This window comes from Bordetella genomosp. 10, from assembly GCF_002261225.1.
Classification (GTDB): Bacteria; Pseudomonadota; Gammaproteobacteria; order Burkholderiales; family Burkholderiaceae_B; genus Bordetella_C.
Genome location: NZ_NEVM01000005.1, coordinates 453,859 through 568,076 on the forward strand (window position 1 = coordinate 453,859; position 114,218 = coordinate 568,076).

At 64.9% G+C, this 114,218-nt stretch carries 101 protein-coding genes, 1 tRNA gene and 3 pseudogenes (2 of these 105 only partly in view); 37 read left to right on the forward strand and 68 right to left on the reverse strand.

Features of this window, described 5'->3' with window-relative positions:
- Positions 1 to 496, forward strand: the 3' portion of a protein-coding gene (locus CAL29_RS18335) for a LysR family transcriptional regulator (protein WP_094854498.1). Its footprint begins 389 nt before the window's first position; the window shows 496 of its 885 coding nt (coding positions 390-885); the start codon falls outside the window, past its left edge; its stop codon occupies positions 494 to 496.
- Between the two features lie 24 nt (positions 497 to 520).
- On the opposite strand, the gene CAL29_RS18340 is transcribed toward CAL29_RS18335, so the two are convergent.
- Together CAL29_RS18340 and CAL29_RS32060 are read right to left on the reverse strand one after the other, a co-directional pair.
- On the reverse strand, positions 521 to 1,165 hold the full coding sequence (locus CAL29_RS18340) for a hydrolase (RefSeq protein WP_094854499.1): 645 nt from the start codon (positions 1,163 to 1,165) through the stop codon (positions 521 to 523).
- Positions 1,166 to 1,217: 52 nt separating this feature from the next.
- Positions 1,218 to 1,304, reverse strand: a pseudogene (locus tag CAL29_RS32060) (alpha/beta fold hydrolase); the annotation flags it as partial.
- Positions 1,305 to 1,521: 217 nt separating this feature from the next.
- Here CAL29_RS32060 and CAL29_RS18350 point away from each other — a divergent pair.
- Positions 1,522 to 2,418: a LysR family transcriptional regulator gene (locus CAL29_RS18350; RefSeq protein ID WP_094854500.1), complete on the forward strand. Its 897-nt coding sequence runs from the start codon at positions 1,522 to 1,524 to the stop codon at positions 2,416 to 2,418.
- Positions 2,419 to 2,673: 255 nt separating this feature from the next.
- On the opposite strand, the gene CAL29_RS18355 is transcribed toward CAL29_RS18350, so the two are convergent.
- The 4 genes from CAL29_RS18355 to CAL29_RS18370 all read right to left on the reverse strand — a co-directional run bounded on the left by CAL29_RS18355 (position 2,674) and on the right by CAL29_RS18370 (position 6,222).
- Positions 2,674 to 2,997, reverse strand: a complete 324-nt coding sequence (locus CAL29_RS18355) for a DUF4148 domain-containing protein (protein WP_094854501.1) — start codon at positions 2,995 to 2,997, stop codon at positions 2,674 to 2,676.
- Positions 2,998 to 3,234: 237 nt separating this feature from the next.
- Positions 3,235 to 4,218 carry a Bug family tripartite tricarboxylate transporter substrate binding protein gene (locus CAL29_RS18360; RefSeq protein WP_094854502.1) on the reverse strand — a complete coding sequence of 328 codons (984 nt, stop codon included), beginning with the start codon at positions 4,216 to 4,218 and terminating at the stop codon, positions 3,235 to 3,237.
- A 20-nt stretch (positions 4,219 to 4,238) separates the two neighbouring features.
- Entirely contained in the window at positions 4,239 to 5,390 is a 1,152-nt protein-coding gene (locus CAL29_RS18365) for a CaiB/BaiF CoA transferase family protein (protein WP_094854503.1), read from the reverse strand.
- A 25-nt stretch (positions 5,391 to 5,415) separates the two neighbouring features.
- Positions 5,416 to 6,222, reverse strand: coding sequence for a citryl-CoA lyase (locus CAL29_RS18370; protein ID WP_094854504.1), 807 nt, complete (start codon positions 6,220 to 6,222; stop codon positions 5,416 to 5,418).
- A gap of 204 nt (positions 6,223 to 6,426) precedes the next feature.
- Between CAL29_RS18370 and CAL29_RS18375 the strand changes: the two genes are divergently transcribed.
- A complete protein-coding gene (locus CAL29_RS18375; protein ID WP_094854505.1) occupies positions 6,427 to 7,311 on the forward strand; it encodes a LysR substrate-binding domain-containing protein in 885 nt (294 codons plus the stop codon).
- A 16-nt stretch (positions 7,312 to 7,327) separates the two neighbouring features.
- Here CAL29_RS18375 and CAL29_RS18380 read toward each other — a convergent pair whose 3' ends face one another.
- Entirely contained in the window at positions 7,328 to 8,206 is an 879-nt protein-coding gene (locus tag CAL29_RS18380; protein ID WP_094854506.1) for a LysR family transcriptional regulator, read from the reverse strand.
- 325 nt (positions 8,207 to 8,531) lie between these two features.
- Between CAL29_RS18380 and CAL29_RS18385 the strand changes: the two genes are divergently transcribed.
- Positions 8,532 to 9,875 carry an MFS transporter gene (locus CAL29_RS18385; protein WP_094854507.1) on the forward strand — a complete coding sequence of 448 codons (1,344 nt, stop codon included), beginning with the start codon at positions 8,532 to 8,534 and terminating at the stop codon, positions 9,873 to 9,875.
- 15 nt (positions 9,876 to 9,890) lie between these two features.
- Here the strand turns inward: CAL29_RS18385 and CAL29_RS18390 are convergent, their stop codons facing one another.
- Positions 9,891 to 10,298, reverse strand: coding sequence for a GFA family protein (locus tag CAL29_RS18390; protein WP_094854508.1), 408 nt, complete (start codon positions 10,296 to 10,298; stop codon positions 9,891 to 9,893).
- Between the two features lie 201 nt (positions 10,299 to 10,499).
- Between CAL29_RS18390 and CAL29_RS18395 the strand changes: the two genes are divergently transcribed.
- The 6 genes from CAL29_RS18395 to CAL29_RS18420 are packed head-to-tail and all read left to right on the forward strand — an operon-like array spanning position 10,500 to position 16,572.
- Entirely contained in the window at positions 10,500 to 11,618 is a 1,119-nt protein-coding gene (locus tag CAL29_RS18395; RefSeq protein WP_094854509.1) for a hypothetical protein, read from the forward strand.
- 35 nt (positions 11,619 to 11,653) lie between these two features.
- Positions 11,654 to 12,247 carry a UGSC family (seleno)protein gene (locus tag CAL29_RS18400; protein WP_094856739.1) on the forward strand — a complete coding sequence of 198 codons (594 nt, stop codon included), beginning with the start codon at positions 11,654 to 11,656 and terminating at the stop codon, positions 12,245 to 12,247.
- A 42-nt stretch (positions 12,248 to 12,289) separates the two neighbouring features.
- The gene (locus CAL29_RS18405) at positions 12,290 to 13,519 is read left to right on the forward strand and encodes a CaiB/BaiF CoA transferase family protein (RefSeq protein ID WP_094854510.1); all 1,230 of its coding nucleotides are present in this window, start codon (positions 12,290 to 12,292) and stop codon (positions 13,517 to 13,519) included.
- A gap of 39 nt (positions 13,520 to 13,558) precedes the next feature.
- A complete protein-coding gene (locus CAL29_RS18410; protein WP_094854511.1) occupies positions 13,559 to 14,572 on the forward strand; it encodes a Bug family tripartite tricarboxylate transporter substrate binding protein in 1,014 nt (337 codons plus the stop codon).
- Between the two features lie 4 nt (positions 14,573 to 14,576).
- Complete coding sequence (gene trxB / locus CAL29_RS18415; protein ID WP_094854512.1) at positions 14,577 to 15,542, forward strand: thioredoxin-disulfide reductase; 966 nt, start codon at positions 14,577 to 14,579, stop codon at positions 15,540 to 15,542.
- Positions 15,543 to 15,600: 58 nt separating this feature from the next.
- Complete coding sequence (locus tag CAL29_RS18420) at positions 15,601 to 16,572, forward strand: LysR family transcriptional regulator (RefSeq protein WP_256977562.1); 972 nt, start codon at positions 15,601 to 15,603, stop codon at positions 16,570 to 16,572.
- A gap of 24 nt (positions 16,573 to 16,596) precedes the next feature.
- On the opposite strand, the gene proP is transcribed toward CAL29_RS18420, so the two are convergent.
- From proP to CAL29_RS18450, 6 genes are all read right to left on the reverse strand, one after another.
- Positions 16,597 to 18,126, reverse strand: coding sequence for a glycine betaine/L-proline transporter ProP (gene proP / locus CAL29_RS18425; protein WP_094854513.1), 1,530 nt, complete (start codon positions 18,124 to 18,126; stop codon positions 16,597 to 16,599).
- A gap of 195 nt (positions 18,127 to 18,321) precedes the next feature.
- Entirely contained in the window at positions 18,322 to 18,873 is a 552-nt protein-coding gene (locus CAL29_RS18430; RefSeq protein WP_094854514.1) for a helix-turn-helix domain-containing protein, read from the reverse strand.
- A 143-nt stretch (positions 18,874 to 19,016) separates the two neighbouring features.
- Entirely contained in the window at positions 19,017 to 19,700 is a 684-nt protein-coding gene (locus CAL29_RS18435) for a 3-oxoacid CoA-transferase subunit B (protein WP_094854515.1), read from the reverse strand.
- Positions 19,697 to 20,359, reverse strand: a complete 663-nt coding sequence (locus tag CAL29_RS18440; RefSeq protein WP_094854516.1) for a 3-oxoacid CoA-transferase subunit A — start codon at positions 20,357 to 20,359, stop codon at positions 19,697 to 19,699. The genes CAL29_RS18435 and CAL29_RS18440 overlap by 4 nt, the downstream gene beginning before the upstream one ends.
- A 1-nt stretch (position 20,360) precedes the next feature.
- Positions 20,361 to 21,593, reverse strand: coding sequence for an acyl-CoA dehydrogenase family protein (locus CAL29_RS18445; RefSeq protein ID WP_094854517.1), 1,233 nt, complete (start codon positions 21,591 to 21,593; stop codon positions 20,361 to 20,363).
- A gap of 50 nt (positions 21,594 to 21,643) precedes the next feature.
- Positions 21,644 to 22,624, reverse strand: coding sequence for a Bug family tripartite tricarboxylate transporter substrate binding protein (locus tag CAL29_RS18450; protein WP_094854518.1), 981 nt, complete (start codon positions 22,622 to 22,624; stop codon positions 21,644 to 21,646).
- Between the two features lie 257 nt (positions 22,625 to 22,881).
- Here CAL29_RS18450 and acuR point away from each other — a divergent pair, with 257 nt between their 5' ends.
- The 6 genes from acuR (at position 22,882) to aceE (ending at position 31,424) form a co-directional block, all read left to right on the forward strand.
- Positions 22,882 to 23,520 carry an acrylate utilization transcriptional regulator AcuR gene (gene acuR / locus CAL29_RS18455; RefSeq protein WP_094854519.1) on the forward strand — a complete coding sequence of 213 codons (639 nt, stop codon included), beginning with the start codon at positions 22,882 to 22,884 and terminating at the stop codon, positions 23,518 to 23,520.
- Between the two features lie 46 nt (positions 23,521 to 23,566).
- Positions 23,567 to 24,550, forward strand: a complete 984-nt coding sequence (gene acuI / locus CAL29_RS18460) for an acrylyl-CoA reductase (NADPH) (protein ID WP_094856741.1) — start codon at positions 23,567 to 23,569, stop codon at positions 24,548 to 24,550.
- A gap of 87 nt (positions 24,551 to 24,637) precedes the next feature.
- Entirely contained in the window at positions 24,638 to 26,272 is a 1,635-nt protein-coding gene (locus tag CAL29_RS18465; protein WP_094854520.1) for a thiamine pyrophosphate-dependent enzyme, read from the forward strand.
- Positions 26,273 to 26,465: 193 nt separating this feature from the next.
- Positions 26,466 to 27,482 (forward strand): amino acid ABC transporter substrate-binding protein, encoded by a 1,017-nt coding sequence (locus CAL29_RS18470; protein WP_256977851.1) that lies wholly within the window; start codon positions 26,466 to 26,468, stop codon positions 27,480 to 27,482.
- A 56-nt stretch (positions 27,483 to 27,538) separates the two neighbouring features.
- The gene (locus CAL29_RS18475) at positions 27,539 to 28,735 is read left to right on the forward strand and encodes a trans-sulfuration enzyme family protein (RefSeq protein WP_094854522.1); all 1,197 of its coding nucleotides are present in this window, start codon (positions 27,539 to 27,541) and stop codon (positions 28,733 to 28,735) included.
- A gap of 70 nt (positions 28,736 to 28,805) precedes the next feature.
- Positions 28,806 to 31,424 carry a pyruvate dehydrogenase (acetyl-transferring), homodimeric type gene (gene aceE, locus CAL29_RS18480; protein ID WP_094854523.1) on the forward strand — a complete coding sequence of 873 codons (2,619 nt, stop codon included), beginning with the start codon at positions 28,806 to 28,808 and terminating at the stop codon, positions 31,422 to 31,424.
- Positions 31,425 to 31,470: 46 nt separating this feature from the next.
- Here the strand turns inward: aceE and CAL29_RS18485 are convergent, their stop codons facing one another.
- From CAL29_RS18485 to dsbG, 6 genes are all read right to left on the reverse strand, one after another.
- Entirely contained in the window at positions 31,471 to 32,082 is a 612-nt protein-coding gene (locus CAL29_RS18485) for a 2-hydroxychromene-2-carboxylate isomerase (RefSeq protein ID WP_094854524.1), read from the reverse strand.
- A complete protein-coding gene (locus CAL29_RS18490; RefSeq protein WP_094854525.1) occupies positions 32,066 to 33,433 on the reverse strand; it encodes an MFS transporter in 1,368 nt (455 codons plus the stop codon). Before CAL29_RS18490 ends, CAL29_RS18485 begins: the two co-directional genes overlap by 17 nt.
- A 29-nt stretch (positions 33,434 to 33,462) precedes the next feature.
- The gene (locus CAL29_RS18495; protein WP_094854526.1) at positions 33,463 to 34,236 is read right to left on the reverse strand and encodes an aldolase; all 774 of its coding nucleotides are present in this window, start codon (positions 34,234 to 34,236) and stop codon (positions 33,463 to 33,465) included.
- A gap of 92 nt (positions 34,237 to 34,328) precedes the next feature.
- Positions 34,329 to 35,264 (reverse strand): LysR family transcriptional regulator, encoded by a 936-nt coding sequence (locus CAL29_RS18500; protein WP_256977567.1) that lies wholly within the window; start codon positions 35,262 to 35,264, stop codon positions 34,329 to 34,331.
- A gap of 95 nt (positions 35,265 to 35,359) precedes the next feature.
- Positions 35,360 to 36,280, reverse strand: a complete 921-nt coding sequence (locus tag CAL29_RS18505) for an MBL fold metallo-hydrolase (RefSeq protein ID WP_218831923.1) — start codon at positions 36,278 to 36,280, stop codon at positions 35,360 to 35,362.
- A 145-nt stretch (positions 36,281 to 36,425) separates the two neighbouring features.
- The gene (gene dsbG / locus CAL29_RS18510; RefSeq protein ID WP_094854528.1) at positions 36,426 to 37,289 is read right to left on the reverse strand and encodes a thiol:disulfide interchange protein DsbG; all 864 of its coding nucleotides are present in this window, start codon (positions 37,287 to 37,289) and stop codon (positions 36,426 to 36,428) included.
- Positions 37,290 to 37,381: 92 nt separating this feature from the next.
- Here dsbG and CAL29_RS18515 point away from each other — a divergent pair, with 92 nt between their 5' ends.
- From CAL29_RS18515 to CAL29_RS31865, 7 genes and pseudogenes are all read left to right on the forward strand, one after another.
- On the forward strand, positions 37,382 to 38,047 hold the full coding sequence (locus CAL29_RS18515) for a response regulator (protein ID WP_094854529.1): 666 nt from the start codon (positions 37,382 to 37,384) through the stop codon (positions 38,045 to 38,047).
- Entirely contained in the window at positions 38,044 to 39,402 is a 1,359-nt protein-coding gene (locus CAL29_RS18520) for an ATP-binding protein (RefSeq protein ID WP_094854530.1), read from the forward strand. Before CAL29_RS18515 ends, CAL29_RS18520 begins: the two co-directional genes overlap by 4 nt.
- Positions 39,403 to 39,618: 216 nt before the next feature.
- Positions 39,619 to 39,771, forward strand: coding sequence for a hypothetical protein (locus CAL29_RS31335; RefSeq protein ID WP_179284101.1), 153 nt, complete (start codon positions 39,619 to 39,621; stop codon positions 39,769 to 39,771).
- 4 nt (positions 39,772 to 39,775) lie between these two features.
- Entirely contained in the window at positions 39,776 to 40,687 is a 912-nt protein-coding gene (locus CAL29_RS18525; RefSeq protein WP_094854531.1) for a flavin monoamine oxidase family protein, read from the forward strand.
- Positions 40,688 to 40,722: 35 nt separating this feature from the next.
- On the forward strand, positions 40,723 to 41,745 hold the full coding sequence (locus tag CAL29_RS18530) for an alcohol dehydrogenase catalytic domain-containing protein (RefSeq protein ID WP_094854532.1): 1,023 nt from the start codon (positions 40,723 to 40,725) through the stop codon (positions 41,743 to 41,745).
- Between the two features lie 119 nt (positions 41,746 to 41,864).
- A pseudogene (locus CAL29_RS31860) lies at positions 41,865 to 42,590 on the forward strand (c-type cytochrome); the annotation flags it as partial.
- Entirely contained in the window at positions 42,576 to 43,565 is a 990-nt protein-coding gene (locus CAL29_RS31865) for a c-type cytochrome (protein ID WP_256977852.1), read from the forward strand. The pseudogene CAL29_RS31860 and the gene CAL29_RS31865, both read left to right, overlap by 15 nt.
- Before the next feature lie 848 nt (positions 43,566 to 44,413).
- On the opposite strand, the gene CAL29_RS18540 is transcribed toward CAL29_RS31865, so the two are convergent.
- The 9 genes from CAL29_RS18540 to aroC all read right to left on the reverse strand — a co-directional run bounded on the left by CAL29_RS18540 (position 44,414) and on the right by aroC (position 54,405).
- A tRNA-Val gene (locus CAL29_RS18540) sits at positions 44,414 to 44,490 on the reverse strand.
- Between the two features lie 83 nt (positions 44,491 to 44,573).
- Entirely contained in the window at positions 44,574 to 45,296 is a 723-nt protein-coding gene (locus CAL29_RS18545; protein WP_094854534.1) for a phosphoribosylanthranilate isomerase, read from the reverse strand.
- A gap of 116 nt (positions 45,297 to 45,412) precedes the next feature.
- Positions 45,413 to 46,207, reverse strand: coding sequence for a tRNA pseudouridine(38-40) synthase TruA (gene truA / locus CAL29_RS18550; RefSeq protein WP_094854535.1), 795 nt, complete (start codon positions 46,205 to 46,207; stop codon positions 45,413 to 45,415).
- Between the two features lie 3 nt (positions 46,208 to 46,210).
- Positions 46,211 to 48,265: a type IV pilus assembly protein FimV gene (locus CAL29_RS18555; RefSeq protein WP_179284102.1), complete on the reverse strand. Its 2,055-nt coding sequence runs from the start codon at positions 48,263 to 48,265 to the stop codon at positions 46,211 to 46,213.
- Between the two features lie 149 nt (positions 48,266 to 48,414).
- A complete protein-coding gene (gene asd / locus CAL29_RS18560) occupies positions 48,415 to 49,545 on the reverse strand; it encodes an aspartate-semialdehyde dehydrogenase (protein WP_094854537.1) in 1,131 nt (376 codons plus the stop codon).
- 321 nt (positions 49,546 to 49,866) lie between these two features.
- On the reverse strand, positions 49,867 to 50,946 hold the full coding sequence (leuB, locus tag CAL29_RS18565; RefSeq protein ID WP_094854538.1) for a 3-isopropylmalate dehydrogenase: 1,080 nt from the start codon (positions 50,944 to 50,946) through the stop codon (positions 49,867 to 49,869).
- A 79-nt stretch (positions 50,947 to 51,025) separates the two neighbouring features.
- Positions 51,026 to 51,679 carry a 3-isopropylmalate dehydratase small subunit gene (gene leuD, locus CAL29_RS18570; protein ID WP_094854539.1) on the reverse strand — a complete coding sequence of 218 codons (654 nt, stop codon included), beginning with the start codon at positions 51,677 to 51,679 and terminating at the stop codon, positions 51,026 to 51,028.
- An 11-nt stretch (positions 51,680 to 51,690) separates the two neighbouring features.
- Positions 51,691 to 53,094 carry a 3-isopropylmalate dehydratase large subunit gene (gene leuC, locus CAL29_RS18575; protein WP_094856743.1) on the reverse strand — a complete coding sequence of 468 codons (1,404 nt, stop codon included), beginning with the start codon at positions 53,092 to 53,094 and terminating at the stop codon, positions 51,691 to 51,693.
- A 252-nt stretch (positions 53,095 to 53,346) separates the two neighbouring features.
- On the reverse strand, positions 53,347 to 54,405 hold the full coding sequence (aroC, locus tag CAL29_RS18580; protein WP_094854540.1) for a chorismate synthase: 1,059 nt from the start codon (positions 54,403 to 54,405) through the stop codon (positions 53,347 to 53,349).
- A gap of 559 nt (positions 54,406 to 54,964) precedes the next feature.
- Between aroC and CAL29_RS18585 the strand changes: the two genes are divergently transcribed.
- From CAL29_RS18585 to CAL29_RS18595, 3 genes are all read left to right on the forward strand, one after another.
- Entirely contained in the window at positions 54,965 to 56,257 is a 1,293-nt protein-coding gene (locus CAL29_RS18585) for a GGDEF domain-containing protein (protein WP_094854541.1), read from the forward strand.
- A gap of 250 nt (positions 56,258 to 56,507) precedes the next feature.
- The gene (locus CAL29_RS18590) at positions 56,508 to 58,106 is read left to right on the forward strand and encodes an EAL domain-containing protein (RefSeq protein ID WP_094854542.1); all 1,599 of its coding nucleotides are present in this window, start codon (positions 56,508 to 56,510) and stop codon (positions 58,104 to 58,106) included.
- A 160-nt stretch (positions 58,107 to 58,266) separates the two neighbouring features.
- Positions 58,267 to 59,379, forward strand: a complete 1,113-nt coding sequence (locus CAL29_RS18595; RefSeq protein ID WP_179284103.1) for a sensor histidine kinase — start codon at positions 58,267 to 58,269, stop codon at positions 59,377 to 59,379.
- 156 nt (positions 59,380 to 59,535) lie between these two features.
- Here CAL29_RS18595 and CAL29_RS18600 read toward each other — a convergent pair whose 3' ends face one another.
- The 3 genes from CAL29_RS18600 to CAL29_RS18610 all read right to left on the reverse strand — a co-directional run bounded on the left by CAL29_RS18600 (position 59,536) and on the right by CAL29_RS18610 (position 62,490).
- A complete protein-coding gene (locus CAL29_RS18600; protein WP_094854544.1) occupies positions 59,536 to 60,261 on the reverse strand; it encodes a response regulator transcription factor in 726 nt (241 codons plus the stop codon).
- Between the two features lie 266 nt (positions 60,262 to 60,527).
- Positions 60,528 to 62,003, reverse strand: a complete 1,476-nt coding sequence (locus CAL29_RS18605; protein ID WP_094854545.1) for a protein adenylyltransferase SelO — start codon at positions 62,001 to 62,003, stop codon at positions 60,528 to 60,530.
- A gap of 103 nt (positions 62,004 to 62,106) precedes the next feature.
- The gene (locus tag CAL29_RS18610) at positions 62,107 to 62,490 is read right to left on the reverse strand and encodes a DUF2069 domain-containing protein (RefSeq protein WP_094854546.1); all 384 of its coding nucleotides are present in this window, start codon (positions 62,488 to 62,490) and stop codon (positions 62,107 to 62,109) included.
- Between the two features lie 17 nt (positions 62,491 to 62,507).
- On the opposite strand from CAL29_RS18610, the gene CAL29_RS18615 reads away from it, so the two are divergent.
- Both CAL29_RS18615 and CAL29_RS18620 read left to right on the forward strand, forming a co-directional pair.
- On the forward strand, positions 62,508 to 63,821 hold the full coding sequence (locus CAL29_RS18615; protein ID WP_094854547.1) for a YihY family inner membrane protein: 1,314 nt from the start codon (positions 62,508 to 62,510) through the stop codon (positions 63,819 to 63,821).
- 29 nt (positions 63,822 to 63,850) lie between these two features.
- Entirely contained in the window at positions 63,851 to 64,318 is a 468-nt protein-coding gene (locus CAL29_RS18620; protein WP_094854548.1) for a CBS domain-containing protein, read from the forward strand.
- 10 nt (positions 64,319 to 64,328) lie between these two features.
- Here the strand turns inward: CAL29_RS18620 and dusA are convergent, their stop codons facing one another.
- A complete protein-coding gene (gene dusA, locus CAL29_RS18625; protein WP_094854549.1) occupies positions 64,329 to 65,396 on the reverse strand; it encodes a tRNA dihydrouridine(20/20a) synthase DusA in 1,068 nt (355 codons plus the stop codon).
- Between the two features lie 125 nt (positions 65,397 to 65,521).
- On the opposite strand from dusA, the gene CAL29_RS18630 reads away from it, so the two are divergent.
- Complete coding sequence (locus CAL29_RS18630; RefSeq protein WP_094854550.1) at positions 65,522 to 66,511, forward strand: homoserine kinase; 990 nt, start codon at positions 65,522 to 65,524, stop codon at positions 66,509 to 66,511.
- A gap of 45 nt (positions 66,512 to 66,556) precedes the next feature.
- On the forward strand, positions 66,557 to 67,360 hold the full coding sequence (locus tag CAL29_RS32065; protein ID WP_256977570.1) for a BPSS1780 family membrane protein: 804 nt from the start codon (positions 66,557 to 66,559) through the stop codon (positions 67,358 to 67,360).
- A 9-nt stretch (positions 67,361 to 67,369) separates the two neighbouring features.
- Here CAL29_RS32065 and CAL29_RS32300 read toward each other — a convergent pair.
- The 9 genes and pseudogenes from CAL29_RS32300 to CAL29_RS18675 all read right to left on the reverse strand — a co-directional run.
- Positions 67,370 to 67,588 (reverse strand): annotated as a pseudogene (locus CAL29_RS32300) (hypothetical protein); the annotation flags it as partial.
- Positions 67,585 to 68,460, reverse strand: a complete 876-nt coding sequence (locus CAL29_RS18640) for a type II secretion system F family protein (RefSeq protein WP_094854551.1) — start codon at positions 68,458 to 68,460, stop codon at positions 67,585 to 67,587. The pseudogene CAL29_RS32300 and the gene CAL29_RS18640, both read right to left, overlap by 4 nt.
- A 55-nt stretch (positions 68,461 to 68,515) precedes the next feature.
- Entirely contained in the window at positions 68,516 to 69,361 is an 846-nt protein-coding gene (locus CAL29_RS18645) for a type II secretion system F family protein (RefSeq protein ID WP_094856745.1), read from the reverse strand.
- Positions 69,361 to 71,262, reverse strand: a complete 1,902-nt coding sequence (locus CAL29_RS18650; protein WP_179284104.1) for an ATPase, T2SS/T4P/T4SS family — start codon at positions 71,260 to 71,262, stop codon at positions 69,361 to 69,363. Before CAL29_RS18650 ends, CAL29_RS18645 begins: the two co-directional genes overlap by 1 nt.
- A 7-nt stretch (positions 71,263 to 71,269) precedes the next feature.
- Positions 71,270 to 72,754 (reverse strand): type II and III secretion system protein family protein, encoded by a 1,485-nt coding sequence (locus tag CAL29_RS18655; RefSeq protein WP_094854553.1) that lies wholly within the window; start codon positions 72,752 to 72,754, stop codon positions 71,270 to 71,272.
- A complete protein-coding gene (cpaB, locus tag CAL29_RS18660) occupies positions 72,751 to 73,680 on the reverse strand; it encodes a Flp pilus assembly protein CpaB (RefSeq protein WP_094854554.1) in 930 nt (309 codons plus the stop codon). The genes CAL29_RS18655 and cpaB overlap by 4 nt, the downstream gene beginning before the upstream one ends.
- Before the next feature lie 6 nt (positions 73,681 to 73,686).
- A complete protein-coding gene (locus tag CAL29_RS18665; RefSeq protein WP_094854555.1) occupies positions 73,687 to 74,427 on the reverse strand; it encodes a hypothetical protein in 741 nt (246 codons plus the stop codon).
- 19 nt (positions 74,428 to 74,446) lie between these two features.
- Positions 74,447 to 75,091 (reverse strand): hypothetical protein, encoded by a 645-nt coding sequence (locus CAL29_RS18670; RefSeq protein ID WP_094854556.1) that lies wholly within the window; start codon positions 75,089 to 75,091, stop codon positions 74,447 to 74,449.
- Positions 75,081 to 75,689 (reverse strand): hypothetical protein, encoded by a 609-nt coding sequence (locus CAL29_RS18675; RefSeq protein ID WP_094854557.1) that lies wholly within the window; start codon positions 75,687 to 75,689, stop codon positions 75,081 to 75,083. Before CAL29_RS18675 ends, CAL29_RS18670 begins: the two co-directional genes overlap by 11 nt.
- Before the next feature lie 198 nt (positions 75,690 to 75,887).
- Between CAL29_RS18675 and CAL29_RS18680 the strand changes: the two genes are divergently transcribed.
- Positions 75,888 to 77,330 carry a tyrosine-type recombinase/integrase gene (locus tag CAL29_RS18680; RefSeq protein ID WP_094854558.1) on the forward strand — a complete coding sequence of 481 codons (1,443 nt, stop codon included), beginning with the start codon at positions 75,888 to 75,890 and terminating at the stop codon, positions 77,328 to 77,330.
- A gap of 415 nt (positions 77,331 to 77,745) precedes the next feature.
- On the opposite strand, the gene CAL29_RS18685 is transcribed toward CAL29_RS18680, so the two are convergent.
- From CAL29_RS18685 to CAL29_RS18710, 6 genes are all read right to left on the reverse strand, one after another.
- Entirely contained in the window at positions 77,746 to 77,970 is a 225-nt protein-coding gene (locus tag CAL29_RS18685) for a hypothetical protein (protein ID WP_143277698.1), read from the reverse strand.
- A gap of 179 nt (positions 77,971 to 78,149) precedes the next feature.
- Positions 78,150 to 79,667, reverse strand: coding sequence for a hypothetical protein (locus CAL29_RS18690; RefSeq protein ID WP_094854560.1), 1,518 nt, complete (start codon positions 79,665 to 79,667; stop codon positions 78,150 to 78,152).
- A complete protein-coding gene (locus CAL29_RS31870) occupies positions 79,664 to 84,541 on the reverse strand; it encodes an AAA domain-containing protein (RefSeq protein ID WP_218831878.1) in 4,878 nt (1,625 codons plus the stop codon). Before CAL29_RS31870 ends, CAL29_RS18690 begins: the two co-directional genes overlap by 4 nt.
- 243 nt (positions 84,542 to 84,784) lie before the next feature.
- Positions 84,785 to 85,708: a hypothetical protein gene (locus CAL29_RS18705; RefSeq protein WP_094854562.1), complete on the reverse strand. Its 924-nt coding sequence runs from the start codon at positions 85,706 to 85,708 to the stop codon at positions 84,785 to 84,787.
- 81 nt (positions 85,709 to 85,789) lie between these two features.
- Positions 85,790 to 86,158, reverse strand: a complete 369-nt coding sequence (locus CAL29_RS31340) for a hypothetical protein (RefSeq protein WP_143277700.1) — start codon at positions 86,156 to 86,158, stop codon at positions 85,790 to 85,792.
- A complete protein-coding gene (locus CAL29_RS18710) occupies positions 86,151 to 86,591 on the reverse strand; it encodes a hypothetical protein (protein ID WP_143277701.1) in 441 nt (146 codons plus the stop codon). The genes CAL29_RS31340 and CAL29_RS18710 overlap by 8 nt, the downstream gene beginning before the upstream one ends.
- Positions 86,592 to 86,829: 238 nt before the next feature.
- Between CAL29_RS18710 and CAL29_RS18715 the strand changes: the two genes are divergently transcribed.
- On the forward strand, positions 86,830 to 88,257 hold the full coding sequence (locus CAL29_RS18715) for a tyrosine-type recombinase/integrase (protein ID WP_094854564.1): 1,428 nt from the start codon (positions 86,830 to 86,832) through the stop codon (positions 88,255 to 88,257).
- A gap of 442 nt (positions 88,258 to 88,699) precedes the next feature.
- Here the strand turns inward: CAL29_RS18715 and CAL29_RS18720 are convergent, their stop codons facing one another.
- The 3 genes from CAL29_RS18720 to CAL29_RS18730 all read right to left on the reverse strand — a co-directional run bounded on the left by CAL29_RS18720 (position 88,700) and on the right by CAL29_RS18730 (position 92,175).
- Positions 88,700 to 89,818: a hypothetical protein gene (locus tag CAL29_RS18720; RefSeq protein WP_094854565.1), complete on the reverse strand. Its 1,119-nt coding sequence runs from the start codon at positions 89,816 to 89,818 to the stop codon at positions 88,700 to 88,702.
- Between the two features lie 498 nt (positions 89,819 to 90,316).
- Positions 90,317 to 91,531 carry an XRE family transcriptional regulator gene (locus tag CAL29_RS18725; protein ID WP_094854566.1) on the reverse strand — a complete coding sequence of 405 codons (1,215 nt, stop codon included), beginning with the start codon at positions 91,529 to 91,531 and terminating at the stop codon, positions 90,317 to 90,319.
- Positions 91,528 to 92,175, reverse strand: a complete 648-nt coding sequence (locus CAL29_RS18730) for an alpha/beta hydrolase (protein WP_094854567.1) — start codon at positions 92,173 to 92,175, stop codon at positions 91,528 to 91,530. The genes CAL29_RS18725 and CAL29_RS18730 overlap by 4 nt, the downstream gene beginning before the upstream one ends.
- Before the next feature lie 278 nt (positions 92,176 to 92,453).
- Between CAL29_RS18730 and CAL29_RS18735 the strand changes: the two genes are divergently transcribed.
- The gene (locus CAL29_RS18735; RefSeq protein WP_256977572.1) at positions 92,454 to 92,762 is read left to right on the forward strand and encodes a helix-turn-helix domain-containing protein; all 309 of its coding nucleotides are present in this window, start codon (positions 92,454 to 92,456) and stop codon (positions 92,760 to 92,762) included.
- A gap of 225 nt (positions 92,763 to 92,987) precedes the next feature.
- Here CAL29_RS18735 and CAL29_RS18740 read toward each other — a convergent pair whose 3' ends face one another.
- From CAL29_RS18740 to CAL29_RS18750, 3 genes are all read right to left on the reverse strand, one after another.
- Positions 92,988 to 93,863 carry a pilus assembly protein TadG-related protein gene (locus tag CAL29_RS18740; protein WP_179284105.1) on the reverse strand — a complete coding sequence of 292 codons (876 nt, stop codon included), beginning with the start codon at positions 93,861 to 93,863 and terminating at the stop codon, positions 92,988 to 92,990.
- Between the two features lie 23 nt (positions 93,864 to 93,886).
- The gene (locus CAL29_RS18745) at positions 93,887 to 94,123 is read right to left on the reverse strand and encodes a hypothetical protein (protein ID WP_094854570.1); all 237 of its coding nucleotides are present in this window, start codon (positions 94,121 to 94,123) and stop codon (positions 93,887 to 93,889) included.
- 255 nt (positions 94,124 to 94,378) lie between these two features.
- Positions 94,379 to 96,700, reverse strand: coding sequence for an FdhF/YdeP family oxidoreductase (locus CAL29_RS18750; protein ID WP_094854571.1), 2,322 nt, complete (start codon positions 96,698 to 96,700; stop codon positions 94,379 to 94,381).
- 179 nt (positions 96,701 to 96,879) lie between these two features.
- Between CAL29_RS18750 and CAL29_RS18755 the strand changes: the two genes are divergently transcribed.
- The gene (locus tag CAL29_RS18755; protein ID WP_094854572.1) at positions 96,880 to 98,328 is read left to right on the forward strand and encodes an aminotransferase-like domain-containing protein; all 1,449 of its coding nucleotides are present in this window, start codon (positions 96,880 to 96,882) and stop codon (positions 98,326 to 98,328) included.
- Positions 98,328 to 98,597: a helix-turn-helix domain-containing protein gene (locus tag CAL29_RS18760; RefSeq protein ID WP_179284106.1), complete on the forward strand. Its 270-nt coding sequence runs from the start codon at positions 98,328 to 98,330 to the stop codon at positions 98,595 to 98,597. The genes CAL29_RS18755 and CAL29_RS18760 overlap by 1 nt, the downstream gene beginning before the upstream one ends.
- Positions 98,598 to 98,720: 123 nt before the next feature.
- Here the strand turns inward: CAL29_RS18760 and CAL29_RS18765 are convergent, their stop codons facing one another.
- The 12 genes from CAL29_RS18765 to metE form a co-directional block, all read right to left on the reverse strand.
- Complete coding sequence (locus tag CAL29_RS18765) at positions 98,721 to 98,852, reverse strand: entericidin A/B family lipoprotein (RefSeq protein WP_094854574.1); 132 nt, start codon at positions 98,850 to 98,852, stop codon at positions 98,721 to 98,723.
- A 171-nt stretch (positions 98,853 to 99,023) separates the two neighbouring features.
- Positions 99,024 to 99,560, reverse strand: coding sequence for an inorganic diphosphatase (gene ppa, locus CAL29_RS18770; RefSeq protein ID WP_094854575.1), 537 nt, complete (start codon positions 99,558 to 99,560; stop codon positions 99,024 to 99,026).
- A 114-nt stretch (positions 99,561 to 99,674) separates the two neighbouring features.
- Positions 99,675 to 101,303 (reverse strand): heme biosynthesis HemY N-terminal domain-containing protein, encoded by a 1,629-nt coding sequence (locus CAL29_RS18775; protein WP_094854576.1) that lies wholly within the window; start codon positions 101,301 to 101,303, stop codon positions 99,675 to 99,677.
- Between the two features lie 3 nt (positions 101,304 to 101,306).
- Complete coding sequence (locus CAL29_RS18780) at positions 101,307 to 102,506, reverse strand: uroporphyrinogen-III C-methyltransferase (protein ID WP_094854577.1); 1,200 nt, start codon at positions 102,504 to 102,506, stop codon at positions 101,307 to 101,309.
- Between the two features lie 48 nt (positions 102,507 to 102,554).
- Entirely contained in the window at positions 102,555 to 103,334 is a 780-nt protein-coding gene (locus CAL29_RS18785) for a uroporphyrinogen-III synthase (RefSeq protein WP_094854578.1), read from the reverse strand.
- A 105-nt stretch (positions 103,335 to 103,439) separates the two neighbouring features.
- Positions 103,440 to 103,562, reverse strand: a complete 123-nt coding sequence (locus CAL29_RS32070) for a hypothetical protein (RefSeq protein ID WP_256977573.1) — start codon at positions 103,560 to 103,562, stop codon at positions 103,440 to 103,442.
- Positions 103,559 to 104,269: a TerC family protein gene (locus CAL29_RS18790; protein WP_094854579.1), complete on the reverse strand. Its 711-nt coding sequence runs from the start codon at positions 104,267 to 104,269 to the stop codon at positions 103,559 to 103,561. Before CAL29_RS18790 ends, CAL29_RS32070 begins: the two co-directional genes overlap by 4 nt.
- A gap of 109 nt (positions 104,270 to 104,378) precedes the next feature.
- The gene (locus tag CAL29_RS18795; RefSeq protein WP_094854580.1) at positions 104,379 to 105,077 is read right to left on the reverse strand and encodes a TerC family protein; all 699 of its coding nucleotides are present in this window, start codon (positions 105,075 to 105,077) and stop codon (positions 104,379 to 104,381) included.
- Positions 105,078 to 105,599: 522 nt separating this feature from the next.
- Positions 105,600 to 106,481, reverse strand: a complete 882-nt coding sequence (gene sucD / locus CAL29_RS18800; protein ID WP_094854581.1) for a succinate--CoA ligase subunit alpha — start codon at positions 106,479 to 106,481, stop codon at positions 105,600 to 105,602.
- 24 nt (positions 106,482 to 106,505) lie between these two features.
- Positions 106,506 to 107,666, reverse strand: coding sequence for an ADP-forming succinate--CoA ligase subunit beta (gene sucC, locus CAL29_RS18805; protein ID WP_094854582.1), 1,161 nt, complete (start codon positions 107,664 to 107,666; stop codon positions 106,506 to 106,508).
- 10 nt (positions 107,667 to 107,676) lie between these two features.
- A complete protein-coding gene (locus CAL29_RS18810; protein ID WP_094854583.1) occupies positions 107,677 to 108,276 on the reverse strand; it encodes a DUF2889 domain-containing protein in 600 nt (199 codons plus the stop codon).
- A 155-nt stretch (positions 108,277 to 108,431) separates the two neighbouring features.
- Positions 108,432 to 110,729 (reverse strand): 5-methyltetrahydropteroyltriglutamate--homocysteine S-methyltransferase, encoded by a 2,298-nt coding sequence (gene metE, locus CAL29_RS18815; protein WP_094854584.1) that lies wholly within the window; start codon positions 110,727 to 110,729, stop codon positions 108,432 to 108,434.
- Between the two features lie 111 nt (positions 110,730 to 110,840).
- On the opposite strand from metE, the gene CAL29_RS18820 reads away from it, so the two are divergent.
- On the forward strand, positions 110,841 to 111,773 hold the full coding sequence (locus tag CAL29_RS18820; RefSeq protein WP_094854585.1) for a LysR family transcriptional regulator: 933 nt from the start codon (positions 110,841 to 110,843) through the stop codon (positions 111,771 to 111,773).
- Between the two features lie 27 nt (positions 111,774 to 111,800).
- Here CAL29_RS18820 and recX read toward each other — a convergent pair whose 3' ends face one another.
- Positions 111,801 to 112,325, reverse strand: a complete 525-nt coding sequence (recX, locus tag CAL29_RS18825) for a recombination regulator RecX (protein WP_373559826.1) — start codon at positions 112,323 to 112,325, stop codon at positions 111,801 to 111,803.
- A gap of 278 nt (positions 112,326 to 112,603) precedes the next feature.
- Positions 112,604 to 113,668: a recombinase RecA gene (gene recA, locus CAL29_RS18830; protein WP_094854587.1), complete on the reverse strand. Its 1,065-nt coding sequence runs from the start codon at positions 113,666 to 113,668 to the stop codon at positions 112,604 to 112,606.
- Positions 113,669 to 114,012: 344 nt separating this feature from the next.
- On the opposite strand from recA, the gene CAL29_RS18835 reads away from it, so the two are divergent.
- On the forward strand, positions 114,013 to 114,218 hold the 5' portion of the coding sequence (locus CAL29_RS18835) for a response regulator transcription factor (protein WP_094854588.1). Its footprint extends 484 nt past the window's final position; the window shows 206 of its 690 coding nt (coding positions 1-206); it begins with the start codon at positions 114,013 to 114,015; its stop codon lies beyond the right edge, outside the window.

Here is a 114,218-nt window from a genome sequence, read left to right on the forward strand (position 1 = left end):
GATGAACATCGTCGAGAACGGCTACGACCTGGCCATCCGCACGGGACCGCTGGCGGATTCCCGGCTGCATGCGCGGCTCATCCTGCACGCGGGCCGCTCGGTGTGCGCGTCGCCCGCCTACTGGGCGCGCCACGGGAAACCGGCGCGGCCGGAGGACCTGGCGCGGCATAACTGCCTGGTGCTGTCGCGCCAGGGCGATCCGCAGCGTATCTGGCGGTTCCGGGATGGCGCCGGGGAAATCGCCGTGCAGGTCTCGGGCAACCGCACCGCCAACGATGGGGGGCTGCTGCGGCAGTGGGCCATCGCGGGCGCGGGCGTGGTGCTGAAGTCGGACTACGACGTCGCCGGCGACCTCCAGGCCGGACGCCTGGAGGCGGCGCTGGAGGCATACCGGCAAACCGACGTGAACCTGTATGCCGTCCACGCGGCCGGACGCCAGCCGCCGCGCCGGGTGGCCGCCTTCGTCGACTACCTGGCGGCGATGTTGCCGGACTGACGGGCGGCTCGTCGTCCGCCCGGCTCAGCCCGCCACCGGCGTGTTGAGCAGTTGCTGCTCCCAAAGATACGCGATGCCGCTGCCGCTGAAGTGCTGGATGAGAATCTCGGTCAGCGCCTCGACATGCTCGGTGCGCGCCCAATCGCGTTGCCATTCGCCGGCGAGCGCCATCACGGTCATCACGTTCGCGCCGGCGGCGATCATTCGCTGGACGGCGACTTCGTGGGACTCCTTCGAAATCCCGCCCGAAGCGTCGGTGATCACGGTCACGTCCCAGCCTTCGCCGGCGGCCTGGATGACAGGCATGGCGACGCAGACCTCGGTCCACAGGCCGGCGATGATCAACTGCTTGCGGCCGGTCGCCTTGACGACGTTCACCACATTCTCGTCCTGCCAGGTGTTCACCCAGGTGCGATCGATGACTTCCTGGTCCGGAAATACGTCGGTGATCTGCCTGAAAAGCAGTCCGCCGCGCGCCGCGATCACGCTGGTGAGGATGGTCGGAACATCGAAGGCTTTTGCCAGCTTCGCCAGCGCGGTCGTGTTGTTGACCACGGCTTGCGGATCGTGGCTGTTCAAGTTCGCGAGCTGATAGGGCTGGTGATCGATCAGAACGAGCACCGAGTCTTCGGGGCGGAGAAGCGAATCGAGGCCATTTCGAAAAGTCATGCGCATTTCCTTTGTTGCCGGTTGGGAGAAGGATGGGTCTTCAGGTTTTCAGGATCAGTCCTTCGCTTGCCTCGGCGCCCTCCCGGTTGAATCCGCGGAAGAGGCCGGTCGGCACATCGAGGAAGAACTGCGCGCGATTGCGCAATCGAGTCGAGTCTTGGCAGCATTGTGCTGGCCTCATTTCCGGCACGGTAGTCGCACGCCGCGACGAGGTGTGTTGCGAGAAGTGGAACGCGCGATGCATATCGCGCCTGCGGGATAACGAGCGCAACGCCCTGGCGTATGGTCAATGTCCCTGCGTTCGATACCGCATTACCATTCCCTGACCACCCATGTTGCGGAGAAAGGAACCCGGAATGGACATCGAAGCGCTACGGACATTCGTGGAAGTCGCCGATGCGGGAGGCGTTTCGCCTGCCGCGCTTCGGCTAGGGCTGCCCAAGTCGATCGTCAGCCGCCGGCTCGCGCGGCTCGAAGCGGAAATCGGCATCCAGTTGCTTGCACGATCCACCCGCGGGGCTGCCTTGACGGAGGCCGGCGCCACGTTTCGCGACCATGCAGCCCGGGCATGCGTCGAGATCGACACCGCCAGGGAGACGCTCCTGCCCGCCGGCGACCTTTGCGGCCGCTTGCGCATTGCCGCGCCGATTTCTCTCGGCCCGACCCACTTCGCTCCGGTGCTCGCGGAGTTCGCGCGACGCCATCCGCAGCTCCATATCCATACTTCCTACAGCGATCGCTTCGTCGACCTCATCGCCGAGGGGTTCGATTGCGCAATCAGGGTAGGCACGCTCCAGGACTCGAACCTGATCGCAAGGCGTGTCGGACCGCTCTTCGGGAAGTTCGTCGCGAGCCCGGACTATGTAAGAACGCATGGATCCCCGGAAACGCCACAGGAACTGCTCACCCATCAGGCCCTCATGCAGGGCACGGAATCCTGGCAACTTTTGGATGGCAAGAAAGTCGTCACCATCCATCCACAGGGACGATTCAAGGCCGACAGCGGCTTGGCGCTCGCCGTCGCCGCGGTGGCCGGCCTGGGCGTCGCAGCGCTCCCCGATTACCTGATCGATGGGCACATAGCGTCGGGGGCGCTCGTTACCGTCATGAAACGCTATCCGCCTCCGCCGGCAGGCATCTATGTCATCCGCCCGCCAGGCCAGCATCCGGCGCGGAAAGTACGGGTGCTGACCGAACTGCTGGTTGAATGCCTGGAGCAGGATCCAAACCCTGCGAGCATTTCCCCTGCCTAGACGGTGGGTCGGCTTCCAGCAGGCCAGCGGCAAAAAAACGCGGCCCCGCGCGAGAAGACACGGGGCCGCGATACTGCATCGAGAGGACATCCAGAACTGCGTCCCCGCCTCTCGCCGGGGAAACCCGCCAGGCCAGCCTACCTGGCGAGCCGGACTTCTGTTCGGGCCGCGTGCGCTATCGCGGCGGATTCATATGGACGGCGCCTTCGCCATCCATCGGTCGCGGCTTGAACCAGCGGCCAGGCGCTTCGGCGATCAGCCCTGGAACGGGACGTTGTCCAGGTCGCTGATGGCGGTGCCGGATTGCGGCGCGGCTTGCGCGGCGACTTCAGCACGCGACACGCCGGAATCGGCTTGCGCGGTGAAGGGGGCGTTGTCGACGTCGCTGTTGGCGACCAGGCCTTCGTTGCGGGCCTTTTGCAGTTCGGCCTGCACCTGGGCGCGGCTGGTCGAGTTGTCGGCCTGGCCGTAGACGCCTTGGAAAGGCAGGGTGTCGATGCTGCTGCCGACGGGGCCCGCGGCTTGGGCGGCACCGATCAGGGCAAACGAAACAATCAGCGAGGTAGCGATGGTCTTCATGGCAGTTCTCCTAGTCCTTGTCAGTGGGAACGAACCTGGCCGGGCGATTCCGGGGGTCTGTTGCTGTTCCCGATGACTGAATTCTCCGCTTCCAAGGACTAGGGATAAACCCGATATCAACTAAATGACTTTTCCATTTAATGAAGTAATCGTATGTTTATATAAATAAATCTGTGCGATTACGGGATTACAGGCTAAGCCGCCGGCCGCTTCGCTACTCCCCTGCTCCGGCCCTCGTCAATCGATCCGCGCCCCCGCGTCCTTGACCACCTTCGACCATTTGGCGGTCTCCGCCCCCACGAAGCCGGCCAACTGGCCCGCCGCCAGGCTGCCCGCGCCTTCGAGCCCCAGCGCCGTCAACTGTTTGCGCACCTCCGCCTCCCGCAGGACGTCGGCGGCCGCGCCGATCAGCTTCTGCCTGACGTCGCCCTCCAGGCCCGCGGGACCCGCCAGCATGAACCAGGCGGTCAGGTCGAAACCGGGATACCCCGATTCGCCCATCGTCGGCACGTCGGGGGCGGCCCCGGAACGGCGGGCGCTGCTCGCGGCCAGGGCGCGCATCTTGCCGCTCCTGATGTACGGCAGCACGGCGGCGGGATGGTAGAACATGAAATCCACTTGCCCGCCGAGCACCGCGGCCAGCGCCTGCCCGCCCTCCTTGAACGGAATGTGGGTCATCTGGATCCCGGCCATGGACTTGAGCAGTTCGCCCGCCAGGTGCCCCGAGGTCCCGTTGCCCGCCGAGCCGAACGATAGCTTGTCCGGGTGCGTCTTCGCGTACGCGACCAATTCCGCCAGCGTCTTGTAGGGCGCGTCGGCGCGCACCACCAGCAGCGTCGGCGTATAGCCGGGCATGGACAGATAGGAGAAGTCCCGCTCCGGCGAATACGACAGCGCCGGATACAGGGCGGGATTGATCGACAGCGTGCCCACCGTTCCCAGGGTCAACGTATAGCCATCCTTCCTGGACTTGGCCACGTAGTCGGTGCCGATACTGCCGCCGGCGCCGGGCCGGTTCTCGACGATGAAAGGCTGGCCCAGCTTCCTGGACAGGGCCTCGCCCAGGACGCGGGCCACCAGGTCGGTGGACGTCCCGCCCGCGAAGGGCACGATCAGGCGCACCGGATGATCGGGATAACGCTCGGCGGCGCCGGCGGTGGCGCAGCCGAGCGCCGTCGCCAGCGTCACTAGCGCCATCAAGGCCTGGAATAGTTTTTTCATGATGTCTCCTCCTGGTTTTTTTAGTTGGTGGATAAGGCGCGCGCGGCCAGCTCCCGCCGTATGACGTCGTTGTGTTCGCCCAGCAAGGGCGGCGCGCTTACCGTTAGCGGGCGCTGCCCGTCGAAGGAGACGGGACTGCGCACGGTCGTGAATTCGCCGAGGACGGGGTGGCGCCCCTTCACCGCGATCTGCAGATGCCGGGCCTGCGGATCCTCCAACGCCTCGCTGGTGTCGTACATCGGGGCATGCGGAACGTCCTCGGCTTGCAGACGCCGGCACCACTCATCGCGCGCATGCGCCTTGAAGCGCTCGCCGAGCAAGGCCATGATGCTTTCCTGGTTCCGGATCCGCGCCTCTCGCGTGGCATAGCGTTCGTCCGCGAGCAGGCCGGGCATGCCGATGGCGTTGGCCAGGCCCTGCCAGAATTTCTCGGGCGACGACATGTGCAACGCCACCCACTTTCCGTCGCCGCACGCCACCACGTAGGACTGCGACACGCTGGGCCGGCTATAGGGCCCCATGACCTCGCCCTCCGCGAAATAATGCGTGAATGCGTCGAGATTGAAATGGCTCATGGCTTCGAGCATGGACACTTCGACCTTGCGGCCCACGCCGGTACGCTCGCGCTCGTATAGCGCGCCGAGGATGCCGTAGGCCGCGTAATAACCCGTCAGCGCATCGGCGATGGCCGGCCCGACCACGCGCGGATTGCCCGGGTTGATCAAGAGCCCGAGGAATCCGCTGGCCGCCTGCGCCACCGTATCGTAGGCCGGACGGCCGGCCGCCGGGCCGCTCGCCCCGAAACCGCTGATGGCGCAATAAATCAGGCGAGGATTGATCTCGCGCAGCCGCGCCTCGCCCGCGCCCAGCCGTTCGGCGGCGCCGGGCCGAAAGTTCTGGATATAGACGTCGGCGCCGCGGATGAGGTCATCGAACAGCGCCAGGTCGCCGGGCTGCTTGGGATTGAGCGTAATGCTGCGCTTGTTGCGGTTATAGGTCTGGAAATGCGGACTGTAGAGGCCCCCGCGGAACGCGCGGAAGGGATCGCCGGTCTCCGGCTGCTCCACCTTGACGACGTCCGCGCCGAGGTCCGCCAGCATCATGCCCGCCGCCGGCCCCGTGATGAACGTCCCCTGCTCGATGACGCGCACGCCCTTCAATACTTCGATCATGCCTCTCTCCCTGACTGGCCGCGCATCACTGCCCGGCCTTGAAACCCTCGGGCAACGCCCCGGTATAGACCAGTTCGCGCGTCGCCTGATAAGACAAGGCGAAACCGATGCCATGACTCAACTCCTCGCACAGATGCGCGATCAGCCCGCCGGTGCGCGCCAGGATGGGCACGCCCCGCAGCCCATCCAGCGGGAACCCCACGCCCAGCAGCACGGCGGGGATGGCGGCGGACACGTTGAGCTTGAGCTGCTTGCCGACGACCTCGGGAATCACCCGCTCGACGGCGTCGGCCAGTCGCGTATAGACCAGGTCCGCGCCCTCCCTGGCCGCCACGTCGAACAAGGCCTGCACGCGAGGATCGCGCGTCTTGTGCTGGGGATGGCCATATCCGGGAATGGCGCGGCCGGCCTGGCGATAGTCGCGAACCACCGTCGCCGCGGCGGCGTCGTCGGACTGCCCTTGCTCGACCAGCGCGCGGATCTCCGCCAGCATGCGGCCGGCATTCTCCGACGCGCCGAGGATGACCGACCCACATCCCAGGATGCCCGCCGCCACGGCGCCCTGCATCGCGTCGGGCGCGGCCGCCAGCGTCATGCGGCTGGCCTGCACGCTGGGCACCAGGCCATGGTCGGCGATCGCCACCAGCGTGGCGTCGACCACGGCGGTCTGCGCGGCGGTCGGGCGCCGTCCCGTCACCAGGAAATAGAAGTATTCGGTGAAGGACAGCTTGCCGATGAGTTCCTTGCTCAGGTCCTTGCCGCGGACCACGATCGTTTCCGAGTTGGACGTGCTGATGGCCGTGCGGGGAACGGTTTCCTTGCCGATGATCATGTCGATTCCGTGAAAGGGAAAAAGCGGGAGCGGGACGATGCCCGGCGCTTGCCGACGCCGGCATGGCATTGGATAGCCAAGCCCGCGGAGCACAGTCTAGAGATGCGCATAGCCGATAAACAGTGATAAATTTCTGTGGAAACAATCGATGGCATCGATTATTTTTCCCATAGACCATCGACATCGGGACTTGAAAACACGACCATGGAATTGCGCCACCTGCGGTATTTCGAAGCGTTGGCCAAGACGCTCAGCTTCACCAAGGCGGCCGACAGCGTGCACGTCACGCAGTCCACGTTGTCCCATCAAATCCGCCAGTTAGAAGAAGAATTGGGACAGCCGCTCTTCGACCGCATCGGCAAGCGGGTATCCATGACCGAAGCCGGTGAGACCCTGCTGCTGAAGATCAGCCCCGCGCTGCGCCAGGTCGACGCCGCGATCCACGCCATTCGCGATGCCGGCGCGTCCGTGTCGGGCGAGGTTCGGGTGGGCACCACGCAGAGCTTCAATATCCGCCTGGTGCCGAAGTGCGTGGCGGAATGCCTGACGCGCTATCCGTCGGTGCGCGTCGTCGTCGAGGAACTGCCGGCGCTGCAGATCATCGACCGGCTGCATGCCGGCAGCCTGGACCTCGGGATCTCCTATCGTCCGGACGTTGCGCACGACCTGTGGTTCGAACAGCTCTACACCGAGGAAATGCGGCTCGTGGTGGGCCTCGAACACCCCATGGCCCATCGGCGCCGGGTGCGGATGACCGAACTGCACGGCGTGCGCATTGCCCTGTTCTCGCGCCAGTTTTCCACCCGCCAGCTAATCGACGACTGTTTCCAGGCGGCGGGCGCCGAGCCGCTGGTCATAGCCGAATTCAATTCGATCGGCGCCATGCTGGAGGTGGCGCGCCATACCGACGTCGCGGCCATCGTCGGCGCCAGCGCCGACACCGGCGATCCCGGACTGCGCTTCCTGCCCCTGGAAGACCCGACGCCCCTGCGCACGCCGGGCCTGTTATGGCGGCGCGGCATTCCCAGGCCGGTCAGCGTGAAGTACTTTGCCAGCATGATCCGCCGCGGCGTCGGCAAGGGCCTCTAGTATCCCCGCCGGGACGCTAGCCATCCACCAGTTGCTCGACCAGCAATTTCGCCGCCGCCGGCAAGGCGCCGAAGTCCCGGGCGACGATCTCCAAGGGCCGGAACGCCCACGGCTCATCGAGCGGCACCTTGACCAGGTTGGCGTCCTTGCGCCCGATCGCGATCTCGGGAAGCAGCCCCACGCCCATTCCCGCGGCCACCATATTGCGCACGGCCTCGAAGCTGGTCACCTGGATGCGCAGCCGCAAACGCCTGCCGCTCGCCGCCGCGGCCCGTTGGCTGAGCGTGAATATCGACGCCCCGTCCTGCATTCCCACGAAGTTCTCGTCCAGGACATCCTCGAAGCGCAAACTCGTGCGCCTGGCGAAACGATGGCGCGCCGGCACGACGACGAACAGCCTGTCCACCCGATAGGGCCTGCAAGCCAGATGCGCCACCGGCTCGGTCAGCGCGCAAATGCCGAAGTCCACCGTTCCGTTCTCGACCATGCGAAGCACGAGGTCGCTGGTCTTCTCGATCAAGTCGATGCGGATCGCCGCATTGGCCGACAAGAAGCTTTGCAGCGCCCGCGGCAGGTAGTACGCCATCGCGGTGAGATTGACCGACATCCGGACATGGCCGCGCACGCCCATCGTGTACTCGTGCAACTCGCCTTCCGCCTGCGCTATCTGCTCGAAGATCCGCCGCGCGTGCCGATATAGCGTCTGTCCCGCCGGCGTGGGCCGCACGCCCCGGCTGTGGCGGGCAAACAGGGCCACGCCGGCGTCCTGCTCCAACTCCGAGACGCGGCGGCTGACGGCCGAAGCCACGATATGCGTCGCCTGCGCCGCCGCCGCGATACTGCCCTGCTCCACGACAGCGGCGAACACGCGTAGGGAATCGACATCGAAGCGCATGGTTTTCTTCCTCTTGCACAAGACACGGGATTGAACGCCGGCCGGCGCCGCCATCTCGTATCGAGATGCCTGGATTGCCAAAAAAGAAATGGCGCGCGGTCGGCGCGAACGTTAGCATTTTGCTCTCGAGACAGGCCCGAAAATCCCAAAAAAGCATAATTCCGCGGTTTCAGGGCAATGAAAACAAAGACCAAAGAAACGCCGGCCGAGCCCCATCCCCCCACCATCCAGCCTTGCCATTCCGAGATGCCTGGGGCTCTCCGGGAGAGAACGCGCGCGCCGCGCCTGTCAGAAAAACGAAGAAAACCCCGTGTAGGAGAACTGGATGCAATCCGCAAAATCCTTGAACGCCGCGCCGGCATCGTGGCGCGCGAACCTGACCCCCAAACATTGGCGTACGCTGAACGGCGCCTTCCTCGGATGGATCTTCGATGGCTACGAAGCGCTGGCGCTGATCGTCATCCTGCCCGCCCTCATGCAATCCGTGCTCACTCCCGAGCAAGCCGGCTCGCGCCCTGTCTTCGCCGGCCTGGTCATCGGCATCACGCTGCTGGGCTGGGGCGTCGGCGGCCTGATCGGTGGCACCATGGCCGACTACGTGGGCCGCAAGCGCATGATGATGTGGTCGGTCTTCCTGTATGCCGTCCTCACCGGCTTTACGGCTTTCGTACATGACGTCTGGCAGTTGAGCGCGCTGCGCTTCGTCACCGGCCTGGCCATGGGCAGCGAATGGAGCACCGGCATCGCGCTGGTCGCGGAGACCTGGCCCAAGGAAGCCCGTTCCAAAGGGGCGGGCTTCCTGCAGTCCGGATTCGGATGGGGGACGCTCTTCGCCGCGGTTATCTGGTATCTGTTGGGCGAGTTCAATCCACTGGGCGCCGACAACTGGCGCATCATGTTCCTGGTGGGCGCGCTGCCGGCCTTCTTCGTCCTGTACCTGCGCCGCGGCGTCGATGAGTCCGAGGCATGGATCGAAGCCGTCAAGAACAAGCAGTGGGGCGCGACGGCGGGCGCCACGGCGCATACGGCGTCCGGCAAACGTCCTTTCACCCTCAAGCAGATCTTCTCCGAACGCGAGGCCGCGAAGCGCATCGTCCTGGCCACCATCCTGTCCATCGTGACCATCGTCGGCTGGTGGGCCGTATCGAGCTGGCTACCCGTCTACACCGGCGCGCTGGCCGCCGCCGGCCACGTCGCCAATCCCGCGCACTGGATCTCCGCCATCAACATCACCTATACCGTCGGCGCGATCGTGGCCTATATGGCGTCGGGTTTCATCATCGACGCCATCGGCCGCCGCTGGTTCCTCTTCCTGACCTTCGCGGGTTCCCTGCTTACCACCGTGTTGGCATATGCATGGGTGGATACGGTGCAGGGCATGCAAGTGGTGGCGCCGATCAACGGTTTCTTCACCCTGGGCTGTGCGTTTGCCTGGCTGGCCATCTATCCGGCGGAACTCTTCACCGCGTCGGTCCGGTCGACGTCGGTAAGCTTCGTCTTCAACTCGGCGCGCCTGATCGCCTGGGTCTTTCCCATCCTGTCCGGCACGCTGATCAAATCCTTCGGCGGCGTCGCGCAGGCGGCCCTGATCTTCGGTTCCGTCTATATCCTGGGCATGATCGTGCCCTGGTTCATGCCGGAAACCAACGGCCAGGACCTGCCGGAGTGACATCGGTGACTGATGCTAAGGCTGCCCTTCGACCTCCTGGACGCCTTCGAGCGGAGGAATCCAGGGAAAACGGCGCTTGGTCCAGATCTGCCGCGCGGGCCGTCCCAGTTCGTAGCGCTGCTTCAGCGCACCAACGCGCAATGAATAGCTTTGCGGATGCTCGGCCGCACAGGAATAGACCGGTCCGCCGCAGTTCTCGCAAAAGGCGTGGATGCGCCTGGCGCCGCTGTCGGCGATCTTGAGATAGCGCTTGGGATTTCCCCGCAGAAGACGGAACTTATCCGCGGGCGCGGGGATATTCACGCGAAAGGCGGAACCCGTCTGCATCTGGCAGTCGGCGCAGTTGCAGATGGCGGCGGTGCCGGGCTCGACCTCCGCTTCATACGCGATGGCGCCGCAATGGCATTGACCTTGGACTTTCATGTCTCCTCCGGGCGAATAGCATGGGACATTGAACGGCCATTATTCACCTTCTCCCGGCGCCCCGCGGTGGCCCCTCCCCGCGTCATTTATGCATAAAACGCAACTGTTTATCGAAATAGATTGATCTTGTAATCAATCGCGCTGCCCTCCTATCCTTGACGCCTCATAGCGCAGGGACCGCAACAGAGCGAGGAGATAAACATGAGCGCAGTCTTGCAAGAACCGTCATCCGCCATGAGCCGGGTGCCCGCGGACGTGGACCTGGTGGAGTACTACTACGAACAGGGATTCAGCGATGGCCTGCCCGTCGTCCCGCCCACGCGGGAAAAGGTCGACGCCATCGTTGCCCGTCTCGGCGGCGATCCGGCCTTCGTCGAAGCGCGCATCGCGCCGCGCTGGGGCGAACTGACCCGGGAAGTGCTGGCCATCAACATGGTCATGGCGGGATGCAGGCCCGAGTATGCGCCCGTCGTGCTGGCCGCCGTCAAGGCGGTCACGCAGCAGGCGTTCAACCTGAACGGCGTGCAAGCCACCACGCATGTCGCCTCGCCCCTGATCGTGGTGAATGGCCCGCTGGCCCGCGAAATCGGCATGAATGGCGGTTGCAACGCCTTCGGCTCGGGCAACCGCGCCAACGCGACCATAGGGCGGGCGCTGCGCCTGGTCATGCTGAACGTCGGCGGAGGATGGCCCGGCGATCTCGACAAGAGCACCCTGGGCCATCCCGGAAAGTACACCTATTGCGTATGCGAGAACGAGGCGCAAAGCCCCCTCGCCCCCTATCACGTCGAGCACGGCTACAAGCCCGAGGATTCCACGGTGTTCGCCCTGGCGGCCGAAGCCCCGCACAGCGTCACGAACCACATTTCGAACGATCCCGAAGGCATATTGGACACGATGTGCTCGGCGATGAACACCATCGCTTCCAACAGCGCGGTGCTGGGCGGACATATCGCGGTGGTGCTGGGCCTGGAGCATGCCCAGACCATCGCCAAGCATGGCTGGTCCCGCGCCGACATCCGCAACTACCTGTTCACCAATCACGGCAACCGCTTTATCGAGCTCGCCTACGGACACCGGTACGGCAAGGTCTACAACCGGAACATCCCCAAATACTACAAGCGCGAAGACGAGACGCGGATTCCCATCGTCCACAGCCCCGACCACATCCACCTCTTCGTCATGGGCGGCGAAGCGGGACGGTTCTCCGTGTTGATACCCGGCTGGGGCCATATGAGCACGCCCGTGCTGCAACCCATCGAAGGCAGCGGGGCCGGCGGCAACGGCGCCGAATGCGTAGGCGGCGTCTGCGCGCTCTGAACATCCGGATCCATGGAAAGGAGATCGACATGTTGATGAACACCACTACGAACACCGATACGAACACGAACGAAGTCGCGGTTTTCGACCCGCGCGGAAACCTGCGCTTCGAAAACGTGCCTACCTCCGCCCGCAGGAAAGACCTGCGCAAGCTTCGCCTGGGCATCCTGGACAATTCCAAATGGAACGCCAACAAGCTGCTGCGCGGCGCGGCGGCGGCGTTGGGCGAGGACATAGAATTCGAGGCGGTGAACTACTACGTCAAGCACAGCTTCTCGAAAGACGCCGCGCCCGAATTGATCGAGAAGATCGCCGCCGAAAACGACGTGGTGCTCACGGCCATCGGCGACTGCGGCTCCTGCTGCTCGGCCTGCGTGCGAGACTCGATCGCCCTGGAAAAGCTGGGCATCCCGAGCGCGGTCATCATCACAACCGAATTCGTGCGGGAGACCGAGCTGACCCGCCAGGCGGTGGGCATGAAGTCGCTCGAACCCGTGGTCATCACTCACCCCGTCAGCTCCATCACCGCCGAGGAAGTCGCCCAGCGCGTCGCCCAGATAAAGGAACAGGCCCAGCAAGTCTGGCTGGGCACCAAGGCGCCGCTTGAAATCAAGGTCGACCTGCAATAAGCGGGCAGCCCTGAACGGCAAGCCGCACAAAGGATCAAGACCATGGGCGCACTCGATCACCTGAGGGTCCTCGACCTCTCGCGCGTGTTGGCGGGACCCTGGGCCAGCCAGACGCTGGCCGATCTCGGCGCCGACGTCATAAAGATAGAAAAGCCGGGTTCGGGCGACGATACCCGCGCCTGGGGCCCGCCGTGGGTGGAAGATGCCCAATGGGGCGAAGTCCCGCAATCGGCCTACTTCGTCAGCGCCAACCGCAACAAGCGCTCGGTCTCGGTCGACATCGGCCATGCGGAGGGACAGCGTATCGTCGCCGGGCTGGCCGCCCGATGCGACGTCGTCATCGAGAACTTCAAGGTGGGCGGCCTCAAGGCCTATGGCCTGGACTACGGGACATTGAGCCGGGACCATCCCGGACTCGTCTATTGCTCGATAACGGGCTTCGGGCAGACGGGCCCCTACGCCAATCGCCCCGGCTACGACTTCCTGATCCAGGGCATGGGCGGCCTGATGAGCATCACCGGAAGACGAGACGGCGAAGCCGGGGCGGGTCCGCTGAAGGTCGGCGTCGCGCTCACCGACATTCTCACGGGCCTCTATGCCACGGTCGGGATCCAGGCGGCGCTCGCCCATCGCGACCGCACGGGCAAGGGGCAGCACATCGACATTTCCCTCCTCGACGTGCAGGTCGCCTGCCTGGCCAACCAGGCCATGAACTTCCTGGCGAGCGGCAACCAGCCGCCGCGGCTGGGAAACGCCCACCCCAACATCGTCCCGTATCAGGACTTCCCCACTCGCGACGGGCACATCATCGTCACGGTGGGAAACGACGCCCAATTCCGCCGCTTCGCCGACGCGCTGGGCGCGCCGCAATGGGCGGACGATCCGCGTTTCTCCACGAACACCGCCCGGCTGTCGTCCAGGGATGCGCTGATTCCGCTGATCGATGCGCGGATGCGACTGAAGTCCACGGCGAACTGGCTGGAGATACTCGAGCAGGCGTCGGTCCCCTGCGGCCCGATCAACCAACTGGCGGACGTTTTCACGGACCCGCACGTCCTGCACCGGGGCATGAAGATCCCGCTCCCGAATGGCGGCGGGGGCAGCCTCGATATCGTCGGCAGCCCCCTGCATATGTCGGAAACCCCCGTCTCCTACCGATCGGCGCCGCCCATCCTGGGCGCGCATACGGAGACCGTGCTGGCGGAACTGCTCGGCTACGACAGGACCAGGATTCTGGCGCTGAAAAACGAGGGAGTGGTATCGACCATGTGAGCATCCATCCGTCCTGCCATAAGAACAAAGGAGACAACAATGACATTCACCAAGGAAATACCCGGCGCGGCCAGCGCCGGCCGCCGGCGCTTCATCGGATCGGCGGCATGCCTGGCGGCAACCGTTTTCGCATCGGGCGTCCGGGCCTCGGCAGGCTATCCCGCCCAAAAGCCCATCCGCCTCATCATCCCCTACCCGCCCGGCGGCCCCACGGATGTCGTGGGCCGGATCGTGGGGCAGGCGCTGGCCGAGCGCGTGGGCCAGTCGGTCATCGTCGACAACCGGCCCGGCGCCAGCGGAATGATAGGCGCCGACCTGGTGGCGAAGGCCGCGCCGGACGGCTATACCATCATGATCAACGTGTCCGGCCAGCTCGTTAACCCGGCGCTGTACGCCAACATGACGCACGATCCGCTCAAGGACTTCACGCCGATCACGGACGTCGCCAGCACGCCGATCCAATTGGTCGTCAGTGAAAAGCTGCAGGTCCGCTCGGTCGCCGACCTCGTCAAGCTGGTCCGCTCGGAACCCGGCCGCCATAGTTTCGCCAGCTCCAGCACGGGCACGCCCGGCCACCTGGCCGGCGAACTGTTCAAGTCGGCCGCCAAGCTGGATGTGCTGCACGTTCCCTACAAGGGATCGGCGCCCGCGCTTACCGATGTCATGAGCGGCCAGGTCACGTACATGCTCGACTCCATGCCCTCCTCCATCAATCTCGTGAAAGGCGGAAGGTTGCGGGCGCTCGCCGTCACCTCGGCGCAGCGGGTGGACGTCCTGCCCGACGTGCCGACCCTCACGGAACTGGGCTATCCCGCCGTCGACCTCACCAGTTGGTACGGGCTATGGGCGCCCGCGAAGCTGCCGCAGGACATCGTCGATCGCCTGTACGCGGCGGTCAGCAGCGTCTTGGCGCAAGACGACGTCAAGAAACGCTTCAGGGAAGTCATGGCGCAGGGCGTCGGCGACACGCCCAAGGACTTCAGCGCATTCTGCATCAGCGAATCGCGGCGGTATGCCGCCATCGTAAAGTCCGCCGGCATAAAACCCCAATAGATCCATGACCACGAAAAAGCACGCAAGCCTCGTCATCCTCGGCTCCGGGCCGGCCGGCTACACGGCGGCGGTCTACGCCGCCCGCGCCAATCTGAAACCGGTCCTCATCACCGGGCTGGCCCAGGGCGGCCAATTGATGACCACCACGGACGTCGACAACTGGCCCGCCGACGACGCCGGCGTACAAGGTCCGGACCTGATGCAGCGATTCCAGAAGCATGCGGAACGCTTCGACACGGAAATCCTTTTCGATCATATCGAAGGCGTCGATCTTTCCAGCCGCCCGTTCACCCTCAAGGGGGATTCCGGCTCGGCGTATAGCTGCGATGCGCTGATCATCGCCACGGGCGCCTCGGCGAAATACCTGGGACTTCCCTCGGAACAGGCCTTCATGGGGCGAGGCGTGTCCGGTTGCGCCACCTGCGACGGATTCTTCTATCGCGGACGGGACGTCGTCGTCGTGGGCGGCGGCAACACCGCGGTGGAGGAAGCGCTGTACCTGTCCAATATCTGCCGGACGGTGACGGTGGTGCATCGCCGCGACAGATTCCGCGCGGAACCGATACTGGTCGACAGGATGATGAGGAAGGTGGAAACCGGCGGCATGCGGCTCATGCTGTTCCGCGAATTGGACGAAGTGCTGGGCGACGACTCAGGGGTGACGGGCGTGCGCCTTTCCGGCACGCGAACCGGCCAAAGCGAGGAGATGGCGGTTGCAGGCGTCTTCATCGCCATCGGCCATCACCCGAATACGGCGATCTTCGAGGGGCAGCTCGACATGGAGAACGGCTACATCCGGACCCGCGGCGGCCTGGCGGGCGCCGCGACCATGACGTCCATACCCGGCGTCTTCGCCGCCGGCGACGTCCAGGACCACGTATACCGCCAGGCAATCACCAGCGCGGGCAGCGGATGCATGGCGGCGCTCGACGCCCAGCGTTTTCTCGAAACACGGAATGCCGGCGCCTGAAGGCCTGAAGCATAATCCGGAAGACCCGCGATTCGCGGGCAGCCGAAGGAGACACGCCGTGGGTATCGACCTTGTTCCCGATCTCGGTGCGCGGGAATTGCAGGCCATCTGCACCATCGCGGAGTGCGGCAGCTTCATGGCGGCCGCGTTGACGCTCGACATGTCGCAGCCCGCGCTGACACGAACCGTCCAGCGCGTGGAGAAGGCGGTGGGCCTGGAGCTCTTCCATCGATCCACCCGCCGCATCGAAGTCACGGCCGCCGGCCAGGAATTCATCGCCCTGGCCAACCGCATCCTGGGCGACCTCAGGATCTCGTTCGCCAACATGCGCGAGATATCGGACGAACAGCGGGGGCGGGTCGTGGTTTCCGCGGTCATGTCCGTGGCCTATACCCACCTTCCGACGATCATCGGCAGCTACCGCAAATCCCGGCCCAGGATAGAACTGCAGGTGCGCGAGGGCGTGCACGGCGTGGTCATGGAGGACGTCCGCAGCGGCGTCGCCGACCTGGGCCTGGGCTACATCGACGAAGTCGGGCCGGCATTTTCCGCGGCGCCGCTGAGCCTCGTCGCCTTGCACGTGGTCATGCCGCGGGGACATGTCCTGTCGACATGCCCGGAAATAACCATAGACCAACTGGAAGGCTATCCGCTGATCGTGTTGCCGCGCGAAGCGCACACGCGGCGCCTGCTCGACAGCCGCGCGGCGGTGTCCGGGCTGCTGCTGGAACAGGCGGTCACGGTCCATCACTTCGCGACCATGATGCAGTGCGTCTACGCCGGCGTCGGCCTGGCCATCGTTCCCGGCGGCGCGGTGCCGGCCGCGCTCCAGGCCGACCTCGTCTCCCGGCCGCTGCAACTGCCGGAACTGACGCGGACCATAGGCACCATCGCCATCAAGGAAAGAACGCTGACGCCCAGCGCCGCCGGGTTTCTCGCCCACCTGCGGCAGGCGTGGCCGGCGATAGAGGCGTCCTTGGCGACCGCGCCTGCGTCAAGGACGGCCAATATCAATACCAATACGGCCTAGCGGCCACCCTTCCCCTGCCTCCGCCTATTCCAGATGCGGATGACGATCCGCCAGGCGCTGGCGGCGCTCGCGCAGGGAGGCCAGCCTCTCCTCCAGTTCCGCGATCTCGGCGTCGACCTCCTGCACGGTTTCCTCGATGTGGTCGTAGGCCTGTTGCAGCAGGACCTTGGCCTCGCGCTTGTTGGCGGCGTTCGGCGTGTCGCCGCGCAGCGGGCGGTTGGCGGTTTCGGGCAGGAAGAACGAGGTCACCAGGCCGATGACGGCGGCCACGATCAGGTAGTAGGCCGGCATCATCACGTCGTTCGTGCCCTCCACCAGCCAAGCCGCGACGGTCGGCGTCAGGCCGGCGACGATGATGGCGACGTTGAACGCGCTGGCCAGCGCACTGTAGCGGATGCGGGTGGGAAACAAGGCCGGCAGGGTGGAGGCCATCACGCCGGTCATGCAGTTCAGCAGGACCGCGATGAGCAGCAGGCCCAGGAAGATGAGGCCGACATTGTCGCTGCCGATGAAATGGAAGGCGGGGATGGAAAGGATCAACAGGCCGACGCTGCCTATCAGCAGGAAAGGCTTGCGTCCCACCTTGTCGCTGAGAAAGCCGACGATGGGCTGCACGAACAGCATGCCTATCATCACCACCACGATGATCAGCACCCCATGCTCCTCGGAATACCCCAGGCTGCTCGACAGGTAGGTCGGCATGTAGGTCAGCAGCATGTAGTAGGTGATATTGGTCACCAGCACCACGCCGATGCAGATCGACAAGGCCTTGCGATATTTGAGGAAGATCTCCTTGAAGGACACGGTGGGCCGCTCCTTCAGCGCATCGCGGTCTTCCTTTTCGAGTTTTTCCAGTTGCTGGGTGAAGGCCGGGGTTTCCTCGGCGGCGTGCCGAAGATACAGGCCCAGCAACCCCAGCGGCCCGGCCACGAAGAATGGCAGGCGCCAGCCCCAATCGAGAAAGCGCTGCTCCGCCAGCGTCGTGTGCAACAGCACCACCAGCCCCGCCCCCAGCACGAAGCCGGCGATCGATCCGAAATCCAGCCAGCTACCCAGGAAGCCGCGCTGGCGGTCCGGGGCATATTCCGCGACGAAGATGGCAGCGCCGGTATATTCGCCGCCGACCGAGAAACCCTGGGCCAGCTTGCACAGCAACAGCAGCACGGGCGCCCACAAACCGATGGCTTCGTAGGACGGGATCAGCCCGATGCAGAAGGTGCTGATCGCCATGATGACGATGGTCAGCGACAGCACCTTCTGCCGCCCGAAGCGGTCCCCCATGACTCCGAAGAAAACGCCGCCGAGCGGGCGGACGAGAAAAGGCACGGAGAACGTGCCCAACGCGGCGATCGTCTGCACCGCCGGCGAGGCTTCCGGGAAGAACACCTTGCCCAGGGCCGTGGCGACGAAACCGTAGACGCCGAAGTCGAACCACTCCATGGCGTTGCCGAGCGCGGCGGCCGTGACGGCTTTCTTGAGTTTGGTGTTATCGATGACGGTGATGTCGTCGATCTGCAAGGGCTGGACCGGCGATGGACTGACGGACTGGCTCATGAGACGCTCCTTGTCGATATACCCAGATGCGCGGCGAAAAGCGGCAAGAATCTGCCGCCTGCGCTCCGTTCGACATGCCCGGCCATGGCGTGCGGCCCCGATCCCTTCCTTCGAGTATGCCCTCCTTTGGGCTTTCGGCGTTATGACACGCCTTCAGATACTGTTACTGGCGTATACAGGCGACGCCCGCGAAAATCAGAGGGCCAGGAGGTCGTGGCTCGATACGACAATGAGGGCGACGCCTTCGTCTTCGCCGACGGAGACGAGCTTGTGCGGCGACGAGGAATTGAACTGGACGCAATCCCCCACGTCGAGCAGCTCTTTTCTCGCGCCGATGGTCAGTTCCAGGCGTCCGCTCAGCACATACAGGATTTCCTCGCCGTCATGATGGCTGAGGATGCGCTTGCGGGCCCGCCCGCCGTTGAACTTGCCGGGGCGGATGACGAAGGCCCGCATCAGGCGGTCGCCATTGGCGCCGGCGACGAGCGTCAGGTATTCGTCGCGCTCGTCGGGCGCCGCGTCCCTGGCCCTTATCAGCGAAATTTCCTCCGCCTGCTCCGGCTTGCCGAACAAGCGATCGACGTTGACGCCCAATGCATGGGCCAGCTTGAACGCGGTTTCGATCGAGGGCGTCGAAATGCCCCGTTCCACCTTCGAGATATAGCTGCGGGTCAACCCGCAGGACTGGGCCAACTGCTCCAACGTCAACCCGGCCTGGACTCGTAGAAGTTTTAGTTTTAAAGCCACTCGTGGACCCTCGAGGACAAATTGCCGCGATGCGCAAACCTGCGTACGGGGAAAACCCGGGAATTGTACGCAGAATCCTCTCCAAGCCCATCTGCCGCCCTGGGCCTCCCGCGCGAGCGGGCGCCAGGCGCGGCATGCCACCGTTATTGCATCAAGCGCCCCTCGGCCGTGATCGCGGCCGGCCGTCCATCGATGAGCAAGGGCGCGCCCGTCATGGATCGCAGCGTATCCAGGTCCGTTCCCTCGACCGCCGCGTCTAGCCGAAAGCCCCGCGGCGTGACCGAGAGGATGCAATGGTTGGTGAAAACCCGCCGGACCACGCCCATGGCCGTCAAGGGCAAGCTGCACGCCTCGACCAGCCTGGCCGCGCCGGTCTTGGTGACGTGCTCCATCATCACCCATATCTGCTTCGCGCCGACGGCCAGGTCGATGGCGCCGCCGATCGCCGGCGGCGAACCGTCCGCGCGGCCGGTGCTCCAGTTCGCCAGATCGCCGCCGGAAGACACCTCGAAAGCGCCAAGCACGGCGACGTCGATGTGCCCGCCGCGCATCATCGCGAAGGCCAGGCTGGAGTCGAAATAGGCGCCGCCCTCGTTGATCGTGACCGGGCTCTTGCCGGCGTTGATCAAGTCGTAGTCCTCCAGGCCCGGCGCCGGCTTCGGACCGAGATGGAGTATGCCGTTTTCGCTATGGAGGATGACGTCGGAATCGTCCGGCAGATAATCGGCCACGGCGGTGGGCGCGCCTATCCCCAGATTGACGAATGCCCCCGCGGGCAGCGAGGCGGCCACCAGCCTTGCCAGGTTTTCGCGAGACAAGCCTTTCATACCGCCTCCTGCAGGAAAACGCGGTCGACGAAAATGCACGGCGTGACGATGGCCTCCGGGTCGAGCGCGCCCGGCGCCAGGATCTCGGCCACCTCCACGACGACGGTTTCGGCCGCGGTCGCCATCACCGCCTGATGATTCCTCGCCGTCTTGTTATAGACGACGTTGCCCAAGGTATCGGCCGCCCGCCCCCGCAACAATGCGAAGTCCGCCTTCAGCGGAACTTCCAGCAGATAAGGCTTGCCGCCGACTTCGATGATCTGCTTGCCTTCGGCGAACCGGGTGCCTACCCCCACCGGGCTGAGAAAGCCGCCCAGGCCGGCGCCGCCCGCGCGGATCCGCTCCACCAGGGTGCCTTGCGGCACGAGTTCCAGCTCCACGCTGCCGGCGCGATACTGCTCGGCGAAGGCTTCGGCGTTCCTGGGATAGGAACAGACGATCTTCCGGACGATGCGCGCCTCGAACCAGGCGGCCAGGTCCACGCCGCCGGCGCCCGCATTGTTGGATATCACGGTCAGGTCACGGACGCCGGCGTCGAGCACGGCCGTGATGAGACGACGCGGCAAGCCCGCGCCGCCAAAGCCGCCGACCATGACGACCGCCCCGTCCCGCATGCCCTCGATCGCGGCATCGGGCCCCGCTACAACCACGTTCCTCACGTCACTTCCCCTGTTCAGTACTGGGATAATCCTTCAGCAGCCCCTTGCCGATCCGGTCCAGCAGCAATTGCCCGGTGCCGTCCGTATAGGCGGAGAACCGCAGTTCGGCCTGGTGCATGGCCAGCCGCATCCCCGAGGTCGCGCCACGGGCGCCGACGCAGCGCACGCACTGGTCCAGTCCCCAGATCGCCGTGTCGACCGCGAACTTCTTGGCCTGCGCGGCCAGGGTGATGGCGGCATCGCCGCTTTCGATACGCTGCGCCGCCAGGACGGCCAGCGCGTTGGCCGCCTCCAGCCGCGTCGCGACCTCGGCCAGCTCCCAACGCAGGCCTTGATGGTCGAGCAAGGACTGCCCGAACGCCGTCCGCTGGCGGCAATAGGCAATGGCATCGCACAGCGCCGCGTGCAGCGTCGCCGTGCACATGGCGGCGACGTGGACCCGCGCCGCGGTGATGGAAGCGAGGGAAGCCTTGAACGCCTCCCCCGGCGCATTGAACATGGCCCAATCGGGAACGAAATGCCGGTCGAAGACGAGCTCCGCGCAACGGAACGAGTGGCCGCCGACAGACGGCATGGGCCGGCGCGCATAACTGCCGGACGGCGCCGACATATCGACCAGGAAGCTGGCGATCTGGCCGTCCTGCGTTCCGCTTCCCTTTACCTTCGCCAGGACGAGGGGACAATTCACCACGGCGCCGTTCGTTACCCAGGCCTTGGAGCCGGAGATCAGCCAGCCGCCGTCGACCCGCGCCGCCTCGGTGCGCAAGGCGCCGAGATCGCTGCCTGCCTCGGGCTCGGTGAGCGCCGGAGCGCCCAGCAATCGGCCGCGCATGAATCCCTCCAGCAACGCCGCGCGCTGGGTGTCCGAACCGCTTCGGGCCAGGCGCGTCACGGAGCCCTGCAGATTGTTCAGCGCGAAAGCCGTGGCGAAGCTATGCCGCGCGACTTCCTGGGCAATCCGGATCTTGCACGGATAGGAAGCGCCATGGCCGCCCTGCTCGCGCGGCACCTGCAAGGATAAGAAGCCCTCCCCCGCCCAGTCGTCGATCAGCGACGACGCATAGGGCCTGCCCTCGATAAAGGCGGCCAGCGGCTCATGCGCCAGGCGCTCGTCGCAGAATCGGCGCGCGCGCCGCACCAGTTCGAGCTCCCGCTCCGTGAGCAAGGCATCGAGCTGCGCGTAGAAGCCGGATGAAGAAGGGATGCGCTGTGTCGTTGGCAATGATGCGCTCATCGCTGGCCTCGGTGGATGGGACCCGGTTGATCGGACTCAGTTGATCGGATTCAGTTGATCGGAATATGGGCGTCGGCCACGAATTTCTTCCAATAGGCGATTTCGCGGACGACGTCGTCATGAAAAGACGTGGGCGTGGAACCCGGAATGGAGGCGGCGCCGATGGCGGCCAACTGCGCCTGGAAGGCCTGGTCGTGCGCGAGGACGTCGAGCGCCTTGCTCAGCCGCCCGACCACCGCGGCCGGCATCCCGGGCGGACCGGCGAGCCCGAACCACGGCGACAATTCCATGGGCCTGGCGCCCGCCTCCGCCAGGGTCGGCACGTCGGGAAAGGCCGGGGAACGTTCAGGCGCCGCCATGGCGAGGGGCTTGAGCATCCCGGCCTTGACCTGCGTCGCGATGGTGGCTTCGGTAAAGAACCCCACCTGCACGGTTCCGGCGATCAGGTCGGTGATGGGCTGCGCGCCGCCGGGGTAGCTGACGAAGGTCATTTTCACGCCATTGTCCAGATCGAACAGCTCGCCGCCGATATGGGAGGTGGCGCCGTAGGTGCCGCCGAAATTCAACTCGCCGGGGTGCGCCTTCGCGTAGGCGATAAGCGCCTTCACATTGGACACCGGCAACTTCGGATTCACGACGAGCAGATTGCGTTGCTTGGCTATCTTGCCGATGTAGGTGAAGTCCTTCTCGGCATCGTACGGCAGCGTCTTGTTGAGCGCGACGCCGCGCGTCTGCGACGATTCGACGCCCACCAGCAAGGTGTAGCCGTCGGGGCGCGAGGTCGCGACGATGCGGGCCGCGATGACGCCGCCCGCGCCGCCGCGGTTCTCCACGATCACCGACTGGCCGAGCTGCTCGGCCAGTCCCTTGCCGATGATGCGGGCGATGATGTCCGTCGGACCGCCCGGCGGAAACCCGACGAGCAGGCGTATGGGTTTGCCGGGATAGTCGTCCGCGGCCCTGGCGATGCCTATCGTCGCCGCCAGGGTGCAAACGCCCACGGCGAGTACACGTGACCATCCGAATCTCATGAACTTCCCCTTTTTGGTCCAGGCCGCGCTCCTGGGCGCGGTGAGGAGAAGTATGTTTGCTTAGAACACTTTGTGTCATTAGGGAAACTACCGACACTTTGCGTTCATGCGATATAAATGCCCTTATTCGATCGCCAGAAATCCTACTTTCTTATTTATTATCAATATATTAATTAATTTCTCATGAAAAAATAAGGGCTAAACGAACGTACCACTCACTGCTTGAAATAGAAGACGACCGGTCTATAATTCGCCGCATGGACACAAAATCACCCGCCACCCGCCGTGGCCGCCGCAGCCAGGCCGATGCCGCGCTCGCCGTCGTCGAAACGCGCGCCATCCTCGTTCGCATCGGCATGGAGATGCTGACCGAACAGGGGTTCAGCGCGACCGGACTCGACGCCATCCTGAAACGCGCGACGGTGCCCAAGGGGTCCTTCTATCACTACTTCAAGAACAAGGAAGACTTCGGGTTGCAGGTCATGCAGGCCTATGACGAATACTTTCGGAGAAAGCTCGATCGCTGGCTGCTCGACGACGGCGTCGATCCGTTGCGGCGGATTTTCAATTTCGTCGACGACGCCAAGCTGGGGATGGCCAGGCACGGCTTCTCGCGCGGTTGCCTCATCGGCAATTTCGGCCAGGAAGTGGGCACGCTTCCGCCCGCCTACCGTGGCTACATGAACGAAATCCTCCAGGCCTGGGAAGCGAAGGTGGCCGCCTGCTTCGCCCTGGCGCGCGACGCGGGCCAGATCAGGAAGGACGCCGACTGCGCGGCGCTGGCTCGCTTCTTCTGGATAGGCTGGGAAGGCGCGGTCTTGCGCGCCAGGATGATGCGGGAGCCCGGCCCGCTCGATATCTTCATCCAGGGCTTCGTCAATGGCGTCACGCCGTAGCGGACCGCCGAACCACAACGAATTCATCACCGATACGGAGCTGAAAGTGTTCAACGCAATCTTGATCGACAAGAATGACCAGGGCCAGCAGGCCACGCTGCAATCGATTTCGGAAGACCGCCTGCCGGAAGGCGATGTATTGGTCGAGGTGGAATACAGCACGCTCAACTTCAAGGACGGCCTGGCCATCACCGGCAAGGGCCCTATCGTGCGCAGCTTCCCCATGATTCCCGGCATCGACTTCGCCGGCGTGGTGCGGCAAAGCACGCACCCGGACTACGCGGCCGGCCAGCGCGTCATCCTCAACGGCTGGGGCGTCGGCGAACAGCATTGGGGCGGCCTGTCCCAGCTCGCCCGGGTCAAGGGAGACTGGCTGATCCATGCGCCCGAGGGCATCTCCACGCACCAGGCGATGGCGATCGGCACGGCCGGCTATACGGCCATGCTTTGCGTCATGGCGCTGGAGAAAGCCGGCGTCACGAAGGACGCCGGGGACGTCCTGGTCACCGGCGCGAACGGGGGCGTCGGTGGATTCTCCGTCGCCATCCTGAACAAGCTCGGCTATCGCGTCATCGCCGCCACGGGGCGCCCCCAGGAAGCGGACTATCTGCGCAAGCTGGGCGCGGCCGAGATCATCGACCGGGCCACCTTGTCCAACCCCGGCAAACCCCTGCAAAAGGAAAGATGGGCGGCCGCCATCGACTCGGTGGGCAGCCATACGCTTGCGAACGTGTGCGCCGCCACGAAGGCCGATGGCGCGGTGGCCGCCTGCGGGATGGCCCAGGGCCTGGACTTCCCGGGCTCCGTCGCGCCCTTCATCCTGCGCGGCGTGAAGCTGCTGGGCATCAACAGCGTCACGCGTCCGCGCGCCGAACGCGAAGCGGCCTGGGCAAGGCTGAGCCGCGACCTGCCGCCGGAGGCAACCGGCGATATCGGAAAAGACATTCCGTTGAGCGCCGCCATCCAGGCCGCGCACGATCTGGTCGCCGGGCATATCCGCGGACGCCTGGTCGTCGACGTGAACGAATAGGCTTGCTGCCATTCCCACGCCGCGCTCGTCCGCAAGGCCGGGCCACGAACCACGGGCCACGCCATTCCGTAGAGACGGAGATAGACAATGAGAATTGCCGAACTCATCACGGCCACCCTGGCCAATTTCGGCGTGGAGCGAATTTTCAGCGTCCCGGGGGAAAGCTTTCTCGGGCTGCTGGACGCCCTGCACGATGAGGCGCGAATCGATCTGGTCACCTGCCGCCACGAAGGGTCGGCGGGACTGGCCGCGGTAGCGGACGCCAAGCTGTCCGGTAAGACCGGCGTGGCCGCGGTCAGCCGCGGGCCCGGCCTGTTCAATGCGTCCATCGCCCTCCACGTAGCCGAGCAGGAAGCCATTCCGCTTATCCTTCTCGTCGGCCAGGTCGATCTTCCGAACCTGGACCGGGGCGCGGTGCAGGAAGTCGACACCCGGGTCTCGCTCAATTGGGTCATCAAGGGAAGCTACCGGATCGCGCATCCGGCCACCGCCGCCGAAGTGCTGCGCAAGGCGTTCGCGCTCGCAACCTCGGGGACGCCGGGCGCGGTCATAATCGAACTGCCCGAGGACGCGCTCGAATACGAGGCCGCCCAGGCGGCGCCCTTCCCCGCCGCCGTCGCCGCCGACACCCTCGCGGAACCGGCGATCGACACATTCGTCTCGCTGCTGGAAGGCTGCGAACGGCCCCTGCTGCTCGTCGGCGGACAGAACCGGTCGGACGACTTCCGGCATGCCCTGGCCCGATTCGCCGGCAAGTTCGGCCTGCCCGTGGTCGCGGCGAACAAGCAGCAGGACCAGTTCTCCAACCGCCATCCCAACTGGGCGGGACAACTGGGCTTTTTCCCTTCCCGCGAACATACCGCGCTGCTGGGCGAGGCGGACTTGATCGTCGCGCTGGGCACGCGGCTGGGGGACCTGTCCACGCTCGGTTTCAATTATCCGAGGCAGGCCCCTCCGCGCCAGAAACTCGTGCACGTTCATCCCGACGCAGCGGTCCTGGGCGCGCGATTCGAAACGGACCTGGCCGTGGCCGCCGATGCCGGCGCCTTCGTGCGCCGAATGCTGGACACCGCCTATACGCGGGCCCTGTCCTCCGGCTGGAGCAGCCAGATTTCGCACGCCCGCGAAACGCTGCATTATTGGCGAGGCGAATCCGCGCCCACGGCGGACGTGCTGGGGCACACGGTCCATGCGTGCTCCCGCTTTCTCTCTGACGATGGCATCGTCACCACGGATTCCGGCAATTTCGCGTCCTGGGTGCACCGGATCTACCGGCTGGAACCCACGAACCGCCTGCTGGGTTCGGCCTGCGGCGCGATGGGCTCCGGCGTGCCCGCCGCCCTGGCGGCGGCCTTGCGCTTTCCCGGCAGGCAAGTGACCGCCTTCTGTGGCGACGGCGGCTTTCTCATGAACGGGAACGAACTGGCCACCGCGGTCGAGCGCGATCTCGACATCAAGATCGTCGTCTCCAATAACCGGTCCTACGGCACGATACGAACCCACCAGCAACGCGCCTACCCGGGACGCGTCAGCGGCACCGACCTGCATAACCCGGACTTCCGCGCCCTGGCCAACGCATTCGGCGCCCAAGGCCTGCTCGTGGCCCATGCCCACGAGGCCGCCGCCATCGTGGAACAAGCCTACCGGCACCGGGGCCCGGTGCTGATCGAAGTGAAGTGCGACCCCGACTACACCGTCGCCCGGTCCATCGAAGCGGGATAGCGCCGGCGCAATGCCGTCCGCATGGACCACTTAACCGGAATTTTCATAGACCAAATCCAACCTCTCCCCTGACGCAGCCCTTGCGTCCATGTTTACCCTTATGGACCATTTGAGTCTTATTAGACACATTGTGTCCGTGGATGCCAATACCATCGAAGACAACGAACCGGCATCGATAACTCGGGAGACTCCATTGGGAATTTCGAACATAGTCATCGGTTTGGGAATAAGCCTGGCGTGCCTGCAATGCGCGCATGCGGGCGCCTCTTTCGATGCCATAAAGAAACGCGGCTATGTCCAGTGCGGCGTAACCACGGATCTGCCTGGTTTTGCGTACACCGACAGCAAGAGCAATTGGCAAGGCATAGACGTCGACACCTGCCGGTCCATTGCCGCGGCGGTCTTCGGCGACAAGAACAAGTCCAAGATCGTGCCGTTGACCACACAGGCTCGGTTCACGGCATTGCAGTCCGGCGAAGTCGATGTCCTGACGCGCAATACGACCCAGACCCTTACGCGCGACACTACGCTGGGACTGATCGGCGCGGGCGTGAACTACTACGATGCACAGGGGCTCATGGTCAAGAGCAGCCTGGGCGTAAAGAGCGCGAAAGAACTCAATGGCGCCACGATCTGCGTGTTGCCAGGGACCACGACAGAACTCAATCTGGCGGACTGGTTTCGCGGAAACGGCATCGACTTCAAACCGGTCGTACTGGATAAGTTCGACGAGGCGCTGCGTGCTTTCTCCGCCGGCCGATGCGATGCCGTCACCGCGGACAAGTCCATGCTGGCGGCCACGCGCACGGGCATGGGTGGGGAAACTGCGCTGACGATACTGCCGGAATCGCTCTCGAAAGAGCCTTTGGGACCCATGGTCCGGCAAGGCGATGAACAATGGTTCAACATCGTCCGATGGGTATTGAATGCGTTGCTCGAAACCGAGGAATACGGCATCACCCAGGCCAACGTCGACGAAATGACCAAGAGCGCCAATCCGAATGTGCAACGCATCCTGGGCGTGACGCCGGGAATGGGAAAAAACCTCGGTATCGATGACAAATGGGCATACAACATCGTCAAGCAGCTAGGCAACTATGGCGAAATATACGAGCGAACGCTCGGTGCCCGGAGCGCATTGAAACTGGACCGTGGGATAAACGCCCTATACACCCATGGTGGCGTCATGTACGGCTGGCCGGTGCGCTGATGCCGGCGCCAAGACGGTATTGAGGCGAGTCCGCCCGACTCCGAAAAAGGAACACCATGAAAGGCAAGCAGAATTCCGGCGTCCGCTTCGCGACGAAAGCCATCCATTACGGTTATGACCCGATAGCACACCAAGGCGCCGTGTCGCCTCCGATCTTCATGACTTCCACTTATGCCTTCGAATCCAGCGCCGAATTCCAGGCGGTGTTTTCCGGCGAAAGCGAGCGCTGTGTGTATGGCCGGCAGCAAAACCGGACCCAGCAGCTCCTGGAACGGCGCCTGGCCGCGCTCGAAGGCGGCGAAGACGCGATCGTGACGGCATCCGGCATGGGCGCCATTGCGTCCACCTTGCTGACGCTGTTGAAAGCCGGCGACGAGATCGTGGTCCACCACACGATCTACAACACCGCCGGCGCCCTGATGGACGAAGGCCTGCCGAAGTTCGGCATCAAGGTGGTTCGCGCCGACCTGAGCACCGAAGCCGGCACGCGCGCGGCGATCGGCCCGAATACCAGGATCGTCTACTTCGAAACGCCGATCAACCCGTCCTGCGAGGTGCTCGACATCGCCCGCCTGTCCTCGGCGGCGCGCCAGGTCGGCGCAAGGGTGATCGTCGACTCGACCTTCGCCTCGCCCGCGTTGCAGCGCCCGCTGGAACACGGCGCGGACCTGGTGGTCCATTCGCTGACCAAGTATCTCAACGGCCATGGGGACGTCCTGGGCGGCGCGATCATCGGCGACGCCGCCACCATGGATGCCATACGCGCTTCCGGGACCAAGTTCCTGACCGGCGCGACGCCGTCTCCCATGTCGTGTTTTCTCATACTGCGCGGCCTCAAGACCCTGGCGATAAGAATGGAGCGGCACAGCCGGAATGCGCTGGCCATCGCCGATTGGCTGCATTCGCACCCGGCCATCTCCAAGGTGACCTACCCCTGGCTTGCCTCGTTTGGCGGCCACGACATCGCGCGCCGGCAAATGTCGGCGGGCAGCGGGATGATTTCCTTCGAACTCAAGGCCGGTTTCGACGGTGTCGCGCCGATGATGGACAGACTGAAGGTGATCTCGCGCGGCATCAGCCTGGGCGACACCGACTCGTTGATCTACCACACCGCGGGAATGATACGGGCCAGGCAGGCAATCAACCCGGATCTGAAACTCAGCCCAGGAGTCACGCCGGAACTGGTGCGACTCTCCGTGGGCCTGGAAGACAGCGACGACCTGATCGAAGACCTGGGACAGGCATTGGCCTGACACGTCCCCGGCCATGTTATTTCTAGAGCCTGCCGGCCGCGTCGGCCGATGGCATCGGACGGAGACAGGAATGGACGCTTATATCGATCCGGATCCGCAGGAGACGGAAGAGTGGCAGGAGGCATTCGCCGCCATGGTCCGCACACATGGCGACGATCGCGGGGCGCGCATGCTGGCGCGCCTGCGCGCGCAGCTCGCGGACCCGGCGCGTGCCGGCGCGCGGGAAACGCCGCCCGCGCCCGGCCAGGGCGGCTATGTGAACTCCATCCCGCTTTCCCAGGAAGCGCCCTTCCCCGGCGACCTGGAGATCGAGGAAAGGCTGGCCTCCCTTATGCGCTGGAACGCGCTGGCCATGGTCGTGAAGGCCAACAAGGCCTACGGGGAATTGGGCGGCCACATCGCCAGCTATGCCAGCGCCGCCGATCTTTTCGAAGTGGGTTTCAACCACTTCTTCCACGCCCGGCGCGACATGGCGCCGCAAAACCGCGGCGACCTGGTTTTCTTCCAACCGCACAGCGCCCCCGGCATCTATGCGCGCGCCTATATGGAAAACCGGCTGACGGAACGCGACCTGACCTATTTCCGCAGGGAAATTGCCGCGCGGGAAGCCGGCGCGCAAGGGCTTTCCAGCTATCCGCATCCCTACCTGATGCCGGAATTCTGGCAGTTCCCCACCGGGTCCATGGGGATCGGTCCCATCAATTCCATCTACCAGGCCCGCTTCATGCACTACCTCACCGACCGCGGCATACTCGATTGCAGCGGCCGGCGCGTCTGGGGAGTGTTCGGCGACGGAGAGATGGACGAGCCCGAAAGCATGGCGGCGCTCACGCTCGCCGCCCGCGAGAACCTGGACAACCTCACCTGGGTGGTGAATTGCAACCTGCAACGCCTGGACGGGCCGGTGCGGGGAAATGGCAAGATCATCGACGAACTCGAGAGGCTGTTTTCCGGGGCGGGATGGAATGTGATCAAGCTGCTCTGGGGCAGCGACTGGGATCCGCTGTTCGAACGGGACGCCGACGGCAGCCTGAAGGCGGCGCTGGCGGCCACGGTCGACGGCCAGATGCAGACCTTCGCGGCAAAGGACGCCGCCTACAACCGCGAGAATTTCTTCGGCCAATCGCCGGAACTCTCCGCGCTCATCGCGTCCCTTTCCGACGAGCAGATCGATCTCCTGACACGCGGCGGCCACGACATCAGGAAAATCTACGCGGCATACCACGCCGCGGTTCGCAAGACGGGCGCGCCGACGGTGATCCTGGCGCACACCAAGAAGGGCTTCGGCATGGGCCCAGCCGTCCAGGGGAAAATGACCACCCACTCCAACAAGAAACTGGAGCCCGAGGACCTGCTCTCCTTCCGCGACCGCTTCAAGCTGCCGCTTTCGGACGACATGGTCAGGAACGCCGACTTCTACAAGCCCGGCGTCTCGTCGCCGGAGATGCAATATCTCCGCGACCGGCGCCAGGCCCTCGGCGGCTCCCTGCCCGCCCGGCACACGGCCTGCGCGCCCGTTCCGGCGCCGGATCGCGCTTCCTGGAGCGGTTTCGCGACGCACCCCGACGGCAAGGAAATGAGCACGACCATGGCCTTCGTCCGCATGCTCGGCAACCTGCTCAAGGACAAGTCGCTGGGCCCGCGCATCGTGCCCATCGTGGCCGACGAGGCCCGCACGTTCGGCATGGCGAATCTCTTCAAGCAGGTAGGCATTTATTCCAGCCGGGGCCAACGCTACGAGCCGGAGGACATCGGCTCCCTGCTGTCCTATCGCGAGGCCACCGACGGGCAGATCCTGGAGGAAGGCATCAGCGAGGCCGGCGCGATATCGAGCTGGACCGCCGCGGCCACCAGCTACAGCACGCACGGCGAGGCGATGCTGCCGTTCTATATCTATTATTCGATGTTCGGCTTCCAGCGCATCGGCGACCTCATCTGGGCGGCGGCCGACCAGCGGCCGCGCGGCTTCCTGATCGGCGCGACGTCGGGCCGCACCACCCTGGGCGGCGAAGGCCTGCAACATCAGGATGGAACCAGCCATCTCTGGGCCGCCACGATTCCCAATTGCCGCGCCTACGATCCCGCGCATGCCGGCGAGCTTGCCGTCATCATCGACGAGGGAATGCGGGAAATGATGGAAGTGCAGCGCGACGTTTTCTACTACGTCACCGTCATGAACGAAAACTATGCGCAGCCCAATCTGGACGACGGGAACAGCGCCGACATCGTGAAGGGAGGCTATCTCTACCGAACGCTGGAAGGAAGCGCCGGCAAACCCGCCGTCACCCTGCTGGGTTCGGGCGCGATCTTCCGTGAGGTGCAGCGCGCCGGCGAAGACCTCAACCGCGAGGGATACACCGTCCATCTCTACAGCATCACCAGTTGGAGCGAGCTGGACCGCGAAGCCAGGATGTGCGAGGCCGATGACGCGGGACACGCCGGCGCCGACGCGGCGGCGGTGCCTCACCTGCGCCGTATCCTGGCCATGAGCGGCGGGCCCATCGTCGCGGCGTCGGACTATGTCCGCCTGGTCCCGGAATCGATCCGCGCGCATATCCCGGCCGGACGGCCGTACCGGACGCTGGGCACCGACGGTTTCGGCCGCAGCGACACCCGCGGCGCGCTGCGCCGCTATTTCGGCGTGGATGCGGCCAGCATCGCGGAGACGGCGCGGCGCGCCTTGCGTTGACGGACAGGCCCCGCCGCGACGCCGCGCCGCGGCGGGACCGCCCGGATCACGCCGCCGGGGAAGCCAGGCGTATCGCCTTCTCCAGCAGGTCGAGGCGATCCTGCCCCCAGAAAACCTCGCCCTCGAACACATAACTGGGCGAGCCGAATACGCCCGCCGCGACCGCGGCATCCGTATTGCGCCGGTAAATGGCTTCGATGTCGGCCTGGGCGGCACGCTGGAACAGGGCCTCGGCATCGTAGCCGGCGCGGCGCAGGATATCCCGCAACACTTCCGGATCGGAGATATCCCTTTCCTCGCACCATTCCGCCTCCAGGATCCTGGTGTACAGCGGCGTGATCGGCGCGGGCTCCCGCAGCGCGGCAATGACCAGGCGCGAGGCCAGGTCGGCATCGGGGCACATGTACCGGGGCGCGGGATTCACGTGCATCCCCAATTCCCGGCACCACCGCTTCAATTCGGCGACGCGATAGGCCTGGCGCTCGGGCGATCGCTGGCCGAGCAGCACGCCGCCGGTCCGGCGATACACGTCGGGCAAGTCCACGGGAAGGTAGTTGACCTTGACGCCCAGCCGGTCGGCCAAGGCGTCCAGCCGATGCGCGCCCAGGTAGGCCCAATCCGAATTGAGCCAGAAATAGTAGTCAATGGATTTTTGCATGGCCCATTCCCCTGGTGTCGCTGGTGTCGTGTCCGGAACGTTCGGCGCCGAAGCGCTCCGGCCCGTGCATGAAGAAGGCGCTGACGACGGCGATGAAACCGAGGATGCCGAGATACCAGACGATGTAGTGCGTGTGGCCTTTACCATAGGCGAGCAGCGAGGTGGCGATCAAGGGCGCCAGGCCGCCGCCTATCGCGCCGGACACCTGGACGGCGAGCGATATGCCGCTATAGCGCACCGCCGAGGGAAACTGGGCCGAAAACAGGCTGCCCTCGGGGCCGTACAGGCAACCGTAGATAAGGCCGATGGCGATGATCATCGCCCAATTGACCGAGGCCGGGTCGCGCGTCTGCAGCAGGCCGAAAAACGGCGACGCGAACAATATGACGCCCAGCGCCCCGATAATGAAAACGACGCGGTAGCCTATCCTGTCGCCCAATATGCCGAACAAGGGCATGGTGAACAGCGCGACCGCGGCGCCCCATATGGTCGCGTCCAGCATCGTGCCGCGCGCCACGCCCAACGTGCCCGTGGCATACGCCAGCGCGAACGTGGCGACGGTATAGAACCAGGTGACCTCGGCCAGGCGCCCGCCCACCACGGCCAGCACCTCCCGGGGATACTTCCTGAGCACGACCTTGGCCGGCACGTCCACCTTCTCCCCCTGGCTTTCCATTTTCTCGAAATCGGGCGACTCGGCGACCCGGATGCGGATGAACCAGCCCACCAGCAGCAGCACCACGCTGGCCAGGAAAGGGATGCGCCAGCCCCACGCCAGCATCTCGCTCTCGGGGAGTTTCGCGACGGCGCCCATCGCCAACGACGACAGGATCAGCCCCGGCGCGACGCCGACCTGCGGTAGGCTGCCGAAAAAGCCCTTCTTGCCCTCGGGCGCGTGCTCCACCGCCATCAATACGGCGCCGCCCCATTCCCCGCCCACGGCGATGCCCTGGAGCAGCCGCATCAACACCAGCAGGACGGCGGCCCAATAACCGATGCTGTCGTATGAGGGAATCAGGCCGATGAGTATCGTGGGTATTCCCATCATGAACAGGGTGATCAGCAGCATGGACTTGCGCCCCACCCGGTCGCCGAAGTGCCCGAAGATGATGCCGCCCAACGGGCGCGCGAAGAAGCCCACCGAATACGTGGCGAACGACGCCAGCGTGCCCGTCACCGGGTCGAACGAAGGAAAGAATATCTTGTTGAAGATAAGGGCCGCCGCCGTGCCGTACAGGAAGTAGTCGTACCATTCGATGGTCGTGCCCATGAAGCTGGCGATGCCGGCGGTGATATGCTGGCGCGCAGGCTTGGGCCCACCCGGCGCCGCGTTGCTGTCCGTGTGTTTCATGATTTCCCCTTGGTCGTTTGGTTCAGTGGCTACTTGAGGCCGGGATAGCGCGTGGTCTGGCGCGCCCAGTAATCGAAGGTCGCATTGACGATGGAGCGCTTGAGCAGATAGTCGTGGGCCTCTCTCGCCAACTTTGCATCGACGGGCGTCAAGGGTCCGAAGGCCTGGGCGCGCACCTGCAATCGCGCGGCGCGCTCCAGGTAGACGGAAAGATAGGTGGCTTCCTGGACGGAATTTCCGGCGGTCAGATAGCCATGGTGCGCGAGGATGATGGCCTTCTTGTTCCCCAGCGCGCCGGAAATGATGACCCCTTCCTGGTCCGCGATGGGCACGCCGGGCCATTCGCCGAGAAACGCGCAATCGTCGTACAGGGGCGCCATGTCCATCTGGGCGACGACCAGGGGCTGCCGCGCGGTGGCGAGCGTCGTGGCCCAGGGCGAATGGGTGTGGATGATGGACTGGACGTCCGGCCTCGCCTGGTAGACCCAGAGGTGGAATCGCGTGGCGGGATTCGCCATTCCCTCGCCGGTGATCGTGTTCAGGTCCTGGTCGACTTCGACGAAATCGTCCGCGGTCGCCTCGTCGAACCCCAGGCCGAAACGCAAGGTCCAGTATGCGTTGGGCTTGTCGGACCGCGCCGTGATCTGGCCCGCGAGCCCCGCCTCCTGCCCCGTCATGGCCAGGATGCGACAGGCATACGCCAGGTTCTCGCTGACGGAGCGATTCGCCTCCTTGAGATGCCGGGACATCTCCTCGGAAGCGCGTTTATCGAAATACGCCTTGCTGCGAAGCTGCTCGCTCATCGTTCTCATCCTTCTTCGTCAGGCAGAATTGCCAACCCGGGAAGTATGAGAAACGAAGCGCGATGGAATCCATGCGTCTGGGGCTATAGCTGTTATTCAGGTGCGCGCCGCGACAATCGATGGGCGATGCCCAGGGCCAAGGCGGCGAGCGGCGAGAGGCGCCGGCCCTCCTTGTGTATCGCCACCACCTTTCTGGCCAGTTGCGGTCCGGCGATGGCGACCTTGCGCAGCTTGTAGTCCGCCAGCAGCCGGTCGGGAATCCGGCTGGGCAGCAGACAGGTGCCCATGCCGGCCGAGACCATCTCGAGCGCGGCGTCCACGGTATCCGTCTCGGCCGAGGCGACATAATCGAGCTTGGCGTGCTGCAACATCTTGCGCAGCGCGTAGTGAGCGGGAAACACCACCAGCCGCTGCCGCTCGTTCCATATATCGACCGTGTCCCGGGATTCGTGTTCCGCGCGCACGATCAGGCACATCTCGTCCTCGAAAAGATCGATCGAGGTCAGGCCGGAAACCGCGACGGCGGAATCGTAGACGAACCCCAGTTCGGCTTTCCCCGAGGCGACGAGGTCGACGACTTCAGGGGAACTGCGCCCCATCAACTGCAGATTCGCGCCATGCCCTTCATGGGCGACGACGGACACCAGATCGCCGAGCAGGTAATACGTCAGTGTATGGACCGCGGCGATCTTCAGGGAGCCGCGTATGACCGTGTTCATATCCCGGACCTTGGCCACGGCATCGTCGATAAGCTTGAAACCCGACGCGGTCGCCCAATAAAGCTCCTCGCCGACGCTCGTGAGAACCACGCCGCGCCCCGTGCGCTCGAAGACGGGCTGACCGAGATAGGTCTCCAGGACGGAAATCTGCCGGCTCAGGCTGGGCTGCGAAATACCCAGCTCATCAGCGGCTTTCGACATCGAACCGAGCGCGGCGATCGTCATGAAATACCGCAAGCGGCGGTCGGACTCGCCCGGCACATTGTCGCCGGGAAGCTCGTCGCGTTCATGGGCAATCACGTCCGGCATGCCTGGCACCTATCTTCCTTCGCTGGTGGCGGACTGGCAGCGCAGTCCGGGATAGATCGCCATTGTCGCTCAACCTGCCCCCCACCGGCGCGCCGTTACCGTTCTCGCGGCCTGGATACGCGGCGGCGAGGTCCGGACTTGTCCATTCGGATCGGCAACTTCAGATAACTCATGCCGTTGTCTTCCTTGGGAGGAAACCGGCCTGCCCGCATATTCACTTGAATGGCGGGCAACAGCAGCCTGGGCATGGACAAGGTTGCATCCCTTTCATTGCGCATGGACACGAAAGCCTCCTCGCCCACGCCATCCCGCACGTGCACGTTCGTCACGCGCTGCGCGGACACCGTCGTCTCCCAGGCATACTCCGCGCGCCCTTCCGCCTTGTAGTCGTGGCAGAGAAAGAGCCGCGTTTCGTGCGGCAGGCGCATCAGGCGCCGTATCGACCGGTACAGCGCGCGCGCATCGCCGCCGGGGAAATCGCAACGCGCGGTGCCGTAATCCGGCATGAACAGAGTGTCCCCCGGAAAGACCGCGTCGCCGATCACGTAGGCCATGCAGGCCGGCGTATGGCCCGGCACGTGCAGCGCCATCGCCGCCATGTCCCCTACTGCAAAGCGGTCGCCGTCCTGGAACAGCGCGTCGAACTGGCTGCCGTCGCGGGCGAAGGCCGAGCCTTCGTTGAATAGCCGGCCGAAGTGCGCCTGCACCGTGCGGATCTCCCGGCCCATGGCCAAGCGGCCGCCGGCGCGCTGCCGCAGATAAGGCGCCGCCGACAGATGATCGGCATGGACGTGCGTTTCCAACAGCCATTGCGGCTGCAAGCCTTCCGACTCGATAAATGCAAGAATCCTGTCCGCCGCAACCGTGGACGCCCGACCCGACGCAGGGTCGAAATCCATCACGCTGTCGATCACCGCGCAATGACGGGAGGCGGGATCGCGCACGACATAGCTTACGGTGCAGGTCGCCTCATCGAAAAAGGCGGTAACCACGGGACGGCGGGCAGCAACCTCCATCGCGCTCACGACGATGCCGCGCGCCGCCGCGATCGCCTCGTCCGGCTGCGCCTGGGTCAGGTCCAGTGTCATCGGTGCCATTTCCTCCCGACAAAACGGAGAATATTCAGGCGCGCGGGCACGCCGCCGGCCTGTCCTGCCCGAATCACGCCGGCCCGAATATCTCGGCGAGATCCTGCGGCACGCCCGGATGCACCCGCACATTTCCCTTTTCGTCGCGCCAGACGACGCCGGGCGTGCCGCGGATTCCCATATTCATCATGAGTTCCAGGTTTGCGTTCAGGCTCTGCTTGATGGCCGGCGGAATGTCCACCAGCGGCTTGACGCCGGACTCCAGCGGCTTCATCCCCGCCGGCCGCGCCGCCTTCCTGGCCTCGGTGTTGTCCTTCTCGTGCTGGAAAAGCGCCTGGGCGGGATCGGCGGAAGCAAGCAATGCGGCCGCCTTGGCCTGGCTGGTGGGCGTGATGATGCCCACCATGACGTGGCGCAACTGCACCTTGCCGCTATCGACCCAGGGCCGGGCGGCGTTCCAGAACAGATTGCAATAGGGACAGTTCGCGTCCGTGAAGACATAGACGACCCTGGGGGCCGTCGCCTTGCCGTCGGCGATCCAGCGGCTTTTCTCGAGCTGCCCCCAGATCCCGCGCGACATGGCGTCGCTCACCGCGGATTGCAGCGGGCCGCGCGTCATGTCCTCGCCCTTCGCATTGAATACCGTTCCCACGATGACCTGGCCGTCAGGCGCCACGTAGAAGGCCAGGGGTTGCGTGCCCTGGTAGCCCGCCCAGCCCGTCATGCCCTTCGGCGCGGGCAGCACGTTGCCGACGATGGTGATGCCCTCTTTCTCGATGGTCTTGAGGACGGCCGGCTTCTCGATTTCCGCCGAAGCGGCATGAATCGACACGCCGGCCAGCGTCAGGCTCAATACGGCCGCCACGGCCGTGGTCGCGCGCGCATACCGGTTGCGCACCGCGGAAGTCGTCGTGGAGGCATAATTTGTCGTTTCCATGCCGGCAATTCTATTGAGCCAACATTAAGCGGGAATTAACCCGGCACCCACGATCCGCATGCGGAACGCACGCGGGACCAGGAAAGATTTCCATGCGAGTCCTTGTCGTCGAAGATAATCAACTGGTCGCCAAAGGCCTGATGTCAGGCCTGCGCCTGCATGATTTCACGCCTCATCATGCCGGGTCCGCGGCCCAGGCCGAGTCCGCCGTCGCGCTTGCGCCGTTCGACATCTGCGTGCTCGATCTGGGCCTGCCCGACGGCGACGGCATAGACCTGCTGACGAAATGGCGGGCCCTGGGCGTCAGGCTGCCCACGCTGATACTCTCCGCGCGGGACGCGGTGGATCATCGCATTCGCGGACTGCGCGCGGGCGCGGACGATTATCTGGTCAAGCCGTTCGATCTCGACGAACTGGTGGCTCGCCTGCATGCCATCGCGCGGCGCGCCAACGGCCATGCCGACGATACGATCCGGCACGGGCGCCTGACCTGCAACGTCGCGGCGGGCAAGGTGTGGCTCGATGACGAAGAAGTCGAGCTGCCCCGGCGGGAACTGACGCTGCTGATGTCCTTCCTGAAGCATCCCGATCACATTCTCAGCACGGGCCAACTGCACGACAGCATCTACGGGATGGACGAAGCCGTCGCGAGCAATGCCTTGAACGTGCACATCCATCATCTGCGCCGCAAACTGGGGGCGGACATCATCCAGACCGTGCGGGGCCTGGGCTATCGGCTGGGCGAGGCCGGCGAATGAAGCGCGCCCTGAGCCTGCGGGCGCGCCTGATGCTCATGATCGGCCTTTCCCTGGTCGTCCTGTGGGCCGGATTTTCCGCCTGGATGCTGGCCAACTCGCGCAATGAACTGCGCGCGGCGCTGGACGACAGGCTCGCGGCGTCGGCAAAAATGGTCGCGGGGCTCATCACGCGGCTGCCGGACGGAACGATGGTGGACGGCCCTTCGGATTGGGTCAATCCGTTCTCAGGCAGCGGCATGGCGTGCTCCATCAGCCAGATCCGGGATGGCATTGCCGTGCGCGTGATTTCCCATTCGGCGAACAGCCCGGTGCTGGGGCGGTTGAAAGACGGTTTCGACATGGTGGACTATGGAGGGGAGCGTTGGCGCACCTACTCCATCGAACATAACGGCATGCGCGTGACGACGGCCGATCGCGTGGCCTTGCGCAAGTCCCTGGTCCACGAGATCGCCACCTCCATCGTCGTGCCCTTCTGCGTCGCGCTCGCGGGCGCCCTGCTCGCCTTGCGCATGGGAATCGCGTGGGGCCTGGCCCCGCTGGAACGTCTTCGACGCGTCCTCGAGGCGCGCACGCCCGGCAGCGACGCCGTCCTGCCCGCGCTCAGGATACCCGCCGAACTGGCGCCCTTCCAGGACACGCTGAACAACCTGCTGCGCCGCGTCCACGATGCGTTCAACCGGGAGCGTCAATTCACCGACGCCGCCGCGCATGAGCTGCGCACGCCCCTGGCGGCCATGAAGGTGCATATGCAGGTCGCGGATCTCGCGCTCGAAAAGAACCAGGATATCGCCGTCGTGCGAGAAGCGATTCACGAGGCGCGGACCGGCGCCGACCGGATGCAGGAGCTGCTCGACCAACTGCTCGAACTCGCCCGCATCGACTGCGGCGCCCGCGCCGGCGAAGCGACCGGCGTTGCCCAGGCGCTGCGCGCCGTCCTCAATGCCCTGCCGGCGGCCCAGCAACGCCGCCTGGACGTCGACATGCATTGCACGGACGCGCAAGCGGCGGACATGCCGGAACCGCTGCTGGTCTCCGCCTTGAGCAATATCGTGCAGAACGCCATGCGGCATACCCCGGCAACCGCCAGGGTCGAATTGCGGGTCAAGGAAATAGCGGGCGACATCGAATTCCAGGTGCTGGATGCCGGGCCCGGCATGTCGCGGGCGCAGTGCGCCGAGGCGGTGCGACGCTTCTGGCGCGGCAACACCGCGTCCGAGGGCAGCGGCCTGGGCCTGGCCATCGTCAAGGCCATCGCGGATTGCCACGGTGGCGAACTGAGCTTGACGCCACGCCCCGAGGGCGGCTTGTGCGTCCGCCTGACCATACGGGGGACGAACGCCGCCGCCCGCGGATAGATTTTCTTTGCGTCCGGCCCAGTTTTTATGCCTTGTCCCGGCCGGCCTCCACGGAAAACAATATCTCTCTCCGCCTTGGCGGGAGGGCACGCATCGCTCGGCGTCATCGCTTCCCCAACGGAGATCCTATCGTTTCAGGAACACTCCGATGCGCGTGAACGCGGATTTCAATCAACGGGCCATCGTCTACCCGGCTCACTGCGCCTGGACGGCGAGTTGTCGCTGGGCGCCCGGTCCTGTCAGCGGGGCGCCTGGATCCGCCTGCCGGCGGGCGACATCCCGCCGGATCTCGCGGCCGGCGCCGGCGGCGCCACCGTCTATCTGAAGCAAAGCGCCGCCGCCATGTTCGCCGGCCTGTCCCTGGATTGACGCCATGCCCGGCATCGCAATCGTCGGAGCGGGCCTGAGCGGCCTGTATGCCGCCTATCTCCTGCAAGAAAGCGGCCATACGGACTACGTCGTGCTCGAGGCCCGCCCCGTCCTGGGCGGCCGCATCGCCTCCCTGACGCTGGACGAGCCGGCGCCTCCGGCCGACCGCCTCGCACCCTCCCCCGCCGCGCGGCGCTTCGACCTGGGTCCGACCTGGTTCTGGCCGTCCTACCAGCCCGCGTTGTCGCATCTCATCGACGCCCTGCAACTCGGACGCCATGCGCAGTATGAGGCCGGCGAAACCGTCGTCGAACCCGCGCAAGGCGCGCCGCGACGCGTGCCGGGCATGGCCGGCTGGCCGACGTCCATGCGCCTGGCGGACGGCATGGGCAGCCTGATCGATGCGCTGTCCGGCAAGCTGGAAGCCGGAAAAATACACGCGGACCGCCGCGTCACGGCCGTTCGCCGCGACGGCGCGGCTGTCGATATCGAAGCGCGCGACGCGCAAGGCGCGCCGTCGCGCTATCGAGCGGACATCGTCCTGCTTGCCCTGCCGCCGCGCCTGGCCGCCGCCACCATCGCTTTCGAACCCGCGCTTCCCGCCGACCTCGAAGATACTTGGCGCGACACGCAGACCTGGATGGCGCCGCACGCCAAATACCTGGCCGTATACGACCGCCCGTTCTGGCGCGAACAAGGCCTGTCGGGGGCTGTCCGCAGCGCGCGCGGCCCCATGGCGGAGATCCACGATGCCGCCTCGCCCGGAGGCAAGGCGGCCTTGTTCGGCTTCGTCGGCGTCGGCAGCGAATGGTCCCCGAACTATCCGGGCTATCTCGCGGGCGCGGTCGAAGCCGTAACGCTGGGCCTGGACGCGCTCTTGCGCAAAGCCGGCGAAAGCGCCGCCTGCCCGCGCTGAGATCCTGTCCTGCATCATCCGTTAGGAGTCCTGTCATGAAACAAACTTATCGCGCGATGCAGGTCCGGTCCGCCGACGCCCTGGAGATGGTGGAGCGCGACATCCCGGCGCCCGGCTTCGGCGAGGTCGTCCTGGACGTCGAGGCCTGCGGCGTTTGCGGCGCGGACGCCGCGGATATCGCCAATGCCGACCCGTCGCTCCCTTTTCCCCGTGTGCCGGGCCATGAAGTGGTGGGACGGATCCGGGCCCTGGGCCAGGGGGTTCCGCCCCTCTGGAAACTGGGGCAACGCGTCGGCGTAGGCCGCCTGGGCGGCCCCTGCCACGCTTGCCCGGAATGCAGGAAAGGCCTGTTTCAGCTTTGCTTGAACCAGCCCGTGGTCGGATCCTCTTGCGACGGCGGCTATGCCGAAGCCATGGTGGCCCGCGCCAGCGGGCTGGTTTCCATCCCGGCGGAGTTGGACGCCGAGGAGGCCGCTCCCATACTCTGCGCCGGCATCGCCACCTTCAATGCCTTGAAAAAATGCGGCGCGCAGGCCGGAGACCTTGTCGCCATCTTCGGTATCGGCGGCCTGGGACACATGGCCGTTCAATACGCCCGCAAGATGGGTTTCAACGTGGCGGCCATCGGCCGCGGCGCCGACATTGCCGGAGATGCCGCGGCCTTGGGCGCGCACACCTACATCGACACGCACGTCGCCGACCCGGTGGATGCCCTGAAAGCCATGGGCGGCGCGCAAGCCATCGTCAGCACGGTCGCCGACAACGGGGCGACGGCCAGGCTGGTCGGCGCCCTGGCTCCCGGCGGACGGCTGACCATCCTGGCGCCCGGCAAGGACGCGGCCACGCTTCCGACCGGCCTGATGGTGCGCGGCGAGCGATCGGTCGCCGGATCGATCACCGGATCGCCCTACGAAAACGAGCGGGCGCTGCAATTCTCCGTCCTCGCGGGCATCCGGCCCAGCATAGAAATCGTGCCGCTGGCGCAGGCCAACGCGGCGTTGCAGCGCATGAAATCCGGCAAGGCGAAATTCCGCGTGGTCCTGACCATGGCGCGCTGATCTCGCCCGCGACAAGAAATTTGCGCCACGATGCAGCGCCATTCATTTATAATTTTTGGAAATTAAGTTATGTCTACAAATAATTAATCATAGGCATAGACCAGAAAACGGAGACGAGCATGCGAGGCGCGATTCAGGCCGCACCGGGATTCCCGACGAACGATTCCCCATCCTGTAGACCGGGTTGGCGGTGGCCGGCGATATGGGCCGCCGGGTTCTTCACCCTGTGCACGGCGCTGACCGCGCATGCCGCCGCCGACGCGGCGCTGGGCAAAACGCTGGCCACGCAAGGCATGGGATCGGTTCCCGCCTGTAGTTCCTGCCACGGCGCCCAGGGCGCCGGCACGCCGGCCGCGGGCTTTCCCCGCCTGGCCGGCCAAGGCGAGCAATACCTGGACGAACAACTCGAAGCCATGGCCAACGGGATGCGCGTCAGCCCTGTCATGGCTCCCATCGCCAAAAGCCTGAACGCCGACCAGCGCGCTTCGCTGGCGCGCTACTACGCGACCTTGCCGACGCCCCTGGACAACGCGGCACTAGCGGCCACCGCGCAGGAAGATGTGCGCCCGGAAGACCGCGGCGCCTGGCTGGCCAAGCGCGGCGAATGGGGCCGCAACCTGCCGGCCTGCAATCAATGCCATGGCCCGGGTGGAATCGGCGTCGGCAACCAGTTCCCCTCCCTGGCCGGGCAGTCCGCGGCTTATATCGCCGCGCAACTGCAAGCCTGGCAACAAGGCCATCGTCCGCCCGGCCCGCTGGCGCTGATGCCCGCTGTCGCAAGCCATATGGACGACAGCGATATAAAGGCCGTCGCGGCTTATTACGCGGAGCTGCCGAATGCCGCCAAGAAGCAAGCCGGGGCCGGTGCGGCATCCACGCCGGCCGTCGCTTCCGCGCAAGCGGCCGGCTCGGCCAACGGCAATGCGAACGCAACGCCGGGCGCCAGCTCGGCCGATGCCCCCGGCGTTCACGACGCCGGGCCCGGCAAACCACCGCGTTTCGTCCCGCCGCTGGCGTCCAGCATCCCCGACAACGAATTCGGCAAGGAAGTGCGCCTGGGCGAGCAGATCTTCCTGCATACGCCCGAGATGGCACCCAAGTTCGTCGGCAACAAGCTGAACTGCGCCAGTTGCCACCTGGACGCCGGCCGCCGGCCCGACTCGGCCCCGATGTGGGCGGCATACGTCATCTATCCCGCCTACCGCGCCAAGAACGGCCACGTGAACGCGATGGCCGAGCGCCTGCAGGGCTGCTTCCGTTTCAGCATGGACGGCAAGGCCCCCGCCGCGGACGACCCGATAATGACGGCCTTGCAAACGTATATGTTCTGGCTGGCCTCGAAGGCGCCCACCGGCGTGAAGCTCGCCGGCCAGGGCTATCCAAAGCTGCCGCCGCCCCCGCAGAAGGCCGACTACGTACGCGGCGAAGCGGTTTTCGGGCAGTTCTGCGCCACCTGCCATGGCGCGCAGGGCGAAGGGCAGAAGCAGGACGGCCATTGGGTATTCCCGGCCTTGTGGGGTCCGGACTCGTACAACTGGGGCGCGGGCATGCACCAACTGGGCAATGCGGCCGGCTTCATCCTGGCCAACATGCCGCTCTCGCAAGCGGGCCTGCTCACCGCGCAACAGGCCTGGGACGTCGCGTATTTCATGAACGCGCACGAGCGTCCCCAGGATCCCCGTTTCAAGGAATCGGTCGCGGCCACGCGCAAGCGTTATCACGACGGAGCCGACTCGCTCTACGGATTGGAAATCAACGGCCACGTCCTGGGCAGCGACTCGCCGCCTGCCGCCGCCCATTTGCAAAAGGAGGGGTCGTGATGCTGGGGCTAGGGCTGATGCTGATGCTGTTTCCGGTGCTGGTGCTGGGACTGACGTGACCCGCGACATCCCGCATGCGAATGTCGGTCGCGTATTTCATCGGCGTTGACGACGCTTGAATTGGCTGGCGGTACACCGCGGCTTTCGGCGCCCGCCATGCGGCGGCGCCGAGGCTGCTGGCGATACCCCAGCCTACCGTTCCGTCAATCGGTGAATTGAAAAACGGGCTTACGATATTCGTGCCCGATCGGCAAATACCGATCGAAAAATATATTGTCATCCAGATATTCTTTTACTTGCCAGCGGACCTTATCGACTCGCCTGTAATCGTTATGAACGTCGAACAGCGATTCGGTCAATTGCAGTATTCTCCGCGGAGAAAACGACCGAAAAATGCCTGATGGAAAAAACTTGTCCGTAGTGTCTGGTCCAGGCCTGAGCGGCTTCCGAGTCGGGATACTCTAAGAGCGCCCCCGATAGTGCATTTTCTGAGGTGAAATCCAGATCAAGCGTCCATGGACCAGGAAATGCCTGTTTGTAGTAAGAGCATGCGCCTCCGAAGGAAATATCTCGCTTCAGAAGATCCGGGCCATGGTCATACCATACCGAAATCACCAAACAATTGCCCTCGCCAGAGTGCAGACTCGCAGCGGATTCTCCGTGCCCAGGCAGCCAATCATAAAGATCAAAAACTTCAACGCCGCGTCCTTTTTTCATCATTATCGGAGGTTATGTTGGACTAAGCAGTCGCTGGTGAAACCGGACAGGCCAAACGCAAAAAAGCCCACCGGCTTAATAGGCTTAGTGGGCTTCTATCTTGGCAGTATCGGGACTGCCTGGGAATTCGGTGGTAGGCGGTATTGGAATCGAACCAACGACCTCTACGATGTCAACGTAGCGCTCTAACCATCTGAGCTAACCGCCTGCAAAGAAGAAGAATTATATGGGTGATTTTTTTGTCTGTCAAATCGCATCAGTTTTTTGATTCGTTCGACGCACCCTTTCTCTTCACGCTTCGTCGGCGCGGCGCACCGCATCGACGAAGGCGCGCATCTTATCATGGACTTTGATGCCCGGGGCGCTTTCCACGCCACTGCTGACGTCGACCGCATAGGGACGCACGGTGCGCACCGCGGCTTCGACGTTGCCGGGCGTCAAGCCGCCCGAGAGAATCAATGGCACGGACACGCGCGATGGGGCGCCGGTGGAGGCGGCGTCCGCGCCATCCACCGCTCCGATCGCGTTGCACGCAGCGGCCGCCGAGGCCTTCCGCACGTCGTCGAGCAGATGATGATCGAAGGCCAGGCCGCTGCCGCCGAAGCCCGGCGTATAGCTGTCGAACAGCCAGCCCGCGGCGTCGCCATACGTCGCGCAGGTGGCGGCGAGCGCGGCGGCGCTGTCCGCGCCCGGGCCGCCCACGCGCAGCGCGCGCAGGTAGCGATGGCCATACAGACGGCAGTCGGCCGGCGTCTCGTCGCCATGGAATTGCAGCAGGTCCGGACCCACTTCGCCGATGATGCGGCGAACGTCCTCCTCGGCAGCGTTGACCACCAAGGCCACCACGTCGACGAAAGCGGGCACCGCGCGGCGCAAGCGGGCTGCCTGCGCGACGTCGATGCAGCGCTTGCTCTTGGGATAGAAGATCATGCCGATGGCGTCAGCACCGGCCGCGACCGCGGCGGCGACGTCTTCGGAGCGGGTCATGCCGCAGAATTTGATGCGGGTGCGCATGAAGAGTGAATCAAAAAAGGGGGGAGAAGAATCGGTGAGATAGGCCCGGCGCAACGATACACCGGCCAAGGCAAACCGCTATTTTATCGGCTCCGGCGCATGGCCCCACCGCCCTTTCAGGACACCGACGGCAGGATCAGCCGAGTCCCGTCCAGTTCGCCCAGCGCGAAGCGTTCGGGATACTCGATGGCCGCCAGGTACAGGCCGTCGGGCATGAAGGTCGGCGCGCCCTGCGTGCGATCGCGCGCGGCCAGCAGTTCGGCCATCCACGCCGCCGGCTTGCGCCCCTGGCCGACTTGCAATAACGCGCCCATGAGGTTGCGAACCATATGGTGCAGAAAGGCGTTGGCGCGCAGCGTGACCACGATGAGGTCGCCCTGCGTGGCAATGTCCAGGCGATGCATGACACGCACCGGATGCCTGGCCTGGCACTGCGACGAGCGGAAGCTGCTGAAGTCGTGCTCGCCTATCAGGCAGGCGGCCGCCTGGCGCATCGCCTCGATGTCCAGCGGCTGGAAGCACCAGCCCGCGCGCCCGGCCCACAAGGGCGAACGCACGCGATCGTTGATCAGCAGATAGACATAGGTGCGACTGGCCGCCGAGAAACGCGCATGGAAATCGTCCTGCACCACGCGCGCCCAGCGCACCGCGATGCTGGGCGGCAGCAGCGCATTGACGCCCCGCACCCAGGACTCATCGCGCCGCTGCGCGTCCGTGTCCAGATGCACGACCTGCATGGCTGCGTGCACGCCCGTATCGGTGCGGCCCGCGCATATCGTGGCGACCGGACGGTCGGCGAATTGCGCGAGCGCCGCCTCCAGCGTGTCCTGCACGGTCCGCCCATGCGGCTGGGTCTGCCAGCCGTTCCAGGCGGACCCGTCGTACGCCACGCCTAATGCAATACGCGGCATGGATCAGAAACGGGACACGCCCGGCTCTCGACGCGTGTCGGCGGGCTTGGGATCCAGATCGAGATCGATGCCGTCCAGGCGCCGATCGATCGCCGCCGGGTCGATCTCGGTGGCGTAGAGGTCTTCGTCCATGTCGTCGTCGTCATCGTCGCGACGGGCCCCCGCGCGGCGCAGCAGCCACGCGATGACGAAGGCGATCAAGGTCAGGACCACCGTCATGAAGATGAGCAGATTGTCCGATAGCCAGCGCGGCAGCGCGGATGTCGGCTGCGCGGCCGTGCCGCCGGCGCTCAGGTTGTCGGCGCTATTCGCGCCCGGCGCGCGGTCGCTGCCCGGCGTGGCGGCTCCTGGCGTGGACGGCGAGATCGCGCTGGACGGCGAAGTAGCGCCCGCTGCCGGGGAACCCGCGTTGCCTGCGCCCGCGTTGGCCGGACCCGCGCCATTCGACGAGGCGGCGCCGGCGCCACTGCCAGCACCATTGGCCGAACCGGCTGCGTTGGGGCCCGTTGCACCATTGGGACCCGTTGCCCCATTAGGGCCTGCCGCAGCCCCAGTCGCGCCACCCGCGCCGTTGCCGGCTCCGGCCGCGCCTGGGTTAGCTCCCGCACCCGCACCGGCGCCGGAATTAGCGCCCGCGGAACCGCCCTGCGCACCGCTGCCCGACTGTCCCGAAGCGCCGGTTTCTCCAGTCGCCCCCGCTTGACCATTGCCCGCGACGCCAGGCTGCCCGCCCGCGGCGGGCAGGCCAGCCGCGCCAGCTTGTCCACCAGCACCGGCTTGACCATCCACGCCAGCACCATTCGCACCCGCCCCAGCCTGACCATTCGCGCCAGCTTGCCCGGCCCCACTTCCCGATCCGCCAGCGCCGGCCTGCCCATTCGAACCGCCTTGCGCCTGCGCCACCGACTGCCCACCCTGCCCCGCCGCGGCTTGCCCACCCTGCGCAGCCGCGCCAGGACCACCCGACAACCCCGGCGCAGGCACCGTCAAGCCAGGACCGGCGGCGCCCTGGCCACCCTGTCCCTGCTGCGCCAACGCCGCGTTCAAATCCTTGACGTTGCGCTCGAGTTCATCGACGCGCGACTTCGCATCCTGCGTCGCCTTGGCCGTCGAGGTTTCGGCATCGGCGCGCGACTGGGCCGCGTCCTCGCCGCTCTGCCCCGCCTGCCCGGGCACGCCGCTGGACAGCCTGAGACGATCCTGCGCGCCCGCTTCCGGCTGCGCGGCGGGCGCGCCCGAACCGACCTGACCCGATGCCGCCGGCGCCTGGGCCGCGGCCGCGCCACGACTGGCGGCGCCCGCCAACCCAGCGCGATAACGCGCATAGGCTTCGGCTTGCTCCAGGAAGATACGGCGCGCCTCGGCCGGATCGATGGCCCGCACCGTGGAGGCGTCCGGCACGATCAGCCGCGCGCCGGCCTTGACCCGGTTCATGTTGTTCTGGATGAACGCCTGCGGATTGGCCCGCCACAACGCCACCAGCATCTGATAGATGGTGGCGTCGGCCAGCGCGTGGCTCTGCGCGATGCCATAGAGCGTGTCGCCCTGGCGCACCGCCACGCTGCTGGCGGCGCGCGTCGACGGTCCGACCGTCGCCTGCGAATTCAGGCCGGGAAAGCCCCGCGCGGTCTGCATCACCGTCAGTTGCACCTGCCGCTGGCCCGCGCCGCTGCCGATATTCAGCAGCACGTCCACCGCCGGATCCGCCGCGACCTCGGGCGAGGCCAGCCGCACGATCTTTTGCGAAGGATCGGCCCCGGCTTCCACCTTGAGCGACATGCTGCCCAAGGACACCGGCGGCTTCAGGCCGGCGCGCTGCCAGGCATCGGCCGGGGCGACCGAGACCTGCAGGCTCGCCCGCTCGTCGGGCGTCAGGTCCGTCAGCGGAATCACCACCTGCAAGGGGGCATTCTGGGCCGACACGACGCGGCTATGCCCCAGGCGCGCCGCCCAGGCCGGCTGCGCGGCCACGGCCGAGGCCGTCAGCAACATCGCCATGGCGCAGCGGGTCGCGGTCAGGGATGAACGAGGGGACAGGCGCGGGTTGCGTGACGTCATAAGCCGATGGAATCCACGGTCGGAGGGCATGTAGCCGCGAAAGAAAAGTGTAACGCACCTGCCGTCATGCTGAAATGACAAGGGCACCCCGGGTGCCCTTGTTCCTGCCCGGCAGACGGCCTCTTACTAAGGCCGGTCGTGGCGCCGGATCAAGCCGCGGCCAGCGCGATGCGCAGCATGCGGCGCAGCGGTTCGGCGGCGCCCCACAGCAGTTGGTCGCCCACGGTGAAGGCGCCCAGATATTGCGAACCCATCGAGAGCTTGCGCAGGCGGCCCACGGGAATGTCCAGCGTGCCGGTCACCGCAACCGGGGTCAGGTCGCGAATGGTCGCTTCCTTGGTGTTAGGAACGACCTTGGCCCACTGCGTACCGCTGGCGATCATGTCCTGGATCTCGTCCAGGGGGACGTCGCGCTTGAGCTTGATGGTGAGCGCCTGGCTATGGCAGCGCATGGCGCCGATGCGCACGCACAGGCCGTCGATCGGCGTGGCCGGCGTGCCGAAGGCTTCGCCGCGGCCGAGGATCTTGTTGGTCTCGGCCTCGCCCTTCCATTCTTCCTTGGACATGCCGTTGCCCAGATCCTTGTCGATCCAGGGAATCAGGTTGCCGGCCAGCGGCACGAGGAAGTTGTCGGTGGGCAGGTTCTCGTCCTTCTGCTTGGACAGGACGCCGCGATCGATGTCCAGGATGGCCGAGGCGGGATCGTCCAGCAGCGGCTTGACGGCGTCGTTCAGCAGGCCGAATTGCGTCAGCAGCTCGCGCATGTGCTGCGCGCCGCCGCCGGAGGCCGCCTGGTAGGTCATGGAAGTCATCCATTCGACCAGGTCGTTGTTGAACAGGCCGGCCAGGCCCATCAGCATGCAGCTCACGGTGCAATTGCCGCCGATGAAGTTGCGCACGCCGCGCTTGAGCGCCGCGTCGATCACCGGGCGATTGACCGGGTCCAGCACGATGATGGCGTCGTCGGCCATGCGCAGCGTGCTGGCCGCGTCGATCCACAGGCCCTGCCAACCGGCGCTGCGCAGCTTGGGGTAGACCTCGGAGGTGTAGTCCCCGCCCTGGCAGGTCACGATAATCGGCAGTTTTTTAAGAGCGTCGATGTCATAGGCGTCTTTCAGCGCGCCGGCGCCGTCAGCCCAGGCGGGCGCAGCCGCGCCCGCGTTGCTAGTGGAGAAAAACACCGGTTCGATCAGCGCGAAATCCTTCTCGTCGCGCATGCGTTGCATCAAAACCGATCCGACCATGCCACGCCAGCCGACGAGGCCCACTGCATTGCTCATTTCTCTACGCTCTTAAAGATTCATGGTTGAGTTGAAAAAAACGGAAATCCGTCGGAATGGACGGGTTTTTTGCCGCGGCGCCGTCGTGCGGCGGCGCCATGCCCCCGAGGGAGAGGCGGCGTAACGGGGCCCCCGGCAAGGGGAATACCCAGCATCGTCCGGCCTTTTTGGACCGGATCACTCGACAATTTAGCAGAAAGTGTCGGGATTCCCCGAACCGCCGGCGAGGCACGCGGCCCCGCCGGAGGCATTTGACGGTTTTTTACGACGCAATCACGGCGTGAATGGCGACGTAAGCCGTCTGGCGTCAAGCGAGCCGGCTCAGACGGCCAGCGCCTTGATGACGGCGTCGCCCATCTGGGCGGTGCCCACCTTGGTGGTGCCCGGCTCGTAGATGTCGGCCGTGCGCAGGCCTTCGGCCAACACGCGGCGCACGGCCGCCTCGATGCGGTCGGCCTGGGCGGGCAGGTCCAGCGAATAGCGCAGCATCATCGCCGCCGACAGGATGGTGGCCAGCGGATTGGCCACGCCCTTGCCCGCGATGTCCGGCGCCGAGCCGTGGCTGGGTTCGTACAGGCCCTGGTTGGACGCGTTCAGCGAGGCCGAGGGCAGCATGCCGATCGAGCCTGTCAGCATGGCGGCTTCGTCCGAGAGGATGTCGCCGAACATGTTGCCGGTGACGACCACGTCGAACTCGCGCGGCGCGCGCACAAGTTGCATGGCGGCGTTGTCGACGTACATGTGCGACAGCGTCACGTCGGGGAATTCGCGGCTGACTTCGATCACGATATCGCGCCAGAACTGCGACGTTTCCAGCACGTTGGCCTTGTCCACGCTGCACAGGCGCTTGCTGCGCTTGCGCGCGGCCTCGAAGCCGACGCGCGCGATGCGGCGCACTTCCGGCTCGGTGTAGCGCATGGTGTCGTAGCCTTCGCGCTCGCCGGCGAATGCGCCGTCGGGCGCGCTGCGCTGGCCGCGCGGCTGGCCGAAATAGATGTCGCCGGTCAGTTCGCGGATGATCAGGATGTCCAGGCCCGACACCACTTCCGGCTTCAGCGACGAGGCATTGGCCAGTTCGGGATAGAGGATGGCCGGACGCAGGTTGGCGAACAGGCCGAGCGAACGGCGCAGGCCGAGAATGGCCTGTTCCGGACGGAATTCGCGCGGCAGGCTGTCGTACTTCCAGTCGCCGACGGCGCCGAACAGCGTCGCCTGCGATTCCTGCGCCAGCTTCAGCGTGGCGGGCGGCAGCGGGTGTTCGAACCTGTCGAAGGCGGCGCCGCCCACGGGTTCTTCCTTCAGGTCGAAGGACACGTCCAGCGTCTTGAGCACGCGCACGGCCTGCTCGACGATTTCGGGACCGATACCGTCGCCGGGGAGAACAGCAATCTTATGGGTCATTGCAAGATCCAGATCGGAGATAAAAACATTAAAACGGCGGGCGCCGGGGCAGGCGGCAACGCCCGCCCCCGCCCTCGCCTCAGGCCAGCGGGCGGCCGCTGTGCAGCCACGGATGGCGAGCCAGGCGCTCGGCTTCGAACGCGCGGATCTTGTCGGCCTGGCGCAGCGTCAGGCCGATGTCGTCGAAGCCGTTGACCAGGCAGTACTTGCGGAAGGGCTCGATGTCGAAGCCGATCTCGCGGCCGTCCGCGGCGACGACGACCTGGCGCTCCAGGTCGATGCGCAGCTTGTAGCCGGCGAACGCCCTGACTTCGTCGAACAGGCGCGCGACCTCGAATTCGGACAGGATCACCGGCAGCAGGCCGTTCTTGAAGCTGTTGTTGAAGAAGATGTCCGCATACGACGGCGCGATGATGGCGCGAAAACCGTATTGCGTCAGCGCCCACGGCGCGTGCTCGCGGCTGGAGCCGCAGCCGAAGTTCTTGCGGGCCAGCAGGATGCTGGCGCCCTGGTAGCGCGGCTGGTTCAGCACGAAGTCCGGGTTCAGCGGACGCTTGCTGTTGTCCATGCCGGGCTCGCCATGGTCCAGGTAGCGCAGTTCGTCGAACAGGTTGGGGCCGAAGCCGCTGCGCTTGATCGACTTGAGGAACTGCTTCGGAATGATCAGGTCGGTGTCAACGTTCTCGCGGTCGAGCGGGGCCACCAGGCCTTCATGAGTGGTGAATGCTTGCATGATCTGGCGCCTTAGCGGAGAGTGCGGACATCGACGAAGTGGCCGGCGACGGCGGCGGCCGCCGCCATGGCGGGGCTGACCAGGTGGGTGCGCCCGCCCTGGCCCTGCCGGCCTTCGAAGTTGCGGTTGGACGTGGACGCGCAACGCTCGCCCGGTTCCAGGCGGTCGGCGTTCATGGCCAGGCACATGGAACAACCCGGCTCGCGCCACTCGAAGCCGGCGGCGATGAAGATCTTGTCCAGGCCTTCACGTTCGGCCTGCTGCTTGACCAGGCCCGAACCCGGCACCACCATGGCCTGCCTCACGTTGGCCGCCACGCGGCGGCCGCGCGCCACGGCCGCGGCCGCCCGCAGGTCCTCGATGCGCGAGTTGGTGCAGGAGCCGATGAACACCCGGTCGACGCGGATGTCGGACATGGGCGTGTTGGGCTTCAGGCCCATGTATTCCAGCGCGCGCTCCATGCCGCTGCGACGCACGTCGTCCTTTTCGCGGTCGGGATCCGGCACGCGGTCCTCGATGGACAGCACCATTTCGGGCGAGGTGCCCCAGGTCACCTGCGGACGGATGTCCTTGGCGTTGATTTCGACCACGCGGTCGAACTTCGCGCCCTCGTCCGTGTGCAGCGTGCGCCAGTACTGGACGGCCTGGTCCCACAGCACGCCGGTGGGCGAGAAGGGACGGCCGCGGAAGTATTCGATGGTCTTGTCGTCGACCGCCACCATGCCCGAGCGGGCGCCGGCTTCGATGGCCATGTTGCACACCGTCATGCGGCCCTCGACCGACAGCGCGCGGATGGTGCTGCCGCCGAACTCGATGGCATGGCCGGTGCCGCCGGCGGTGCCGATGATGCCGATCACGTGCAGCACCAGGTCCTTGGCCGTACAGCCGAACGGCAGCTCGCCCTCGACCTTGATCAGCATGCTCTTGTTCTTCTTCATCAGCAGCGTCTGCGTGGCGAGCACGTGCTCCACCTCGGAGGTGCCGATGCCGAAGGCCAGCGCCCCGACCGCGCCGTGGGTGCTGGTGTGCGAGTCGCCGCACACCACCGTCATGCCCGGCAGGGTGGCGCCCTGCTCCGGTCCGATGACGTGCACGATGCCCTGGCGCAGGTCGTTCATCTTGAATTCGGTGATGCCGTACGTGTCGCAGTTCTTGTCCAGCGTGTCGACCTGCAGGCGCGACACGGGGTCGCTGATGCCTTGGGCGCGATGGAGGGTGGGCACGTTGTGGTCGGCGACCGCCAGGTTGGCGTCGATGCGCCACGGCTTGCGGCCGGCGTTTTCCAGACCTTCGAACGCCTGCGGGCTGGTCACTTCGTGGACCAGGTGGCGATCGATGTAGAGCAAACAGGTGCCATCGGACTCTTGGTTGACGACGTGCGCGTCCCAGAGTTTGTCGTAGAGGGTTTGGGCCATGAGCTTCACCGGAAATCGGGGGAAAAACCAATTAGGGAGACCGATTATGCCCGTGTGCCTAAGCTAGTACAACGGCAGCAGTCATACTAGTACAAGCAGTACCATGCTGGGTAAAAAGAGGAATGCGACGCATGCTCAACACACGCTCGTCGCGTCCCGCTGCGCCCCCCTTTGCAAGGCTGCAATGCCGCCCATGCCGACCCGCCGGCCGCGCAACGGCGGCCCCTCCGGCGGGACCGCCCTTTCCCGGCCTCAGCCGCGCTGTCCGCGCTGGCGCAAGGCGTGATCGATCAGCACCAGCGCCAGCAAGGCCTCCGCGATGGGCGTGGCGCGTATGCCGACGCAGGGATCGTGGCGGCCCAGGGTCTGGACGGACGTGGGATTGCCGGCCCGGTCGACCGACTGGCGCTCGACCCGGATGCTGGACGTCGGCTTGATCGCCAGCGAAACCGTCACCGGCTGGCCCGAGGAAATGCCGCCCAGCACGCCGCCGGCGTTATTGCCGAGGAAACCGTCGGGCGTGATCCCGTCGCCGTGCTGCGACCCGCGCTGGGTGATACTTTCGAAACCGGCCCCCATGGAGACGCCCTTGACGGCGTTCAAGCCCATCATGGCGTGGGCGATGTCGGCGTCCAGGCGGTCGTAGAGCGGCTCGCCCCAGCCCGCGGGCACGTTTTCGGCGACGATTTCGATGCGCGCGCCGATCGAGTCGCCATCGCGGCGCAACTCGTCCATGAAGGCCTCCAGCTCGGGCACGATGCCGGCGTTGGGCGCGTAGAAGGCGTTGCGCCCCACTTCGTCCCAGCTCTCGAAGGGAATCCTCACGGGCCCCAACTGGCTCATGTAGCCCCGGACACGCACGCCATGGTTGGCCGCCAACCATTTCTTGGCGATGGCGCCGGCCGCCACGGTGGGCGCCGTCAGGCGGGCTGAGGAACGGCCGCCGCCGCGCGGGTCGCGCACGCCGTACTTCTTGAAGTAGCTATAGTCGGCATGGCCGGGCCGGAAGGTGTCGACCAGGTTCGCGTAGTCCTTGCTGCGCGCGTCCGTATTGCGGATGAGCAGGCCGATGGGCGTGCCCGTGGTGACGCCCTCGAACACGCCCGACAGGATCTCGACCTGGTCCGCCTCCTGGCGCTGCGTCACGTGGCGCGACGTGCCGGGACGGCGGCGATCGAGTTCGGCCTGGATGTCGGCGGCCTCCAGGGGCAGCCCCGGCGGACAGCCGTCCACCACGCAGCCGATGGCCGGGCCGTGCGACTCGCCGAAGTTCGTGACGCAAAAAAGAGTGCCTAAAGTGTTGCCGGACATGGTCTGGAGTTGCAGAATGCCTACCCGCGCGATAGCGGGCTTGCGGGGTGGATGGGAATAAAATGGATTATGACACCCCAGGTGCCGAACCGGCGCCGCCCAGCCGGTTGCGGGAGGGTTGTGGGAACGTGGGCGCTATCGGAAAAATTGCGTCCTGCGAAAAGGATGGCAACAAATTCACATAATGTGGAGATGTGTGGATACTTTTCGTTGTTGATTGATAGGCGGGTCCCGCCCACAATGCTAACCCACTGAAAACACTGGATGCTTTCTGTAATCACGGTCGGGATAAGCCCTTCCGTGCCTTCGGGCAGTCTGGATTTTTCATTCGCGTAGCCTCGCGCCGGGATGTCTGACGACGCCTTGGCTGGTTTGTCGTTTGCGCTGCGTTCCCCATCCTTGTTTATAGGGACAGAGACTGCATGTACGATCGCTTTCCCCAGTTGTCCGGCCCGCGCCTGACGGCGAACGCTTTCGCGCTTCGGCCGCGCCGCTTCGTCGCGCCCCGTTGGCCCGCCCCCCTGGAGCGTTGAGCTCCCGACCGCGAGTCCCCGCCTCCATGACGCTCCCACCCTCGCCGCCGCCCGCGCAGCCTCCCGGCCTGTCGCAGGACGACGCCTGGCAAGCGCCCGCCGACGTGCCGCGGCAGCGCGGCCTGGCGATCGCCCTGGCCGCGCTGCTGGGCGCCATGGTGCTGCTGATCATCATGGCCGGCGCGACGCTCTACGAGCAGGCCCGCACGACTTCGCAGCCCAACGGCGACGATGCCGCTTTCTACAGCTACCGGCTGGTGTCCCAGGTCAACGGCCTGGCGACGGCCGCCAATCGCGCGGCGGGCGGCGCCGACGCGCGCGACTTCACGCAACGCCTGCAAGCCCTGTCAACCTTCATCAATCCCGGCACCGCCGAAAGCGCGGCCGGGCTGGCCCTGCTGCGCGCCATCCCCGCCGCCGACCATGACCTGATCGGCCTGGACGATCAATTGCGCACGTGGCGCGACACCGCCGAAATGCGGGACGAGATGCACGTGCGCCAGGTCGCCATGGAGGTTTCCGCGCGCGCCGAGGAATTGCGCGGCGTCGCCGACCGTATCGCCAACGCCGTGCAGCGCGAGCAAAGCGCCATCACGCACGGCAACCAGGCCCACCTGGCGCAGGGCTTCCGCCATCTCGAATGGATCCTGGCGGGCCTGATCGCCGGCACGGTCATCCTGGCGATCTGGCTGCTGGTGCTCAATCGCCATGCGCGCCATTTCAACCAGCGCATGGCGCAGGCCAATGCCCGGCTGGAGTCGGCCGTGGCGCACCGCACCCGCCAACTGGTGTGGCTGGCCAATACCGATCCCCTGACCGGCCTGAAGAACCGCCGCGCCTTCATGGAGACCGCGGAGGCGCAGATCCTGCAATGCCGCCGCTATCCGCACCCGCTGGCGGCCTTGCTGATCGACATCGACCACTTCAAGTCCATCAACGACCGCTACGGCCACCACGTGGGCGACCAGGCCATACGCCGCGTCACCGACACCATCACCAATACGCTGCGCGACAGCGACATCATCGGCCGCTTCGGCGGCGAGGAATTCGCCGCCTTGATGCCGCATACGGACCTGCCGGCGGCGCTGGTCGCCGCCGAGCGCCTGCGCCAGGCGGTGGCGGGCATGAAGATCGGCCTGCTCGAGGGCGGCCCCCTCAGCATGACCATTTCCATCGGCCTGGCCGTGCACGAGCCCGGGCTTTCCCTGGACACGCTGCTGATGCGCGCCGACATGGCGCTGTACCGCGCCAAGAGCGGCAGCCGCAACCGCGTCGAAGTCTACGGCAGCGAACGCGAGGAAATCGCGCAGCAGCAATAACGGCCGGCAGCGGCAATAGCGGCCCACAGCAATGGCGACCGCATTTATTCCCGCTTTCCTCGCCGCTTTCGCCCCTTAGGAACATTTAGCCCGTACACTACCTACCGGGCAGCGCTCGTCGCGCGGCATCCGCATCCGGCCTATGCCGGACCACGATAATCACAACGCCACGGCCGCCGCCATGCCTTCATGGCCCCACGTCCTCCATGCACGCATGGGAGAGGACCCCGAGTACCTGACACCCTGACCCATGTCCTTATTGCGCACCATCCTGCTTGGCATCACGGCTGTCACTGTCCTGCTGCTGATTGGTTCCCAGGCGCTCGGCATTCAGATGGGGGCCAGTGGTTCCGAGCGCCTGCTCCTGGCGCTGACGATCGCCGCCGCCGGCCTCTGTGCGGCCGCCGGCGCCATCGTCCTGCTGCGCTGGCTGGACCGGCGGATGCTGGCCGAGTTGAGCCGGGGGCTGCGCGCGCTGGACAGCGGAGACGGCGTGCAGGCCGCCCTGCCCGCCGTGCGCGAATTCGCCGAGGTGCAAGATGCGCTGGCGCAGGCGCGCGAACGGTTTCGCGCCACGGCCGAGGAAAACATCGCCCGCATCGAATCGATGCAATTGGAGCTCAACCTCGACGCCGTCACGCGCCTGCCCAACCGACGCTACTTCCACAACGAGCTGCGGCGCGCCCTGACCCAGGCGCGCAGCGTCGGCGCCGGCCACGTCCTGATGTTCCGCCAGCGCGACCTGATCGAGATCAATCGCCATATGCCGCGCGAATATGCGGACCAGTGGCTGCGCTCGCTGGCGCACCGGCTCGACCAGTTGCTGGGCCGGCGCCACGAGCCGCCCTATCTGCTGGCGCGCCTGAACGGCTCGGATTTCGCGCTGCTGCTGCCGGCGACGGCGCCGGCGCAAGCCAGCCAGGCCGGCGAGAAGCTGCGCCTGGAATTGCGCGCGTTGCGCCTGGCGCTGGGCGAGCAGCGCTGGTGCCGCTGGGCGTTGGCGCTCGCCCAGTATGGACCCGAGGACCAGGCCAGCGACCTGCTGGCGCGCCTGGATCACGCGCTGATGCGCGCGGAGAGCAGCGACGGCGACGCGATCGAACACGCGGACGACGAATATCGCGGCGACAGCGCCGGCGAGCACCAGTGGCGCGACACCCTGGTCGCCGGCCTCGACCAGCACCGCTTTTCCCTGGACGTGCAGGGCTTGCTCGGCCCGGGCGATGCCCTGCTGCGCAACGAGGCGACGCTGGTGCTGCACGACGCGGAAGCGCCCGCGCCGATTCCGGCATCGCGCTTCATGCCGCCGGCGGTGCGCCTGGGCCTGAGCGCGGAATGCGATATCCAGGCGGTCCGGCTGGGCCTGGACTGGCTGGTGTCGCACCAGGGTCAACTGGCCATCCGCCTGGCGCAGGCCTCGCTGGCGCAATCGAATTTCCTGCCGCGCCTGGGACAGTTGCTGCGCGACCGGCCCGCGCAGACGGCGCGGCAGATCCTGGAAATCGACGCCCATGGCCTGGCGGACAACTACGCCGCCGTGCGCACGCTGTGCGAAGTGGCCACCGACGCCGGCGCGCGGGTCGGCGTGCGCCGGCTCTCGCAGGACTTCAGCGCCCTGACGCGCCTGCATCAACTGCCGATCTCGTACGTCAAGGTGGGGGGAGACTTCGTCAGCGGATTGACGAACAGCCCGGGCGGCCGCCACCTCGCGGCGTCGGTCATCGACACGGCGCGCCAGTTGAAGATCGATGCCTACGCCGAGGATATCCCCGACCAGACCACCGAGGTCCTGCTGCGCGACCTGGGCATCATCCCCACCCGCAACGACGCGGTGGGCATGGAGGCCTGAACGGCGCGGCGCGGGGGATATACTTCCCGCCGCTCGTCCTGTTTCCGGCAGCGCGGCCTGCCTGGGTTGCGCCCGCCTCCGACGGGCGCGGTCCCGGCGGTCTCGCCGCCGTTTGCCCCGGCCTCCGGGGCCGTTCCACTCCTCAGGGCCCAGTCCGATCGTGCAGAATCTCCTGGATACGTTTTCCTTCGCCGCCACCGGCGTCTATTGCGCGCTCGGCGCCGCCGTCCTCATTTTGTTGACGAGCGGCGCCGCGTGGACGCGCCGGCTCTCGCCCGCCAGCGCCGCCAGCACCGTCGCGGCGGCGCTGGCGGTGGTCCTGCTGCTGAGCGGCGCCACCGTCGCGGCCTACGCGGGCGCGCTGCTGACGCTGGTGCTCGCCATCGCCTTCGTGCTGACGGCGTCGGGCCAGGACGCGGCCGGCCGCTCGCGGCAAGCCGCCACGTCCGCCACATCCGCCGCGCCGGCCGACGCGGCAGCCGCCGTCCAGACGCCGCTCGCATCGAACATGCAAGGGGCGGCGAAGGCCCAGGGCGGCACGGCGCCGGACGACGGCCATGCGCAAATCGAAAAACGCCTGCTGGCGTTGGCCGACGCGCTGGAACGCCAGCGCCAGATGCATTCCCTGATGTCGCACGAAATGCGCGCGCCGGTCTCCACGATCAGCATGGCTACCCAATCCCTGGAAATGGTCCTGGCCGGCAGCGGCGAGGAGGTCGACCGCCGCCTGGAGCGCATCAGCCGCGCCGTGGCCCGCATCGGCGAACTGATGGACCAGTTGCTGGGCCAGGCGACGGAGGAAGACGACGCCATGGCGCCGCAACGCAGCCAGGTCGAACTGGGCGCGCTGGCGCGGGAGATCGCCGCCAGCTTGCGCGGGGAAGCCGCGCATGCGCTGGAGGTGCGGGCGCCCTCCCCGGTCGAGGCATGGTGCGACGGCCCGCTGAGCGGCGTGGTGCTGCGCAACCTGATCCACAACGCCGTCAAATACTCGCCCGCCGACCAGCCGATCGAAATCGACGTGCGCGCCGACGGCGCCATGGCCACGATCACCGTGACCGACCACGGCCCGGGCATCGAGAAGGACGTGCAGGAGAAGATCTTCGATCCGCACTTCCGCCGCGCCGCGCACCGCGAAACCAAGGGCCTGGGCCTGGGCTTGCACCTGGTGCGCAAGATATGCGAGCGCCAGGGCGGCAGCCTGACGGTGGCAAGCGAACCTGGCCAGGGCGCCCGTTTCACGATGGCGCTGCCGATGCGGCGGGAGAACTGAGGGGGGAAGCGTGTCGCGCGGATCGCCCGCCCGGGGCAGATCATGCGAACACCATGACTGGAAGGACGCCGGCGCGGGAGATGGGGAAGGAAGCGCGCGGCTGACTGACTGGGTGGAACTGACTGGCTGGGTGGAAACTGGGTGGAAACGAAAAACTCAGGCCGCGAACACGTAACCCTGGCCCCGCACCGACAGGACCGGCAGCTTCATGCCGCTGGATTGCGCCTTGGCCCGCAGACGGCTGACCAGCACGTCGATGCGCCGCAATTCGAAATCGCTGGGATTGGACGGATTGAACAATTCCGACAAGGCCTGGCGGCTGACAACGTTGCCACTGGCGTCGATCAAAGCATTCAGGAACAAGCGTTCCTGCGCGCTCAGGTGCAGCGACACCCCTTCGGGGGACACCAGGATCCAGCCGCCGTCCTGCAACGCCCACGCCTGCGTGGCGCCGCGGTCGGCGCCCGGCGTCGGCGCGGGCCCGCGCGACAGGCGCATGCGGCGCGCCAGGCTGCGGATCACCGAGCTCAGCTCGAGCAGGTCGACCGGTTTGGTCATGTAGATATCGGCGCCGCCTTCCAGGCCGCGAACCCGGTCTTCCAGGGCGGCACGACCGGTGAGCATGACGATGCCGACCGGGTGCAGGGCGCGCAGGCGCGTGGCAACGGAAAAGCCGTCCTCGCCCCCCTGCACGTTCGCGTCGAGTATGACGACATCGCAAGGCTGGTTTTCCATCTGCCGATAGAAATCCGCGGAATTCCCACAAGCGAAAGAGACGCGAAACCCGTACCCACCGAGTCCCAGCACTAACTCTTCACGAAAATCCGCATCATCCTCTAACAGACCGATACACAGAACCCCGTCCGTGGCTTGCGTTTGCACGATACATATTCCTTCGGGAAATGCGCCAAGTCACGCCGGAACGTTTTTCTCCCGGAAAAAATGCGTGACCTCTCAAAGCCAGTGCCCGGCATCGAGCCTGGCAACAATGCGAAAAGCCGGTCAAAAGATCGAAAATATGAGTCTTTTTATCCCTTATTTACAAATCCTTCCCGCAGTTCGGAGGATGCACGAAAAGCGCACACAATGCAATAAAGGATGCGCCCACTCGGAATAGAAGCAAAATTCTTTCGAGAATTGCGTCTTTTTCACGACGAACAACTGACTTCGATATCGCTCGCCCAATCGGGGGGCAACCCGGCATAGGCCTCGGCGTCAAGGTGTGTCACGAAAGGATTTTTGAGTATCCGCAATAATTTGATAATAATAGACGCATCGCCTTGCTTGGCGGCGCGTATGGCGTCCTCGGCCAGATGATTGCGCAAGACATAGAGGGGATTGACGCGGTCCATGGCCTGCGCGGCCGCCTCCCGCTCGCCGCCCGCCTCGGCCTGGCGCGCCGACCATCGCTGCAGCCAGGCCGCGGCCGCCTCCCTGTCGATGTACAAATCCAGAAAAGGTTGCGGCTGGCCGCGCGCGGCATCGCTCAGGCGGCGGAAGGTCAGCGTGAAATCCGCGCGCTGGTCGTGCATGAGCTTGAGCAGGTCGTCGAGCAGCGCCTCGTCGTCCGGCCGCCACGGGCCGATGCCCAGCTTGGCGGCCATGCCGTCGTGAAACGCCGTGACGAATTGGGGTTCGAAGGCCGCCAGTTCCGCCTTCACCGTGTCCACGTCGCCGATCAGCACGTTCAGGGCGCCGCCCAGGCGGTACAGGTTCCACAAGGCCGCCGATGGCTGCCGGTTCCAGGCGTAGCGCCCTTCGCTGTCGGAGTGGTTGCAGATGTGGTCCAGGCGGAAGGCGTCCATGAAGCCATAGGGCCCGTAGTCCAGCGTCAGCCCCAGGATGGACATATTGTCGGTATTCATCACGCCATGGCAAAAGCCGACGTTCTGCCATTGCGCCATCAGGCGCGCGGTGCGGCCGACGACCTCGCGCAGCAGGGCCAGGTAGGGGGCGCCGCCCTCGCCCGCCGCGCGGCAGTCCGGATAGAAGCGGTCGATGACGTAGTCGGCCAGTTCGCGCAGGCGTTCGGGCTGGCGCCGCGACGCCCAATGCTCGAAGGAGCCGAAGCGCACGAAACTCGGCGCCATGCGGGTGACGATGGCGGCGGTTTCCACCGTCTCGCGCACCACCGGATCGTCGGACACGACCAGGGCCAGCGCGCGGGTGGTGGGGATGCCCAGGCCGTGCATGGCTTCGCCGGCCAGGTATTCGCGCACGGAGGACCGCAGCACCGCGCGGCCGTCGCCCATCCGGGAGTAAGGCGTCAGCCCCGCGCCCTTCAGTTGCAATTCCCAGTTGCCTTCCGGCCCGCGCACCTCGCCCAGCAGGTGCGCGCGCCCGTCGCCCAATTGGCCGGCCCAGACGCCGAACTGGTGCCCGCTATAGACCGCGGCCAGGGTGTCCCCGCCCGGCAGCGGGTCCAGGCCGGCGAAAACGCGCAGGAAGGCCTCGCTGCCGAGCACCCGGGGATCGAGGCCCAGCAGGGCCGCCGCGTCCTCGTTGGCATGCAGCAGGCGCGGCGCGTTGAGGCCTTGCGGCTGCAAACGGGTATAGAAATCGGGCGGCAAGGCCGCGAAGGAGTTGCTCAGGGACAGTTCGTCCAGGGAAGCAGCCAGGGACATGGGCGACGCTCGCTATCGATGCTTGCTGACAATCGGAACAGGAATACAGGCGGGAGCGCCAGGCTGGCGCTCTCCGGGCGTCCCATGGCGGGACGGGGCCGGTTCAGCCGCGGCCGGCCAGCTTGCGCCGCCGCGCGGCGCGCTTGGCCGGCCAGACATACATGATGGCGCTGATGAAAAACACCAGGGACAGCGCAAGCTCCAGCCCCGCCAGCGCCGCCGAGACGGGCGAAATGTCCGACATGAAGCGCACGGTCCCCTCCATGACATATAACAGTGACAACATGCTTGCCCACTGATACGTATAGAGATCGCCCCGCACGATGCCCCGCAAGGGCAGCGCCAGCGGCAAGGCCTTGAGGAACATCCAGGAGCCGCCCGGACGCAGCGGCGACAGGACGGTTTCCCAGAGGACGCACAGGACCAGCAGGGCCACCAGCGAGATCGTCGCAACGGCGCGCAACGGGGAGTTGAGTTGATCATTCATACTGCTATTATCGCCTGATGAATCACCCAGTACAGTCGGCTGCCGCAACGCCGGCAGGGCCCGAAGCGCCGCCACAGCGAACCTCCTGGACGGGTCGCACGGTCAAGCTTTTGCGTTTCGCGGCGAGCAGGACCGCCGAAGAAGAGTTGCTGCAGGTCGCGTCCAGCCTGACTTTCACCACCGTGCTCGCCATCGTTCCCATGCTGACGGTGGTGCTGTCGCTGTTCACCGCCTTCCCGGTGTTCCAGGAATTCCGCATCGCGCTGGAGAACTTCCTGAGCACCAGCCTGATGCCGCCGGCGGTATCGGACAACATCATGAACTACCTCAACCAGTTCGCCCGCCAGGCTTCGCGCCTGACGGCGATCGGCGGCGCGTTCCTGGTGGTGACGTCGATCCTGCTCATCATGACGATCGACAAGACGTTCAACGATATCTGGCACGTGACCCGCCAGCGCCCGCTGGCCCAGCGCGCGCTGATCTACTGGGCCGCGGTGACGCTGGGCCCCGTGGTGGCGGGCGCCAGCCTGTGGGCCACCTCCTTCCTGGCGCGGGAATCCATGGGCCTGGTCAGGGACGTGCCCAACCTGATCGGGCTGACGGTGTCCGTGCTGCCGCTGGCCCTGACCGGCCTGGGCTTCGCCGCCCTGTTCTTCGTCGTGCCGAACCGCCGGGTCTATTGGCGCGACGCCCTGGCGGGCGGCGTGGGCACCGCCATCGTCCTCGAACTGATGAAGGCGGCCTTCGCCTACTACCTGACCCGTTTTCCGACCTATACGGTGATCTACGGGGCGTTCGCCACCCTGCCGATCTTCCTGCTGTGGATCTACCTCTCCTGGCTGGCCATCCTGTTCGGCGCCACCGTGGCCGCCAGCCTGCCCCTGCTGCGGCTGGGGCGCTGGGAAGTCAACCGGGAGCCGGGCGCCACTTTCATCGACGCCATCGGGGTGCTGCGCTGCCTCTACGAGGCGCTGGGCCGCGTGCCGGCGGGCCGCAGCGCCAGCGACCTCGCCGCCACGCTGCACCTGCACCACGACGAGTTGAACGCGGTCCTGGAAGCCCTGAGCGACCTCGGCATGGTCACCCGCACCCAGGACCAGCACTGGATATTGTCCTGCGACCCGCAGCGCACCCGCCTGGACGCCGTGATCGACCGCTTCCTGCTCGACCGCGGCCAGCGGCGCCTCAAGGATTTCCCCGAAGCCATCGCCATCGCCCAGGCCGCCCTGCAAGGCCTCGCCGCGCCCACGCTGGAAGAACTGATGCAGGAAGCGCAAAATACGGGCACGGGGTCGGCGGACATCCTCAGAATCGAAGCACTCAAGAAATAATCCCGGGTTCGCCCTAGGAGGAACTCATCATGTTGAAAGTCAGTGAAATCTTGCGCGTCAAGGGCGATACGCTCTTCACCGCCACTCCCGACACGCCGGTGGCGCGCGCGGTGGAAATCATGGCCGAACAGGACATCGGCTCGGTGGTCATCATGGAATCGGGCATGCTCTGTGGCATGCTGACCTTCCGCGAGATCATCCGCCACGTCCATGCCAACGGCGGCGACGTGGGTAATGCCACCATCCGCAGCATCATGGACGACGCGCCGGTCAGCGTCACGCCCAACACCAGCGCCGACGAAGTCCAGCGCCTGATGCTGGAGCGGCACGCGCGCTACATCCCCGTCATGGACGGCCCGATGCTCATGGGCGTGATTTCCTTCTACGACATGGCGCAGGCCATCGTGGCGGCCCAGCAGTTCGAAAACAACATGCTGAAGGCCTATATCCGCGACTGGCCCATGGACGAGGAAAACACGGCCGCGCCGAAGGCCTGAAGCCGGGAGATCAGGCGGCGGCCACCGACAGGCCGTCGTCGTCGCGGTCCCGGTCCCGGTCGTCCAGGCCGTCGTCCTCGGACGCGTCGGCCATGCCGCCGCGCTGGCGCGGATCGCGCAGGCTGCGCCAGGCTTCGTAGATCAGGCCGGGATCCTCGCCGCGCAGGCGGGCGGCGTCGGACAGGATGCGGCGCCAGCGGCGCGCGCCCGCCTGGCCGTTGACCAGCCCCAGCAGCGGGCGCACGAGAATGCGCAGCGGCACGCCGCGGGCGACCTGGCCGGCGGCGTAGCGCGTCATCGCATCGACCACCTGGGCGTCGCCGGGCAGGCGCAGGGACGGCCACAATTGCCGGGAAATTTCAGACAGCACCCGCGGCGTATGCCAGGCCGCGCGGCCCAGCATCACGCCGTCGAAGCGGGCCAGCGCCTGCATGGACGCATCCGCCTCGTCCAGGCCCCCATTGAGCACCACCGTGCAATCGGGAAAATCCTGCTTCAGGCGCAGGGCGTCGTCATAGCGCAAGGCGGGAATCTGCCGGTTGTCCTTGGGCGACAGGCCCTTGAGCACGGCGTTGCGCGCGTGCACGATGAACACCCGGCAACCCACGTCATACAGCTTGCCGACGAAATCCCGCACGAAACCATAGGACTCGTCGTAATCCAGGCCCAGGCGGTGCTTGACCGTCACCGGCACGTCCACGGCGTCCTGCATGGCCTTCACGCAATCGGCGACCAGGTCGGGCTCGGCCATGAGGCAGGCGCCGAACGCGCCGCGCTGCACGCGCTCGGACGGACAGCCGCAATTCAGGTTGATTTCGTCATAGCCCCACTGCTGGCCCAGGCGGGCGGCGTGGGCCAGCGCGTCGGGTTCGCTGCCGCCCAGTTGCAGGGCCACGGGATGCTCCGCCGCGTCGAAGTCCAGATGACGCGCCACATCCCCGTGCAGCAAGGCGCCGGTGGTGATCATCTCGGTGTAGAGGCGCGCCTGCGGCGCCAGCAGTCGATGGAAATAGCGGCAATGCCTATCCGTGACATCGATCATCGGCGCGACGCACAGCCGCCAGTCGGGAGCAGACACAGGAAATCGTCCAGGAGGAATATGGGCGTATTTTACGTCCTGGGCCCTGGGGGCGCCCGGCGGTAGTCTAAAATTGCGCCGCCGGCCCCGCCCACAGGGGGCCATTTCCATTCCGACACGACCCGATGGCTGTATTCACGACCGTAACCGACGACGATGCCCGCGACCTTCTGCGGGGCTACGACCTGGGCGAATTGGTATCGCTGCGCGGTATTACGGCAGGTATCGAAAACACCAATTACTTCCTCACCACGACGGGCGGGGAATATGTGCTGACCGTTTTCGAGGTGCTGACCTACGAGCAGTTGCCGTTCTATATAGAACTGATGCACCTGCTGGCGGATCGCGGCGTGCCCGTCCCGCAGCCGCAGACGCGGCGCGACGGCACGCGCCTGACCCGCATGCACGGCAAGCCCTGCGCCATCGTGACCCGGCTGGACGGCGGCTACGAACCCGCCCCCGGCGCCGAACACTGCCGCCTGACCGGCGCCACGCTGGCGCGGGCCCACCTGGCGGCGCGCGACTTCGCCCTGCACCAGCCGAATCTGCGCGGCCTGCCCTGGCAACTGCAAACGGCGCCCACGGTGCGTCCTTTCCTGGACGCGGACCAGGACGCACTGCTGTCCCGCACGCTGGACGAGTTGCAGCGCCTGTCCGCCACGCCGGCCTGGCAGGCCCTGCCGGCCGGCCCGGCCCATTGCGACCTGTTCCGCGACAACGTGCTGTTCACCGGCACCTTCGAAGCGCCCCGCATGGGCGGTTTCATCGATTTCTATTTCGCGGGGTGCGATACCTGGCTGTTCGACGTGGCCGTCAGCGTCAACGACTGGTGCATAGAGCGCGCCAGCGGCGAGATCGTGCCGGACCTGGCGCGCGCCTGGCTGGGGGCCTACGCGGAAGTGCGGCCCTTCACCGCCGAGGAGCGCCAGCTCTGGCCCGCGATGCTGCGCGCCGCCGCCGTCCGCTTCTGGCTGTCGCGCCTTTATGACTTCCACCTGCCGCGCCCGGCGCAAACGCTCAAGCCGCACGACCCTCGCCACTTCGAAAGAGTGTTGCAGGCGCGCCACCGCGTGGTTCCCGAGGCCTTGCCGGCAGGTGGCCTGGCCCATAATTAGGCTACATATATCTAAATAATCACCTAGGCAGCGTAAGTCCGACACATGCAAGCAGCAGCCCTTCCCGCGACCGCCGGCTGGCAATGGGCCCGCGACGGTTTTCGCCTGTTCATGCGCCAACCCTTACCCTTGTTCGCCTGGGCGCTGGCCATCAGCCTGATGGTCCTGTTCGCCACCTACACGCCTCCCGTCGGTCCCCTGCTCTTCATCGCCCTGATGCCCGTGGTGACGCTGATGACGCTGTCGGCTTGCAAGCACATCGACGCCGACCGCACCATGCTGCCGTCGATGTGGCTCAAGCCGCTGCTCAAGCCGGGGGTGTTCAAGAAGCTCATGATCCTGGGCCTGAGCTATGCCGGCCTCTGCCTGCTGGCGGGCTTCATCGCCTTCATGCCTTTCGCCGACGCGCTCGCCGACGGCATGCGGGCGGCGTCGGTGACGCAGGACCTGACGCCCTTCCTGATGGCGGTGCGCGGGCCGCTGACGGTCTTCGCGATCCTGTATGTCATCATCGCGGCGCTGTTCTGGCATGCGCCCGTGCTGGTTGCCTGGCATGGGGTGCGCCTGGTGCAGTCGCTTTTCTTCTCCGGCATCGCCTGCTGGCGCAACAAGTGGGCTTTCCTGGTCTACGGGCTCACCTGGGTGGCCACCTTCCTTGCCATCAGCTACTGCGGCGACCTGCTGGCCAGCCTGGGATTGCCGAGGCACCTGGTCGACATCCTGCAGATTCCCGTCAATATCGCGGCGGGCGGCGTGCTCTATAGCAGCTTCTATCCGGCTTATACCTCCGTCTTCGATATCAACAACGCCAGCCTCCAGTTCGACAACGGACACGGCACGCAGGCATAAGGCCAGCCGGCGCGGCGGCAGGCCGGCCACCACCTTGACGACCCGGTTCTCGCGGTCCAGGAAAAACAGGTCCAGCGGATAACGCATGCGCAGCGTGTGCACCGCCCGGCAGGGCCGCAGCCACGCGCCCACGGCCCTGCGCGGCGGCCGCCGGCCGGCCAGGCCGCGCAAGCGGGCGGCCCAGCGCCGCAGCGGCCATATCCGCAAGCGGTCCGGCGGGGGGCTCATTGGAGCGCCCCGCGCAATTGCACGACGATGGGAAAGCCCAGCACCACGAAAGTGCAGGGAAAAATACACAGCAGCAGGGGCAGCAGCATTTTCACCGGCGCCCGCATGGCCAGGCGCTCGGCGCGCTGGATGCGTTCGGCGCGGCGCTGCTCGGCCTGCGCGCGCAGGATGGGCCCGAGACTCATGCCCAGGCTGTCGGCCTGCGCCAGCGCCGTCACCAGTACGCGCACCCCGTACAGGTTCGTGCGGACGGCCCAGCCGCGCAAGGCATCCAGCCGCGCCATGCCGGTCCGCATGTCGCCCAGCGCCCATTGCAGCTCGTCGCGCAGCGGGCCGGGCGGCCCGTACTCGACGGCCTGCTGCAATGCCCCTTGCAGATTCAGGCCGGCCTCGACGCACAACGTCGCCATGTCCAGCAGGAAAGGCAATTCCTTTTCCATGCGCGTGGCCCGCGTGCGCGCCCGGGCGCGCAAGGCATGCCTCGGCAGGAGCGCGCCGACGCCCGCGCCCAGCAGGCCGGCCACGGCCAGCAGCCGCGCGCTCGCCGGCGCCGCCCAGAGATCGGCCAGCAGCAGCGCGACGGCGGCGCCGGACGCGCCGGACAGATAGGAGGCCGCGGCCACGTGCGCCGGCGTCAGCAGGCGTTCCAGGCCGGTGCGTTCGAGCAGCCGGCGCAGCCGCCCGCGGCGGTGCCAGGACAGGAACAGCCAGCCGCTGCGCGCGATGCCGTCCAGCCAGGGCCAGACCGCGCGCCACAGCGGCGGCAAGCCCGGCCGGCCTGCATGCCCGCGCCACAAGGGCCGCAGCCAGCCGCGCAGGAGCAGCGCCAGGCAGGCGGCGCAGACGGCGGCCAATGCCGCGGCAAGCGCCATCACCGCCCTCTCCTGTTCGTCCCGCCTATCCGCGTCATGCCCTGCCCTCCGATGTTCAGATATCGATGTCCACGATGCGCCGTATCCAGCAGACGCCGACGGTCTCCAGCGCCGCCAGGACCAGCAGGACGGACAAACCGAATCCCGTGCCCCACAGCGGCTGCATGGAAACGGGGTCCAGGTAGGCGAGGACCACGACCATGCCGGGCGCCAGCAGGCCGACCACCCAGGCCTGCAGCCGCCCCTGCGCCGTCAAGGTCAGGACGCGGTCGCGCAGTTGTTGCCGCGCCCGCAACATGGCGGCGATGCGGTCCAGCGTCTCGGCGAGATTGCCGCCGCTATGCGCCGCGACGCGCAGCGCGGACACCAGCAGGCCGGTTGCCTCGGAAGGCAGGCGCGCCTGCAAATTGCCGAGCGCCGCGTCGAAGGAAAGGCCCAGGCGCTGCTCGCGCAGCATGAGCCCGAACTCCTGCGCGAGCGGCGGCTCCGACTGGTCGACGATATGGCGCAGGGCGCCGGGAACGCTGGCGCCGGCGCGCAGGCCGGCCGCCAGGGCTTGCAGCATGTCCGGCAATTGGGCATCGAAGCGCGCATGGCGCCGACGACGCAGGCTGGCGATGAGCAGGTGCGTCGCGCGTATCGGCGCGGCGCCGCCCGCCACGGCCAGCACCACGCTGCCGGCGACGGCGTACAGCAGGCCGGCCAGCGCCGCGCACAACAGCACGTTCGCGGTCCATAGCTGGCGGGCATCGACGAACAGGAAGACCTCGCTGAGCCGCATGCCCGCCTCGTCGGTGTAGATGCGCCGGTAGCGCGCCAGCGCGGCGGCGAACCAGCCATAGCTCAGGCTGCATGCCAGCATGGCGCACAGCGCCGCGCCGGCGGCGATTGCCCACACCATCATGCCGGCCGCTCCCTCGCGTCCATCGCCGGCCGAGCGCTGCGGCGGTCGAACAGGCAGGCCTGCGGCCCGCCGCGCCCCTCCTCGCGCCAGCGCTCCACCAGGCGCGGCGCCAGGGCGCAGCCCTGGAAGTAGCCCGGTCCGCTACGATCGAAGCGGAAGATTTCCTGGGTCTGGATGCAGCCGCTTTCCATGCCCGTGATTTCCGTGATGGACGTGATCACGCGGCGGCCATCTGGCAGGCGCGCCTGCTGCACGATGACGTGGATGCTGGAAGCGATGTGCTCGCGCACCGCGGCCAGCGGCAAGTCCATGCCCGCCATCAGTATCATGGTTTCCAGCCGGGCCAGGGCATCGCGCGGGCTGTTGGCGTGCAAGGTGGTCATCGAGCCCTCGTGCCCGGTATTCATCGCCGCCAGCATGTCGAAGGCCTCGGCGCCCCGGCACTCGCCGACGATGATGCGGTCCGGACGCATGCGCAGCGCGTTGCGCACCAGGTCGCGGATTTCGATGCGCCCCCGCCCTTCCTGGTTGGCGGGGCGCGCCTCCAGGCCGACCAGGTGGGCGTGGCGCAGGCGCAGTTCGGCCGCGTCTTCGATGGTGACGATGCGTTCGTCGTCGGGGATGGCGTTCGACAGGATGTTCAGCAAGGTGGTCTTGCCCGAGCCGGTGCCGCCCGCCACCACCAGGTTCACCTTTTCGCGCACGCACAGCGTCAGGAACTGCGTCATGGCGGCATCGAGCGAACCGATGCGCTGCAAGTCCTCCATGGTCAGCGCATGCCGGGGGAATTTGCGTATGGTCAGGCATGCGCCTTTCAAGGCGATGGGCGCCACCACCGCATTGACCCGAGACCCGTCGGGCAGGCGGGCGTCCACCATGGGCGCGCTTTCGTCGATGCGCCGGCCGATGGGCGCGACGATTCTTTCGATGACGCCCAGGACGGCCTGCTCGCTGCTGAAGGTAGCGCCGTGGCGCAACAGGCGGCCGCGGCGCTCGATATAGATTTCATCGTGGCGGTTGACCATGATTTCGCTGATGGCGGGGTCCTCCAGCAGCGGCGACAAGGGGCCCAGCCCCACGGCTTCGTCCAGCACCTGGCGCAGCAGCGCCCGCCGGTCCGCGTGCAGGGGCAGATGGCCGTCCTCGCGCACCAGATCTTCGAGCAGGCGCTGGGCTTCGCTGCGCAGCATCGCATCGCTCATTCTGGCAACGTCGCGGCGGCGCAGGTCGAGGGCATCCAGCAGGGCCGCGTGCAGGCGCCGGCGGTGCGGCAGCATTTCGAACGCGGCCTGGCAAGCCGCCGAGGGCGTGGACGCGCCGGACGCGAGGCCGTGGGTGGGCGGCTCGCGGCAGGATGGGGCGGCGGAGGGTTCGAGGGCCGCGGCGTGTTCGTCCGGCTTGTCGGACTTGCCGCCGCGCTTGTCTTGGTCCCTACCCTGGTCCCTGCCCTTGACGTTGTCTTTGACGTTACCCTCGCCATTGCCCTCCTCGTTACCCTCGCCGTCGCCTTCGCGCTCGCCGCCGGCGTCCCCTGGCTGTCCCGCGACCGCGCGCATGCCGATCGCGCCCCCCGTCCCGGGCGGCGACGCCTCGCCTTCCGAATCGGGATGGCCGATCAGGCGCGCGCGGATCAGGCAAGGCCCGACCAGGATCTCGTCGCCCGGCCCCAGCGGACCGTGCTGGGCAACGCGCCGGCCATTGACCAGCGTGCCGGCCAGCGCCCCCAGGTCGTCGATCACGATGCCCATGGCCACCACCGACAACCGCGCGTGCTCGCGGCCCACGCGCCAATGGCGTATCCGCACATCGCAGTGGGAAGCGCGGCCCACCAGCACGGGCGGCGCGAGCCGCACCAGGCGGTTCGCCCCATCATCGAAACGCAAGTCCAATTCCAGCATGGCGTCCTCAAGGCAAATCGGGCGGGTAAGACGGCGCCGGCGGATGGGGAACAAGGGATGCCTGCGCCTCGCCGGTGTAGCCGGCCTGGACCATGTCCCACTGCCCCCACTGCGAGCCGCTGCCGCTGTAGGGGTCCCATTGCGTCCGCGCCGCCATGCCGGCATCCGGCGCCAGCAGGCGGGGCGGCGTATCGAACGATTCCCGCAATAGGGCCTGGCCGCGCCTGACGGTCTCGCGCATGCCGGGGTCCCGTCCGGATATCACCGTGGGCGTGACGAAGATGGCCAGCTCCGTTTCCTGGATTTCCTCGCGGCGGCTGCCGAACCAGCCGCCGATCCACGGCAGTTCGCTCAAGACCGGCAGGCCCGACGTGGCGCGCGCCTTGCGGCGGGACAGGAAGCCGCCGATGACCAGCGTATGGCCGGACCGCACGTTGAATTCCGTCACGGCCCGCCGCGTCTTGAGGGCGGGGCCGGCCGGCGACGGCAGCGTCTCATCCACCGAACTGGCCTCGACTTCGATGCGGGAACGGACGGCGCCGCTGGCGCCGATGGAAGGCGTGACGCGCAAGGACACGCCATAGGGCTTGAAAACGGTCTTGGCCTGGCCGTTGCGGTCCGTCGTCGCGTAGGGCACCTCGCCGCCCGCCAGGAACTCCGCCGTGGCGCCGCTGCGCGCCAATAGCCGGGGCTGGGCCAGGACCACGGCTTCGCCGGATTGCGCCAGCAGGTTCAGGCGCGCGCCCAGCAAGGCGTTCAGCCCCATATAGCCCGCCAGCGGCGCCGCGCGCAAAGGCGTGGACAGGGGCGCCTCGCCGGGCCGCCGCGCCAGGCGGCCGCTGGAGACGGCATCCAGGCTGACGCCCGTGTACAGGCCGCCCTCGGTGGCGCCATCCCAGCGCATGCCCAGTTCCGACAGCCGTCCGCGCGGCAATTCGATCACCTGCACGTCCAACTGGACCATGCGGTCCCAGCCGACCTTGCCGGTGAAGTCCAGGACCTGGGGATAGCGCTGCGCCAGCGCCGCGACGCGGGCCTGGTCCGCGTCGCTGAGGTCGTTGCCTTCGACGACGACGTGCTCGCCCACCGCGACGCCGCGCGCGCCCGGAATGCGCGCGAGCAAGGTGTCGATCTCCGAGCGGGCGCTGTGCGTGCCGGCGGGCATGACGCGCAGCCGATAGGCGCTGCGCCGCCCGCCGGCCCAGACGTGCAGCGAGGACTCGCCGGCGGCCCGCGCGAACACGATGACGTCGCGGCCATCCGCGGCCAAGGCCTGCAAGACCCGGCCGTCCCCTACCGCCACGCGGTTGACGCCCTTGTGCGACAGCACGCGGGTTTCACCGACCAGCATGTCGAGGACCCGTGGGGCTTCGGCCGATGGCGGCCGCGCGTCGCCGGCGTGCACGGCCGGAGCGGCCAGCAAGACGCCGACCAGCGCGATGCGCGTAAAGCGGACGATGCAGGGAGTACAGGAAATGCCAGGAATCCTCATGGCCGGTCTCCCGTCGTCGTGCGCGCGCCAGGCCGGCTCCGGCTGACCAGGCCCTTGGGCAGGGGCGCGTCGAACAGCCCCGGCGGCGCGGCGTGCGTGTCGTCGCCCTCGCCCGGGCCTTCGCCGCCAATCTGGTCTCCATACAGGATGGACACCGACGGCGCGGGCCGGTCGACTTCCACGCCCAGCAAGCCGGCCAGGTCGCCGCGCGCGGCCACGGTGGCGGGCTGTTCATCGCGGTGGTGGCGAAGAATGGCCGTGATGGTGCCGTCCTGGCGCGCGGCGACGAGCTTGACGGCATCCTCCGGCCCGGCATCGAGGGTGATGGTCGAATACGCCGCCCCGTCGCCCTCCTGGACGCCGGCGGGACCGGTCTCCCCTTCGCGGCCGGCCTGGCGTCCCGTCGCCAGCACCCGCACGCCTTGCAGCAGCGGCGCGGTGATGCGCCGGCGCTGATGCTCGAACGACACGTACAGGTCCAGCAGATCCCCCGCCTGCAGCATGCCCGACAGCGAATTGATGTCGTCCACGGGAATCGTGATGGCCCGCCGCCCCGTCGCCACGCGCCGCGACAAGGCCTGCGGGCCGGCGCTCGCCAGATGCGCCGCCAGCAAGGGCTCGCCGGCCCGCAAGGCATGCGTCAGCACGCTGCCGCTGGCCTGCACGGCGTCTTCGGGCGGCAGGCTGCCGCTGACCGCCCAGGCCTGCGGGATGTCGCGCACGGCGAGATGATCGATGCCGATGTGCGTGCCCGCTTCGAGATCCTGGGCGGCGACCAGGCGCGGCACGGTGGGCTGGCGCAGTTCGGACTCGATCTGCGCGATGCGGCCCTGGATGTGATGACGCGCGGCCCATGCCGCCAGCAGCCCGGCGGCGAGGGCGACGACGGCCATGAGCCAGCGTTGACGAAAGACGAATCGCGCCATGGCCGCTTACTCCCGCCAATCCAGCACGGTGACGATGCCGCTGCCGGCCTGCTGTTCGACGACGACGATGGACAACTGGATGGAGGCCTTGGACCAGCGGCCCGGAAATGCCGTTTCCGGCTCGTCCGCGCGCCAGCCGGCGCCTTGCAGGGACGCGCGCAGGCGCGGCCGCAGCGCGGCGGGCGCGGCGCCATGCGTCCACACCTGCCGGACGCCGGCGCGCCGCGCTTCCCGCCACCGGACGTCGAAATGCAGCCTTGCGCCATCGGGTTGCCATGGCGCCGCGGACAAGCGCGCGGCGGGCTGCCGCAGCGGCAAGCGGGACAACGTGCCCTGGGTCCAGCCTCGTCCGCCATCGGTCAGGCGCGCCGACCAATGGAACTGGGCGTCCATGCCCGACAGCACCACCATCCCCGGCGCCACCAGGAGATCGCGCAGCACCGGCAACTGCTTCGACAGCCAGCGGGCAATCTCCCGTATGTCGCCGGGCGCCTCGAAGATCCAACCGCTCATGGCCTGTCCTTGCACCCGCAGTTCCTCGCCCGCCGACAGGTAATGTCCCCCGGGCGGCAGCATCGGCAGCGGCGCGCCGGGCAGCGCCGGCATCTCCGCCGGCACCGTTGACACCACTGACACTACGGGCGCCATGGACGCCATCGCCGGCACGCGCGCCGCCAGCGCCTCGCCTGGCAAGGCCGGACCGCAAAGAAAGGCCGCCCCGCAGGCCGCAACGAACGATCGTTTCATCACCCTCATCCACCCTCGTTCAACGTTTGAGTCCGGTCCACGGGCGCCCTGCGCCGCGCGCGCCGAGACGCTCCTCCGGCACCAGGTCGGCCCATCGCGACAACCAGTCGAAATCGGGCGCCGCCCGCCCCCATCCCGCATCGATGCGGGCCAAGGCCGCGGCGACCCGGCGTCCGGCGCGCCGGGTGGGCTCGGCGGCTCGACGCCACGCCGCCCGGTTAGCGGCGATGAGATCCTGCGCCTCGCGATCGCCGGCGGCGTGGCCCGCGCCGCCGATGAGCGCCGTATGCCGCCGCAATAGACCCGCGCCGGTCCCCGTGCCCTGCCTGACGGCGCGCGCGCCGGCATATGCGGTGAGCAGGCCGTCCCGCGCCATGCGCCAGTCCCGCCGCAGGCCCGCCGTGGCCGCGCCGCCGGGCAGGGAAAAACCCGCCGGCGACGCATGCTGTTCGACAACATGAGCCGGGGCTATGGAAGACGAACGCCCCGTGCCGCCATGTGCCGCGTGGAAGGCCTGCAAGCGGCTGGCATGCGCGGCCCGCAGGCCGTGGCCATGCCATTCGCCCAACAGCGCCACGCCGGCGGACAGCGACAGCAGCAAGGCCATGACCAGGCCGGCTTCCAGCAAGGCGAAACCGCCCTGCCGCCGTGGATCACGGTTCATCGCCAGCTCCCGATCGGCCTGGGAATTCGCCGGAAAATCGGCGTGACAATTGGCGCGGGAATTGGCCCGGCGATCCACGCTCCAATTCCCCCGCCGACGCGCCCGGCCATCCCGCGCCGCGCGCCGCCACCAGGCGCGCCTGCCAATACGGCCGGAACAGGGTGGCGATTTCCTCGCGCCCGTCCTCGCGCGGCCGCGGGCGAACGAAATACGTCTCCGCGGCGCTGGACACGGTGACGTGCTCGCCCGGCGCAAGCCCGCTATACGCATAGCGTCCCTGCGCATGGGAGGCGCCCGCGCCGGCCAGCGCGGGCAGGAGTTCGGCCGGCTGGCGCAAGACGATCTCGAAGCCGGCGGGCCGGGAAGCCCGGCTCAATGGCACTTCCGCATAAGCCGGCATGCCGCGCCCCTGCCAGCGCTGGCGTTGCTGCACCGCATAGGCGTAGGCAAGCGGATTGTTGTGGCCGTTCAACAAATCCCAACCGGCGTTTTCCTGCACCCAGCGCCAGAAGCTTTGCCGCGAAAAATCCGCCGGCGCGCGTGGCAAGGCCGCTTCTTCATCCTGCCGGCCGGGATTGCGCACCCTGCCCCATCCCATCGCGTATTCGCGGTAGCGCCAAAATTGGAGTTTTCATGGAGTCTCACCGCATCCCATGAAAGCGACAAAACCCTTTAAGATCAAATACTTATTTATCCACAACATCCCATGAGGATTCAGGAAAGCGCACGCCAATTTGTACCCTAATTTGTACCCTGAACCGGCCAAAAAACGACCTTTGAGAAGCGGTAATACCCCATGGCTCGATACCAACTGACCGATCGCAAGATCGCTACAGCGAAGCCCATCGACAAGGAGTACTTCCTCGCCGACGGCGACGGACTGTATCTCCGAGTGCGCCCGGGCACTCACAATCAGCCGACCGGTCTTCGAACATGGATCTTCCGGTACACCAACCTGTCAGGCAAACCAGACAAGAAGTCTCTGGGCACCTATCCAGAACGCACACTGGCCGCCGCGCGCGACGAAGCAGAGAAATGCCGACGACTATTACTGGACGAGATCGATCCGCGCTCTACCGAGCAGAAGATTCCTAAAACAGTTCTACAGGCCGTCGACCAATGGATCAAAGAATCGCTCGTCAACCGGCGCTTACCGCACGGCGTCCACGTGTGCAGGTTGCGGCTCAATAAGCACATCCTGGCCCATATCGGCAATGACAGCCTTAGAACCCTTACCCGTCCAAAGCTAATCGGCCTCCTGGATCGCATCAGACTGAACGGCACGCCGGCACAAGCGGGTTGCGTGCTCATCGACTTGGTCCAGATGTTGAACTACGCCGAGGACCGTGATTGGGTCGTGAAGAACCCAATCCGAACCCTGAAAAAGAGAGACATTGAAGTCGAAGATGTCGTGCGCGAGCGGGTCTTGCACCCTCCAGAAATCCTGATACTTCGCGATCGACTGGTCCAACCGATCTATATGACCAATGCCTGCAAGGCGGGGATATGGATTGGGCTGTCCACGCTCTGCCGTGCTGGTGAGATTGCTGGCTGCACGGAGGACGAGATCGATTGGGAAACACGGACATGGCGTTTGGCACCCGAGCGTACGAAATCAAAGCGCGAGCACCTCATCCATCTCTCAGACTTCGCCTTCTACTGGTTCTGCAAGCTTCGCGATTCACCTGTTCGGCAAACGGAGTATCTAGTGCCGGGTCTAAAGGGCGCTCCTCATGCGAAGTACGGTTCTTTCTCGCATCAGATCACAGCAAGGCAGAAGGATGATGGCGACATTCGAGACGCGGACAGCCTCCTCCTGCCTAAGGGCAAGTGGACCATGCATGACCTACGCCGTACTGGTGCCACGCTGATGGGCGAGCTCGGCGTCCCGGAAGACATCATCGAGCGATGCCTCAATCACCGAAAATCGAATCGGGACGAGAAAAATACCCTCATCTACACCTACCAGAAACAGCAGCGCCTGTTCGAACGAAAGATGGCCTTCGACACACTGGGGAAGTACCTCATGAATCTCCTGGGGCATCCAGATACTTGGCGTCCGACGTCCGAGAACTGCACCGTTCGGGCTGAACTTCCTGACATGGTCGGGCAGTACCAAAAAGAATGGATGCTGGCCAGTCAACAATTGGCTCAGCTTCTTCCCCTCCTCCAGAAGGAGACGATGGAAACGTTGTCACCGCAGAGCCAGGCTAGACCCGCTGTGGTATCACTGCAATAACAGGAAATTTCGATCCGCCCCCCACCTTGTCATCGAAGTGTTCCCAGGCTGTTAGCGTACTCATACCCAGCACCTTCTAGAGACTGTCCTCCAAGACATGCCGCCTTCAATGGCCCTCCGTCCAGTCAGCCTGCCACCCCTGTCTTGCGTACCGCCCCTCGAGCATGGATGAAGCTGAGGATTGGAAGGGAAAGCATGGTCAGCCTAGTCCGGGCAATACGGAGAAATGTCTACGACCCAGCGGGCGTGGATCAGTTGGTCATCTGCAGGAACGCTCGTTTTCTGCAATTAGATCGCGTTATGGGACAAAAAATGGCACATTGCGCGAAGTCATTACAGCCGTAGGGCGCCGTCATGCTAAGCGAGAGCGAATTGGGTGTGCGGTTGTTGAACCGCACCCCGCGGCGCATCGTCTTCAATAGCCCTCGTCCAGCCAGCCCTCCGTCACTGCCTCGCGTACAGGTACGCTGGGCACAACTCGCACGTCATCGGGCACCACCACGCACCAACGCCCGCCATCGATGGCCAGCGTTGTCTTGCCTTCCTGCTCTAGCTCGTCGGCATCCAGCACGCCGTAAACCGGGAAATCGAATCCCTGGTTCGCCCAGTTACGCAGCAACGCCACCCGCAGTTCGTCCATCGCATTCTCCTCGTCCATGAAGCCAAGCCGAGATCTTCCTGCGGATCAATTCGTTGGCGATAGACGTAGAACTACGTACAACCCACAAAATCAGACAAAACGAAGGCATGTTGGCCATGTGTAGATCGTGATCATGACCACATTGGCACAGGGTAGCCTCTCTTATAGGGTTACCCCCGTCATGTTTGCTGCGGCGTCAAGCGTTCCACCAATTGCTCCAAACTCTCAAGTAGCTCCGTACCGCTGTCCTCACGTGCAGGGACAACACTACCCGGACGGGCACGCATTCGCGCCGAAACCAGCGCTCCAGCAGATGCGATGTGCTCGGGGGATGATGACAAAAAGCCGATCGGCACGGCCGTCGCATTATGGGCCAGATTGAAATGGAACATGACACACACCAGGATATCCGGCACGATCAACAGCTCCAGGCTTCCATCCATCAACACCACATCAGTCGCCAACAGACGACTGAATTGATCCTGATAAACGGCTAAGCGCTCTCGGGGCGGACGGCGTGCCGTCGGCACAACGACATGTAACCCCATCGAAGTGCGCTCGCTGCCTTGGGGGGTCAGCACTCGGTCGATCTTCTGTGCTAAGTCACGCGCACCGCGCGTGCGCGCCCACAGCGGCGAATGCGGCGCCCACCACAGCGCTCCCCACTGTAGGGAATCCATTGTCTCGGCAACCTGCTGGGCGTCGGTTTCAGCTTCTTCGTCAGAGAGAGGTTTAGACTCATGCCTAGTGCTCGTCTGTGCCGTTTCAATCTGGATGCGCTCCAACAGTACGGCTGCATTGCGCGGGAGATATAGCGCACCTAGCATTGGCGTAATGCGGTCGTCGTCAGGATGCACGAGCCGAGTCAAATGCACCTCCTCGACATAGCGACGCAGATCGAATGCATCTCCAGTGACGTAGCGCTGCAGCGACGTATCACCGAATGTCTGAATGAAATCCCTCAGCCGTTCGTTGTTGCCCCGCTCCTGGCTAGCCAACGCGTCAGTGATCGCCTCGGAAATTTCTAGTCGGCTACCGAAACTCTTGTCGTCAATGTCACGGCGGATAGTCGTCTGCCCGCCCAGATCGAGGTGGAACGTGCATGACAGCGGTATGCTGAAGCGCTCGCCAGCGTCAATGGCGCTGATCTTGTAGATCTCGGCCTTTTCCTTAGTGCAGATCTGGCGGAAATTCTGCTGGAAGGACTGCTCCGCATACTGCCGGGTACGTGACTGCTTGTCTAAGTTTCGCGTAGCCAGTTCGATCTGGGAGCGTACCCGCTTCAAGCGACTCGGTCGCTCTGCCGGGCTAAAGCTGATCAAATCGAATACGACTTCGGCGCTCCAGTCCTGTATCTTGAAAAAGCGAGGCAGATTGTCCGAACTGTCCTGGAAGCGTGCCAACGCGTAGGTTGTAAGTTCCAGGTGGTCGTCATTCCACTGCAGCAGCCGCTCGTCCAACAGGGACTTGAGAACGGCATCGGTTTCTTTTTTCGAGAAGCCAAAGAAATCCTGAATCTGCGTGGGGCTGAGCGTACCGCAGACGTATGCGATGCGCAAAGCAAACTCCGTGACCACGGGTAGTGCTTCTTCGGCGCTAATGGCACATGAGATCGCGAAGCTCTGTGCGGGAATGGCGAATGTAATCTCGTCAACTGCGAGATGCTCGCGCAACTGCTGTTCTTCGAGCGTGATCATATCGCCGCCCCTCCCATTGCAGAAGCCTGAACTATCGCAAACGCCTTATCGTCTCGGTGCGACTCAATGTGTGCAAGCACCCGTCCCATCGGTGACCGCTGGTGACGTTCGCGCCACATACGAGCGGCCCCCACAATCACTAGGCGCTCCATGGCACGCGAAATTGCCACATTCACCCGCTCGTTGCTACTCAAGAACCCCTGCTCAAAACGGCCGTTATTACGTGTAGTGGACACGATAATGATCCGGTTCTCCTTACCCTGGTAGCTGTCGACAGTGTCGATCTTGATTAGCCGCCGGTAGCCCGTGGCCCAATCCTGCTCGCTGAGGAGCCTTTGAAGCAGACGCTCCTGCGCCGCGTACATGCAAATGACCCCGATTGGCTTCTCGTCCTCGGCACAGTTGTCTATCAGTGACTGGATGAAGGATCCCCCAAGGCAGATCGAGCGCAATAAACCCAGGATCTCATGTGCTTCATAGAGGTTGTCGAATCCGGGGGTTTTGGGTCGGTCGTAGGATTCACGTCCGGCATCAGACGTATCGACCCAAGTCACGACTGCACGAATACGCTCGGGGAGTTGGTCGAACCAAGACGGTGGGTCACCACGGCCAGGCTCCAACGGCGTCGGGTAGAAGCAGGCAGACACCAACTTACCGATTGGAGGTGCCATACGGTACTGCGTCTGCAGGGTAGCGCCGACTTGACGACCATAGTCGGATTCGAAAGCACGTTCGAAGTCGCTACGTGTCAGTACCGAGCGGTCCGGCCACTGCAGATCCGCAGCGATCCGCCGCACCAGCGGTTCGGTGTAGAGCGGTGGTAACTGGCGGTGATCTCCAACCAGCAACACGCGACGTCCTGACTGGATTGCGACAGCCAGTTCACCAGGCGTAGCTCGAGCTGCCTCGTCGACGATCACCCAGTCATAGCGGTTCTTTGATACGCCGAACTGGGAACGTCCCAGGCCTACGCAGGTACCGCACACCAGGGAACGAGTTTTGGCGAGAAACTCTTCAAAATTACCGCGCAACGTCCCTAACCGGTCTACCCACTCCTGTGCCATCGCCATGACTTGGTCAAGTCTGGCCGCCGCATCCGCTGAGGTAACACCATAGTTCTCCATAGCGGCGCGTCGCAGTTGTGCAATTGTCTTCGCAGGATCAGTCACATCCTGCACGCCGAATTTTTCCCTCGCCAATGTACGCAGACGATCGGTGCGTTGCTCGACACGCGCCCCCATAGACGCCCGATCCTCCCCTGCCACATTGGCTTCCGCGCGTTTGCGCGCAAGCCGCTCAATGTCCCTTAATAGACGTCCGAGGTAGAAATCGATATCGAACCATGCCTCTACAAAGGCACTGGGTAAACCAAGGTTACGACTAAGCGCCGCGACTCGCTGACGCATCTCGGACCGAAACAAATCGCGGTAGGCCTGCAGAATCGAAGCCGAGTGATACGGCCGCAATTGTTCGGACACCATTCCCTCCGCCCCAAAACGCACCACGTCCAGCGGCAGATCCGTTCGCTGGCACAGTTCAATAACCTTCTCGGCAGCATTGTTGACCGCCTCGTGGGACTGGCTCGCCAACAGAATGCTTTGCGCTCCATGAGACATTGCGTAGTGGATAAAAGATGCGATGAAAGACGTTTTACCCGTCCCAGGGGGACCCTGCAGCAAGCTTAGCGGCCCCTGCGACCACAACCTGGCAAAAGCGTCACGCTGCTGCCGGTTAAGCGAGAACACCAACTCCCCCGCCTCGTTAAAACGGTTGTACGCATCCAACTCTGCATCGGTAGGTGCGAACTGCAGAACTTGAGGTGAAGGACATAGCGCCGGATCAAAGTATTCGATCAGGTTTGGCAAAACCGATTCCCGTCCCAAGATCCGGCTGACGGCAAAATGCCGACGACGAAACGAAGACAGATCCTGCTGGCTGCGCAGTTTGATACAGTCCCCTTCCCCCGTCTGCATTCGAATACGTGGGTTGTCGATCACCAAGATTGCCTGGGTGGTCTCCCGCATGTCGACGTCACCTATCTTCACCAATTCGCCATTGATGTCCTGTAGAGCCTCGACTTTCGCATCCGATTCATAGTCGAGTGCCTCGCCGTCCTTACGATACGGAATGCGCAATTTGTCACGGCGCCCCATCTCGCGTACCACCGGTGCAGCAATCTCCACTTCTGGGAGCGTAGCTTCCTCGGCATCTAGAATGGCTCGCCAGAGCGCCTCGGTCCGAGGCGCAGAGCGCGGCACACCCGCCAACTCTTCTTCGTAGGCGTCCGGCTCTTCCTCGGCCGTATCAAGGCCAAGAATCTGAGCCCGAATGGCGTCGATTGCTTGGCGAATTTCAGGAACCTCATTCAGTACCGCCAATAGATCACTAGCATCGTCGGCCGGCGCAGGTTCAAATTGGATTTCCGCCTTCAGCGTTGCGATTGACTTGGTAGCCATGCGCACGAATTGACTGTGTTGCATGTCGTGTACACGCAGCGACGCAAAGTCGAGCGTCGTGGGCTTAAGCAGAATCAGCAAGCGCCGACGCACTCCAGACAGCGATACTTCCACCTGAGGCTGTTGCCGGTCATTACGCACTCGCTCAATCGCCACCCCAACGTGGAATAGACCGTTGTCTCCCGCCAGTACCGTGCCCGAAGTAAGTTGGCGCATCTTTACAGCCAATTGTGGTCCGGTATCGGGCAATGGCGGATGCAGCAATCGTGCAAGCACGTCATGGATGCGATCAAGCGCATAGACGCGCAGTTCCCGATTCAAGCAGCGCTGAATCTCCTCACGCAAGGGGCTCACATCAGTCCCCTCCCAGCTCGAAACGCGATCCAGCAGTTCTGCGCACATCTTCGCCACGGCATAACAGTCGCGCTGTTCGAGCGACACCGATTCATGGTCTGCCGGTGCATAAGCTGGGTTGTGAGGGCCACCTCCTTGCACCATATCGATGGCATCGATAAAGCGCACCTCGCCTCGTTCTACCAGCACATTTTCAGGATGCAAGTCACCATGCTGCAGATCCAGTCCATGTAGATGCAGCGTGGCCTTCACCAATTTTTGGCACAAGGCGAGAATCTCGGTCGTAGTGTTCCCGACCGCACCGGCTTCCAGCAGACCCTGCCCCTCCACCCACTGCTGAACCAGAAAGGTACCAGCGTCAGAAATCCCAAAATCCACCACCGGTGCCAGTGATGAGCAAGGCTGGGCCTGTACCATGCGCGCTTTGTCGAGAAACATTTTCAGCGCATGGGTTTCTTCGGGACGCTTCGGATCGGGTTGGCGTCCATACCAGATCTTGACCGATACCGAGCGGCCCCCCATAGTCGAACGGTAGAGGTGACTATGGCCTTGCTTGATGTTCTCCTCGATCGGATAAACCACCATTGGCATAACGTCGCTGCGGTAGGGCTCAAAGTCACGCAGATCCATCTCGGCCCGAGAGGGTCGGCCTACAGGCAGCTCGTTCAACGCGTCCAGCATGACCCGGGCGTTCGGGAAACGCGCCGAGGGAACCCAGTCCAAGGCCTTGGCGACCCAGGTAGCCAGGCCATGATCGCATTCCACACCCTCCGGCAGCTCCCATTGAAACAGGCCTTCCTGTTGACCCGGCATACGGAGAAACAGCACATGATGCGCGGCAGCGCCGAGCAAGTAGACATCGCCCTGGAATGCGTCGCTAGGCTCACCTTCACCCAGTTCGGAGTCCTCGGGTAGCACCGCCCTACCGGCACGTAGACTGTCTCGCAGCGACCCCACCGTACCGGCCTCTGGAAAATATGCGGCCAGAAATCCCGAGATGGACACCTTCGACGGTCGTTCGAGCCAGATGCTGTGATCACTGACATCTCGATGGGCCACGCCAGCATCGTGCAGTTCCGCGAAGTGCGACAATAGAACCTTAACTAGGGCTAGACGATCTGCGAACGATAGATCCTGCCCGTGACGGTGCACGAACTCGTTGAGCCGCAGCTGGCGCGAGGGCAAGCGGTAGAGCTCGCAGAAATCTGCATCAATGTCATCCCGAGTGGGATGGGACAGTGGCTGAAGCACCACGCCATCCAATTGTTCACACTGTTCGTGAATGAAACCTAGCACCTTATGCTCGCGCAGCGCGATGTGCGCCCGCTCGTCAAGGGTGTCCGCAATTCCGGTGAGTGTGGAGAAGTCCCAGCGCCGCAGCAAAGCTTCGTGCCGCTGGTCGTCCTTCTTGACCGACTTGTACTCCTTGTACAGGCCCTGCGGATGTGAAAAGGTTGCCTCTCCAACGATCTGGAAATTACCAAATGAGAAACCAGCCGGTTTAAAGTCCCGGCCGCGGAAGAACTGCGTGAAAGTCTGCAAGTACTGATCGGGTTTGCCAGCGCGTGGGGGGTCGAATTCCTTCCGATAGCCGCCCTGCTTGGCAATCTTCAAAAATTGATCCAATGTTAAGACGAAGGCTTTTTCGTCATCCGGAATCGCGGAAAAGTCCGCGGTTCCACACATCACTACACGGTAATCGATGTACACCGACTTGGCCGGCTCAGCGAGGCGATTTCGGATCTTGGACGAAAGGATCTTCCACTTGTCTGCAAGTACCTTGACGGGCGAACGCCCCATGTCGTCGCCGTCGCGCAGCCAGTGATCCTGCATGGGCTCAATCTTGCCGCGCCACTTTTTTAGCTCGACTAGAAGCAGTCGATCATGAGTCAGCAGCACCAGATCGATCTCACGATCTCGATACGTAGTATCCATCATCATGAAACCGGCATAGCCCTGCCACGTCAAGCTGAAATCGGATGCATTAAACGCTTGGCGCATCCGTTCCAGCGCCTCCTTTTCCGAGGCATGAATGCCGTCACTGCTGATAATGTCGATCTTCATTCTATTGCAACCTGGGTCGCGCTCCGCGGGTTAATTCCGACGTGTTTTCGCTGCCGACTGTCCGCGCAAACATGTTGCGCCGGATCAGATCTGTTAGCGAATCGTTACAGACACTATAGCCTGCCCCCCCAGACAGGCCTAGGTCGACCCACTCCTGTAAACATAGGGAAAGGGGGCATCCAGACGATGGTTTCTGGCCCCTGAACTAACACCACGGCAAGTTGGGACCATTTGACTGTAGAGTTAGGCGCCAGAAACCATTTGGTAGTAAGAAAAATAGATGTTGCCCGTTTGTGCGGCATGCCGCTTCTTTCGCAGCATGAGGCTTACGAAGTCAATACGCTCCTCAAATACCGCCATTAGATCTCCTCCATCCATTAGAAGAATGGACGCACCGCCCGCCTGGTGGGCTGCAACTCCGTCCTGTGAAAATCCGTTGATTGAGAGGAAAATTCCAAGCGTATTCTCGAGTTTTGTGCGCACTTTGTCAGAAAACGCGGCTAAGGATGCCTTGTTAACAAGCTCTTTATGCCATTTAGCCTCGAACAAGTACTCGGTGCCGTCAAGAGTGAACGCACCATCAAGCTGTTCACCTAAGTTCTTGAAGGAGGCTTTGGGGTCCAGATCGAAGAGCTCGAAGAGCTCGTACATGACTCGTTCAAGATCAAACCCCCTACCTTGCGGGTCATTAGAGCTAATTAGTGCCATGTACCTATTCTTAATGGCCTCAAGCTTCTGACGAACCGCTGCATTTTGACGAAGTTTTTGTGCGGCGCTCTCCTGTCGCTTTTTGATTTCATCTTGTTCCCGTTTTATCTCTTGATGAGGCTCAACTAACTGGCGCAACTGATTGACTGCACTACGCGCCTTTTCAACCTTGGCAGGGCCATCATCAAGGGGCTTGAGGTGAGAAAAGTCTGTCAGTTTGCACAGCTCGTAGCAGACTTTGGTGAGATCGCCGAGGTGCTTTTCTGGATTGGCAACGAGGAAATCAACAACATCAGAGGCGATCTGACGTTTGTAGTTTTCCCAGTTAAAACTATGTAGGATGGCAGGATTTGACAAGCATAGGCTTAGAAAACCACGTAGATCGGACTTGTACCAATAGACCGAGCATAGGGCTTCTTTAAGCGCCATGACGCCCGTAGGTGAAAGCTGCTTTGCCATGATGCTTCCTTGGATTTATAAGGGCCTACCGAAAGCTACATACGCTCAAGAGTCCCGATTCAGTTTGCTTCATCCTTCATATCACCTCTGCTCGCGTAGGTAGTTGACCAACAATGTAGCCATCTCCCCTGTGGACAGTTTGCCGGCCCTCTTGAGTGCGACCAGCAAATCCTGCACGCGCCCTGACAACACCTCATTACCTGCGAGTGATGTGACCACCTGAGCCCAATCATCCATTGCAGTGGGCGTATAGGACACCTTGAAATGCTGCGATAGCTCTTCCACGAAGTGTGCGACGCCCGTTGTCGGCACTTCGCGCAGGCATTCTCGCTCTAGGTCGTAAAAATTTGATTTGAGAGCTGCACCATGAGACCCCGAAGTCACCGGACTTCCACGGTTTTCAGATGCTGGAATGGCGCTCAACTCTGGGAAGCCGGAACGCTTATCCATGCGGAACACCCTCCATTTCATCTCTAGCAGCAGCAATAACTAACTCAGGATCAGCCGCCAGCACATCCTGCAGACGCCGCCCACCGAGAAAACTGCTGTTCGACCGAAACCAGTAGGCCAGACCCCATCCGTCTTTAGTATCGGCGATAATTTCCAAAATGGACTTGAGAGCCTCTCGCGGCCGCCACCCGCTCTCGTGATTCAGACCGTAGGCCGGAAAATAGTTGATGCCGTTGTGATTGATCAAGAACACTCGCCACTCGCGTATCCATTCGCCGAGTTCCGTATGTGGGTGTGCTGAGTTCAAGCCGATCAGTTCGGTCAATTCAGCGACGGACAACCATCCCTCCTCTTCCATCGTGACCTCGCGTGAACGCTCGAGCATCGAGATCTCCTTAGCGAGAATATCTGTCGGTCTGTTGTTGTCGGTCATGCCAAAAAGATCAGTCTCGAATTATTAACCAGCGATCTACGCCCACCGAAGGACATGCTGATACGTGACACCCACTTAAGCACACACTAATGTCATTGCTCTCATGGAGTTCCATTACCTCTCAAACCTATAAGCCAAGTTGTGTATTCCTATACCCCATGCAGCCTAGAAAAAGAACAGGCTTATTTTTACTTAAACCAATCCAAAGAAAAATTACCCTTATTGAAGGGTATCAACCATGGCTAGGCATCAACTGACAGATCGTAAGATCACTACTTCCAAACCCAGGGAAAAAGAGTATTTTCTCACCGATGGTGACGGCCTCTACCTTCGAATTCGTCCGGGCACGCAAAAACGACCTGCTGGGCCTCGAACGTGGATTTTTCGCTACATGAACCTGTCCGGCAAGCCAGATAAGAAGTCTCTAGGCTCCTATCCAGTACGCTCACTTGCCTCAGCACGTGATGAAGCGGGGAAATGCCGACAATTGCTCTTAGACGGGATAGATCCGCGCTCCAGTCAACAAAGAATTCCCAAAACAGTCGTGCAGGCTGTTGAACAATGGATCAAGGAATCTCTCATAGGCCGGCGCCTGCCACACGGCGTCCATGTGTGTAGGTTACGCCTTAAAAAGCATATCCTCACCCATATCGGCAATGACAGCCTGAGGACACTCACGCGTTCTAAGCTCGTCAGTATTCTCGATCGCATCAGACTCAATGGAGCTCCAGCTCAGGCGGGTAGCGTCCTCATTGATATGGTGCAGATGTTGAACTACGCCGAGGACAGAGATTGGATTGCCAAGAACCCAATCCGCACGTTGAAGAAGAAAGATATCGAAGTCAGAGATGTCGTGCGTGACCGCGTCCTATACCCACCTGAGATCTTGCTACTGCGCGATAGCCTAGTCAAGCCAATCTATATGACAAACACGTGCAAAGCAGGAATATGGATTTCACTCTCCACGCTATGCCGAGCGGGTGAGGTTGCTGCCTGTACGGAACACGAAATTGACTGGCAAAAACGAATATGGCGTTTAGCACCTGAGCGAAACAAATCAAAACGCGAGCACATCATTCATCTTTCAGACTTCGCCTTTTACTGGTTCTGCAAACTTCGTGACTCCCCAGCTCGAAGAACAAAGTATCTCGTGCCAGGCCGAAAGGGCGCTCTTCACGCAAAATATAGCTCCTTTTCATATCAAATCACGGCAAGGCAACAAGGCGACCGAAACATTCGAGATGCCGGCAGTCTTGCTTTACCGAAAGGGAAATGGACCATGCATGATCTGCGCCGCACTGGCGCAACGTTGATGGGTGAACTCGGCGTCCCCGAAGACATTATTGAACGATGCCTCAATCACCGCATGGGAAATTTGGGGGAAAAAAATACGTTGATCTACACGTATCAGAAGCAGCAACGCTTGCTTGAGCGAAAGATGGCCTTCGACACACTGGGAAAATACCTAATGAGCATGCTCGGTCATCCGGACACTTGGCGACCGACATCTGAGCCATCGCCTCTTCTTGTCGAGCCTCCTGACATGCTTGGACAATACCAAAAAGAATGGCTAGCTGCCGGTCGGCAGCTAGCCATTCTTCTTCAGAAGGAAACGATGGAAAGTCTTTCGGCGAAAGAACAAACTCAATCAGTTGCTTTCACCTAATCATCTCCTCCCTCTATTTCAACGAACTGTTAACGAAGCACCGCACTATGCACCAGTACCAGGCTTCTTGGCCTGAACCATATGGTCCTACTCAATTGCCAGAGTTAGTGCAAGAACGTGGATAAAAACAATGAGAAGGAGCGGAAGATTGAGCAATCGGCCGGAGCCAGATCGTTCCTTGCGCTGCAACGCCACATTATGCGTCTAGCGGGCCCAGTGTCTTGATTTTTCCGTCGGCATGATGCGTCGCTGTGCCATCCACTACGTCCACATAGATATAGTGGTAGGTAGGGCTTGCGGGGCATCACCGCATTCTAGCCTCACTGCTATTGCTGCTCTCAAAGTTCAGAAAACGCCATAGGTGGCTGAATTTTTTGAATTTTTCAAGAATGGGAAAAGCTACCAGCGCGAACCGTGGTGGCTTGGTACAGCGCTTGGGAGATCAGGCTATTCGTGCGTAGGTCTTTCCATCCAAGACTCGTTTTACTTGGTCCACGTCTTTCGCTCCGATGCGCACGTAAATTTCCTCGGGCGTGTGGTTTTTGGCGAGTTCGCGTATTGCCTTGACTTGGACCACGGATAAGCGCCCGTCCCGCCCGCAAATCTGCGCTATCGCCCAGTCGTTGTCCCTCCACTTTTCGGCGACCCATGGCGCCGGCAATCCCAAGCGGGGATGGTCATTCAGCCACTTGTGCAGAATCTTGTCGCGGTCATCGGGCAGAGGAACGACGCCTTTCGAAAGCAATCCGTTTTCGCGCAGGTAGCGCAGGCCGCTCTTTCCGCCCGGCACCATATTGAGCCGGCGTTCGTCATCCCAATGCCCTTCCACCAGGAACTCTTCCGCCTCGTAGAGCTGCTCCAGATCGTCGGTGATAGCCATCACCTTGTGGTGCACGTACGTGAGACGCCTATCCTCTTGCTCTTCTCGAAATCGGCGATGGAAAAGCAATGGACTGCCCGTCTCAATCGCGCGACGGTGCTCGGACCAGCGCTTTTGCCAGCTACGGGTGGACACACCCACATAAAAGGACCCGTCGTCGGGGTACGACGCACCAGCGCCGAAGATGTGCTGGTAGAGGACGTATGCGCGTTCGGGGTAGTGCCTGGGCGATAGCAGGAAGTGCGCGGGCACCGAAAATACAAGGCTAGGGCTCCTGATGGTGCTTTCGTCAATCTGCGTAGCTCCACGCATGGCCGTAGCCAAGTACGCGGGGTCAGTAACGACTTCCACCGAAATCGTAGGCTGGATAGCTAACTCGCCTTCGCCCAGGACGCCGAGACCGTACTCTGGCTTGCGGTCCACCGTTCTGTGCCCATCCATGAGCTTCCGGAACGGAGAGATGAACCCCGGACGGTCGCCCATGAAAATCATGCGCACCACGGGTATCACTTGGCCTGGCTTGAGCCTAAACACGCCGTGGGGATTCTCAGCCACCCGCGCCCATTCCCGCCCGTAGTCGGAGGACCGCACGAAGTCTTCAAGCAGTTGCTCAACCTCGCGCCGCCGTCCAATCATCGACTTCGGCGCCAGATGCTCCCACCATGCCTTGTTTAGCTTCATCGCGTCACCGCCTATCCTTCAAAAGCAGGCCGGCCAAGCCCATCGTTGGCGTGCCGTTTGAGAGCCCAGCTTGCACGTCTGTTGCTCCTCCTTCCAAACCAGCGCCGAACGCGGCATCGCCTTGCGGGGCATCACCGCACTCTAGCCTCACTGCTATTGCGGCGCTCAAAGTTCAGAACACGCTCTAACGCCGCCAAATTCACCGCTCAGATGGACCCAAACACCAGCTAACCTACCGTTATAGAACTGCACGCAACTCGTACCGCCAATCATGCCGGTGTGCTAAACCCTGAATTTGACCAACGCTACACCCATCCTTCAAGCCGAACCTACTCGAAGGGGCTCCTACTGATATTGCTCAAGGGGCGGTTGGAGTCGCTACTGAGCGCGAAGCCCGTGGATCTGCCGCAGATGGGACGGTGCTCCAAGATCATTGCTAACGCCACTGGGGAGGAGCTTCAACGATCTACTGGTCCTCCGCCCCCATGGCCTTCCTAATCACCGCTTTGGTGAAAATCTAAATGGCAAGACAGTGCTGCTCTCTGCTGCGGCCACTGGTTGATTTGAACTAGTGGGCACCGATCGCAAGCGAGCGAGTTGGAGAACCTTAGGCTTGCCCTGGAAGTACCCTTCAGGCAAGCCAGTCAGCATTTCAATATCATGCACAGCCAAGCCAAGATGCCTAGGAATCGAGTCGAGTGGCATGACATTTTCCTCGACAAGAAGATCAATTGTTCGACGTAGCAAACGTGGTTTCTCTGGTACCCGATCGTCGTCGCCTGGCTCCGACTTAGCCCCCCAACGTGCAGACCGCCGTTTGAAAAGCAACTGAGCAGCCTCTTCATCCAAAATCTTCAGTGCACGCAAACGCATCACGATCGCAGCAACAGAGACACCCCAGCGGCGCTTTAACAAGAGGAGGTCGTCCAAGGTGACAGGCGTACGCACTTCATTCGCAAACGTTTCGGCGGGCAATAGAAACGCGCCCGCAAAGCGATGTGCTTGCTGCTCCAACTGTTTGTGACGATCGCGCTCTGTCGGTCGTGGAATATGTCGATGCAAAATCAGATGGCCGAGCTCATGGGCTAGGTCAAAGCGGCTTCTATAGCCATTGTCCTTGTCAGCGGACAACAGCACGAGCGGACGCCCAAGTGCTTCACTCCATGCCGATAGCCCTTCGATTTGGGAAATGCCGGTCTCCTCGCGAATGAGGATCACCCCGGCACCTTCAATCGCTAACGCAAGATCTGGTACTGCGGTACGACCGATGCGCCAGAGATCGCGGCATTCGCTCGCAGCGAGCTCGATCTCATCCGGCGTGATCTCGTCGGGCTCCGTGAATGCCCTCGTCGGCAAATTCAACGCTGGATAGTCCACGAACTCCGACAGGGCAAGCGAAACGTCTTGGGCCCATTCCAAGCGGGCCTCTAACATCGCACGCGCAGCGACATGCGCTGACGCATTGCTGCGAAAGAGCGGCAACGACACCTTGGCCGAAGGCGACCGCGTAAACCACTCCGGCGTCACATTAACCACGCTCGCCAGGCGCTCAAGAGCATCACGCTCTGGCGCCTGACTACCTGACCGCCATTTGCTGACCGTGGCGGGAGACACACCAACTAGTGAGGCTAACTGTGCTTGGCTCAAGCGCCGAGCGGAAAGAACTTGACTCAGGCGTTCGCGCTCAAAGCCCTGGATACCACCGCGGCTCATGGTGCTCCACCATCGTTGCCCTGCTTCTTGATTTTCTTGAGTTTGGGCTTGGCCAGATCGTCTTGCGCCGCCGGCTTCTGCTCGTAGCGTTGCAAGAATTCATTAAGCGGCTCTTTGAAGAGCCAGCTACGCATGTCCCGATTGGGAACGGCGATCTGGATCGACATGGGCGACTCGGGCTGGATATGCAACGACCCGGAAAAACACGCCACAAAGAACGCCACAGCTTCGGCTGGAGGCATGTACCGACCAAACAACTCCGGCTGCACCAACGGCTCGATGGCTTGGTTCGCAAGCGACATCTGACGGCGCGTGTGGCTACGCCGGCCATTGACCCAGAAACCATCCGGGATATTGAACCGAGCCAGGGTAAAGATTCCGCAGCGGCCGGTGACGATGCCATTGCCGCGGATCGGGGTCGGCGAAGCTTCTTCCGTCGCCAAGACACGATGAAAGGCTTCATTCATGTGAAAGTGCCGCCCGTGCCCCACTATATGAGGAAGATGCCCCTCATCCATGCCTTTGGAGGCAGCGTAGGCGCGCTGTGCACCGGCTTCCAGGGCTTCCTCAACACCCATGACCAACCCGCGAGGGATGTTACGCACTAGCAGTTCAGGGATTGAGTCTTTCAGTGGCTGAGTCATAGGTGCCTCAAAGTCGGATTTCGCTTATCGGGATTCTATATCAAATTTATTTCGCTTAGAACCATAGTCACCCTACCAAGTTGCGGCTCAATTGCTTCCTCACCGAAGCCCTTCATGCATCTCGCAAAATGTTGAACAGGTACCCAGACATCATATAAATATGCTCTGAGCTGCATAAATTCCCCGTTATTGACAAAAATATGCGATAAAGCGCATATTTTGAAGCGACCTCCCGCCATAGAGTTGACTGTCACACCGCTAGATTGCCAGGATAATTTATGCATTCAGACGCATATTCCTCGATGAGAACATTGCCAGACGTCGGGACGCGCTTCAAAGCCATGCGTAAGGAGACACATAAAACGCAAGGGCAGCTGGCCGCCATTACCGGCATGCGGCAGGAGGCAATCTCCCGCTTCGAGACTGGATCTGCAGCTGATTTTTCTCTGAGCAAGTTGCTCAAGCTGCTGGAAGCGCTAGACCTGGAACTTGACTTCAAACCGGCAGTACGCCGGCCAACGCTTGAAGATCTCCTGACCGAGCGACGTAGCCAGTTGCAAGAGAAGTCGGATAGGTCTGGAGCCTGAGCAATCCCGTCAGGGAATCCTATGACATGGCCGAGCCCATCGACACGGATGGATCAAGCACCGGCTACCCCATCTGCTGGGCATAACGCCGCTGGCTAACGGGCCGAATGCGGGCCCGGCGGTTGATTGCAATCGCCTCAGTCCTAAGCCTGCGTAAGGCCACGACAACTTGTACCCGAATCTGTACCCCAGATCATAAGGTCCATGGGATTTTATTTTTATTAATCAAAAACTTAGATCGATAGTTAGATAGTTGCGGTAGTAGCAGCCGATGTACTTGTTCGACCGCAAGGCATGGTGCGATTGCGTATCGACGGACTCCCAACTGCCCTCGCGCGTCAGCGACGTGCCGCCGATGCGCCGCAACTGATGCCGCAACGTCGGGCAGCGATAGCTGACCGGCCAGGGATTGAGCGCCAACCCCTTGCGCGGTCCGAGAAAGGCATAGCGGTCGGTGGCGCGCAGGACCAGCGGGCGGAATGCGCCGTCCCGGCGCCCCGAATAGCGCTGCACGAATCCCGGCCAGCGATCGTCGGTGAAGGCCAGCGCCAGCCGGTCCCGCTGCGTCGCCGCGCCCAGCGCGGCTTCGGGCCACTCGGGATAGTTCGCCCGCAGCACTGCCCGCATGGCCCGTTGCCGCGTCTCCGGCAAGTCGCGCAGTATGGCCTGCGCCGCGCGCGAGAGCACGCCATGCACCAGCGCATCGTGACGCGCGTGGGCCTCGGCGAAGCGATCCAGCGCGCCGGGCACGCCGTCGATGCGGACCGCGCTGGCGTAGGCCGCCGCGTGGGACGGACCGTAGAACCGCGCGATCAGCATGCCCGGCGGGTTGCCGCGCCGGAAGCGCGCCGCCTCGTTCTCGCCGAACTGCGCCCAACTGGCGAGGGTCGCGACATGCGCCAGCGCGATCTGATGCGCGACCTGCGTGCGATTGACGTAGGCCAGCAGGTTCAGCGCCCGCGCCTGCACCAGGGCGCCGCTGTACGCCGCGGCGTCGGCCGCGTGCGTCAGGCGCACGCGGGCGGCCACGGTGTTGCCATGATCGTGCAGGACCACCAGCGACAGGACCCCGACCGAAACGAGGCCCAGCGCGAGCGGCAAGGCATAACCGCGCGCCCGCCTTCTCACCGCCCGGCTCCGGCGGCGGCATTGCCGGTAAAGGATTTGAGGGTCTTTTCCTTGACCTGGCTCTTGGCCTTGGAGGCGGCCATCTGCGCCTTATTGCTGGCGTCGGTGCCGTTTTCGCCGGCCAGTTCCCGCGCCATCGCGGCGGTCTGCGCGCGCACGACCTGCCCGAACAACTGATAGACGGCGATCGCCGCCACCGCCACCAGGGCCACGACGACCACGTATTCGGTCATCCCCTGCCCCAACTGCGCCAGGCGCCGCCGCGGCCTCGGTCCCGTCCGTCCGGACGCGCGCCGGACGGCGAACGAAGCGGCAAGGCCATCGGCCCGGGCCGCCGGGGCCCGAAAACCGGTCTGAGTTGATCCCCACATGAAAGTCCCCTGAAGAAATGGAAGGGACTTCAGTGTGGGCGCGTCCGCCGCGGCTCGCTATCCGCAAATGCCGACGTAGCCAAAAACATCCGGCCGGCGAACGCCGGCCCGGCCGGGCTATGCCTGCAAGGCCGGAACCCGCGAACGTTGCAACCTCACCGGAATGGACTTCGACGTCGGCGTGTTCGACACGTCGCCCACGCTGTCCAGCGGCACCAGCGGATTGGTCTCCGGATAATAGGCGCCCAGGCAACCTGGCGGAATGTCGTATTCCACGAGCAGGAAACCGTCCGCCCGCCTTTCCACGTCGTCATCCCACACGGTGAAGATGTCGACGCGCTCGCCCGCCCGCAGGCCCAGGCGCGCCAGGTCCGCCTGGTTGATGAACAGCACGCGGCGCTGGCCGAAGACGCCGCGGTAGCGGTCGTCCAGCGCATAGATCGTGGTGTTGTACTGATCGTGCGAACGGGTGGTCATCAGGACCATGACCTCGTCGCCATGGCGCAGCCGCGCCCGCTCGATCGGCGTATCCGTCTCGATCTGCGCGACGATGAAATTGGCCTTGCCGCTGTCGGTTTTCCAATCGCGTTCGCGCGACGCCACGCGCAGGTGGAAACCGCCCGGCTGCGCGATGCGGCGGTTGTAGTCCTCGAAGCCGTCGAATACCGCCTCGATGGCGTCGCGGATGCTGGCGTAGTCGTCCGCGTAATACAGCCAATCGACCTTGGCGCTGCCCAGCGTGGCGTGCGCCATGTTCGCGACGATGGCCGTTTCCGACATCAGGTTGGGCGAGGCCGGCTTGTTCATTCCGTAGGACACGTGCACCATGCTCATCGAGTCCTCGACGGTGACGCCCTGCGCCACGCCGCCGCGGATGTCGATTTCGGTGCGCCCCAAGGTCGGCAGGATCAGCGCTTCCTTGCCGTGCACCAGGTGGCTGCGATTCAGCTTGGTGGTGATGTGCACGGTAAGCGCGCAACCGCGCAAGGCCTCCCACGTCCGCGGCGTGTCCGGCGTCGCCATGGCGAAGTTGCCGCCCAGCCCGATCAACACCTTGACGCGGCCTTCCTCCATAGCCTCGATGGTTTCCACCACGTCGTAGCCATGCGCCCGCGGCGGATCGAAATCGAAGACGCGGCCCAGCCGGTCCAGGAAGGCCGCCGTCGGCTTGTCCTCGATGCCGACCGTGCGATTGCCCTGGACGTTGGAGTGTCCGCGCACCGGGCACAGGCCGGCGCCTTCGCGGCCGATATTGCCGCGCATCATCATCAGGTTGGACAGCATCTGGATGGTGGCCACCGAATTCTTGTGCTGGGTCAGTCCCATTCCCCAGGTGGCGATGACGCGCTTGCCGGCCACGTAGATGCGCGCCAGGCTCTCGATCTCCTCGCGCGACAGGCCCGATTCGCGCTCCAGCGGCGCCCATTCCTGCGCGCGCAGGTCCGCCGCATAGGCCTCGAAGCCGGCGGTATGGGCCTGGATGAAATCCACGTCCAGCACGCGCGGCGCGCCCTCGGCCACCGCGTCGTCGTCCAGTTCGAGCACCCGCTTGGCGACGCCCTTGATCAAGGCGAAATCGCCGCCCAGCCGCGGCTGGATGAAGGTCGTGGCGATGCGCGTGCCGGACATCGTCAACATCTCGACGGGACTTTGCGGATCGGCGAACCGCTCCAGGCCCCGCTCGCGCAAGGGATTGATGGAGACGATGGCCGCGCCGCGGCGGGCGCATTCGCGCAGTTCGCCCATCATGCGCGGATGATTGGTGGCCGGGTTCTGGCCGAAGATCAGCAAGGTGTCCGCATGCTCGAAATCGTCCAGCGTGACCGTGCCCTTGCCGATGCCCACCGTGCCCGGCAGGCCGCGGCTGGTGGCCTCGTGGCACATGTTCGAGCAGTCGGGGAAGTTGTTGGTCCCGTACATGCGGACCATCAACTGATAGAGAAAGGCAGCCTCGTTGCCGGTGCGGCCCGAGGTATAGAAAGCCGCCTGGCCGGGATCCGCCAGGCGCTTGAGATGGCTGCCGATCAGCTCGAAGGCCCGCTCCCAGGCGATGGGCACATAACGGTCGGTCGCGGCGTCGTAGACCATGGGATCGGTCAGCCGGCCATGCTGCTCCAGCTCGTACTCGCTCTGCGCCATCAGTTCGGCGACCGTGTGCCGCGCGAAGAAATCGGGCGTCACGCGCTTGGTGGTGGCCTCGGCGGCCACCGCCTTGACGCCGTTTTCGCAGAACTCGAACGTGGACGCATGCTGCCGGTCGGGCCACGCGCAGCCGGGGCAGTCGAAGCCGTCGGGCTGGTTCTGGCGCAGCAGCGTGCGGTAATTGCCGCCGGCCACCTTTTCCTTGATGAGATTCACGGCGACCGCTTTCAGCGCGCCCCAGCCCGCGGCTGGATGATGGTACGGCGCGATGCGCGCCTTCTTGTCCGGAGTGTCCATGCTGTCCGATGTCCTGACGGCGCCGTCCCGCGGAATCGCGGGGGAAGGGCCGGATGAAGCAAGATTACGCGCGCGGACCGGCGCGCAGGGTGCACACCTGCATGGCCAAAAAAAGAGCACAGTTTCAAGAACGGGCCTAGAATCACCAAACTGTGCTCTGAATCAATTCCTGCCCATTCATGAAGCTGTACCAGAAGCTCGCCGCCGAACTCGAACACCAGATCGACAAGGGCGTGCTGCGCGCCGGCGACCGGCTGCCGTCGATCCGCCAGACCCACCAACAGCATGGCCTGAGCGTGACGACCGTGGTGCGCGCCTATTCGCTGCTGGAAAGCCAGGGCCTGATCGAGGGCCGCCCGCAATCCGGCTATTTCGTGCGCCGGCGCGACGCCGCCGCGCCGGCGCCGGGCGCCGGCCTGGCGCCCTCTCGTCCGCAGCCGGCATCCGCGCCGGTGGACGTCAGCCGCTTGGTGCTCTCGACGCTGCGCGCCATCGGCAGCGGCAGCGCGGTTCCCCTGGGTTCGCCTTACCCCGACCCGCGCCTGTTCCCCTTCCAGCGCCTGAGCCGCCATGCCCATGCCATCGGCCGCCAGTCCACGATGCTGGGCGTGCCCGACGAACTACCGCCCGGCAACCCGGAGCTGATACGCCAGATCGCCCGCCGCTATCTGGAGAACGGCGCCCGCGTCGATCCCGCGGAAATCGTCGTCACCCTGGGCGCCACGGAGGCCATCAATCTCTGCCTGCAAGCCGTGGCCAAGCCCGGCGACACCGTCGCCGTCGAATCGCCGACCTACTACGCCATGCTGCACGCCATCGAGCGCCTGGGCATGCGCGCGCTGGAAGTCGCCACCGATCCCGAAACCGGCATCGACGTCGACGCGCTGGCCGCCATCCTGGGCCGCCAGCGCGTGGCGGCCTGCATGGTGATGCCCAACTTCCAGAACCCGCTGGGCTACCAGATGCCCGACGCCGCCAGGCGGGCGCTGGTCGAGCTGGCCATGCGCCATGACATGCCCATCATCGAAAGCGACGTCTACCAGGAGCTGCACTACGGCCCGGCGCATCCGGGCTCGCTGAAAATGCACGACCGGCGCGGCCTGGTGCTGCATTGCGGGTCCTTCTCCAAGAGCCTGGCGCCCGCCTACCGCATCGGCTGGGCCATGCCCGGACGCTACCGCGATCAGGTGGAGAAGCTGAAGTTCCTGAATACGCTGACCACGCCGTCGATTCCCCAGCGCGCCATCGCCGAATACCTGCGGCAGGACGGCTACGAACGCCACCTGCGCCGCGTGCGCAGAATGCTGGCGCAGCAGGCGCGCATGATGATGGCCGCCGTGCAGCGCTTCTTCCCGGCCGGCACGCGCACCTCCAATCCGCGCGGCGGCTATGTGCTGTGGGTGCGCCTGCCGCCGCCCCTGGACGCGATGCGGCTGTACCGCCTGGCGCTGGCGCGCGGCATCACCGTCGGTCCCGGCCACATGTTTTCGGCCGGCAGCGGCTACCATAACTGCATCCGGCTGAACTACAGCTACGCCTGGTCGCCGGACATCGAAAAAGCCCTGGCAACCCTGGGCAAGCTGGCGGCGTCCTGCCTGCGCCAGGATGCCGCCGCAAGGAGCCGATGATGGCCGATCCATCCGCCAGCGACGATCTCGACCCCGCCCTGGCCGCCGTGCTGCAGGCCTTCCACGACACCCTGCGCGAAACGCCCGGCAAGCGCCTCTCGCTGGCCCGCCTGAGCAAGCGCGCCGGGCTTCCCATGAGCACGCTGCGCCGCCTGCTCACGCAACTGGAGGACGCCGGCCTGGCGATCGTGACGATGGACGAGAACGGCGCCGGCAGCGTGGCGCCCACGCCGGAACTGCTGGGCCTGATCGACGACCTGCTGGGGTGATTTGCGGTGTCCGGAGTACGAAACCCGGAGTACGAAACCCGGCGTACGAAAGAACGCCCCCAATGAGAAACGCCACCCGCGAGGGTGGCGTCCTGGGCTGCAATCCGCAATCAGTTCGGCCGCTTACTTATCGGCGGCATTGCTGATGGCGTTGCCGGCGCGGCTGATATCCTTGCCGGCCCCCGCGACCGTATTGCAACCGGTCAGCACCAATGCGAAGACCATGGATACGGCCATTATGATTTTCGAGCGCATTATGCGTTCTCCTAGCGAAATAAGACGCCGGCGCCTGCGAAGCCGCCGGTCCGGCGACTGAATCATACGATTTCCACGCGCGGTTTGCCCAGTCCCGCCGCGCATGAAAAAAGGCCCCCACGCCGCGCGGCTGCGCCGCTTGCAGCCCTGGGGGCGCGCTACCCGGGGGGCTTACTTGCCGCCCTTGCCGTAGCGCTCGACGCTGCTGACGATTTCCTGATGCGCGGCGTCCACGCCCTTCCAGCCCTTGACCTTCACCCACTTGCCCTTTTCCAGGTCCTTGTAGTGTTCGAAGAAGTGCTGGATGCGGCCGACGTCCTCGGCCGGCAGGTCTTCGTAGGACTTGATGTTGCGGTAAGGCGGGTACAGCTTCTCCACCGGCACGGCCAGCAGCTTGGCGTCGCCGCCGGACTCGTCGTCCATTTCCAGCACGCCGATGGCGCGGCACTTCACCACGGCGCCGATCTGGATCGGGAACGGCGTGACCACCAGCACGTCGGCGGGATCGCCGTCTTCCGACAGCGTCTGGGGGATGTAGCCGTAATTGCACGGATAGTGCATGGCGGTGAGCATGAAGCGGTCCACGAAGATCGCGCCCGTTTCCTTGTCGACCTCGTACTTGACGGGATCGGCGTTCATGGGGATTTCGATGACGACGTGGAATTCTTCCGGCAGCTTCTTGCCGGGGCTAACGCGGTCGAGGCTCATGGTTCTAACCTTTATCAGTCTGGAACGGTTTCGAGAGAAAAATACGTGTGAGGATCGCGGGGCCGGCGCGCAGGGACATCCCGCCCCGGCGCCGGGCTCCCGGCAAGGTCCAGGTCAGGCGCCGCCGCCCGGCTTGCCGTCGTCGGCCTTGCCGACGCGCGGCTTGTCGTGGCCGTCGCGCGGGCTGCTCGCGCCGGAGGGCGATTCCCGCGTCTCGGGCGGAACATCGTCCAGCCCCGCCACCGGCAGGGGCGCGCTATCGAAATAGTCATCCAGCTCGGCCGGCGGCTCGGCGTCGGCGATGAGCGGTTCGGGCGGCATGATGGTCGGGTCGGCCAGGCCCTGTTCGGTCAAGGAACGGGCATCCGGGTCCAGCACATAATCCGCGGCCGGCGCGAACTCGGGCACCGGCTCGTGGACCATGGCGGCCGCCGGGCCCGGCGCTTCCGACGCCTCGGACAGGAAGCCGCTTTCGGCGTCCAGGCGGCGCGGATCGGCCTGCATGTCGGCCGCCGGCAGGGCTTCGTTCGCGGGCAGCACCGGCAGCGCCACGCCCATCGCCACCGCGGTCGCCTCGCGCCAATGGCGGGCCGCTTCCGCGGGACGGTCCAGGCGGTCGTAGAGGCTGCCCAGCAAGGCATGCGTGCCCGGGTCGGCGCGGCGGCCGACGCTGCGCAGGAGATAACGCTCGGCCTGCCCCCACAACTGGCCGACCAGGCACAGGGTGCCGAGCGCGGTCAACAGATCGGGATCGGCGGGACGCTGCTGCAGCCACGATTCGGCGCGCTCCAGGCGGCGCGGCACCTGCGAGGCATCGCAGCGCGCATAGGCCGCCACCAGGCGCGGATCGAATTGGCGCGCGATGGCCGCGTCCAGGATGCGCGCGGCCTCGTCGCCCTCGCCCGCCGCCTCGAAGGCGGCCGCGGCCGCCAGGGCGATTTCGGGCAGCACGCGCTCGTCGGCCTTCATGTCCTTCCAGATGGCGCGCCAGCCGTCGCCGCTGGCGGCGCCGGCGCGCAGGCGCGCCGCGCCGGCCGTGTCGATCACGCGCAGGGCCTCGTTCTTGTCCATGGCGCCGCGGCGCAACAGGCCGCGCGCCAGGGTGAAGACCCGCTCATGGTGATTCAAGGCGCGTTCCGCGCGCAGCAGCAGACGCAGCGTGTGCAGATGCCGCGCGCCGCCGTCCTGCAGGGGTTCGAGCACCTGCAAGGCCTGCTGCGGACGGCCCTGCTCCAGCAGCATGTCGGCGCTGACCGTGGCCACGGCCTCGATCAGCCCGGGGTCCGTGCCGGCGTGCTCGCGGGCGCGGTCCAGCATCACGTCGCGCCGCACGAACTCGCCCAGGCCCTGCGCCGCGCGCGCCGCCGACAGCGCCGCCAGCACGCGCCGATGGCGCGCGCGGGTCTGCTCCAGCAGCTTGGTGAGATCCTTTTCCGCATGGGCGAAGCGGCCCTCCAGCAGGCCGATCCAGCCGCGCTCCAGCAACTCGTGGTCGCGCGCCTGCGCGCGGCGCCCGCGCCAGGCCCGCACCCGCTCCGGAATCGCCAGCAGCCACGCCAGCAGGCGCAGGCCGATATAAATGGCGAGGAACAGGCCGACCAGCAGCAGCACCGCCAATGTCAGCGACATCTCGATGCGGTAGGGCCAGACCAGGATCAATACGTTGCCCGGGTGTGCGCGCAGCACCACCGCCACGGCAACCGCGACAACCGCCAGCAATAACGTCCAGAACCAGGCGCGCATGGATCAGTCCCGTCCGCGCGTGTTGGCGCTGTCGGCGCGCAAGGCGGCCACGGCGCTCAGGCTGTCGCTGACGTCGGGAACGGGAACGGAAATCTCCGTCTGCATCAGTTCGCGCGTCAGGTTCAACGCCGCCAGCGTATCGGCGGAACGGCGGTCGAAGTAGGTATCCAGCGTGCGGTTGACCGTCTCCAGCTCGCTCTTCCAGATGGCCGGCTGGCGCATCAGCAAGGACAACTGGACCGACAGCAGCCGCTGGCGCAGCGTCGAGCGCAATTGCAGCGCCTGTTCGGGCGACAGCAGCAACGCCGACGGCTCGTCGACGCGCTGCACGCGGATCAGGTCGCCCAGTTCGTGCACCAGCGCCGAACCGCCGCGCGCCGGCCACGACGCGATCTCGGCGCGCCAGCGCTGCCACCAGGCGGCGTCGGCCGGCAGCGTCTCGGCGGCCGGCGGCGGGGCCGCGGGCGCCGCGGCGGGCGCGGCCTCGGCCGACGCGCCGGGGGCGCTCATGCCGGGCGCCACGGCGTCGGGCGCCAGCAGCGGGGCCTTGCCGACCAGCGCGACCAGGCGTTCGATGCGGGAGGACTGCGCCGGGACATCGACGGTGGGCACGGCGCGCAGCCGATCCAGGTCGCCGTTGATGGCCTGCTGCAGGCTGGCGAAACGCGGCCGGTCCGCGCGCGCCAGGCGCGACTGCGCGGTTTCCAGCGCCACGATGGCGTTGCTCACGCTGCCCGCCAGGCGCAATTGCTGGCTGGCGATGGTCAGCATGCGTTCGACGTCGTTGGCCAGCACGTCGTCGCTGGCGCTGTCGTTGAAGGCCTGCCAGGCCTGTTCCAGGGTCGCGTACTGGCTCTGCGTTTCGCGCAGGGCGTTTTCCAGGGCGGCGGCCTTGCCCGCCTGCGCCTGCGCCAAGGCCAGGGCCTGGCGGGCGTCGGCGCGGGTCTGCGCCAGCGCGCCGTTCAAATTGTCGAGACGGGTGGCGACTTCGCGGCCGGCGGCCAGGAACTCGCGGCGCTGCAGGTAGAGCGCGGCCGCCAACACGATCGCCAGCACGATGACGACGACCAGGGCTGAAACGGCGGGAGATACGCCACGCTTGCGCGGCGGCGGAACGGCGGCGGGCTTTCCAGCGGACGGCGGCGTGGCGCCGGTGGCGGCCGGAGGCATGGCCGGCTCGGTGGCAGGGGTATTGTCTGTCATGGGGCGATTGTATTCGCTCGGAAAGTGAAACGCGCGTGTACCGACCTGTCAGGCGGAAACAAAAGCTTCAAAGAGTGCGTCGTTGTCTGAAACATGCACGCTTATTGCCTCGCGGGCAATCCCCTCCTCGCTTTCCATCCGCCGCGCCAGGGCGGGATGGGTCACGATGAAACGGCCGCCGCGCCACCATGGCAATACCCCCGCGCGGACGATGTTGGCCTGCACGGCGGCGATGCCCTCCCCGCTGGTCAGCAGCCATGCCGGCCGCGCCGCCTGGTCCCGCCAGGCGCGCAATTGCGCCAGTTCGGCCTCGCCCCACCGGGCCGGGGCGCGCAGATAGGCCGCGTGCGGCGTCACCTCGACGCCGGCGCCGCGCAACTGCTCGGCAAGCCAGTCCCGCCCCTGGGTGCCCCGCACGATCAGCACGCGGCGCGGCAGCGGACCGCGCTGGCGCAACACGTCCCACAAGGCTTCGGAATCGTGGCGCGGGGCGGCCGCGCCCGGATGGACGAGCTCGGCGTTGTCGAACCAGCCGGTCGCGCGCAGCGCGGCGGCGCTGGCCGGCCCCACCGTGGCGGCGGCGCAGGACGCGGGCCATGCCGTCACGCCGGCCCCCTGCAACTGCGCCAGGTAATGCCGCGCGGCGTTGCCGCTGACGAAGACCGCCAGGTCGTAGGCCTGCGGCCGCGGCAGCAGGCCGGGCGCACAGGACTGCGTGGCCAGCGTCAGCGCCGGCCAGTCGCGCACCTGCCAGCCGGCCGCCGCCAGGCGTTGCGCCAACGCGTCGTTGTTGCCCTCGGGCCTCGTCAGGACGGCGATATCGGACATGGCTCTCCGGCGACCATAAGAACAATGGACAAGCACGGCATGCGATCCGCGCTTGTCCATCGAAAGGCCTTGCCGGGGGTCCCGGGCAAGGCCTGGAGCCAGCAATCAGGAGAAGCTGGCGGCAACCACCGTCGCAATGACGCCCAGGATGGCCAGGACGAACAAGCCTTGCAGCAGGCTCAGGCCGCTCTCGGATTGCTGGGGGTGGGTGGTTCTACGCAGGCTCATTGAAGCGCTTCCTTGGAGACAGTCTTGCGGCTGGCAAACCAGCGGCCCAGCAGGACCACCAGCAGCGCGCCGACGATTTCAGCCCCCAATTTAACCATACCGGACTGCTCGCCCAGGTTGCGCGTGATCAAAACATCGGTCACCAGCATGCCGCCCGCGATCCAGCCCAGCAACGCCGCCCCCAGGGTGACGACCACCGGATAGCGGTCGATCAGCTTCAGCACCAGGGTCGAGCCCCAGACGATGATGGGCACGCTGACCAGCAGGCCGAACACCACCAGGCCGATCTGGTGGTCGGCGTGGGCGCCCTGCGCCGCGCCGGCGATGGCGATGACGTTGTCCAGGCTCATGACGAAGTCGGCGATGATGATGGTCTTGATCGCCGCCACGATGGACGTGCCGCCCTTGATCTTGTCATGGCCGTCGTCCTCCGGGATGAGCAGCTTGACGCCGATCCACACCAGCAGCAGCGCGCCGACGATCTTCAGGGCCGGGATATTGAGCAAGGTCAGCGCGAAGGCGATCAGCACGACGCGCAGGATGATGGCGCCGGCGGTGCCCCACAGGATGCCCTGCATGCGTTGCTTGGGCGCCAGGTTGCGGCAAGCCAGCGCGATGACGACGGCGTTGTCGCCGCCGAGAAGAATGTCGATCAGGATGATCTGAAAGACGGCCGCCCAACTGAGCGTCTGGAGAAATTCAAGCACGGTACCACTCCCGAAACATGAGATGTCGCTGTCCGGACGGCGATGCCGTCCCCCTGCCGTTTTGGAAAACGGCAGGGTTGGACCATGAATCGGGATTGTAATTCAGCTTTCAGTCAGCTTTTCGTCGGGCGATCAGTATTTTCCCTAGGGCCAGCACCAGCAAGGCGCCGGCGACACCCACCATGGTGGCGAAGCTGTGCTGCGTCACGCCCAGGGCGGTATCGATGCGGGCGATCGGTTCCTGCAAGGCCGGATCCCCCACCAGCAGTTCGCCGGCGATGAAGCCCAGCAGCGCCGCCCCCACCCACACGATGATGGGAAAGCGTTCGATCACCTTCAGCAGCAGCGTGCTGCCGAAGATCACCAGCGGGATGCTGATCGCCAGGCCCAGCACCAGCAGCGTGGTGTCGCCCATGGCCGCGGCGGCCACGGCCACCACGTTGTCCAGGCTCATGACCAGGTCCGCGATCATGATGGTGCGGATCGCCGACATCAGCGAACCGTGGGTCTTCCCGTCGCCCTCGTCCTCGTCGTCCGGCAACAGCAGCGTTACGCCGATATAGACCAGCAGCACCGCGCCGATCAGCTTCAGCCACGGCAGAAGCAGCAGCTTGGCGGCCACCAGCGTCAGCACGATACGCATGACGATCGCGGCGGCGGAGCCGATGACGATGGCTTTTTTCTGTTGGTCCGGCGGCAGCGCCCGCGCCGCGAGCGCAATGACGACGGCGTTATCGCCCGACAGAAGAATGTTTACCCAGATGATTTGCAGCAGTGCGAGCCAAAATGCAGCTTGTGTTAATTCCATACCCCTCTTTCCTCAGATCCCCCGAGATTGTGAATGCCTATGAACATGAAAACGCGCTGGCCGCCTTGTGCGAGCAATGGCGGATTTCTCTATGTGTATGTAGCGCGGGTTGTGCCGGCATTATAGAGATCTGAAAGCAATTATTCAGCTATTTGTCGGCTATCTGGAGGGTAAACGAGGGGTTTTCGCAGGGGTGGATGGAAGGAAAGCCGACTTATCTTTCATTTACCTGAATTAATGCTTAAAAGAAGCAATGGAACGGCCACAATATGGACAGACCATTATTTCTTTTATCCGTGGCTCAGTGGCCCCAAAAGCCCCTACGCGGCTTGCTGCCCCCCGAGGGGGCGTTTTTGCCTTGGGGCGGTCCGGCGGCAAAAAAAACCGCCCCACGAAACAGCCCCCGAACATTGGATAGGAATCCAACCTTCGGGGGCCGGTTCGCCGGGGCGGCTTTCCCTTTCCCTGACCCGGGAAGCCGCGACCAGAGCGGCTTGCACGGGAGGACAGGATGCCGGCGGCTTACAGCACCGACTTCAGCAGCTTGCCCATCTCCGACGGGTTGCGGGTGGTGCGGATGCCGCAGCTTTCCATCACTTCCAGCTTGGCGTCGGCGGTATCGGCGCCGCCGGAGATCAGCGCGCCGGCGTGGCCCATGCGCTTTCCGGGAGGCGCGGTGACGCCGGCGATGAAGCCGACCACCGGCTTCTTCATGTTGTCCTTCGCCCACAGCGCGGCGTTGACTTCGTCCGGACCGCCGATTTCGCCGATCATGATGACAGCGTCGGTCTCGGGATCGTCATTGAACAACTTGAGCACGTCGATGTGCTTCAGGCCGTTGATGGGGTCGCCGCCGATACCGACGGCGCTGGATTGGCCCAGGCCCAGTTCGGTGACCTGGCCCACGGCTTCGTAGGTCAGCGTGCCGGAGCGGCTGACGATGCCGATGCGGCCCTTGCGGTGGATGTGGCCGGGCATGATGCCGATTTTGATTTCATCGGGCGTGATCAGGCCGGGGCAGTTCGGGCCCAGCAGCAGCGTCTTGCTGCCCTTGGCCTTCATGCGGTTGCGCACTTCCAGCATGTCGCGGACGGGGATGCCTTCCGTAATGCAGATCGCCAGGTCCAGCTCGGCCTCGACGGCTTCCCAGATGGCGGCGGCGGCGCCCGCGGGCGGCACGTAGATCACCGAAACGGTGGCGCCGGTGTCGGCCTTCGCATCCTTGACCGAAGCGTAGATGGGAATGCCTTCGAAGTCCTCGCCCGCCTTCTTCGGGTTCACGCCAGCCACGAAGGCGGCCTTGCCGTTGGCGTAATCGCGGCACATGCGGGTATGGAACTGACCCGTCTTGCCCGTGATGCCCTGGGTGATGACTTTGGTGTCCTTGTTGATCAAGATCGACATTTGTGAATCCTTGGCTATAGCTTCTTATTTGACGGCGGCAACGACTTTGGTGGCCGCTTCGGCCATGGTGTCGGCGCTGATAATGGGCAATCCGGAGTCGGCGAGCATCTTCTTGCCGAGTTCTTCGTTGGTGCCCTTCATGCGGACGACCAGCGGAACGCTCAGGTTGACGGCCTTGCAAGCGGCGATCACGCCTTCGGCGATGACGTCGCAGCGCATGATGCCGCCGAAGATGTTGACCAGAATGGCCTTCACGCCCTTGTTCTTGAGCATGATCTTGAAGGCTTCGGTGACCTTCTCGGCCGTGGCGCCGCCGCCGACGTCCAGGAAGTTGGCGGGCTCGCCGCCGAACAGCTTGATGGTGTCCATGGTGGCCATGGCCAGGCCCGCGCCGTTGACCAGGCAGCCGATGTTGCCGTCGAGCTGGATGTAGGCCAGGTCGAACTTGCTGGCTTCGATTTCAGCGGGATCTTCTTCGTCCAGGTCGCGGTAGGCGACGATTTCCGGATGACGGAACAGGGCGTTCGGGTCGAAGTTGAACTTGGCGTCCAGGGCGATGACGTTGCCCTTGCTGTCGCGGTTCAGCGGGTTGATTTCGACCAGCGAGGCGTCCGTGTCCATGTAGCACTTGTAGAGCTTCTGGAACAGGTCCACGGTCTGGGCGGTCGAGTCGGCGGGCATGCCGATGGCGTCGGCCACCTTCTTGCCTTGCTCGGCGGTCAGGCCGACCAGGGGATCGATGTATTCGGTGATGATCTTTTCCGGCGAGGAGTGGGCCACTTCCTCGATGTCCATGCCGCCTTCGCTGGAGGCGATCAGGGCGACCTTCTGCGTGGCGCGGTCGGTGACCAGCGACACGTAGTATTCCTTCTGGATATCGGCGCCTTCTTCGATGTACAGGCGGTTCACCTTCTGGCCTTCCGGGCCGGTCTGGTGCGTCTTGAGCTGCATGCCCAGGATTTCGCCGGCCAGCTTGCGCACTTCCTCGATGGAACGGGCCAGCTTCACGCCGCCGCCCTTGCCGCGGCCGCCCGCGTGAATCTGCGCCTTGACGACCCAGACCGGTCCTCCCAACTTCTCCGCGGCTGCCACGGCTTCGTCGACGGAGAGAGCGGGAATACCGCGCGGCACGGTCACGCCAAATTGCTTCAGCAGTTCCTTGCCTTGATACTCATGGATTTTCATGTGTTACCTGTCAGGTCGTATGAGAAAAAAATGAAGGGTCTGAGGTGGCTTGGTCAGCGTTGTCCTCGCCGACGTACCACTTCGGGTAATGCGTCTGGACCACGGGGCCCGTGACGTCGAGCGCATGGCAGCCATCCAGTTGGAAGGGCCGCTTCTGCGTTTTTTCGGCGTTTTCACGACGCCGGCCGGCCATGGACTGCACCGCGGCGGTGGGCAACACCAGGGACAATTCGGTCATGTGCGTACAGCCCTGCACCCGGCCAAACCGCTCCTTGACCCTCTGGCGAAAATTCTTCAACAGATTCATGCCGACCAGGTCTTGATAGGCCGCTTCGATACAGGTGCAATGCGCGCCATAGGGGGCGGCATCGTAGGCAGCCTGCGCCGCGACGATGGTGTAGCCGTCGTCGATGGTAATACGCAGGTGCATGTGATGTATAGGGCGGCCGGCGGGCATCGCCGAACCGTCGGCCCGGAAAAAATCGTAGGCCTTGACGTCGATGAGTTCGGCCTCCATGTCCCACAGGCCGTCCTCGCGCGCAAAACCCTGCACACGGATGGACCGTGTGTGCAACGGTGTACGCGAGATGTCCGGCGGCGGCAGAGGCATGCGGTTGAACCAGGGTCAGGTTGTTGCAGGGCAACAAAACCGGAAAAGTATAACGCAGGGCGCATTTCATAAAAAAGCGGGGCGGAACCCCAAGGTTTCCGCCCCGCCTTTTTCCCATGCTTTTGGGCGCCGGCAGTGCCGGGCAAGTGCCGCGTTCAGGCCTCCGTGCGCAGCGTGCGGGCCGCGTCGACCATGCTCACCAGCGCGGCCTCGGTTTCGGGCCAGGCGCGGGTCTTCAGGCCGCAATCCGGGTTGACCCACAGGCGCTCCTTGGGCAGGCGCGCCGCGGCCTTGCGCATCAGGTCGACCATCCAGCCCACTTCCGGCACGTTGGGCGAGTGGATGTCGTAGACGCCGGGACCGATGTCGTTCGGATAGCGGTAGTCCTCGAAGGCCTTGAGCAGTTCCATATTGGAGCGCGAGGTCTCGATGGTGATCACGTCCGCGTCCATCGCGCCGATCGATTCAATGATGTCATTGAATTCCGAATAGCACATATGGGTGTGGATCTGCGTATCGGCACGCACCCCGCTGGTCGACAGGCGGAAGCAATCCACCGCCCAGTCCAGGTAGGCCTGCCAGTCGGCGCGGCGCAGCGGCAGGCCTTCGCGGATGGCCGGCTCGTCGATCTGGATGACGCGGATGCCGGCCTGCTCCAGGTCGACCACTTCGTCGCGCAGGGCCAGGGCCAGTTGGCGGCAGGTCTCGGCGCGCGGCTGGTCGTCGCGCACGAAGGACCATTGCAGGATGGTGACCGGACCGGTCAGCATGCCCTTCACGGGCTTGTCGGTCAGCGACTGCGCGTAGGCCGACCAGGCCACGGTCATCGGCGCGGGACGGGCCACGTCGCCGAAAATGACCGGCGGCTTGACGCAACGCGAGCCGTAGCTCTGTACCCAGCCGTTCTTGGTGAAGGCGAAACCGGCCAGCAGCTCGCCGAAGTATTCGACCATGTCGTTGCGCTCGGGCTCGCCATGGACCAGCACGTCCAGGCCGACCTTCTCCTGGAAGCGGATGACCGATTCGATTTCCTTGCGGATGGCGGCTTCATAGGCCGCGTCGCTCAGCGCGCCGGACTTCCAGTCGCGGCGCAGGGCGCGGATTTCCTGGGTCTGCGGGAAGGAGCCGATGGTGGTGGTCGGATACGGCGGCAGCTTCAGCTCGGCCTGCTGCTGGGCGATACGCTCGCCGAAGGGCTCGCGTTCCAGCTTGACGCTGGCCGACGCGGCCAGGCGGGCGGCCACGGCGGGGTTGTGGATGCGCGGCGACTTGGCGCGGGCCTGCAAGGCGGCGCGCTGGCTCGCCAGCTTTTCCTGCACGGCGGCGTCGGCGCTGCCGCCCAGGGCCTGGCCCAGCACGCTCAGCTCGTCCAGCTTCTGCACGGCGAACGACAGCCAGCTCTTCAGTTCGGGATCCAGCTCGGTTTCGAACGCCAGGTCGACCGGCACGTGCAGCAGCGAGCACGACGGGGCCAGCCACAGGCGGTCGCCCAGTTGCTCGCGCACCGACGCCAGCGTCTTCAGGGCGGCGTCGAGATCGGTGCGCCAGATATTGCGGCCGTTGATCACGCCGGCCGACAGCACCTGGTCGGCGCGCAGGGCGGCGACCACGTTGGCCAGTTGAGCGGGGGCGCGCACCAAGTCGACGTGCAGGCCGGCCACGGGCAGCGCGGCGGCGGTGGACAGGTTGTCCTGCAAGCCGTCGAAGTAGGTGGCCAGCAGCAGCTTCACGGGCGACTTGGCCAGTTCGGCGTAGACGCGGCCGTAGGCGGCACGCCAGGCGGCGGGCAGGTCCAGCGCCAGGATGGGCTCGTCGATCTGCACCCATTCCACGTTCAGCTTGGCCAGGCGGCCCAGCACGTCGGCGTAGACCGGCAGCAGCGCGTCCAGCAAGGCCAGCTTGCCTTCGTCGCCGGCGCCCGCGCCGAACGCGTCGCCCTTGCCCAGCCACAGCCAGGTCAGCGGGCCGGGGATCACGACCTTGACGGCATGGCCCAGCGCCTGCGCTTCACGCACCTGGTCGAACAGGGCGGTGCGCGCGACGCGGTAGGTCTGGTTGGGGGTGAGTTCCGGGACGATGTAGTGGTAGTTGGTGTCGAACCACTTGGTCATTTCGCAGGCGGCGGCGGGGGTGCCGGTCGGCGCGCGGCCGCGGCCCATGCGGAACAGCGTGTCCAGCGTGACGGGCTGGTCGTCCTTCTGCGCGAAACGCGAAGGCACGGCGCCCAGCAGCGTCGTCCATTCGAGGATGTGGTCGTACCAGGCGAAATCGCCCACCGGCACGAACTTCAGGCCGGCGTCGGCCTGCACTTTCCAATGACGGGCGCGCAGTTCGCGGCCCGTGGCTTCCAATTCTTCCTGCGTCGACTTGCCGGCCCAATAGGCCTCGACGGCGCGCTTCAGTTCGCGTTGGGCGCCGATACGCGGGAAACCCAGATTATGAATGATCGTCATGATATTTAGAAATAAAGAGAGGCCCGTTCAAGTTCCTGCATTGTGCGCGCAAAGCGACTTGAGGCAAAATCAATCTCTGCATTCATTTCATGAAATCGGTTCATACAAACCATGCTGGAAATCCGCCACCTCGAAACGCTGGCCGCCATCCGCGACGGCGGCAGCCTGCTGGAAGCCGCCGAGCGGCTGCACCTGACGCAATCGGCGCTGTCGCATCAACTGCGCGAACTGGAAGGCAGGCTGGGCACGCCGTTGCTGAATCGCCGCACCCGGCCGGCGCGGCTGACCACGGCGGGCCTGCGCGTGCTGGCCCTGGCCGACGAGGTGCTGCCGCGCGTGCGCGCCACCGAGCGCGAACTGCAAAGGCTGGCCGCGGGACGCACGGGACGCCTGCATATCGCCATCGACTGCCATTCCTGCTTCCAATGGCTGATGCCGGCCCTGGACGCCTTCCGCGCGCAATGGCCCGAAGTGGCGCTGGACCTGTCGGCGGCGTTCTCCTTCGCCCCCCTGCCCGCCCTGGTGCGCGGCGACCTGGACCTGGTGATCACCTCCGACCCGCAGCCGCTGGAAGCGCTGGAATACGAACCCCTGTTCACCTACGAAGTGGTGCTGGCGCTGTCCGAAGCCAATCCCCTGGCCAACGTGCGCTACGTGCAGCCGGAACAATTGGCCGACCAGGTGCTGGTCACCTATCCGGTGGACCGGCAACGGCTGGACGTCTTCACGCGCTTCCTGGATCCCGCCGAGGTCGAACCGGCCGGGGTGCGCAAGGCGGAGCTCACGCCCATCGTCGTGCAGTTGGTCGCCAGCAACCGCGGCGTGGCGGCCCTGCCGAACTGGGCGCTGACGGAATACCTGGACCAGGGCTGGCTGCGCGTGAAGCCCCTGGGGCCGCAAGGCGTGTGGAGCACCCTCTACGCGGCCGTGCGGTCCGAGGATATGGATGCCCCGTATATCAAGGACTTCCTGAAAATCGCGCGCGACGTGTGCTTCCGCAACCTGACGGGCATCAAGGCCGTGCAGCGGGAAAGCAAGGGATGAAGGCGCGGCGCGGCTTGCCCGGCGGGCTTATTCGTCGTCGCCGCTTTCGCCCAGGATGCGGCGTATGACGTCGTGCGCGAACCCCCGCCCCGCCAGAAAGCGCGCCTGCTTGGCATAGGCGGCCCGATCGGCCCGGGCCGGCCGCTCGCCGAAACGTTTTTCCCACACGGCGCGGGCGCGTTCGTATTCGGTGGCGCGCAGGTTCTGCTGCAACTCGCCGACCTCGGCCTCGGCCACCCCTTTCGCGCGTAATTCCTGCACGATGCGGGCCGTTCCCTGGCGCTCGGCGCGCCGGTGGACCAGGCTCTGCGCGTAGCGCGCGGTGGACAGCCACCCTTCCCGCTCCAGGTCGTCGAGGACTTTTTCGAGATCGTCGTCGGCCTCGACATAGGAGGCCAGCTTGCGCGCCAGTTCCGCGCGGGCATATTCGCGGCGGGACAGGAAGCCCACCGCGCGGGCCTTCAGGCTGGGGCCACGGCGCGCCGCCGGGGCGGCTGGGGTAGCCAACGCGCCGGCATTGCCATCACGCGCCCCATCGCCTTCAACTTCAATAAAGGGATCGCCGGCCTCGCCGCCATGACGCGCGCCAGCGGTATCGCGGCCCGTCCTGACGCTTCCGGCTCGGCCGCGCGCCGGCGACCGCGATTGGGCGCGCAATTCCGAGGTCCGGGTGTAGACCTCGCCGGCGTCGCTCCCCTCGTCCTCGACACTCCCGGCCGCGGAGGACCTCCCCCGCGCCAGTTGCTCGAAGCCGCCGTCGTCATCGTCCGCGGCGCCGGACCGTCCGGCCCGGCGCGGGCGCGAAGGTCCAGTTCCCCAGACCATGGGACTCAATCCTCTTCGGCTTCCGCCTCGCTGGCGGCGAAGGTATTGACGCGGCTGACGACGCCCTGGTTCTCGCGCACGCGATTCTCGATTTCCAGCGCCATTTCCTTGTGCTCTTTCAGGTACTCGCGCACATTGTCCTTGCCCTGTCCGATGCGTTCGCCGTTGTAGCTGTACCACGCGCCCGACTTGTCGACCACGCCCGCCTGCACGCCCAGGTCGATGATTTCGCCTTCGCGCGAGATGCCCGAACCGTACATGATGTCGAATTCGGCCTGCTTGAACGGGGGCGAAACCTTGTTCTTCACCACCTTGACGCGGGTTTCGTTGCCGATGACCTCGTCGCCCTTCTTGATGGAGCCGATGCGGCGGATGTCCAGGCGGACCGAGGAATAGAACTTCAGCGCGTTGCCGCCGGTGGTGGTTTCGGGGTTGCCGAACATCACGCCGATCTTCATGCGGATCTGGTTGATGAAGATCACCATGCAGTTGGTGCGCTTGATGGTGGCGGTGAGCTTGCGCAGCGCCTGGCTCATGAGGCGCGCCTGCAGGCCGGGCAGCGAATCGCCCATTTCGCCTTCGATTTCCGCCTTGGGCACCAGCGCCGCCACCGAGTCGATGACGATCAGGTCGACCGAGCCGGAACGCACCAGCGCATCGGTGATCTCCAGGGCCTGTTCGCCGGTGTCGGGCTGCGAAATCAGCAGGTCCGTGAGGTTGACGCCGAGCTTGGACGCGTATTGCACGTCCAGCGCGTGTTCCGCGTCGACGAAGGCGCAGGTGCCGCCCAGCTTCTGCATTTCGGCGACGACCTGCAGGGTGAGCGTGGTCTTGCCCGACGATTCCGGGCCATAGATTTCGATGACGCGGCCGCGCGGCAGGCCGCCGACGCCCAGGGCGATGTCCAGGCCCAGCGAACCGGTGGAGACGACCTGGATATCGTGTTCGACCTCGTTGTCGCCATAACGCATGATCGAACCCTTGCCGAACTGCTTTTCGATCTGCGAGAGCGCGGCGGCCAATGCCTTGGCTTTTTCGGCGGCGGCGGCCTTGCTGGTTTTGTCGTCCATGAGGTGTGTCCTGTCCTGAGTGCGGATGTGAATTTGGGGCGAGTGCGAGCCGCTGGGCGGCTGTGGCCCGGGCACTGGCCCGTTTCGCGAAGGTGGATTATGGCATTGGATTCTACTGGATAAAAATCCAGTGTGACAAGTCCCTCCCCAAGCTCCGCCTCAGGCCTCTTCCCCGCCCCCTCCCCGGGCGACGCCGCCACCCACCCGCGGCCCGTGTATTCCCGGTATGGGCAAGCCCGGCCCGCCATGCCAGAATCGCACCGGAGACAAAGACCGGGCCACGAACCCGGTTTCCGTCCTGGCTGCGACCCGATCAATAACCAACAGATAGCGAGCCCGGTCCCATGCGTATTCTGATTGCCGAAGACGACAGCATCCTGGCCGATGGCCTGTCGCGCTCCCTGCGCCACGGCGGCTATGCCGTGGACGCCGTGCGCGACGGCATGGCCGCCGACCTGGCGTTGAGCGCCCAGGCCTTCGACCTCCTCATCCTGGACCTGGGCCTGCCCCAACTGGCCGGCCTGGAAGTCCTGCGCCGCCTGCGCTCGCG

What these genes read in the sequence shown, in the direction of transcription:
- CAL29_RS18340 (WP_094854499.1), bottom strand. Translation starts at nt 1,165, where the DNA reads ATGACTTTTCGAAATGGCCTCGATTCGCTTCTCCGCCCCGAAGACTCG.
- CAL29_RS18350 (WP_094854500.1), top strand. Translation starts at nt 1,522, where the DNA reads ATGGACATCGAAGCGCTACGGACATTCGTGGAAGTCGCCGATGCGGGA.
- CAL29_RS18355 (WP_094854501.1), bottom strand. Translation starts at nt 2,997, where the DNA reads ATGAAGACCATCGCTACCTCGCTGATTGTTTCGTTTGCCCTGATCGGT.
- CAL29_RS18360 (WP_094854502.1), bottom strand. Translation starts at nt 4,218, where the DNA reads ATGAAAAAACTATTCCAGGCCTTGATGGCGCTAGTGACGCTGGCGACG.
- CAL29_RS18365 (WP_094854503.1), bottom strand. Translation starts at nt 5,390, where the DNA reads ATGATCGAAGTATTGAAGGGCGTGCGCGTCATCGAGCAGGGGACGTTC.
- CAL29_RS18370 (WP_094854504.1), bottom strand. Translation starts at nt 6,222, where the DNA reads ATGATCATCGGCAAGGAAACCGTTCCCCGCACGGCCATCAGCACGTCC.
- CAL29_RS18375 (WP_094854505.1), top strand. Translation starts at nt 6,427, where the DNA reads ATGGAATTGCGCCACCTGCGGTATTTCGAAGCGTTGGCCAAGACGCTC.
- CAL29_RS18380 (WP_094854506.1), bottom strand. Translation starts at nt 8,206, where the DNA reads ATGCGCTTCGATGTCGATTCCCTACGCGTGTTCGCCGCTGTCGTGGAG.
- CAL29_RS18385 (WP_094854507.1), top strand. Translation starts at nt 8,532, where the DNA reads ATGCAATCCGCAAAATCCTTGAACGCCGCGCCGGCATCGTGGCGCGCG.
- CAL29_RS18390 (WP_094854508.1), bottom strand. Translation starts at nt 10,298, where the DNA reads ATGAAAGTCCAAGGTCAATGCCATTGCGGCGCCATCGCGTATGAAGCG.
- CAL29_RS18395 (WP_094854509.1), top strand. Translation starts at nt 10,500, where the DNA reads ATGAGCGCAGTCTTGCAAGAACCGTCATCCGCCATGAGCCGGGTGCCC.
- CAL29_RS18400 (WP_094856739.1), top strand. Translation starts at nt 11,654, where the DNA reads ATGAACACCACTACGAACACCGATACGAACACGAACGAAGTCGCGGTT.
- CAL29_RS18405 (WP_094854510.1), top strand. Translation starts at nt 12,290, where the DNA reads ATGGGCGCACTCGATCACCTGAGGGTCCTCGACCTCTCGCGCGTGTTG.
- CAL29_RS18410 (WP_094854511.1), top strand. Translation starts at nt 13,559, where the DNA reads ATGACATTCACCAAGGAAATACCCGGCGCGGCCAGCGCCGGCCGCCGG.
- trxB (WP_094854512.1), top strand. Translation starts at nt 14,577, where the DNA reads ATGACCACGAAAAAGCACGCAAGCCTCGTCATCCTCGGCTCCGGGCCG.
- proP (WP_094854513.1), bottom strand. Translation starts at nt 18,126, where the DNA reads ATGAGCCAGTCCGTCAGTCCATCGCCGGTCCAGCCCTTGCAGATCGAC.
- CAL29_RS18435 (WP_094854515.1), bottom strand. Translation starts at nt 19,700, where the DNA reads ATGAAAGGCTTGTCTCGCGAAAACCTGGCAAGGCTGGTGGCCGCCTCG.
- CAL29_RS18445 (WP_094854517.1), bottom strand. Translation starts at nt 21,593, where the DNA reads ATGAGCGCATCATTGCCAACGACACAGCGCATCCCTTCTTCATCCGGC.
- CAL29_RS18450 (WP_094854518.1), bottom strand. Translation starts at nt 22,624, where the DNA reads ATGAGATTCGGATGGTCACGTGTACTCGCCGTGGGCGTTTGCACCCTG.
- acuR (WP_094854519.1), top strand. Translation starts at nt 22,882, where the DNA reads ATGGACACAAAATCACCCGCCACCCGCCGTGGCCGCCGCAGCCAGGCC.
- CAL29_RS18465 (WP_094854520.1), top strand. Translation starts at nt 24,638, where the DNA reads ATGAGAATTGCCGAACTCATCACGGCCACCCTGGCCAATTTCGGCGTG.
- CAL29_RS18475 (WP_094854522.1), top strand. Translation starts at nt 27,539, where the DNA reads ATGAAAGGCAAGCAGAATTCCGGCGTCCGCTTCGCGACGAAAGCCATC.
- aceE (WP_094854523.1), top strand. Translation starts at nt 28,806, where the DNA reads ATGGACGCTTATATCGATCCGGATCCGCAGGAGACGGAAGAGTGGCAG.
- CAL29_RS18485 (WP_094854524.1), bottom strand. Translation starts at nt 32,082, where the DNA reads ATGCAAAAATCCATTGACTACTATTTCTGGCTCAATTCGGATTGGGCC.
- CAL29_RS18490 (WP_094854525.1), bottom strand. Translation starts at nt 33,433, where the DNA reads ATGAAACACACGGACAGCAACGCGGCGCCGGGTGGGCCCAAGCCTGCG.
- CAL29_RS18495 (WP_094854526.1), bottom strand. Translation starts at nt 34,236, where the DNA reads ATGAGCGAGCAGCTTCGCAGCAAGGCGTATTTCGATAAACGCGCTTCC.
- CAL29_RS18500 (WP_256977567.1), bottom strand. Translation starts at nt 35,264, where the DNA reads ATGCCGGACGTGATTGCCCATGAACGCGACGAGCTTCCCGGCGACAAT.
- CAL29_RS18505 (WP_218831923.1), bottom strand. Translation starts at nt 36,280, where the DNA reads ATGGAGGTTGCTGCCCGCCGTCCCGTGGTTACCGCCTTTTTCGATGAG.
- dsbG (WP_094854528.1), bottom strand. Translation starts at nt 37,289, where the DNA reads ATGGAAACGACAAATTATGCCTCCACGACGACTTCCGCGGTGCGCAAC.
- CAL29_RS18515 (WP_094854529.1), top strand. Translation starts at nt 37,382, where the DNA reads ATGCGAGTCCTTGTCGTCGAAGATAATCAACTGGTCGCCAAAGGCCTG.
- CAL29_RS18520 (WP_094854530.1), top strand. Translation starts at nt 38,044, where the DNA reads ATGAAGCGCGCCCTGAGCCTGCGGGCGCGCCTGATGCTCATGATCGGC.
- CAL29_RS18525 (WP_094854531.1), top strand. Translation starts at nt 39,776, where the DNA reads ATGCCCGGCATCGCAATCGTCGGAGCGGGCCTGAGCGGCCTGTATGCC.
- CAL29_RS18530 (WP_094854532.1), top strand. Translation starts at nt 40,723, where the DNA reads ATGAAACAAACTTATCGCGCGATGCAGGTCCGGTCCGCCGACGCCCTG.
- CAL29_RS18545 (WP_094854534.1), bottom strand. Translation starts at nt 45,296, where the DNA reads ATGCGCACCCGCATCAAATTCTGCGGCATGACCCGCTCCGAAGACGTC.
- truA (WP_094854535.1), bottom strand. Translation starts at nt 46,207, where the DNA reads ATGCCGCGTATTGCATTAGGCGTGGCGTACGACGGGTCCGCCTGGAAC.
- CAL29_RS18555 (WP_179284102.1), bottom strand. Translation starts at nt 48,265, where the DNA reads ATGACGTCACGCAACCCGCGCCTGTCCCCTCGTTCATCCCTGACCGCG.
- asd (WP_094854537.1), bottom strand. Translation starts at nt 49,545, where the DNA reads ATGAGCAATGCAGTGGGCCTCGTCGGCTGGCGTGGCATGGTCGGATCG.
- leuB (WP_094854538.1), bottom strand. Translation starts at nt 50,946, where the DNA reads ATGACCCATAAGATTGCTGTTCTCCCCGGCGACGGTATCGGTCCCGAA.
- leuD (WP_094854539.1), bottom strand. Translation starts at nt 51,679, where the DNA reads ATGCAAGCATTCACCACTCATGAAGGCCTGGTGGCCCCGCTCGACCGC.
- leuC (WP_094856743.1), bottom strand. Translation starts at nt 53,094, where the DNA reads ATGGCCCAAACCCTCTACGACAAACTCTGGGACGCGCACGTCGTCAAC.
- aroC (WP_094854540.1), bottom strand. Translation starts at nt 54,405, where the DNA reads ATGTCCGGCAACACTTTAGGCACTCTTTTTTGCGTCACGAACTTCGGC.
- CAL29_RS18585 (WP_094854541.1), top strand. Translation starts at nt 54,965, where the DNA reads ATGACGCTCCCACCCTCGCCGCCGCCCGCGCAGCCTCCCGGCCTGTCG.
- CAL29_RS18590 (WP_094854542.1), top strand. Translation starts at nt 56,508, where the DNA reads ATGTCCTTATTGCGCACCATCCTGCTTGGCATCACGGCTGTCACTGTC.
- CAL29_RS18605 (WP_094854545.1), bottom strand. Translation starts at nt 62,003, where the DNA reads ATGTCCCTGGCTGCTTCCCTGGACGAACTGTCCCTGAGCAACTCCTTC.
- CAL29_RS18610 (WP_094854546.1), bottom strand. Translation starts at nt 62,490, where the DNA reads ATGAATGATCAACTCAACTCCCCGTTGCGCGCCGTTGCGACGATCTCG.
- CAL29_RS18615 (WP_094854547.1), top strand. Translation starts at nt 62,508, where the DNA reads ATGAATCACCCAGTACAGTCGGCTGCCGCAACGCCGGCAGGGCCCGAA.
- CAL29_RS18620 (WP_094854548.1), top strand. Translation starts at nt 63,851, where the DNA reads ATGTTGAAAGTCAGTGAAATCTTGCGCGTCAAGGGCGATACGCTCTTC.
- CAL29_RS18630 (WP_094854550.1), top strand. Translation starts at nt 65,522, where the DNA reads ATGGCTGTATTCACGACCGTAACCGACGACGATGCCCGCGACCTTCTG.
- CAL29_RS32065 (WP_256977570.1), top strand. Translation starts at nt 66,557, where the DNA reads ATGCAAGCAGCAGCCCTTCCCGCGACCGCCGGCTGGCAATGGGCCCGC.
- CAL29_RS18640 (WP_094854551.1), bottom strand. Translation starts at nt 68,460, where the DNA reads ATGGCGCTTGCCGCGGCATTGGCCGCCGTCTGCGCCGCCTGCCTGGCG.
- CAL29_RS18645 (WP_094856745.1), bottom strand. Translation starts at nt 69,361, where the DNA reads ATGGTGTGGGCAATCGCCGCCGGCGCGGCGCTGTGCGCCATGCTGGCA.
- CAL29_RS18650 (WP_179284104.1), bottom strand. Translation starts at nt 71,262, where the DNA reads ATGCTGGAATTGGACTTGCGTTTCGATGATGGGGCGAACCGCCTGGTG.
- CAL29_RS18655 (WP_094854553.1), bottom strand. Translation starts at nt 72,754, where the DNA reads ATGAGGATTCCTGGCATTTCCTGTACTCCCTGCATCGTCCGCTTTACG.
- cpaB (WP_094854554.1), bottom strand. Translation starts at nt 73,680, where the DNA reads ATGGCGCGATTCGTCTTTCGTCAACGCTGGCTCATGGCCGTCGTCGCC.
- CAL29_RS18665 (WP_094854555.1), bottom strand. Translation starts at nt 74,427, where the DNA reads ATGAAACGATCGTTCGTTGCGGCCTGCGGGGCGGCCTTTCTTTGCGGT.
- CAL29_RS18670 (WP_094854556.1), bottom strand. Translation starts at nt 75,091, where the DNA reads ATGAACCGTGATCCACGGCGGCAGGGCGGTTTCGCCTTGCTGGAAGCC.
- CAL29_RS18675 (WP_094854557.1), bottom strand. Translation starts at nt 75,689, where the DNA reads ATGGGATGGGGCAGGGTGCGCAATCCCGGCCGGCAGGATGAAGAAGCG.
- CAL29_RS18680 (WP_094854558.1), top strand. Translation starts at nt 75,888, where the DNA reads ATGGCTCGATACCAACTGACCGATCGCAAGATCGCTACAGCGAAGCCC.
- CAL29_RS18685 (WP_143277698.1), bottom strand. Translation starts at nt 77,970, where the DNA reads ATGGACGAACTGCGGGTGGCGTTGCTGCGTAACTGGGCGAACCAGGGA.
- CAL29_RS18690 (WP_094854560.1), bottom strand. Translation starts at nt 79,667, where the DNA reads ATGATCACGCTCGAAGAACAGCAGTTGCGCGAGCATCTCGCAGTTGAC.
- CAL29_RS31870 (WP_218831878.1), bottom strand. Translation starts at nt 84,541, where the DNA reads ATGAAGATCGACATTATCAGCAGTGACGGCATTCATGCCTCGGAAAAG.
- CAL29_RS18705 (WP_094854562.1), bottom strand. Translation starts at nt 85,708, where the DNA reads ATGGCAAAGCAGCTTTCACCTACGGGCGTCATGGCGCTTAAAGAAGCC.
- CAL29_RS31340 (WP_143277700.1), bottom strand. Translation starts at nt 86,158, where the DNA reads ATGGATAAGCGTTCCGGCTTCCCAGAGTTGAGCGCCATTCCAGCATCT.
- CAL29_RS18710 (WP_143277701.1), bottom strand. Translation starts at nt 86,591, where the DNA reads ATGACCGACAACAACAGACCGACAGATATTCTCGCTAAGGAGATCTCG.
- CAL29_RS18715 (WP_094854564.1), top strand. Translation starts at nt 86,830, where the DNA reads ATGGCTAGGCATCAACTGACAGATCGTAAGATCACTACTTCCAAACCC.
- CAL29_RS18720 (WP_094854565.1), bottom strand. Translation starts at nt 89,818, where the DNA reads ATGAAGCTAAACAAGGCATGGTGGGAGCATCTGGCGCCGAAGTCGATG.
- CAL29_RS18725 (WP_094854566.1), bottom strand. Translation starts at nt 91,531, where the DNA reads ATGAGCCGCGGTGGTATCCAGGGCTTTGAGCGCGAACGCCTGAGTCAA.
- CAL29_RS18730 (WP_094854567.1), bottom strand. Translation starts at nt 92,175, where the DNA reads ATGACTCAGCCACTGAAAGACTCAATCCCTGAACTGCTAGTGCGTAAC.
- CAL29_RS18735 (WP_256977572.1), top strand. Translation starts at nt 92,454, where the DNA reads ATGCATTCAGACGCATATTCCTCGATGAGAACATTGCCAGACGTCGGG.
- CAL29_RS18745 (WP_094854570.1), bottom strand. Translation starts at nt 94,123, where the DNA reads ATGACCGAATACGTGGTCGTCGTGGCCCTGGTGGCGGTGGCGGCGATC.
- CAL29_RS18750 (WP_094854571.1), bottom strand. Translation starts at nt 96,700, where the DNA reads ATGGACACTCCGGACAAGAAGGCGCGCATCGCGCCGTACCATCATCCA.
- CAL29_RS18755 (WP_094854572.1), top strand. Translation starts at nt 96,880, where the DNA reads ATGAAGCTGTACCAGAAGCTCGCCGCCGAACTCGAACACCAGATCGAC.
- CAL29_RS18760 (WP_179284106.1), top strand. Translation starts at nt 98,328, where the DNA reads ATGGCCGATCCATCCGCCAGCGACGATCTCGACCCCGCCCTGGCCGCC.
- CAL29_RS18765 (WP_094854574.1), bottom strand. Translation starts at nt 98,852, where the DNA reads ATGCGCTCGAAAATCATAATGGCCGTATCCATGGTCTTCGCATTGGTG.
- ppa (WP_094854575.1), bottom strand. Translation starts at nt 99,560, where the DNA reads ATGAGCCTCGACCGCGTTAGCCCCGGCAAGAAGCTGCCGGAAGAATTC.
- CAL29_RS18775 (WP_094854576.1), bottom strand. Translation starts at nt 101,303, where the DNA reads ATGCGCGCCTGGTTCTGGACGTTATTGCTGGCGGTTGTCGCGGTTGCC.
- CAL29_RS18780 (WP_094854577.1), bottom strand. Translation starts at nt 102,506, where the DNA reads ATGACAGACAATACCCCTGCCACCGAGCCGGCCATGCCTCCGGCCGCC.
- CAL29_RS18785 (WP_094854578.1), bottom strand. Translation starts at nt 103,334, where the DNA reads ATGTCCGATATCGCCGTCCTGACGAGGCCCGAGGGCAACAACGACGCG.
- CAL29_RS32070 (WP_256977573.1), bottom strand. Translation starts at nt 103,562, where the DNA reads ATGAGCCTGCGTAGAACCACCCACCCCCAGCAATCCGAGAGCGGCCTG.
- CAL29_RS18795 (WP_094854580.1), bottom strand. Translation starts at nt 105,077, where the DNA reads ATGGAATTAACACAAGCTGCATTTTGGCTCGCACTGCTGCAAATCATC.
- sucD (WP_094854581.1), bottom strand. Translation starts at nt 106,481, where the DNA reads ATGTCGATCTTGATCAACAAGGACACCAAAGTCATCACCCAGGGCATC.
- sucC (WP_094854582.1), bottom strand. Translation starts at nt 107,666, where the DNA reads ATGAAAATCCATGAGTATCAAGGCAAGGAACTGCTGAAGCAATTTGGC.
- CAL29_RS18810 (WP_094854583.1), bottom strand. Translation starts at nt 108,276, where the DNA reads ATGCCTCTGCCGCCGCCGGACATCTCGCGTACACCGTTGCACACACGG.
- metE (WP_094854584.1), bottom strand. Translation starts at nt 110,729, where the DNA reads ATGACGATCATTCATAATCTGGGTTTCCCGCGTATCGGCGCCCAACGC.
- CAL29_RS18820 (WP_094854585.1), top strand. Translation starts at nt 110,841, where the DNA reads ATGCTGGAAATCCGCCACCTCGAAACGCTGGCCGCCATCCGCGACGGC.
- recA (WP_094854587.1), bottom strand. Translation starts at nt 113,668, where the DNA reads ATGGACGACAAAACCAGCAAGGCCGCCGCCGCCGAAAAAGCCAAGGCA.